The following is a 91,927-nucleotide window of genomic DNA, read 5'->3' on the forward strand; positions in this document are numbered from 1 at the left end:
ATTCTCGATCTCTCCCGCGGATTTCCCGCGTTGCTGCGGCCCGGCCACGTGACGCCGCACGACATCGCGCGCGTGCTGGGCGAGGCGCCGCGCTTGCCCGACGGCTCGGACGCCACGGCGCCGCGCGCCTCGGGTACGCTCAAGGCGCACTATGCGCCGCGCACGCCGCTCGCGCTGCTGCCGTTCGAGGCGCTGGAGCCGCTGCTGGCGGCAGCGCGCGATGCGGGCGAAACGGTGGCGCTCGTGGCGCGCGCCTCGCGCGCGGGCGATTGGGCGCAGGCCCAGGGCGTGCACTTCGTCGCCGCGCCGGAAGAGCCGCAGGAATATGCCCGCGAGCTGTATGGCTTGCTGCGCGCGCTCGATCGCGCGAATGTCTCGCGCATTCTCATCGAGAAGCTGCCGGAGACGATCGAGTGGATCGCGGTCAATGACCGGTTGGGGCGGGCGGCGGCGGCGTTCGAGGCGCAGCAGCAGGGCTGAGCACCTTCTTTCGCGTTCAATGAAAAACACCCCACGAGCCTGACGGTTCGTGGGGTGTTTTTTCTTGCACCGGGAGGCCCGGTGCAAGCGACGCTTATCAGGGCGCCTTGCCGATGCCCGCAGCAGCCAGCTGCTTTTCGACGTACGTCGCGAACTGCGAATGCAGCGCCGTGGTCGGGTGCACGAGATCCGCGAACATGTAGGTCGTGGGCGCGTTGGCCGTCGTCAGCGTTTGCGGCGAGCAGAACAGCGAGCTGCCGAAGTTCTGGCCGTAGGCCGCGGCGTACGCGTTGATGGTGGCTTGCGGCGTCGTGGCCGGGTCCAGCCCCAACGTAGCCTTCGGATTGGCGAGCGCGTAGTTGGTCGCGCTGTTCGTCATGGCCGTGAGGTTACAGGCCGTATCCGTGTTCGTCACGGTGAAGCCGAGGCTGGCCGCGTTCGCGATCGACTGATCGAGCCACGAGAACGTATCGACCAGCACGACCTTCTTCGCCTGCACGTCGGCTGCGGTCGCCTTGATCAGCGTCAGGTTGTACATCGCCGAAATGAGCGAGAGCGCCTGGTCGGCCGAGCTCGCGGAGCCGGGCGTTGCGCCGATGGCGGCATCAGCCTTCAGCGCCGCCGGCGTCTTGCCGATGTCGGGCACCGTGACGACCGCGATCTTCGGATTGCCGGGGACGATATCCGCATGGACGAGCGCGCCCAGCGTGCCCGCTGCTGTGAGGACCGGGGCGATCGAGGCGAAGCTGGAGGCGTAGTTCGGGTTCGTGACGATACCGAGCGCGATGGCGGCGGGCACCAAGGCTGTTGCCTGCGCTTGGGTGAAGCCCGACTGCATCAGGCTCGCAACCGTGCTCTGCTGCGTCGCGGGATCGTTGACGAGCGTCGAAAACGGAGTGGCCGCGAGCGCCGCGCCGAACAACGCCAGGCCCGTGGGGCTGCCGTTAGTGGGCACGTTCAGCAGATTCAGGATTTCATTCGCGCCGCCTTCCACGAGCACGAGCTGATTCGCATTGAAGCTGCCGTGCTGCGCCAGATACTGCTGGAGCTGCCACGTGACCGGCTGCTCGCTCGCCGCGGCGATCACGGCGCTGGTATTCGCCACGCCGCCGCCCGTCACGAGCGCGCCGCCTTGCGCGTAGTCGAGCCCGCCCGTGGCCGTGAGCGGCAGACCGAAGCCGCCTTCGAAGGCGGGCGATAGCGTGTTGCCGAAGTACTCGGACACATGCTGCGCCCAGACCTCGCCCGGGTTGGTCGTGAAGCGGCCGCCGCCGAAGCCCGGCAGAATCTGCTCCGAATACGTGCCCGCGTCGGTCAGGCTCGTGCCGAACGCCACCACCTGCATGTTGACGCCCGAGGGCGGCGGCGTGCTCGCGTTGTTGTTCCCACTGCTGCCACCACCGCAGGCGGCGAGCAGCGCAAAGGCGGCGCTCGCGGCAGCGATCTGGGTGGCGCGCAACAGCTTACGGTGTCTCGGTCCTTGATGCTTCATATTCACTTCATCTCCTCTGTGTGTGGCCTTTGATGCCATGCCTGCCTACTCATGCAACGGGTGCTCGTGGCACGAGCAGCTGCCCCGTTGTCGATGTTTTTCTCGATCGCCGGCCTTGCATGCACCCCCTGTGTGCTGCTGTCCCAGGGTCAGGGCCAAGGCCGACAGACTACGCAATCTCTCAGCTATTGCGCGACCCGAACTCACCCTCGGTGTTGTTTTCCGGCACGCCGTAGCGCGTTCCCACGGGTGTCGCCGGCGCCGTCACGGATGCGAGGCCGAGCGCGTCGTGGCGCTCGCACCAATCGGGCGGTGCGAAGAGCGCCGCGAGGCGCGAACGCCAGTCGGGCATGCGCGCGAAGTCCCGCGCCATCGCGAGCCATTCGTGAAACGTCGCCTTGAGCGGATTGCATGACGCAAGCGGCTTGACGATGCCGTAATCGGGCGCGTCGTGCGCGTCTTCCTCGACATAGCTGCCGAACAGGCGGTCCCAGATCGCGAGCACGCCGGCGTAATTGCGGTCGATATAGCGTGCGTTACGCGCGTGATGGACGCGATGCATCGACGGCGTGTTGAACACGTATTCGAGCCAGCCGAGTTTGCCTACGGCCTGGGTATGCACGAAGAACTGAAACGCGAGATTGACGAGCACGATCGCGACGATCTGCTCCGGCGTGAAGCCGAGCATGGCGAGCGGAACCCAGAACAGCCACATGCCCGCCACGGGGTACATGAGGCTCTGGCGAAACGCCGTGGAAAGGTTCAGGCGCACCGACGAATGGTGGACGACGTGCGCGGCCCAGAGCCAGCGCACGCGATGGCTCGCGCGGTGAAACACGTAGTAGAGCAGGTCCTGCGCGATAAAGAGTGCGAACCATGCGACGAGCCCCGGCTGCCACGAAACGAGCCGGAAGTGCCGGTAGACGTAGGCATAGACGGGCACCGCGACGAGCCACGCAAGTTTGTCGGCGCCCTGGTGCATGAGCGCGAGCGCGGCGTTGCACAGCGTATCGGGCCAGGCGTAGCGGGCGCTGTCGGGGGTGGCGTTCGATGCAGTGCGCGGCCGCGTGCGGGAGAGATGCCACGCTTCCCAGCCGATGCAGGCGAGAAATACGGGGGCGAGGGCGAGCAGCAGCCATTGCGCATCGAACTGCACGAACGTCGTCCTCCTTGTCCCGTGGGCGGCGCTGGTGGACAGCGCGGCGGTTGTAGTCTCATGTCTTGTCGGCCGCGTTAGTGCGCGTTCTTACGGGCGCGCGGCTCGATTGGCGGGCGCGTATGACAGATTTTTATGACGCGCCTTCGGCCTTTGCCCGTCAGGGTACACGCCTCGCGCCCAGGACGGGCGGCGCTTTGCTAGAGGAAAGATTCGAGCCCGGCGCGCGGCGGCGCGCTCGGGTGAGGCGCACGGGGACAGGTCCGCGGCGCCCGCCGGGCGTGCGCACAGCGTGCTCGCCGGGTGCAATCAGCGTGCTCCCGGCACGTGGTCAATGCGTGGTCAATGCGCGTGGTCAATGCGCGCCGCGTCGTCTGGCCGGAGCTTTGTGCGTGGCTTTCTCGGCCTTCGACGCTTTCGCCGCGCGCTTCGGATGCGGCTCGACATACACGGGTTTTTCTTCGGGCATGCCCTTGTAGACCCACTCGAGCAGCGCGTCGTGCGCGGCGCGTGCGGCCTCGGCGCGCGGATCGTTGATGAGGCTCACCACGATCCAGCTCTCGCCATTCTCGGCCGCCACGTAACCGGCGATCGCGCGCACGTCGCGCAGCGTGCCCGTCTTGATATGCGCGTTGCCTTCCACGCCTGCGTTGGTGAGGCGGTTGCGCATCGTGCCGTCCACGCCGACGATCGGCAGCGAGTCGATGAACACCTGCGCGACCGGGCTCGCGTTCGCGTTCTGCAGCAGGTTGGCGAGCGAGAGCGCGCTGACGTGCTCTTCGCGCGAGAGGCCGCAGCCGTTGTCGAGCACGAGTTCGGGCATGTTCAGGCCGCTGCGCCGCAGGTACGTATTGACGGCCGTGGCGGCCTTGGCCGTAGTCGCAGGCGCTTTGCCCTCGACGGCGCCGAGCGTGAGGAACAGGTTGCGCGCCATCACGTTGTTGCTGAACTTGTTGATGTCGTGCACGACGTCCGAGAGCGGCGGGCTCTGGTGCACGGCGAGCAGACGTGCGCGCGGCGGCACGACGCCTTCGCGCACCGCGCCAGGCGGCGTGGCGAAGAGGCTGCTGCCCGTTTGCTGCCAGAGGGCGAGCAAGCCGTCCGCGAAGAACGTGCTGTGGTCCACGGGCGCGGCCATGTTGAGCGTGCGCTCGCCGCAGCGCATGGCGTAGCTGCCCGCGAAGCTCGCGGTGACGACGCCGTTGCCGCCCGGCGAAACCTGCGGGCTCGGGAGCATGCCGCCGCAGGCGCCGGCGCGCTCGCGGATCTGGTTGTCGATCTGCCACTGCGCAACGGGCGGCACCACATCGATCGACACCCCCTCGCGGGAGGGCGAGAACGTGAACGAGACCGACTTGAACGCGTACATCAGCGGATCGGGGCCGACGTTGTAGGGCGCGCTGTCGTCGCCGTCGAACGAGGGCAGGTCGCGCGTGGACGGATCGAACTCGCTCTTGTCGAGCACGAGTGCGCCGTCGATGCGCGCGACGCCCGCGGCGCGAATCTTCTGCACGAGGTCGATCAGCTCTTCGGGCACGAGCTTCGGGTCGCCGGTGCCCTTGATATAGAGGTTCCCGTGCAGCGTGCCGCTCGCATCGACTTCGCCGTCGGTATAGGCGCTCGTTTTCCAGCGATAGTCGGGACCGAGCATCGCGAGGCCGCTCCACGTCGTGACGAGTTTCATCGTCGAGGCGGGCATCATCGGCTGGCCGGCATTCACGGCGACGCTCGGCTGGCGGTCGCCGACCTTTTCGATCACCACGCTGACCGACGAGAGCGGCACGTGTGCGCGTTCGAGGCCTGCCATCACGGTGGGCGGCAGCACCGTGGTCACGTTGACCGTGGGAATGCGCGCGCCTTCGGGCTGCGCGTACGCGGCCGGCGCGGCGGCGAAGCCCGCGGCGAGCGCGGCGCAGGCGAGCGTGAGGGCGAGCGGTCGAGGCAGGCGCGCAGTGGCGGCGGTGCGATGCGTGCGGTTGGAGCGCGAGGCAGGCAGTCTGAACAAAGAGCGTAGGCGGGACAGCGAAGCGGGCAGCATGAAAAGCGTTCGGGCGAGTGCAGGGGCGGTGCTTGGGCCGGGCGCGGCGCACGGAAAGAGGGGACTCACCGGTGCTGCGCGCGGGCGCGAAAATCAGGGCGGCGTGTGATTCTTGGTGCGCGCGCGATGCGCTCGCTTGAACGTACTGTACAAGCCTGCACGCGCGCATCGCGGCCGAATCACGAGTGGAGCGCCGCAAAAGCGCACATTGTAAAGACCTCGCGCCGCGTGCGCGCATTGCCGCAAGAAAACGTTGTACATTGCGTGGCGTGATTCAAACACTGCCCTTAATGTGCCCATGCCGCGCGCCATTGCCTCGCGACCGGTTGCGTGCCGCAGCGGCGCGGCGCCCTTGTTCAGGCGCTAGAATGCTCGCATCCTCATCCACTCACGCAGCGTGGCGCAGCAGCGCCGCCCGGCCAATATTACGATGCGCATACTGCTAGTCGAAGATGACCGCATGATCGCCGAAGGCGTGCGCAAGGCGCTGCGCGGCGAAGGCTTCGCGGTCGACTGGGTCGAAGACGGCGAAGCCGCCCTCTCGGCCGCGAGCGCGGATTCTTACGATCTCATGCTGCTCGACCTCGGATTGCCGCGGCGCGACGGGCTCGACGTGCTGCGCACGCTACGCGCGCGCGGCGCGGCACTGCCCGTGCTGATCCTCACGGCGCGCGACGCCGTGGCCGATCGCGTGAAGGGCCTCGACGCCGGTGCGGACGACTACCTCATCAAGCCCTTCGATCTCGATGAACTGGGCGCACGCATGCGGGCGCTGATCCGCCGCCAGGCGGGCCGCAGCGATTCGACCATCCGCCACGGCTCGATCACGCTCGATCCGGCTTCGCACCAGGTCACCCAGGACGGTTCGCCCGTCGCGCTCTCGGCGCGCGAATTCGCGCTGCTCGAAGCGCTGCTCGCGCGACCGGGCGCGGTGCTCTCGAAAACCCAGCTCGAAGAGAAGATGTACGGATGGGGCGAGGAGATCGGCAGCAATACCGTCGAGGTCTATATTCACGCGCTGCGCAAGAAGCTCGGGGCCGACCTGATCCGCAACGTGCGCGGCCTCGGCTACATGATCTCCAAAGACGCATGAAGCAGGTAATCAAGTGCGTAAGCGCCAAAGCGCTAGCTCCGGATCGACAGGGAGACCCCGTTAGCCGATGAGTTCCATCCGACGACAACTGCTGTTCTGGCTGCTCGCGATCGTCGTCGCGGGCGTTGGGCTCGCGGGCTGGCTGATCTATCGCCAGGCGCTCGCCGAAGCCAACGAGCTGTTCGACTACCAGCTGCAGGAAATCGCCGAGGCGCTGCCCTCCGAGCCATTCAACGAGATCCTCAGTTCGCGCGATACGGGCGACGAAGGCATCGTGCTGCAGATCTGGAATCGCAACGGCGTGCTCATGTACTACTCGCATCCGCGCGCGCCGCTCGCGCCGCGCGCGGAACTCGGCTTTTCGACGGAGCGCACCGACCGCGGCGACTGGCGCGTGTACGGCGCGATCGTCGGCGACAACGTCGTGCAGCTCGCGCAGCCCGTTTCGGTGCGCAACCGTCTCGCCGCGAACGTCGCGTTGCGCACGCTCTGGCCGCTCATCGTGGTGCTGCCGTTTCTCGGCATCGCGGTCTGGATCATGGTGGGGCGTGGGCTCAGGCCGCTCTCGCGCGTCGCGCGCGCGCTCGACACGCGTCATCCCGAAGCGCTCGATCCGCTGCCCGAAGAGCGTCTGCCGCGCGAAGTCACGCCGCTCGTGCATGCGTTGAACGCGCTGCTCGAACGCCTCGCGCAAGCCATCGACACGCAGAAGGCCTTCGTCGCCGACGCTGCACACGAGTTGCGCACGCCGCTGGCGGCCGTGCAGATCCAGGCGCAACTCGTTGCGCGCGCAAAGGATGACGAAACGCGTCGCGAAGCGCTCGTCGATCTGCAGGCGGGCGTGACGCGCGCCACGCGTCTTGCCGAGCAGCTGCTCGCCCTCGCTCGCTCCGAACCCGACGGTCACGCGCGCGCGCAGAACGTCGATCTGCATGCGCTGCTCGATGATTGCGTGCTCAACCATGCGCCGCTCGCGCAGCAGCGCGGCGTCGATCTCGGGATCGAGGAAAGCGCGGCGGCGAGCGTGCATGGCGACGCCGATGCATTGCGCGTGATGCTCAACAACCTGCTCGACAACGCGACCAAGTACACGCCCGCGGGCGGCCGCGTGGACGTGAGCCTCGCCGTCGTCGACGGGCGTGCGCACGTGCGCATCGCGGACAGCGGGCCGGGGATCCCGGAAGAGGAGCGCGCGCGCGTGTTCGATCGCTTTTATCGCGTGGGCGCAGGCGCGAATCGCGCGCGCACCGATATCGCCGGCACGGGACTCGGGCTCGCTATCGTGCGCCGAATCGCGGATCAGCACGACGCGACCATCACACTCGGCGATTCGCCCGCAGGCGGCCTGCTCGTGGACGTGCGGTTCTGACTCCGAATCGCCCGCAAATGCCCGCCGCGCGGGCGTTTGCGCGATTATTGCGATTTCCGCGTACTTAAGACTCCTTTAAGCGACACGGCTTACTCTTCGGTACGTCGTGATGAGTACCCCGCGCAAGGAGTCCGCAATGAATACAAAAGTGCTTTCCCGCAGTGCCGTGGCAGCCGCCGTGGTCGTCGCATTGTCGGCGGGCTATGTAGCAGGGCACCGTGATCTGCCTGCTCCGCAGGTCATTTCGCAGGCCCAGGCCGCGGCGATGATGCCCGCCGAAGCCGCAGCCAAGACTGGCATTCCCGACTTCTCGGGTCTCGTGGAAACCTACGGGCCCGCGGTGGTCAACATCAGCGCCAAGCACGTCGTGAAGCAGACGGCGCTGCGCAGCGGCGGCAGCGGCTCGCAGCAACTGCCGATCGATCCGAGCGATCCGTTCTACCAGTTCTTCAAGCACTTCTATGGCGGCGCGCCCGGCATGGGCGGCGGCGACAATGGTCCGCAGGCCGACCAGCCGAGCGCGAGCCTCGGCTCGGGCTTCATCGTCAGCCCGGACGGCTACATTCTCACGAACGCGCACGTCGTGGACGGCGCCAACGTCGTGACGGTGAAGCTCACCGACAAGCGCGAATACAAGGCGAAGGTCGTGGGCGCGGACAAGCAGTCGGACGTCGCTGTGCTCAAGATCGACGCGAAGGACCTGCCGACCGTGAAGATCGGCGACCCGCGTCAAAGCAAGGTCGGTCAGTGGGTGGTGGCGATCGGCTCGCCGTACGGTTTCGATAACACGGTGACCTCGGGCATCATCAGCGCGAAGTCGCGCTCGCTGCCGGACGAAAACTACACGCCGTTCATCCAGACCGACGTGCCGGTCAACCCCGGCAATTCGGGCGGCCCGCTGTTTAATCTGCAGGGCGAAGTCATCGGCATCAACTCGATGATCTATTCGCAGACGGGCGGCTTCCAGGGCCTTTCGTTCGCAATCCCGATCAATGAGGCGATCAAGGTCAAGGACGAACTCGTCAAGACCGGCCACGTGAGCCGCGGACGTCTCGGCGTCGCGGTGCAGTCGATGAACCAGACGCTCGCCAACTCGTTCGGCATGGACAAGCCGCGCGGCGCGCTGGTGAGCTCGGTGGACGCGAGCGGTCCGGCCGCGAAGGCGGGTTTGAAGCCCGGCGACGTGATCCTGTCCGTGAACGGCCAGGCCGTGGATGATTCGTCCGCTTTGCCGTCGCTCATCGCGGGCATGAAGCCGGGCACGAAGGCCGATGTTCAGGTGTGGCGTGACAAGAGCACGAAGGACCTCACCGCAACCATCGGCGCGCTGGGCGACGCCAAGGTGGCTTCGAACGACGCTCCGCAGGCGCAGATGCAGGGTCGCCTCGGCGTCGCGGTGCGCCCGCTCACGCCGCAAGAGAAGAACAACGGCTCGCTCGATCACGGTCTGCTCGTCGAGCAGTCGGGTGGCGCGGCCGAAAATGCGGGTGTCCAGCCCGGCGACGTGATTCTCGCCGTGAATGGCCGCCCGGTGACGAGCGCCGATCAGCTCAAGCAAATGGTTTCCAAGGCTGGCAACAGCATTGCGCTCCTGATCCAGCGAGACGACGCACAGATTTTCGTGCCCGTCGATCTCGGCTGATCCCTGCTGTCGCGAATCCGGCTCCGTGCGCCGGATTCGCGGCGAGAGCAGGTTTCATTACGTTGTACTTGCGCTGCCCCCGTTGGCCTTTGGCCTCGGCGGCGGCGATTTTTTTTGGGGCGCACAAAACCTTTTACGCGCGCTGCCCGGGCACGCGTCTTGCGCGAGCATTACATCGGACAAACTGAAAGGAGCGATCGATGAAGCGTTTCCGCAACTCGCGCCCCATCCATACGACCGCTTACGCGACGATTCTCGCGGCCACGCTTGCTCTCGGCTACGCGGGCGGCGCGGCGGCGCAGCAGGCCGATGCCTCGGGCACCGTCGGCGGCACGACCACCGACAATACGAGCGCCGGCAACACGAATGGCGGCGGCATGCCGCAAGTCCAGCAGCAGGGCGACGTGTCGTTCGTTTCTGGCGGCGTGGGTCTGGACGAATCCAGGGCGCTGCTCGGCGCGGAACACCAGTGGCCGCTTGCGTTGCGCTTTACCCAGCGCAGCGGTGAGTACGTCGCGGACGTGCACGTGCAGATCACCGACTCGCACGGCGCGAGCGTGCTCGATACCACTTCGCGCGGGCCCTATATGCTCGTGAGGGTGCGTCCTGGCCGCTACAGCGTGCATGTGAGCCATGCGGGCGTCGACAAGACGAGCGCCGTGACGGTGGGCTCGAACGGCAGCGCGCGGGCGGCGTTCATCTGGTAAGCCGCTTGGCCGGGCCGGCCGTGTTGGGGCGCTCCCGCACGCGTGCCGCGCATAAGATTCACGCAGCCAGGACGAGTTTGGCCGATAATGAAGCCGATGGGAGGCTGCGATCGCTCAGGCGTTTCGCGAGCGGGTTGGCGCGTTGCCGTCGGTCGCCGTCGATTGCGTGACCGGTACGGCGGCAGGCGACTGGCGAGCGGCCATCCCGTGGGATTGCACGGCACGCGCCTTCCTGGCGGCGTGCCACGCGAACCGGTGCGGCCTGCCGCCCGGTGAGCGCAGGGCGCCGCAGGCGCCGCCAACCAACAGGGGAACCGAACATGGCGGTCGAACCGGATGCGGACCATCGCATCGAACTCGTTGCGAACCGTCACCGCGTGCGCGTGATTCATGGCGGCATCACCATTGCCGATACGCTGCACGCCGTCACCCTTTGCGAAACCGGCTACCCCGACGTCTTCTACTTCCCGCGCGCAGACGTGAACATGGCACGACTCGAACGCTCCGGACAGACCTCGCATTGCCCGTTCAAGGGCGAGGCGACGTATTTCCATTTGCGTACCGAAGACGGGCGCGTCGACGACGCGGCCTGGAGCTACGAAGCGCCGCTCGATGAAGCAAGCGGCATCAAGGGGTATCTGGCTTTCTACGCGACTCGCGTGGACCGGATCGACCAGACCTCCTGAAATGGCCCGGTAGCTTGCATAGGGGGAGCCGCCATGGAACTGAACGACGCGTTGAGAATTCCGCTCGAACCGGCCGCCGTCTGGGCGGCGCTGCAGGACGTCGCGCTCGTGCGCGCGAGCATGGAGCATTGCGAGTCGTTCAGGCGGCTCGGCCCCGGCGAATACGCGATCACTCTCACGGTGCCGCTCGGGCCGCTGCGCGCACGCTATGAAGTGCGCGCCCACATTGCCAATGACACGGCGCAGGTGCCCCTCACGCCCCGGCGCGTGCTGAGCTTTCGCGCCCGCGCGGACGGCATCGGCTCGCTGCGCGGCCAGATCGACGTCGCGCTGCGCCCCGAAGAGCGCGCCACGGCGCGGGAGCCGGGTACGGGCAAGGATGTGAGCACGCGGATCGACTACTCGGTGTGGGCCACGCTCACGGGCCCGCTTTCCGAGCTGCCGCCGCGCCAGATCGAGAACGCGCTGCACGAACTGGCCGACGACTTCTTCACGGAGTTCTGCGCCGTGGTTGCGGTCAAGCACGGCCAGGCGCCGAACCGCGTGGCGGGCGAGCAGCCGCGCCGGCAGCATGTGTTCCTGCGGCCGATCAACCTCGCCGGTCTCGCCCGGCGTGCGCATATCCTGCCACAGCACCACGCGGGCGGAACGCTCTCGGGCCGCGCCGCAAGCACGCTGAATCACGAGCCGCCGCAGCACGCCATGCCCTATTGGGCGTGGGCTGCGATGATCTTTTTCGTGGCGTTGCTGCTTTATGCTGCGCGCTGGTTCACCGGGACCTGAATTCGGCGCTGGCCGGCGCGCGCAAGGTGCGCCGAGCGTCGCACCGCTCATCGAACCGCTCATCGAACCGCTTACACCCCCCGAAACTCCCGCCGCCACGCCGACGGCGAAATCCTGAACGCTTCCACGAAATGCTGACGCAGCGACGCGGCCGAGCCAAAGCCCGCGCGCTGGGCGATCGCGTCGATCGGCTGATCGGAGCTTTCGAGCAACTGCTGCGCGCGGGCGAGGCGCTCGCCGAGCAGCCACGCGCTCACCGTCGTTCCCGTCGTCGAACGAAACTGGCGCGTGAAGGTGCGCCGGCTCATCAGGGCGCGCTGCGCGAGCGAGTCGAGCGTGTGGGGCGCGTCGAGGTGGGCGCGAATCCAGTCGAGCAGACCCGGCAGCCGCTCGCCGCGCCCGGGCGCCGCAAGCGGCTGTTGTACGTACTGGGCCTGGTTGCCCTGGCGATGCGGCGGCACGACGAGCCGCCGCGCCACGTAGTTCGCGGCGCCCGAGCCGCACAGCCGCCGCATGAGATGCAGGCAGCAATCGAGTCCCGCCGCGGTGCCCGCCGAGGTCAGCAGGTCGCCGTCGTCGATGTAGAGCACGCCGGGATCGAAGCGTACGGCCGGAAAGCGCTGCGCGAAGTCGTCCGCCGCGGCCCAGTGCGTGGTGCCCGGGCGGCCGTCGAGCAGGCCCGCATGCGCGAGCACGTAGGCGCCGAGGCAGAGCCCGACGAGGATCGCGCCGCTCGCGTGCGCGTCACGCAGCGCGTCGCAAAGCGCGGCGGGTGGCGCCTCGTGGGTGTCGCGCCAGCTCGGCACGACGATCACGTCCGCGCCGCGCAGCCCCTCGAGGCCCTGCGGCGCGCCGATCGTGAAGCCTGCCGTGGTGGTGAGCGTGCCGGGCTCCGCCGCGCAGACTGCGAGTTCGAACGGCGGCACGCCGCCTTCGCTGCGGTCTTCGCCGAACACGACGCAAGGCACCGAGAGATGGAACGGACTGATGCGGTCGAAGGCGATCACGGCGACGCGCAAGGGGGCCGGTGACGGAGCCTGACGAATAGCGGTGGCCATGACGAGTCCCGAAGAGGAATGGCCCGATTCTAGCGAAAGTTGTCGTCCGGGCCACTGTCGCGTGGGCGCTCGCGGCGCCACAATCCCGCCATCGACTTCGCGTCTTCGGACCGGTCGGTTCCTTTCAACCCCTGGAGGCATGGCCATGTCCGCGAATCCGCGCCGGGCGCTCGTCGTCATCGACGTGCAGAACGAATATGTCAGCGGCGATCTGCCGATCGAATATCCCCCCATCGAGACGTCGCTTGCCAATATCGGCCGCGCGATCGACGCTGCGCGCGCGGCCGGCGTGCCGGTCGTGGTGGTGCAGAACTTCGCCCCGGCGGACTCGCCGCTGTTCGCGCGCGGCAGCGTGGGCGCCGAACTGCATCCGGTCGTGGCCTCGCGCGAGCGCGATCACTACGTCGAAAAAGCGCTGCCGAGCGCCTTCGCGGGCACCGATCTCAAGGCCTGGCTGACCGATCGCGGCATCGACACGCTCACGGTAGTGGGCTACATGACGCATAACTGCGACGCCTCGACGGTGTTCGAGGCGACCCACGCGGGTCTTGCCGTGGAGTTTCTCGCCGATGCGACCGGTTCGGTGCCGTATGCAAACGAGGCGGGAACGGCGAGCGCCGAGGAGATCCACCGCGTATTCAGCGCAGTGATGCACACGCGTTTCGCTGCGGTCGTGAACACGGATGCCTGGCTTGCCGCCGTCGAACAAGGCGTGCCGCTCGCGCGCGACAACATCTACGCGTCGAATCAACGGGCCCGGGCGACCCGCGTGCCGGCCTGAGCGCTCAAGAAAAAGGCGGCCCGTCGGTGGGCCGCCTGGTTCGATCCGGGAACTGCGCGCGTAGGCGTCAGGCTTGCGACGCGCTCGCGCCGATGCGCAGCGACGGGCTGAAGCGCAGCGCGTCGAGCATCGCGTCGACGTGCAGTTCGGCGTTGCTCGCCACGTCGAACGCGTCCGGCAGGATCGCCATATCGCGCAGCGCGCCGCCGATGAACGAATGGAGCACGCGCGAAGCGCGCTTGGCGTCGAGGTCGGCGGGCAGCTGGCCCTTCGACATCGCATTGCGCAAACCCTGTTCGATGCTCGCCAGGCCCTCGCGCATATCGGTCTGATGGCGCGCCATCACCGGGCCCATCTCCTCGACGAACTCACACTTCAGGAACAGGATCTCGAACACGCGGCGGCGGCGCACGTCGGTCGCCGTATTGCGCAGACACAGAATGCAGAGATCGCGCATGCGCCCGAGCGGGTCGGGCTCGCCGGGATCCGTCGATGCCACCTTCAGCTCGTCGAGCGGCAGCACCACGCGGTCGAACATGGCCGTGAACAGGTCGCCCTTGTTCTCGAAATGCCAGTAAATCGCGCCGCGCGTCACGCCCGCGGTCTGGGCGATGTCGGCCAGCGAAGTGCGCGACACGCCCTTCTCGTAAAAGACGTGTTCGGCGGCGTCGAGGATCCGGTTGCGCGTCTCCAGCGCTTCCTCTTTCGTGCGGCGGGCCATTTTGTAAAGTCGGTGCGTTGCAACAGGTTTGGGGTGAATGAACGTATTTGGGGTGCGTACCGTAATGTATTGATTTGTAATATGGAGGTGATGCGCGGATCGCTCCTGAAGCACCACTCAACGGTTAAGTAACGTCCTTTTACATTCGTTCGCGAATGTATCTATAATAGCACCCCACCACCTGGGTGCCTCAAATGGTGATGTCCGGTTAATATCCGTCCTTGGCCAAGTGGTCGTAGAAACCCCAATGCGCGACGCCTCTCGCGGCGGCGCGCGGCAGTATCGCCCGGACGGATGTGCAGACCGGAACGCGCCTTCTAGAAGAAGTACCGGGTTTATCCGTCAGGTATTTGCCAGATGCTGGCGTGCGTGGTCGTCCTCCTCGTTGCAGGACGCCGCACGCTTTTATTGTCAGTTATAGACAGAGGTCGCTCCATGCGCGTCGAACGGGTTCCATTCCGCCTAATCAGTGTCGCGACGGCTGCCATCGTGCTCGCAGCCTGCGGGCAAAAGCAGTCGGCGCCGCCGCCGCAAACCCCCGAAGTGGGTATCGTCACCGTCCAGCCGTCCGCCGTGCCGGTCGTCTCCGAGCTTCCCGGCCGCACCAGTGCCTATCTCGTCGCGCAAGTGCGCGCACGGGTGGACGGCATCGTGCTGCGCCGCGAATTCACCGAAGGCGCGCTCGTCAAGGCCGGTCAGCGGCTCTACAAGATCGATCCGGCGCCGTACATCGCTGCGCTGAACAATGCCAAGGCCACGCTCGCCAAGGCGCAGGCCAACCTCGTCACGCAGAACGCGCTGGTCGCGCGCTACAAGGTGCTGGTGCAGGCCAACGCGGTGAGCAAGCAGGACTACGACAACGCCATTTCCGCACAGGGCCAGGCTGCAGCCGACGTCGCCGCCGGCAAGGCCGCCGTCGACACGGCACAGATCAACCTCGGCTACACCGACGTCACTTCGCCGGTCTCGGGCCAGGTCGGCATCTCGCAGGTCACGCCGGGCGCCTACGTGCAGGCGAGCGCGGCCACGTTGATGTCGACGGTGCAGCAGCTCGATCCGATGTACGTGGACGTCACGCAGTCCAGCCTCGAAGGCCTGAAGCTGCGCCGCGAGATCCAGGAAGGACGCCTGAAGACCAACGGCCCGAACGCCGCCAAGGTCTCGCTCGTCCTCGAAGACGGCCGCACCTATTCGGAAAAGGGCAAGCTCCAGTTCTCCGACGTCACCGTCGACCAGACCACGGGCTCGGTCACGGTTCGCGCGATTTTCCCGAACGCCGACCGCGTGCTGCTGCCGGGCATGTTCGTGCGCGCGCGCATCGAAGAAGGCATCAACAACAACGCGTTCCTCGTGCCGCAGGTCGGCGTGCAGCATGACCAGAAGGGGCAGGCCTCGGTGTACGTCGTCAACCAGGACAACAAGGTCGTGCCGACGCCGATCACCACGGCGGGCACGCAGGGTCAGGACTGGGTCGTTCAGAGCGGTCTGAACGCCGGCGACCGCGTGATCGTTCAGGGCACCGACAAGGTCAAGCCGGGTGCGCAGGTCAAGCCGGTTCCCGCGCAGCTGCCGCCGCCGCCCCCGCAGGGCGCGCCTTCGGCTGACATGGCAACGGCTTCGGGCTACGCGAACGCCGCCAGCACCGCATCGGGGCCGAAGGCTGCCTCGGCTGCACCTGCCGCCTCCGCAGCGCAATAACGGGGAGCCTGCTTCATGGCAAAGTTCTTTATTGATCGCCCAATCTTTGCATGGGTGATCGCCATCATCCTGATGCTGGCGGGTGTGGCCTCGGTGTTCACGCTGCCGGTCGCGCAGTATCCGACCATCGCGCCGCCTTCCATCCAGATCAGCGCGAACTATCCGGGCGCATCGGCCAAGACGGTGGAAAACACGGTCACGCAGGTGATCGAGCAGCAGATGAGCGGTCTCGACCACCTGCTGTACATCTCGTCGACTTCCGATGACTCGGGCACGGCTACGATCACGCTGACTTTCGCGGCGGGCACCAACCCCGACATCGCGCAGGTGCAGGTGCAGAACAAGCTGCAGCTCGCCACGCCGATTCTGCCGCAGGTCGTGCAGCAGCTCGGCATCAGCGTCACGAAATCGAGCAGCAGCTTCCTGCTCGTGCTCGCGTTCGTGTCCGAAGACGGCAGCATGACCAAGTACGACCTCGCGAACTACGTGGCGTCGAACGTGAAAGACCCGATCAGCCGTATCGACGGCGTGGGTACGGTCACGCTGTTCGGCTCGCAGTACGCGATGCGTGTCTGGCTCGATCCAAACAAGCTTACGAACTTCCAGCTAACGCCAACCGACGTCACAGCGGCAATCACCGCGCAGAACGTGCAGATCGCGGGCGGTCAGCTGGGCGGCACGCCAGCAGTGGCGGGGCAGGCGTTCCAGGCGACCATCACCGAATCGACGCTGCTGCAGACGCCCGAGCAGTTCGGCAACATCCTGCTGAAGGTGAACCAGGACGGCTCGCAGGTGCGCTTGAAGGACGTGGCGCGTATTGGTCTGGGTGGCGAAAACTACAACTTCGACACGAAGTACAACGGTGCGCCGACGGCCGGTCTGGGCATTCAGCTCGCGACGGGCGCCAACGCGCTGCAGACCGCGAAGCTCGTGCGCCAGAAGATCGACGACCTCTCGAGGTACTTCCCGCACGGTCTCGTCGTGAAGTACCCGTATGACACGACGCCGTTCGTGCGCCTGTCGATCGAGGAAGTGATCAAGACGCTGCTGGAAGGCATCGTGCTGGTGTTCCTCGTGATGTACCTGTTCCTGCAGAATCTGCGCGCGACGTTGATTCCGACGATCGCGGTGCCGGTGGTGCTGCTGGGCACGTTCGCGATCATGGCGGCGGTGGGCTTCTCGATCAACACGCTGTCGATGTTCGGTCTCGTGCTCGCCATCGGCCTGCTGGTGGACGACGCGATCGTGGTCGTGGAGAACGTCGAGCGGGTGATGGTGGAAGAGGGGTTAGGGCCGAAGGAGGCCACCCGCAAGGCGATGGGCCAGATTACCGGCGCACTCGTTGGCGTGGCGCTCGTGCTTTCCGCGGTGTTCGTGCCGGTGGCGTTCTCGGGCGGCTCGGTCGGCGCCATCTACCGGCAGTTCTCGCTCACGATCGTGGCGGCGATGGTGCTGTCCGTGCTCGTCGCGCTGATTCTCACGCCGGCGTTGTGCGCGACCATCCTCAAGCCGATTCCGAAGGGTCATCACGAAGAGAAGAAGGGCTTCTTCGGCTGGTTCAACCGTACGTTCGAGACGAGCCGCGACAAGTATCACTCCGGCGTGCACCACGTGATCAAGCGCTCGGGCCGCTGGCTCATCATCTATCTCGCGGTGATCGTCGCGGTTGGCCTGCTGTTCGTGCGCCTGCCGAAGTCGTTCCTGCCCGATGAAGACCAGGGCACGATGTTCGTGATCGTGCAGACGCCCGTGGGCTCGACCCAGGAAACGACGGCACGCACGCTCGCCAACATCCAGAACTGGCTGCTCAAGGACGAAGGCAGCATCGTCGAGTCGGTGTTCACGGTGAACGGCTTCAGCTTCGCGGGCCGTGGCCAGAACTCGGGTCTCGTGTTCGTACGGATGAAGGACTACAAGCAGCGTCAGAACGCGGACCAGAAGGTCCAGGCGCTGGTGCGGCGTATGTTCATGCACTATGCGGGCTACAAGGACGCGATGGTGTTCCCGGTGAATCCGCCTTCGATTCCTGAACTCGGCACCGCGTCGGGCTTCGACTTCGAATTGCAGGACCGCGGAGGTCTCGGTCACGAGAAGCTGATGGAAGCGCGCAACATGCTGCTCGGCATGGCTGCGAAGGATCCGACGCTCGCACTCGTGCGCCCGAACGGCCTGAACGACACGCCGCAGTTCACCGTGGACATCGACCGCGAAAAGGCCGAGGCGCTCGGTGTGACGGCGGCCGCGGTCGACCAGACCTTCTCGATCGCGTGGGCGTCGGCGTACGTGAACAACTTCCTCGACACGGACGGCCGTATCAAGAAGGTGTACGTGATGGCCGATGCACCGTTCCGCATGACGCCCGAGGACATGAACCTCTGGTACGTGCGCAACAGCGCGGGCGGAATGGCGCCGTTCGGCTCGGTCGCGAAAGGCCGCTGGACCTTCGGTTCGCCGAAGCTCGAACGCTACAACGGCATTTCCGCTCTGGAAATCCAGGGTCAGGCGGGGCAGGGCAAGTCGACCGGCCAGGCCATGACGGCCATGGAGCAGATCGCGGCGAAGCTGCCCGCGGGTATCGGCTACGAATGGACGGGCCTGTCGTATCAGGAGCGCCAGTCGGGCTCGCAGGCGCCGATCCTGTACGGCATCTCGATCCTCGTCGTGTTCCTGTGTCTCGCGGCGCTGTATGAAAGCTGGTCGATTCCGTTCGCGGTCATCATGGTGGTGCCGCTCGGCGTGCTCGGTGCGCTGCTGGCGGTGACCTTGCGCGGCCTCGAGAACGACGTGTTCTTCCAGGTGGGCCTGCTAACCACTGTGGGTCTGTCGGCGAAGAACGCGATTCTGATCGTGGAGTTCGCGCGCGACCTGCAGGCCGAAGGGAAGATGGGACCGATCGAGGCGGCGCTCGAAGCTTCGCGACTGCGTCTGCGGCCGATTCTGATGACGTCGATGGCGTTCATTCTCGGCGTGCTGCCGCTCGCGATCAGTAACGGCGCGGGTTCGGCTTCGCAGCACGCGATCGGCACGGGCGTGATCGGCGGGATGATCACGGCCACGTTCCTCGCGATCTTCATGATCCCGATGTTCTTCGTGGTGATTCGCGCGAAGTTCGCCGGCGAGAAGGAAGACGCGGACGTCGCGCTCCAGCACTACGAAGAGCACCACGCGCACGACCACGACCAGGACAATGGCGCGAATGGTGGTGGCGCTCAGGGTGGCAACGACCGTGGTGGCGAAGGTGGCAACGGCGGCAGCAACGGCGACGGCCCGGGCAAGGAAGGACATTGAGATGCATAAACTATCCGTAATTGCAGCGGCCGCTGCGCTCCTCGCGGGTTGCACGATGGAGCCGTGGTACCACCGGCCTGAAGCGCCGGTGTCGCAGAGCTTCCCGCAAGGCGGCGTGTACGCGACGCAGCCGGTTGCCGGGGGCGCGAATGGCCAGAACGGCCAGGCCGCCCCGAGCGCCAATGGCGCCGCGGCTACCGACATCGGCTGGCGCGAGTTCTTCGTCGATCCGCGTCTGCAGCAACTCGTCGACATCGCGCTGAAGAACAACCGCGATCTGCGCGTGTCGGTGCTCAACGTCGAGGCGGCGCGCGCGCAGTATCAGATCACGCGCGCCGAGCTGTTCCCGGCGATCAACGGCGTGGCCACGGACACGCGCACGCGCACACCGAGGGATCTGCTGACCACACCGAACAGTCCGAACCCGTACAGCGTCTACAACGTGGGCGTGCAGGCGTCGTGGGAGCTGGACTTCTGGGGGCGCATCCGCAGCCTGAAGGACCAGGCGTTGGCGCAGTACCTCTCGACGGCGTATGCACGCAAGGCAGCGGAAATCACGCTGGTTTCGGAAGTCGCGGACCAGTACCTGACCATGCTCTCCGACGACGACCTGCTCAAGGTCACGCAGGAAACGCTCAAGACGGCGCAGGACTCGTACAACATCGCGAAGGCGCAGTTCGATACGGGCACCGGCACCGAGCTCGATTTGCGCCAGGCGCAAACGGTGGTCGAGAACGCGCAGGCCAACATGCAGGCGCAACTGCGGGCACGCGCGCAGGCCGAAAACGCGCTCGTGCTGCTGATCGGCGAGCCGCTGCCGGCGGATCTGCCGCAAGGCCTGCCGCTCGACGGCCAGCCGCTGGTCAACGACATTCCGGCAGGCCTGCCTTCGGATCTGCTCACGCGTCGTCCGGACATCATGCAGGCTGAGCAAACGCTGCTTGCGGCAAACGCCAATATCGGCGCGGCGCGTGCGGCGTTCTTCCCGAAGATCTCGCTCACGGCGGCGTTCGGCACCGAAAGCCTGTCGCTCGGCGGCCTCTTCAAGGCGGGCACGGCGGCATGGAGTTTCGTGCCGCAGATCACGCTGCCGATCTTCGAAGGCGGCTCGAACATCGCGAACCTGCAACTCGCGAATGTCGAGAAGCGCATCGAGATCGCCAACTACGAGAAGTCGATCCAGTCGGCGTTCCGCGAAGTGGCCGACGGCCTGGCTGCACGAGGCACCTACGACGAGCAGATCGCCGCGCTCGAGCGGAGCACCTTTGCGAACCAGCGCTCGCTCACGCTTTCGGAACTGCGCTACAAAAACGGCGTGGACAGCTATCTGCCGGTGCTGGCCGCGCAGACCAGCCTCTACACGGCGCAGCAGTCGCTCGTCACGGCGCGCCTTGCGCGCCTGACCAACCTCGTCGATCTGTATCGCGCGTTGGGCGGCGGCTGGATCGCGCATGCAGGCGAGACGCCGCGCGAGCCCGATGCGCCAGCCGATTACGGCGCGGCCAGCGCGCCGGCGGCGGCTTCGGCGGCTACGGCGACGGCGGGATAACGCTCTACGGTTTCGGAATCGGAAGCCAGAACGCCACGGGAGACCGTGGCGTTTTTTTTCGCGTGTGAGCGTGCGCAGCGCGGTTAAAAAAAGCGCCATGGTTTCCCATGGCGCCGAACCAGCAAAAGACCCCGCCCGCCTGTGTATGGATGGGCACCTGCGAGCGGGGCACCTCTCGCGTCAACTCAATACTTTCAAACCCGGTTCGATCAGTGCAGTGAGATCGACTCAGTGCGCGGCCGAGCGCGGCATTTCGTGGCCCGTATCCGGCGTCGGCGCGGCATCGGGGCGGCCTTCGAAATCGTGCCCGGCGCGGCGGATGGCGCGCTCGGCGGCTTTCTCGCTCTTCGCACCGTTGAAGATCAGGTTCAGCACCACCGCCGAAACCGAAGCGAGCAGGATGCCGCTATGGAGCAGCGGCGAAAGCGCGGGCGGCAGCTTGGCGAAGAAGTGCGGCGACACCACCGGCACGAGGCCGAAACCCACGCTCACGGCCACGATGAACAGGTTGTGCTGGTTCTTCACGAAGTCCACGCGAGAGAGCACCTTGATGCCGTTCGCCGCCACCATGCCGAACATCACGATGCCTGCGCCGCCCAGCACGAAGGCGGGCACGGAGGCGACCATCTGCGCCATCTTCGGAAAGAGGCCGAGCAGCACGAGAATCACGCCGCCCATCGCGCACACATAGCGGCTCTTCACGCCCGTCACGCCGATCAAGCCCACGTTCTGCGAGAACGATGTATGCGGGAACGAGTTGAAGATGCCGCCGATCATCGTGCCGAGACCGTCGACGCGCAGGCCGCGCACGAGCGTGGCCTGATCGACGGGGCGCTCGACCATGTCGCCTACCGCGAGGAACATGCCCGTCGATTCGATGAAGGTGACGAACATCACGATCACCATCGTCGCGATCGGCAGGATGTGGAACTTCGGCATGCCGAAGTGGAACGGCATGACGATGCCGACCCACGGCGCGCTGGCCATGCCTTCGAGGTTTACGCGACCGAGCGCAAGCGCGATGGCGAAGCCCGCGACGATGCCGAGCAGCACCGAGATATTCGCGATGAAGCCGCGCCCGAACTTGTTGATGAGCAGGATCAGCATCAGCACGAGCAGCGAGAGGCCGAGGTAGATCGGGTCGCCGTAGTCGGGGTTGCCCACGCCGCCCGCGGCCCAGTTGATGCCCACTTCCATGAGCGAGAGGCCGATCACTGCGATCACCGTGCCCACCACAACAGGCGGGAAGAAGCGCAGCAGCTTGCCGATCATCGGCGCGATCACGATGCCGATTGCGCCCGCCGCGATGGTCGAGCCGAAGATGTCGAGCAGGCCGAGCGACGGATTGGTGCCGATGGCGATCATCGGACCCACCGAGGCGAACGTGCAGCCCATGATCACGGGCAGGCGGATGCCGAAGATCCACAGGCCGAGCGTCTGGATCAGCGTGGCGATGCCGCAGGCGAACAGGTCGGCGCTGATGAGGAAGGCGACCTGGTCCTTCGGCAGCCCGATCGCGCCGCCGACGATGAGCGGCACGGCCACCGCGCCCGCGTACATCACGAGCACGTGCTGGATGCCGAGTGTCAGCAACTGGCTGAACGGCAGGCGCTCGTCGCAGGGGTGGACCTGCTTCTGGCCAGACCGCTGGGCGGCCTGGTCCTCAATGCCCTTGGCTTGCATGTCGTCTGTCTCCGTCTCTTGGTTTAAGGGTATGGCCTCCAAGGTATGCGGTAAGAAAATATGCAACAAGACCACTGGAGACTATTCCGTGCTTTCCGGCGACGATATGCGCCCGTCGGGATGGGCCGGCGACATAAGGGTGGGATCGGCGCGCGTGGCGGCATCATGGCGGCGTCGCGAGGCGCCGGTTCGGACCGCGCGTGCGGCGGCGCAAGGCGGGGAGCCCCCTGTTTGCGGCGATTGGGCGGCTTCGCGCTGTGGGTGCCGCGGCGCGGCGTGGCGGTACGGCGCCATGGCGGAGGGCGTGCAGGTGGCTCGAAGTGAGGCCGGCGATGCCCAGCGGGTCATGTCACCTATGGCAGCGTCGTTATGATCTCTATTTCGAATGCGCAATGTGAGCCATTTTGCATCCCGCGAACACCCACCGGGTTAACCCGCGAATGGGCATGATTCGCGTCGAAATCGGCTGCGTTGCACGCGGGTTCGCGGCAGGTTTGAATCCCCCGCTCAACGCACATTCGGCGGCGTGCTCGCCGGTATGATCGTTCTTCCCGTCCTCACCCACCTCGCACATCGTTCCCCATGAGCCCATCGCAGACGCGTTTTCTCGGTATCGACCTCGGCACCGGTTCACTTAAGCTCGGCATCATCGATGGCGATGGCGTCGAGCGTGCCGCCGCGAGCGTGGCCTATGCGCTCGAAACACCGCAGCCCGGCTGGGCCGAGATCGCCGTGGATCGGTGGTGGGACGCGCTCGTCGTGGCCTGCGCGCGATTGCCGGAGAGCGAGCGCGCCGCGGTGCGGGCAATCGGCTTTTCCGGACAGATGCACGGCGTCGTGCTCACCGACGAAGCGGGCCGCGCGTTGCGCCCCGCGATGCTCTGGCCCGACACGCGCGCGCATGCGCTGCTCGATGCCTGGCCCGACGACCCCGAACATCCGCAGTCCAACCCCGTGGCCCCTGGCATGGCGGGGCCGCTGCTGCGCTGGGTTCTGCAGCACGAGCCGCAAGTCGCACAAGCCGCGCGCTGGGCGCTGCAGCCGAAAGACTGGCTGCGCGTGGCGCTCGGTGGCGCAGTCAAAGCCGATCCGTCGGATGCGTGCGCGACGGCGCTCGCCGCACCCGACGGCACGTGGGACTTCGCGCTGATCGAGCGCCTCGGACTGCCGGCGCGGTGGTTTGCGCCGCTGGCCGCGTCGCATGAAGCGAGCGGCGCGCTGAGCGCGCAAGCCGCGCAGGCGCTCGGGCTGCCCGCCGGCATCGTGCTCGCGACGGGCGCGGGCGACACGCCTTGCGCCGCGTTCGGCACCGGCCTGGCCGACGAAGGCGACGCGCTCCTCACGACGGGCACAGGCGGCCAGATCGTCGTGACCGCGCGCAGCGAGCCGCCCGCACGGCGCGGGCTGCATCGCTACCGCTCGGCGACGGGCGGCTGGTACACCATGGCCGCCATGCAGAACGTGGGCGTGGCGCTGGAAGCGGCACGCGGCTGGCTGGCCTACGACTGGGCTTCGGCTTACGCGGATGCGTTCGCCGTGCCGCCGTCGGCGACGCTCGCGTTCCTGCCTTACCTGAGCGGCGAGCGCTCGCCGTGGCTCGACCCCGCGGCGCGCGGCGGCTGGCTGGGCGCTGCGCTCGGCGACTCGCGCGGCACGCTCATGCGCGCGGCGTTCGAGGGCGTCGCGTTTGCGTTGCGTGCAGGCCTCGATGCCGTGCGCAGCACCCGTGAAGCCGCCGATGGAGGCACGCGGGATGCGCGCAGTGTGCCGACGCTCAAGCTCGCGGGCGGCGGCTCGGTGGATGCGCGCTGGCGGCAGTTGCTCGCCGACACGCTCGACGCGGACCTCTACGCGATCGACTGCCCGAACGCAGCGGCGCGCGGCGCCGCGATGCTGGGCGGCCTCGCCTGTGGACACTGGCGCATGAGCGACCTCGCGGCGCTTGCGCCGGCCGCGACGCAAGTGGCGTCGCCGCGCGAAGACGCCACGCTCGCGCAGCGCTATGCGCGCTTCATCGATCTATACGGCCGCGTTCGAACCTGGTTCGCACCGGCATCGGTCCGCGCGCCGGCGAGGTGCTCATCGAGGTGAAGCCGTAGAAGCAAAAAAGGCGTTGCCACCGCGAGGGGCAACGCCTTTTTCCTGGCGCATCCAGCGTCCTAGCGACGCCCGATCAGACTCGCGCCGTAGACGAGCGCGGCGAGCGCGGTGATCCAGAAGCTGGTGGGCCAGTCGGTGTAGAACGCGAGCGTCACGCCGAGCCACGCCTGCACGAGCGCGAGCAGCGCGGCGAGCACGAGGCCGGTGGACAGACGCGTGGTGAGATTCTGCGCGGCGGCGGCCGGACCGACCATCAGCGTAAAGACGAGCAGCACGCCGACGATCTGCGTGCACGCCGCCACCGCGAGCGCGGCGATGGCGAGGAACAGCATCGAGACCGCGCGCAGCGACACGCCCTTCGCTTCGGCGAGTTCGGGCTGCAGCGAGGCGAACAGCAGCGGCCGCATGATGGCGCCCAGCGCCGCCAGGCTCGCCGCGGCGAGGGCGGCCAGCACGCCGAGCGTCTCGCGGTTCACGCCCAGCACGTTGCCGAACAGCAGCGCCGTGACCTGCGTGGCATACGACGTGAAGAAGTGCAGAAACAGCAGGCCGAAGCCGAGCGCGAGCGAAAGAATCACGCCGATCGCGACATCGCGACCCGCGAGCTTTTCGCCGAGCGCGCCCATCGAAACGCCGGCGGCGAGCGTGAAGCCCACCATGCCCCACAGCGGCGAAACGCCGAGCAGCACGGCGCCTGTCGCGCCCGTGAAACCGACGTGCGAGAGCGCGTGGCCCGCGAAGGTCTGACCGCGCATCACGAGGAAATAGCCCACCACGCCCGCGAGCACCGCGACGATGCCCGACGCCGCGAAGGCGTTCACCATGAAATCGTATTCAAGCATCGTGCGTGTGGCCGTGTGTGTTGTCGTTGTTGTCGCCGTGGGCATGTCCGTGCGCGTGGCCATGGCCGCCGTGGTCGTGGCCATGGTCGTGCTCATGCTCGTGGTCGTGCTTTTCGACTTCCACGTCGCCCGACATCACGAAGATGCGGCCCTTCATGCGCATCACTTCGATCGGCGAGCCGTAGAGGCGCGAGAGCACGGGCGCGGTGATGACTTCATCCACGCTGCCGAGCGCGGCCACGCCGTTGCCGAGATAGAGCACGCGATCGAGCGCGTTGAGGAGCGGGTTCAGCTCGTGCGCGGAGAACAGCACCGCGATGCCGAGCTCGCGCTGCACGCGGCGCACGAGTTCGACCACGCCGCGCTGGTGGTTGGGGTCGAGGCTGATGAGCGGCTCGTCGAGCAGCAGCAGCTTCGGGTCGCCGAGCAGGCATTGCGCGAGCAGCAGGCGCTGGCGTTCGCCGCCCGAAAGCTCCGAAAGCGGGCGGTCCGCCAGTGCTGTCGCCCCCACGAGATCGAGCACGCGCGCGACGTCGGCGCGCGTGGCGGCGTCGGCGCGCGGCAGGCCCCAGCGGTGGCCGTCGGCGGCCATCGCCACGAAGTCGCGGCCACGCACGCGGCGGCTCGCGAGCGCCGTGCGCGTTTGCGGCATGTAGCCGATTTTGGCGTTGCCGCGCGCGACCGGCTCGCCCAGCACGCGGATCGCGCCGTGCGAGGCCGGCACGAGGCCGAGAATCGCCCGCATGAGCGTGGTCTTGCCCGCGCCATTCGGGCCGAGCACGCCGATGAATTCGCCCTGGTTTACCGCGAAGTTCGCGTCGCGCAGGATCGTGCGCTCGCCGAGCGTCAGCGTCACGCCCGCTAGCGTGAGCACAGGCGTGGGCGCGCGGTGCGCGCCGTTATGCTGTGCGTTGCGCGATGAAGCGATATCGGTGGGCGAAGAGCCGGCCCCGGTCATGACATCTGTCCTTGCTGAATACGGTTAGTGTTGCCCTGCTGTTCCCGCTGCCAGCGCCTTGTCGAGCGCGTCGAGCTGCGCGAGCATCCATTGCTGGAAGGTCACGCCGGCCGGCTGCGTCTCGGTCACGCTCACGGACGGCACCTTCGACTGCTTCGCGAGCGCCAGCATGCGCCGCGTGAGCGCCTCGGTCGCCTGGCTGTTATAGATCAGCACGTGCACGCGGTGCTCGCGCAGGTCGCGCTCGAACGCGGCGATGTCCGAGGCGCTTGCCTCGGTGTCGTTCATCGCCGCGAGCTGGAAGCGCAGGTTGCGCATGTCGAGGCCGATCGCATCCGACATATAGCCGAACACCGGCTCCGTCGCCGTGACGGGCTGCCCCTGGTAGCGCGCGCGCAGCGCCGCGACCTTGGCGTCGACCGGCTGCAGCGAGGCGAGGAACGTTGCCAGGTTGGCATCGTACACGCTCTTGTGCGCGGGGTCCGCTGCGCCGAGCGCGGCGCTCACGGCGCGCGCCACGGCGGGCATCGTCTTCGGGTCGTACCAGAGGTGCGGATTGTCGCCCGCTTTCTTGCCGACGACGTCCGCCGCGACGATCGTCGTGCGGTTGGCGCCGTTCTTGCCGGCGCCGGTGGCGCCGAGCAGCTTGGTCATCCACGGGTCGTAATCGGCGCCGTTGTACACCACTACGCGCGCATTCTGAAGCGCGCGCGCGGTCTTCGGGCTGGCTTCGAAGAGGTGCGGGTCCTGGTCGGGGTTGCTCAGGATGCTCGTCACGTCCACGTAATTACCGCCGATCTGCTTGACGACATCGCCATAGAAGTTCTCCGCCGCGACAACCGGAATCGTGGCGCTGACAGCCTGCGCCGCCAGGGCGGCGCTCGCGCCGCCGAACGCGCCGACCAGCGCGAGCGCGAGCCCGCCCGCGAGGCGCGCGAGCGTGACGCGACGGCGCGCGTCTGTGGTGGCAGCCCGGGGCGTGCAGTTGGCGCGGCTGAACGTGATCATGGTTCTATCCTTGTCTATAGGGAGCCTGAAAGCGGACGCGGTCGCGTCGGCGTCGCGAAGGCGAGATGATATAACGTATCACTTCGATTGGCGAGTCAGCTCGTCATCCGGTCAGGGGGCCGGTTCTGCAGGCCGCAGCGAGTGGAGGCTTGCGCGTCGCACCATCGAAATCTCGGCCAATCGCGTTTGTTCGCCTTGACAGTCTCCGACTCGTATCCGATCATTCGATCAACGACAGAGCAAATGCCCACATGTCGGGCGATCGCTCAGCTGCTCCTCTGGAGCGTCTGTCGGGCGCGCCCCGCACGAACGAAATTGGAGACACCTGTGGCACACACCGCGACCCCGGCGGCCGGACGTTTGCAGGACAAGGTAGCCGTGCTGACTGGCGCGGCGAGCGGCATTGGCGAGGCGGTCGCGCAGCGTTATCTGGACGAAGGCGCGCGCTGCGTGCTAGTGGACGTGAAGCCCGCCGGGTCCGTCGCGCCAACGCTGGCCGCCGCGTACCCCGAGCGCGTGCTCGCGATCTCCGCCGACGTCACCCGCCGTGAGGACATCGATCGCATCGTGGAGGGCGCGCTCGAACGCTTCGGCCGCATCGACATCCTCTTCAACAACGCGGCGCTCTTCGACATGCGCCCGCTCCTCGACGAAGCCTGGGACGTGTACGACCGCCTCTTCGCGGTGAACGTGAAGGGCATGTTCTTCCTCATGCAGGCCGTGGCGCGCCGCATGGTCGAGCAGGGCCAGGGCGGCAAGATCATCAACATGTCGTCGCAGGCGGGCCGCCGCGGCGAAGCGCTCGTCTCCCACTACTGCGCAACCAAGGCCGCCGTGCTGAGCTACACGCAGTCGGCGGCGCTGGCGCTCGCGCCCCATCGCATCAACGTGAACGGCATCGCGCCGGGCGTGGTCGACACGCCCATGTGGGAGCAGGTCGACGCGCTCTTCGCACGCTACGAGCATCGTCCGCCCGGCGAGAAGAAGCGCCTCGTGGGCGAGGCCGTGCCGCTCGGGCGCATGGGCCTGCCCGAGGACCTCACGGGCGCCGCGCTCTTTCTCGCTTCCGCCGACGCCGATTACATCACCGCGCAGACCCTCAACGTCGACGGCGGAAACTGGATGAGCTGAATTTCCCGCAACCCTTGCCCAACGCATCACGACAGCAGCCCGGCTGCAGCAAGACATAACGCAACGAACAAGGAGACAACGTCATGAAGCCAGCAATGAAGACCGCCGCAAAGTGCATAAGTCGAGCGGCGAGCGTGGGTGCACTCGTCGCGGCGGCGAGCGCCGCGCACGCGCAGACCGTCACGATCGCGATGTTGAACAACCCGGACATGATCGAGCTGAAGAAGCTCTCGCCGGCTTTCGAAAAGGCCAATCCGGGCATCAAGCTGAACTGGGTGATTCTCGAAGAAAACGTGCTGCGCCAGCGTGCCACCACCGACATCACGACCAACAGCGGTCAGTTCGACGTGATGATGATCGGCACCTACGAGGCGCCGCAATGGGGCAAGCGCGGCTGGATCGTGCCGATGACGAACCTGCCCGCGAGCTACGACCTCGACGACGTGGTGAAGACCGCGCGCGATGGCCTCTCGTACAACGGCACGCTTTACGCGCTGCCGTTCTACGTCGAAAGCTCGATGACGTATTACCGCAAGGACCTGTTCGACAAGAAGGGCCTCAAGATGCCCGAGCAGCCGACCTATGACCAGATCAAGGACTTCGCCGACAAGCTCACCGACAAGTCCGCCGGCACCTACGGCATCTGCCTGCGCGGCAAGGCCGGCTGGGGCGAGAACATGGCGTATGTGACGACGGTCGCGAACACCTTCGGCGGCCGCTGGTTCGACGAAAAGTGGCAGGCGCAGCTCACTTCGCCAGAGTGGAAGAAGGCGGTGAACTTCTACGTCGACATGCTGAAGAAGGACGGCCCGCCGGGAGCCAGCTCGAACGGCTTCAACGAAAACCTCACGCTGATGTCGTCGGGCAAGTGCGCGATGTGGATCGACGCGACGGTGGCAGCCGGCATCCTCTACAACAAGCAGCAGTCGCAGGTGGCCGACAAGATCGGCTTCGCGGCCGCGCCGACCGAAGCCACGCCCAACGGCGCGCACTGGCTGTGGTCGTGGGCGCTCGCGGTGCCGAAGTCGTCGAAGTCGCAGGACGCGGCGAAGAAGTTCATCGAATGGGCCACCTCGAAAGAGTACGTCCAGATGGTCGCGCAGGACGAGGGCTGGGCTTCGGTGCCCTCGGGCACGCGCATTTCGACCTATCAGAATCCCGAGTACAAGAAGGCCGCGCCGTTCTCCGAGTTCGTGCTCAAGGCGATCCAGACCGCCGATCCGACGCATCCGACCGCGAAGCCGGTGCCGTACACGGGTATCCAGTTCGTCGGGATTCCTGAGTTCCAGTCGTTCGGTACGGTCGTGGGCCAGAGCATTGCGGGCGCCGTGGCAGGGCAGATGAGCGTCGATCAGGCGCTGACCGCCGGTAACGCCGCTGCCAACCGTGCCGTGGCGCAAGCCGGGTATCAGAAGTAACTGCGGGAAGTCGGGCTGCGCCGTTCAGGCAGCCAGCGTAGTAGCGCGAGTGCGCGCGCCGGGCGACCTGGCGCGGCGCGCGCACTCGCGACAGCCGATGCCGCGCCGTGTTCCATAGAGGCGCGCAACCGAGAAGGGTGGTCCTCATGCGTCATCTCCATCTCCCCATGCCTATATTCAATCGAGCGCGCACGCCACAGAAACCGCAGCAGGTCGAATCGCGCCGCTCGGCCTCACGCTGGCTCGTGACGCCGTCCGTGGCGGTGCTGCTGCTGTGGATGACGATCCCGCTCGCGATGACGATCTGGTATTCGTTCACGCGATACAACCTGCTGAACCCCGATCTCAAGGGATTCGCGGGCTTCGACAACTACAGGTTCCTCGCCACCGATCCCTCGTTCGTGCCGTCGATCGTGCACACCATCGAGCTGATCGTGGCGGTGCTCGTGATCACCGTGGTCGGCGGCGTGCTGATGGCGGTGCTGTTCGACCGCAAGTTCATCGGTCAGGGCGTGGCGCGCCTGTTCGCGATCGCGCCGTTCTTCGTGATGCCCACGGTGAGCGCGCTGATCTGGAAGAACATGATCCTGCATCCGGTGTACGGCCTCGTGGCCATCGCCATGCGCTCGATAGGCATGACGCCGATCGACTGGTTCGCCGTCTATCCGCTCACCGCGGTCATCATGATCGTGGCGTGGCAGTGGCTGCCGTTCGCGTTCCTCATTCTCTTCACGGCGATCCAGTCGCTCGACCAGGAGCAGAAGGAAGCCGCGAAGATCGACGGCGCGGGCCCGATCGCCTTGTTCTTCTACATCACGCTGCCGCACCTGCGGCGCGCGATTGCCGTTGTCGTGATGATGGAAACCATCTTCCTGCTGTCGATCTTCGCCGAGATCTACACGACCACGGGCGGCGGTCCCGGCAACGCGACCACCAACCTCACTTACCTGATCTACTCGATGGGCCTGCAGCAGTTCGACGTGGGCATCGCTTCGGCTGGCGGCATTCTCGCCGTCGTGCTGGCGAACATCGTGTCGTTCTTCCTCGTGCGCATGCTCGCGCGCAACCTCAAAGGGGAGTACGAAAAATGAGCCAGATTACCGCTACGCCCGCGCAATCGCCCGACGCGGTCAAGCATTCGTCGCCGATGCAGTTCATCGGGCGCGTGCTGCCGGGGCTGCTTGCCTGGCTGATCGCGATCGCGCTGTTCTTCCCGATCTTCTGGATGACGATCACGGCGTTCAAGACCGAGCAGCAGGCCTATATCCCGACGATCTTCTTCCTGCCCACGCTCGACAGCTTCAGAGAGGTGTTCGCGCGCAGCAACTACTTCGCGTTCGCGTGGAATTCGGTGATGATTTCGGCCGGCGTGACGATCGTCTGCCTGATTCTTGCCGTGCCCGCGGCCTACGCGATGGCGTTCTTCCCGAACAAGCGCACGCAGGGAATTCTGCTGTGGATGCTCTCCACCAAGATGATGCCTTCGGTGGGCGTGCTCGTGCCGATCTACCTGCTGTGGAAGAACTCGGGGCTCCTCGACACCGTGAGCGGGCTGGTGATCGTCTATACGCTCATCAATCTGCCGATCGCAGTGTGGATGGCGTACACGTACTTCAACGAGATTCCCAAAGACATTCTCGAAGCCGGACGCATGGACGGCGCGGCCACCTGGCAGGAAATCGTCTATCTGCTCATGCCGATGGCGGTGCCGGGGCTCGCATCTACCGCGCTGCTGTTGATCATTCTTTCGTGGAACGAAGCGTTCTGGAGCATCAACCTCTCGAGCTCGAACGCCGCGCCGCTGACGGTGTTCATCGCGTCGTACTCGAGCCCTGAGGGGCTGTTCTGGGCGAAGCTCTCCGCGGCGTCGCTGCTCGCGGTCGCGCCGGTGCTGATCGTCGGCTGGCTGTCGCAGAAGCAACTGGTGCGCGGCCTTACGTTCGGGGCGGTCAAGTAATGGCCAATGCGATGTCCAGTCAAGCCCTGATCTGCGATTGCGACGGCGTGCTGATCGACAGCGAAGCCGTAGCGGCCCGCGTGCTGGTGCGCGAACTCGAAGCGCGCTGGCCCGGCGTGGACGCGGCGCCCGTCGTCATGCCGCTGCTCGGCCAGCGCATCGAGCGCGTGCTGGGCGGCGCGGGTGAAGCGCTCGGGCGCAGCCTCACCGCCGCCGACGTCGATGCGATCCGCACCGTGGCCGAAGCCGAAGCGCGCGAAGCGCCGCTATTTCCGGGCGTCGTGGCGGCACTGGAAGCCGTGGCGCTCACCAAGGCCTGTGCGAGCAACAGCTACACGGCGGTGGTGCGCGAGGTGCTGGCGCGCAACGGGCTCGATCGCTTCTTTGGCGCGCGCGTGTACTGCGCCGATATCGTCGCCCGGCCGAAGCCCGCGCCCGACGTCTATCTCGCGGCGGCGCAGGGCATGGATGTCGCGCCCGCCGCGTGCCTCGTGGTCGAGGACAGCGTGACGGGCGTGAGCGCGGCGCGCGCGGCCGGCATGACGGTGCTCGGCTTCGTGGGCGGCACGCACGTGGGCGGCGACGCGCACGCGCACGAGTTGCGCGAAGCGGGTGCAAGCGAAATCTTCGACGACATGACGACGCTGCCCGCGCGGGTGGCGTACTGGATGAACCAGGCGCAAACGCGTTCGAACTGAACCGGCTTAGGCAGACTTAAGCAGACTCAAGCAGAAACGGAGACACATCATGGCAAGCGTGATCCTCAGAGACGTACTGAAGCGCTACGACGACAATGAAGTGCTGCGCGACGTGAACCTCGACATCGGCGACGGCGAGTTCGTCGTGTTCGTGGGCCCGAGCGGCTGCGGCAAGACCACGCTCATGCGCATGATCGCGGGGTTGGAGGACATCAGCGGCGGCGACCTGATGATCGACGGCACGCGCATGAACGACGTGCCGCCGGCCAAGCGCGGCATTGCGATGGTGTTCCAGTCGTACGCGCTGTATCCGCACATGACGCTGTACGACAACATGGCGTTCGGCCTGAAGCTCGCGGGCGCGAAGAAGCCCGAAATCGACGCGGCCGTGAAGAACGCCGCGAAGATCCTCCACATCGACCATCTGCTCGACCGCAAGCCCAAGCAGCTCTCGGGCGGCCAGCGCCAGCGCGTGGCGATCGGGCGCGCGATCACGCGCAAGCCGAAGGTGTTCCTGTTCGACGAACCGCTCTCGAATCTCGACGCCGCGCTGCGCGTGAAGATGCGCCTCGAATTCGCGCGCCTGCACGACGAACTCAAGACGACGATGATCTACGTGACGCACGATCAGGTCGAAGCGATGACGCTCGCCGACAAGATCGTCGTGCTCTCGGCAGGCAATGTCGAACAGGTCGGCAGTCCGAACCGTCTATATCACGCGCCGGCGAACCGCTTCGTGGCGGGCTTCATCGGCTCGCCGAAGATGAATTTCCTCGACGGCACGGTGCAGCAGATCGGCAGCGACGGCATCGTCGTGCGCTACGAAACGGGCGATACGCAGAAGGTGGGCGTCGAGCCGGGCAAGGCGCGCGAGGGCGACAAGGTGACGGTGGGCATCCGCCCCGAGCATCTGCACATCATGACGGGCGCGGAAGGCGTGAGCGCGAAGGCGATGACGGTGGAGTCGCTCGGTGACGCCGCCTATCTTTACGCCGAATGCCCGGTCGCGCCCGATGGCCTGATCGCGCGCATTCCGCCGCTGGAGCGTCACGATCGCGGCGAGGCGTTCAAGGTGGGCTCGACGCCCGACCATTGCCACCTCTTCGACGCGAACGGCCAGGCGTTCGAGCGTCGCTTCGCGCAGCAACTGGCTGCGTGAATTCACTGGCTTGCCGGACGCACCGCCTCGGAGGAGGGTGAGGCGGTGTCTTGTGTGGCGAGGTACCTGAGGTTGCCTTTGTTAGCCCGCTTCGTGCGGGCGCTTTTTTGGGGCTTAGCGTTCGATCGCGGCGCGCGCGCACAGCTCGTCGGTGACGAGCCCGGAGAGCCAGCCGCCGTTGAGCGCCGCGATCACCGCTTCGCGCTTGCGCGCGCCGCCGGCGAAGCCGATGGTCGGGCGGCGCGGCGGCGAATCGAGGTACACGCTCGTCACGCGGCGGCCCGTGGGCGAATCGACGCGCTTGCCGGCGGCGTCGATCGGCAGGCCGAGCATTTCGGCGATGGCGCCCTGGTCCATCAGTTCGCGCACTTCGTCGGAGGTGATGAAGCCGTCCTCATGCAGCGGGCAATGCTCGCCGATGTTGCCGATGCCGACGAACGCGACATCGGCCTCGCCCGACAACGACTCGACGATGCGATAGAGCCGGTGATTGCACCATTGCGCGCGCTCGGCCTCGCTATCCGCGATGAGCGGCGCGGGCAGCAGAAAGTGCTTGCCGCCCGTCTTCTCGGAGATATGCAGCGCGACGTCGTAGCGGTTCGACGAACCGTCCTGGGCGATCGCGCCCACCATCGAAACCAGCCGATGCTGCGGCCGCTCCAGCTGCGCGATCTGATCGACGGCGGCCTTGAGCGTTCGACCGCTGCTCACGGCCACCACCATCGGCCGCTCTTCGCCCAGATAGCGCTCCATCACCTGCGCCCCTGCCACGGCGAGCTTGCGGTCGATTTCCTCGGGCGTGTCATTGTCCACGGGCACCACTTCGCAAACCGAAAGGCCGTAGCGCTTCGAAAGCGCGTCGGCGAGCGCGAGGCAGTCGGCGAGACGATGATCGACGCGCACGCGAATGAGGTTCTTCTCGACCGCGAACGCGACGAGGCGCTGCGCGACCGGGCGCGACACCTGCAGCTTCTCGGCGATTTCGTTCTGGGTGTTGCCGGCCACGTAGTAGAGCCAGGCGGCGCGGGTCGCGAGATCGAGTTTTTCGGTGGACTTGGGCACGATGGGGGTCGGGGGGATGCGGGGCCGAAGTGTACTGCACGCGTTACGCGAGGCGTTCGCGCGAGGGCTCGAAGAGCGGGCGCACGTGGCGGTACAGCGCGCGGTAGGCAGTGAGCCGCTCGCGCAGCGCCGCGTGGCGCGCCGCATTCGGCGCGTACTCGGCCACCACGGGCGGCTTGGTCAGCACTTCACGCGCGTTGCCGCCTGCCGCGAGCCAGCCAAGGCGGGCCGCTCCGAGCGCCGCGCCCGTCTCGCCGCCGCCGTGCTGGCGCGTGGGCGTGTCGAATGCGTCTGCAACCAGTTGCGCCCAGTAGCCGCTGCGCGCGCCGCCGCCCAGCATCGACAGCGCGCCCACTTCGGTGCCCGCGGCCGCGAGCGCGTCGAGGCCGTCGGTGAGCGCGAGCGTCACGCCTTCGAGCACGGCGTAGCCGAGCAGTGCGCGGTCGGTCGCGTGCGTCATGCCGAAGAACACGCCCTGCGCATACGGGTCGTTGTGCGGCGTGCGCTCGCCCGAGAGATACGGCAGGAAGAGCGGGGCTTCGGCGAGGGTTGGCGCGTTGAGCTGCTCCACTTCGGCGAGCAGTGTGGGCTCGTTCGTGCCCGTGAGCTTGCAGACCCAGCGCAGGCAACTCGCCGCCGAAAGCACGACGCTCATCTGGTGCCAGCGGTCCGGAATCGCGTGGCAGAACGCGTGCACGGCAGAAGCGGGATTCGGCCGGAAACGGTCGCCCACCACGCAGAGCACGCCCGAGGTGCCGAGCGAGACGAAGCCGTCGCCGGGCTGCGTGGCGCCGATGCCGATGGCGCTCGTCGCGTTGTCGCCGCCGCCCGCTGCCACGACCACGTCCTCGCGCAGACCGAACTCGCGTGCGAGCGCAGGCAGCAGCGTGCCGGAGGGCGCGCTGCCTTCGGCGAGCGCGGGCATTTGCGCGCGTGTCATGTTGCAGGCGTCGAGCAGCGCATCGGACCAGTCGCGTTTGGCCACGTCGAGCCAGAGCGTGCCCGCGGCATCCGAAGGATCGGAGACCTTGCCGCCGGTGAGCTGCAGGCGCAGATAGTCCTTCGGCAGCAGCACACAGGCCGTCTCGCGAAAGATCTGCGGCTCGTGGCGCGCGACCCACAGCAGCTTGGGCGCGGTGAAGCCCGGCATGGCGAGATTGCCCGCTATGCGATGCAGCTGCGGCGCACGTGCGGTGAGTTCGGCGCATTCGTCCACCGCGCGCATATCGTTCCAGAGGATCGCGGGGCGCAAGACGTTGTCGTGCGCGTCGAGCAGCACCGCGCCGTGCATCTGGCCGGAGAGGCCAATGCCGCGCACCTGCGCGAATTCGTGAGGATGCGCCTCGCGCAGCGCGGCGAGCGCGCGGCGCGTGCCTTCCCACCAGTCGGCGGGATTCTGCTCGGACCAGCGCGGGTGAGGGCGCGAGACGACGAAGGGCGTGCCGGCAGTGCCGATCACGCGGCCGTCGGGCGCGAGCAGCAGGACTTTCACTTCGGAGGTGCCGAGGTCGATGCCGAGATACATAGGCGCGCTGAAGTCGTGAAGAGAGTTGCGCTACTTTAGCCGCGCGCCGGGCGCGACGCCATGCGCGCCGACCCGGAGGGCGCGCGTGGCGCAGGTGTTGCGGATTGCGCTGGGGTCTTTTTTCAAACGCTGCAGCCGCGAGAGGCGAGCCACTGGTCCACGCGCGTGAGCGCGCCGCGCACCGCGCCGCCCAGAGTCGGGTTGCCGGCGAGGCCGCCCCACAGCAGCTTGTCGCCGAGAAACGTCGAGACGGGGTCGCCAGTTTCGAACATGCGGTGGACGGCCGCTTCGTCCATCACGCCGTCCTGGTAGCGGTAGGGCAGCGTGCCCTTGTGCCAGCGTTCCAGAAAGCGCAGGAAGAGCGCAGGCAGCATGGCCGTGGCGGCGGGCGTCGCGCCCGCGGCGATGCGTTGCGCGAGCGTGGGCGCGATGAAGCCCGGGATCTTCGAGTAGCCGTCGGCGGCCACGCGCTGGTTCGTGTCCTGGATGTACGGATTGCTGAAGCGTTCGAGCACGACGTCGCGATACTTCGCGAGATCGAGCGGGCTGGGCGTGAGGCAGGGAATCACGTCTTCGCTCACGTACTCGCGCGCGAAGGTACGGATGTCGGCGTCGTGGGTGCCTTCGTGGATGAAGTCGAGCGCGATGAGCGTGCCCGCCCACGCAATGCAGCTGTGCGTGGCATTGAGGATGCGGATCTTCGCTTCCTCGTAGGGCATCACCGATTCGACCATCTCGGCGCCTGCGCGCTCCCACGCGGGCCGCCCCGCGCAGAAGTGATCCTCGATCACCCACTGGATGAACGCTTCGCCCATCACTGGACAGGCGTCGTCCACGCCGGTCGCCGCTTTCACGCGCTCGCGCACGTCGGGCGTGGGGCGCGGCGTGATGCGGTCGACCATGGAGTCGGGGCACGCCGTGTTGGCATCGAACCAGTCGCGCAGATCCGTTGCGCCGCGCAGCGCGAGGAATTCGCGCATGCCCGCGTGAAAGCGCTTGCCGTTGCTGCGCAGGTTGTCGCAGGTCTGCAGCGTGACGGGGCCGCCGTCACGTGCCATGCGCGCTTCGAGGATCGCGGCGAGCGCGCCGTAAATCGTCGTGCGGCCGCCCTTGAGGTCGGCGGCGAGGTCGGGGTTCGCGGTGTCGAGGCGGTCGTGCTCGTCGAGGTAATAGCCGCCTTCGGTCACCGTGAACGCGATGATCCTGCAGTTCGCGTCGGCGCCTGCATCGATCAGGCTCGCGAGATCGGCCGACCACGGCAGCACGCGCGTGATCGAGCGGATCGTCTCGTAGGCGCGCTCGCCCTGCGGCGTGACTGTTTCGAGCGTGTAGACGCCGTTTTGCGCGGCCAGCACGTCCATCACGGCGTTCATGTCGGAGCGGATGTTGCCGACGGTGAGCGACCATGCGGCCTCGTCGGGCTTGCGCGCGAGGTTCACGCGATGCAGGTACCACGCCTGATGCGCCCGGTGAAACGACCCGGCGCCGATGTGCAGGATCACGTTCGCATTGCTGCGTTCGGTGTTCATTCGGTGTCTCCTTACTCAAAGCGGCCGATCGGCTCAAGCCTGAGCAATTGCTCTAGTGATGAACGAATGATCGTATCCGGTCGGTCGAAAGTCAAGCGGGCGAGGGCGGTTTTCGGTGGCGCGCTGCGGCGGGCGATGGCGCGCGGGCAACGCACGCACGTGCGCCGCCTGCGGACGGAACGGGGATGTTGTGGCGCACAAAGCGCCCGGGAGCCGAAGCGGGGAAAGGGGGACGCGGCTTCAGCCGCCGATCTGCGCTACGGCCGCGACGGCCTGATCGGTCGCATCCTGCGCGCAGCAATCCACGACGATGCGCTCCGGCATGGCGCGCAGCCACGTGAGCTGACGCTTGCAGAGCTGGCGGGTGGCAAAGACGCCCTTGTCGCGCATGGTGTCATAGTCGACTTCGCCATCGAGGTATTCCCAAACCTGGCGATAACCCACGCAGCGCATGGATGGCAGGTTGGGGTTCAGGTCCCCGCGCGCACGCAGCGCCTTCACCTCGTCGATGAGACCGCCGGCGAGCATCGCATCGAAGCGCGCTTCGATACGCGCGTGCAGCACGCTGCGTTCGGACGGCTCGAGCGCGACGGGCACGAAGCGGTAGCGCGCGGCTTCATCTTCGCGCGTGGACGGCGTGGCGAGCAGCACCGACATCGGCTGCCCGCTCAGCATGAAGATTTCGAGCGCCCGCTGGATGCGCTGCGAGTCGTTCGGGGCGAGGCGTGCAGCCGTGGGCGGATCGACCTGCGCGAGGCGGGCATGCATGGCGGGCCAGCCGTCGCGCGCGGCTTCGGCGTCGAGTTGCGCGCGCACGGCCGGATCGGCCGAGGGCAGGTCGTTCAGGCCTTGGGTGAGCGCCTTGTAGTAGAGCATCGTCCCGCCCACGAGCAGCGGCACGTTCCCGCGCGCAACGATTTCGCCCGTCACGCGCAGCGCGTCGGCACGAAAGTCGGCGGCGGAATAGGCATTCAGCGGATCGACGATATCGATCAGATGATGCGCGGCGGCCGCACGCTCCGCGGCGTTCGGCTTCGCCGTGCCGATGTCCATCTCGCGGTACACGAGCGCCGAATCGACGCTCACGATTTCCACCGTGCGCCCGCGCGCCGCCGACTGCGCGGCATAGGCGAGCGCGGCCGCCGTCTTGCCCGAGGCCGTGGGGCCGAGCAGACACGCGACGGGCAGCGCTGCGCCTTCCTGTTTCGTGGACTGCGTCATTGACCGCGCATGAAGAGCCGATCGAGATCGGCGAGCGTGAGCTGATACCAGGTCGGCCGGCCGTGGTTGCACTGGTCGGCACGCTCGGTGGCTTCCATCTGGCGCAGGAGCGCGTTCATTTCGTCGAGCGTGAGACGCCGGTTCGCGCGCACCGCGTGATGGCAGGCGAGCGTGCCGAGCATCTCGTGCTGGCGCTCGGTGAGCACGCGCGAGCCGCCATACTCGTGCAGGTCGGCGAGCACGGCGCGCGCGAGCGCCTGGAGATCGGCGTCCTTGAGGAGCGCGGGCACCGCGCGGATCGCAATCGAGGTGGGCGAGAGGACGGCGAGATCGAAGCCCAGCGCTTCGAGCGTGGCCTTTTCTTCCTCGACGGTGCCGGTTTCGACGGGATCGGCCGTCATCGAGATCGGGATCAGCAAGGGCTGCACGGCGAGCGAGCGTTCGGCGAGGGCCTGCTTGAACTGCTCGTACAGGATGCGTTCGTGCGCGGCGTGCATGTCGACGATCACGAGGCCGCGCGCGTTCTGCGCGAGCACGTAGATGCCGTGAACCTGGCCGAGCGCGAAACCGAGCGGGTGGTCCTCGCCGGCTTCGAAGGCGGCGTGCGGCGCGCCGGTGGCGAATGCATCGGCTGCACCGGCTGCGCCGTCTTGCGCCTGCGGGACGCTCGAACCTTGCGCCGTGCCGGCGCCGACATCCTTGCGGCCGAACAACGCGTCATATAGCGCGAGCGGCTGCGCGACAGGCAGGCTGCCTTGCGTCATGCGCGACTGGCGCAGCCAGGTGTTGCCGCTGCTCGCGCCTGCACCGCCGCCGCCTGGCTGACCGAAGCCCGACGCGCGCGAAGGCAGGCCACCCGCGCCGCCGCCGAAGCTGCTTGCCACGCTCGCGGTGCCGAACCTGCCGTCCGCGCCGAAGCCGGGCGCTGCGCCTGCGCGCGCGGAGTCGGCCGCGCCCGAAGCCAGCCCGACCGAGGCGCCCAGCACCCCGGCGCCCGGCAACGCCCGCGGCTCGATGAGCGCCGCGGCATGGCCGCCCGAGGTCGTCTCGGGCGAGGCGCCCGCGTGGCGCGCTAGCGCGCGCTGCACGGCATGGAACACGAACTGGTGAATCGAGCGCGAATCGCGGAAACGCACTTCGATCTTCGAGGGATGCACGTTCACGTCGACGGCTTCGGGCGGCAGGTCGAGGAACAGCACGTACGACGGGTAGCGCTCGCCGTGCAGCACGTCCTCATACGCCGAGCGCACCGCGTGCGTGAGCAGCTTGTCGCGCACGAAGCGGCCGTTCACGAAGAAGTACTGCTGGTCGGCGCGGTTGCGGCTCGCCGTCGGCAGCCCTGCACAACCGTAGACGGCGAGCGGCCCGGCGCGCTCGTCGAGCGGCAGATGCGCCGTGGCGAACACTTCGCCGAGGATCTTCGAGACGCGCGTGGCCGGATCGCTCGCGTTCCAGTGCTCCACGGCGCGGCCGTTGTGCAGCACCGAGATCGCGACGTCCGGGCGTGCGAGCGCGCTGCGGCGGATCATCTCGAGGCAATGGCCCAGCTCGGTCTGCTCGCTCTTCAGGAACTTGCGGCGCGCGGGCGTGTTGAAGTACAGCTCGCGCACTTCGATGGTCGTTCCCTGGCCGCCCGCAGCCGGCGAGATCGCGCCGGTGTGCCCGTCGATCTTCACGGCGTGCTGCGCGTCGGCGCTGCGGCTCGTGATCGACATCTCGGCGACCGAGGCGATCGACGCCAACGCTTCGCCCCGGAACCCGAGCGTCGCGACGCTCTCCAGTTCGGCGAGCGAGCGGATCTTGCTCGTGGCGTGCCGCATGAGCGCGAGCGGGAGTTCGGCTTCGGGAATGCCGCAGCCGTCGTCGGCGATGGAGATGCGCTTGACGCCGCCCTCGTCGAGCAGGATGCGCAGCGTGCTCGCGCCCGCGTCGAGCGCGTTTTCGAGCAGTTCCTTGACGACGGAGGCAGGCCGCTCGACCACTTCACCCGCGGCGATCTGGCTGATGAGCTGGTCGGGCAACGCCTGGATCGCGCGCGCGGGCTGCGCGGCACGCGACGCGACTGCGGCGCCGGTCGTGGCGCCAGTGTCGGCGGCGCTGGCGGAATCCGGCACGGCGCCGGTGGGTTCGGAGTTCGAAGACATGCGCGCAATTATAGCGAGTCGGCGCTAGCCGACCCGACGCGCTTCAGCGCCCGCGAAACCCTCATGTAGCAGCGCTTTGTGCGCAAATTCACCGAAATTGGCGGGAAATTTTCGTGGCTCACGGGCACTTTCGGTATCATGGCGCGATCAATTTGGCTTCTCGCGCAACGCAGGGCGAATGCGCTTTTTCAGGCGCGCGGCCCACGATCAATAAGGGACACTTTTGGATACGCTTCTGCAGTTCGTCAATCTTGTCTTGCACATCGACAAGTTTCTCGGTGTCTTCATCCAGCAATACGGCGGCTGGGTCTACGCGGTGCTGTTCCTGATCGTGTTCTGCGAAACCGGCCTCGTGGTGCTGCCGTTCCTGCCCGGCGACTCGCTGCTCTTCATCGGCGGTGCGTTTGCCGCGACGCATGAGATGAATCTCGGCGTGCTGATCGTGCTGCTGCTCGTGGCTGCGGTCCTCGGCAATACGGTGAACTTTCTGATTGGGCGCGCCATCGGGCCGAAAGTGTTCAATACGCACATTCCTGTGCTCGAACGCTTCCTCGACCGCGCCGCGCTGCAGAAAACCCACGAATTCTACGAACGCCACGGCGGCAAGACCATCGTGCTCGCGCGCTTCATTCCTGTCGTGCGGACGTTCGCGCCGTTCGTGGCGGGCGTCTCGCAAATGCCTATGCGACGCTTTCAGTTTTTCACGGTCACGGGCGCGCTGTCCTGGGTGTTGCTGCTCGTACTGCTCGGCTACTTCTTCGGCAACATTCCGTTCATTCGCCAGTACCTCAACGTGATCGTGCTCGTCGGCATCGGCGCGGCGATCGTGCCGATCCTGATCGGCGGCGTGTGGAAGATGCTGCGCAAGGACTCGCGCGGCGGCGCGGTGCGCAAGCCCAACGGCGGTTGAGCGTCCGGCGCCTTCGGGCCGCAACGCAAGGAAAAACGGCATCGCCTGCGAAGGCGATGCCGTTTTGTTTTGGCGCTCGCGTCGAACGCGGCGCTAGGTGCCCACGCGGCGAATGATCGAGGGCGTTTCGGGCGTCGGGTAGCCCGCGTCCTTGAAGGTCTCGACAATCGTGCGGTTGGTGTCGAAATACACCTGCCAGTAGGAGTCGTTGCTGGTGTAGGGACGTACAGCCAGCAGCGGGCCTTCGGGCGTGAACGAGAGAATCTCGACGTTGGGCGGCGGCTCCTGCGAAACGTTCGGAATTTTGGCGATGGCCGTGCGCAGACGGCTGGCGGCATCGACGGGATCGACGCCGTTGGCGATCTTCGCGGTCAGCTCTACGCGGCGCACGGGCGTCGCGCTGTAGTTCGAGATGGTGTCCGAGAAGATCTTGTTGTTGCCGACGATGTTGACCACGTTGTCCGGCGAGATGATGGTCGTGCCGAAGATGCCGAGTTCCTTCACGGTGCCCGTCACGCCCCCGGCCGTCACGAAGTCGCCCACCTTGAACGGGCGCAGCACCTGCATGAACACGCCTGCCGCGAAATGCGCGAGCAGCCCGCCCCACGCCGTACCGATGGCGAGGCCGAGACCGGCGAGGAGCGCCGCGAACGAGGTGGTCTGCACGCCGAACACCTGCAGGATCGCGAGGACCAGCAGCAGGTTCAACACGGCGGCGAGGATCGAACTGAGGTAATGCGCGAGCGTGGGATCGACGCGCTCGTTGCGCGCGAGCACCTTGCGCAGCACACCGGCGACGAGGTTGATGGCCCAGCGTCCGATGATCCACAGGACGATCGCCGCCACGACCTTGGTCCCGAAGTCGATGCCCCGGGTCATGATGAATACGCGGATGGTTTCGAGATCCAAAATGCCCTCGCTTGTGTCGTTGGTTGAGCCTGGAAGACGTGCAACTGACAGCGGCGGGAGCATGACGGGCGTGGTGGTGCGCGCCGTCTGTCCCTTGGCGCATTTATAGGCGAAGCGGCGAAAGCGTGCATCCAGCGTGCCCGCCCGTCTCAGGGTTGACCCTGCGCACGGGGCGCGCGGCGCTCGTTCGATTGAACCGGCGTGCATGGCCGTTCGGCTGTATCGTTGCGCGATCGACCCCGACATGAACCGACACTAAAACAGGAGGCCCGCCATGAACCTGCCGAACACCGATCTCCATCTCATCACCGTGAAGCTCGACGAGTTGCGTCCCACGCAGATCACAGTGGGCTTTCGGGAGGTGAACGCCAAGCGCGCGCACTGGCAGACGCTCGACAAGAAGGGGCGCGCGGCGGCCATCGACTCGCACTGGTTTCCCGCCGTGCTGGGGCCGAAGTCGCGCTACTACGTGGTCGATCATCACCACCTTGGCCGCGCGTGGCTCGAAGAGTCGGTGCAGAGCGTGCGGGTGACGGTGCTCAAGGATCTCTCATGGCTCGAGCCCACCATTTTCTGGCGCATGATGGAGCACGACCAGTGGGTGCATCCGTTCGATGCCGCGGGCGAGCGCTGCGAATTCGACCAGTTGCCGAAGCAGCTTCTCGGCCTTGCCGACGATCCGTATCGCAGCCTCGCGGGCGAGTTGCGCACGGCGGGCGGCTACGCGAAGGACACGACGCCGTTCAGCGAATTCCTGTGGGCCGACTATCTGCGCCGTAAGGTATCCGAAACGCGCCTGCGCAAGGACTTCGACGCTGCGCTCGCCGAGGCGCTATCGCACGCGCACGATGCCGACGCGCGTTATTTGCCGGGCTGGTCGGGCGTGGTGCCACCCGCGGCGGCGGCAGCGCCAGCGGCTGCGCCGGCCAAGGCGGCCAAGGCGGCCAAGGCGGCCAAGGTCAAGAAGGGCTGAAGCGGGCGGCGCACCCTACATCGCCAGGGGCAGACTCAGGCGTGCGCGGGCTTGCGTTCGTACAACCCGCACGCGCTTCGCTCCCGCGCCAGTTCAGCGTTCAGCGCGCGTCGGGCAACGGCGCCTGCGGCGGCGTACCTTGCGTGAGGTAGTGGCAGAGCCACTCGCTGGCGGGGCCGCGCGCCGCGTCGGTGCGATGGATCAGCGAGATGTTGTAGTTCACCGAGCGCCGGTCCGCGAGCGCGACGCGCACGAGCCGACCGGCTTCGAGATCGGCTTCCACGAGGTGCTTCGGCATCGACCCCCAGCCGAGGCCCGCGAGCAGCAGCCGGTGCTTGGCGCCCAAGTCGCCGAGTTTCCACGCGCGATTGCTGTACACGCCGAAATTCTGGCCCTCGGTAAGGCGGCTGCGGTCGGTGAGCACCAGCTGCGTGTGCTCGCGCGCATCCGAAATGCGCACGGGTTGCTCCGCCTTGGCGAGCGGATGGCAGGGGGCGGCCACGAGCACGAGTTCCACGGTGCCGATGGACTGGGCTTCGATCACGTGCGGCCAGTTGTGGTTCGGCCCGCTGATCCCCACCGCGCAGTCGCCGTCGAGCACGAGCTTGAGCACGCCGCCAAGCGCTTCCATGGTGAGATTCAGCGCGACGGTGGGAAACGTGAACGCGAACGCCTGCAGGGCCTCGATGAGCCGCTGCGACGGAAACATCACGTCCACGGCCAGCGAAACCTCGCCCTCGAGCCCCCTCTGCAGGCCGGCCGCCTTGGCGTTAAGCTGACCCATGAGCAGATCGAGGCGGCGCGCGTCGGCGAGGATCGCGCGGCCCGCGGCCGTGAGTTCCGGCTTGCGCTTGCCGCGCTCGAACAGCGCGACGCCCAGCAGCGCCTCGAGATTGGCGATCGTATAGCTGACCACCGACTGCGCGCGGTCGAGCTGGCGCGCCGCCGCCGAGAAGCTGCCGGTTTCGGCGACGGCGATCAGCGCGCGCAGCTGCTCGAGGCTAGGGGAGCGGTCCGAGGTGCGGTCCACGAGGTACGGTCCTTTTCGATCTATCGAAAAAATGGATGATAACCATCCATTTTAGACGATTGTTTGAATAGGTTTGGCCGGGTAAAGTGCACACCTCGAATAATGGAGTCGTATGCCGATGAACCCCACCGTCAAGCCCGCCGGCCGCTATAACGGCGTTGCCATGCTGCTGCACTGGCTGATCGCCGCGCTGATCGTCTGGGGCTTTGCGCTCGGCTGGGTCATGACCGACATTCCGGGCATCACGCCCACGAAGCTGCGCTACTTCTCGTGGCACAAGTGGATTGGCGTGACCGTGCTCGCGCTCGTGCTCGTGCGCATTCTCTGGCGCGTGACGCACACCGCGCCCGCGCTGCCCGGATCCATGCATGGCTGGGAACGGCTCGCCGCGCACCTGGGCCATACCGCGCTTTACGTGCTGATGGTCGCGATTCCGGTCACGGGATATCTCTACAGTTCGGCGGCCGGCATTCAGGTCGTGTACCTCGGCATCTGGCCGATGCCCGTGCTGATCGGCCCCGACACCGCGCTCAAGGGCGTGCTGCGCGTCGTGCATATCTCGCTGAACTACACCCTGCTCACCGTGGTCGTGCTGCACGTGCTCGCCGTCATCAAGCACCAGTTGATCGACCGCCAGAACATCCTCTCTCGCATGCTGCCGTTCGGCACGCCGCGCGAATGACTTCGCGGCGCGCATGCGCCATCTCCATTTCCCGATACCTTCCACCTTGGACCGACTGCCCATGATCCAGCGTCTTGCCCATACTGCTTCCGTCGTCGCGCTCGGCGCGGCGCTCGCCGCCGGCGCGGCACTTGTCACGACCTTCGCCACGAACGCCAACGCCGCGGCCGAAGCCGCGAAGAACTCCGTGAGCGCCGTGTTCAAGCAAATGAATGTGCCGGTCGAAGGGCGCTTCAACCACTTCACCGCCGACGTGCGCTTCGATCCGGCGAACGTCGCGGCATCGAGCGCGAAGCTCGACGTCGAGGTGGCGAGCTTCGACCTCGGCGCGCCGGAATACAACACGGAAGTCGCCGGCGACGAATGGTTCGACGCTTCGCATTTCCCGCACGCGACCTTCGTCTCCACGCAGATCAAGCCCGCCGCGAACGGCGCGTTCACGGTGACCGGCAAGCTGACCATCAAGGGCAAGACGACCGACGTCGTCGTGCCGGTGCAGTACCGCAAGGACGGCGCCACCCAGGTGTTCGACGGCACACTGCCGATCAAGCGTCTCGCTTACGGCATCGGCTCGGGCGAGTGGAAGGACACCTCGATCGTCGCCGACGACGTGCAGATCAAGTTTCACATCGTGTCCGCCGCGCACTGACGCGCGTACGGCACCGCTTTTTCATCCCGTTTCTCCCGCACCAGGAATCGATTCATGAAGACCACGATTTTCGCCGCGGCCGTTGCCGCCTCGCTCGCAGCCTTCGTCGCCACGCCGGCGCTCGCAGCCGCCACGACCTATAACCTCGACCCGATGCACACCTATCCGAGCTTCGAAGCCGATCACTTCGGCGGCGTCTCGGTGTGGCGCGGCAAGTTCACGAAGAGCTCGGGCACGGTCACGCTCGATCGCGAGGCGAAGACGGGCACGGTGGACGTGACGATCGACGCATCGTCGATCGATACCGGCAACGCGAAGCTCGACAAGCACGTGAGCTCGGCCGAATTCCTCGACACCGCGAAGTTCCCGACGGCCACCTACAAGGGCACGTCGATCCGCTTCGAAGGCGACAAGCCCGTGGAAGTGATCGGCACGTTCACGCTGCATGGCGTGACCAAGCCGCTGAACCTGAAGATCGACTCGTTCAAGTGCTTCCAGAACCCGATGCTCAAGCGTGAAGTGTGCGGCGCGGACGCATCGGCGCAATTCGACCGCGCGGACTACGGCGTGAACTGGGGCCAGTCGTATGGCTTCAAGACGGCGACGACGCTGCAGATCCAGGTCGAAGGCGTCAAGGCGGACTGAGTTTGCGCGCGGCATGGGCCGCGCGTCGCTCGATGCGAAAAAGCCCGTGCGCTGTCAGGCGCGCGGGCTTTTTTGTTGCGGGAAGCGATAAGGATGACGAAGTGTCGTCAGTGGATCGGCGACGTTGCGTGCGTGCCGCGCGGCGACAGCGCGACGTCGACGACGTGCGAATGCCAGATCCCGCAGGTGGCCTTCACGGGCACCCAGGCGTACTTGCCGCGGACCTTGGCGAAGGCGCGCAGATGGACCAGTGTGTCGATGGACGGGGCAGGCGTAAGTGCGTCGCTCGCGACGGGCGTGGGCGTGGCATTCGCGGGCGCGGGCTGCTCGATTTTCGCCGAGAGCGCGCGCCGATCGGGCACGAGCAGCGAATCGTAACGCTGCGCCTTATGCACCCACTGGTCGAGCGCGGCAACGCAATTGACGACGGCGTCCGGCACGCGTATGCGGCGCAGGTATGCGTAGTCTTCGGGTTGCGGTTGAATTTGCGCCTGAACGCGCAGACTGAGCCAGAAAAGCGCGAGCAGGGCGCAGGCAAGGGTCGTGAACTTCATGATGACGTGGCCTGTGCAGCGGGGATGGGACGGCGGGGGAGGGAGTATACATGCTGGACGCATGCTCGCGCGCCGAGTCACTCAAGACGCTTGAGCCTGCGCCGTACGCTGCAAAGCAAAAAGCCCAGTCCGGAGACTGGGCTTTTTGCTTGATGCTTTGGTAGGCCGTACGGGATTCGAACCTGTGACCAACGGATTAAAAGTCCGCTGCTCTACCAGCTGAGCTAACGACCCAAAAGAGAAGCGGGATTATAGCGGCGTCTGGTCAACGCGTCAACTTTTGCCGTCATAAAACCGATGGAAGCGCCCGGAGCACGCCGTGCCCCGGGCCTTCCCTGTATGCGAGAGGCGCATTTCGCGGCATTGGCATTAGCCAGCGCCACGTCACGCCAAAACCATTCAGCAGCGCTTATTTGAGCTGTGAAAGCTTGCTCTGCGCCGTCTGGGCGACATCCGAGTTGCCGTATTGCGAAACGACCTGCTCGAGCGTGCGTTTGGCCGCAGCCTTTTGCCCCTGCTCGATCTGATTGTTTGCAATGGCCAGCAGTGCCTCGGGGGCACGCGGGTGTTGCGGGTATTTGTTGACGACGTTCTGCCACGTCGCGGTCGACCCCTTGTAGTCCTTCAGCGCATAGAGCGCGTTGCCGAGCCAGTACTGCGCGGTCGGCTGGTAAGGACTCTGCGGGAACTTCGCGATGAAGCTACGGAACGATGCCGCCGCGTTCTTGAAGTCGCCGTTGCGGAACTGCTGCGAAGCGGCGTTGAACGCGTCCATCTCACCCGGCTGAACCGTGCCTTGCATGCCGTCCACGGTCTCCTGCTGCGGCTCGAACTTCTTGAGTCGCGTGTCGAGATCCGTGTAGTAGTCCTTCTGTTGCTTCTGCAGGGTCGCCAACTGGTTCGCCATATCCTCGTTCTGTCCGCGCAACGTCGCGACCTGCTGGTTGAGCTGGTCGAGGTGGTTGGACTGGTCGAGGATCGTGCGTTGAGCGGCGGACAGCTGGCTGGACAGGCTGTCCGTTTTCGCGCGCAGGTCGAGAATCGCCTGGCGCGCCTGATCGTCATCGAAGATACCCGCGTGGGCCGGCAGCGCCGCAAAGGCGACGCCAGCCACGCAAGCGGCTGCGGCTACGCGCAGCGGGGAGAAACGGTGCGACATACGCCCCTTCATCCAATGCTCAATTACTGTTGATACACGAGGTCAGCACGGCGGTTCTGCGCCCACGATGCTTCGTCGTGGCCCGTTGCGACCGGCTTTTCCTTACCGAGGCTGACGGCTTCCATTTGCGAATCGGGCACGCCCATCAGCGAGAGGGCGCGACGGACCGCTTCAGCACGCTTTTGACCCAGCGCCAGGTTGTATTCGCTCGTGCCGCGCTCGTCGGTGTTGCCCTGGATCAGGACGTGACGTTCCGGGTGCGTCTTGAGGTACTGTGCGTGAGCTTGCAGCAGCGACTGGTAGTCGTCCTTGACGGCGTAGCTGTCGAAATCGAAGTACACGCTGCGCTTGGCGAGCGGGCTGTTCGGATTGTTCAGCTCATCGACGTTCACCTGGGCGACCGCGTTCGGGTTCGGCTGGGTGTTCATCGCACCGGCGTTCGGGTTCGTTTCCTTGACACCCGACTTACACGCTGCCAGTGCACCGATCATCAAGACGGCCAAGGCCAGGCGTACTTTCTTCGACATCATTATTTCTCTCCTGAAGTGTTATTGCATAAAAGGACCCCAGGACGGCTCGCGTACGCTGCCGCCCTGAACGGACAGGATTTGCCGCGTACGACCGTCGGTCGATACAGCAGCCAGCACGCCACGGCCGTTCACCTGTGTGGCGTAAAGAATGTACTGACCGTTCGCCGCGAAGCTGGGCGACTCGTCATGTGTCGTGTCAGTGAGCGCCGTGGCGACACCGGACTGCAGATCTTGAATGTACAGCTTAAATCCGCCGCCCGTGCGTGAGATGTACGCCAGTTGCTTGCCGTCCGGGCTGGCCTTCGGGCTCGTATTGTAGTTGCCGGTAAACGTCACACGCTGTGCCGCTGCGGCGCTTTCGCCCTGGGCCGGCATCTTGTAAATCTGAGGCTGGCCGCCGCGGTCGCTCGTGAAATAAATCCAGCGTCCGTCAGGAGAGTAGTTGGGTTCGGTGTCGATCGTCGTGCCTTGCGTGAGGCGGTGCAGGCCGGAGCCGTCGGCATTGACGGCGAAGATCTGCGTGTTGCCCGTGCGCGACAATGCTACTGCGAGCGTGCGGCCGTCGGGAGACCAGGCCGGCGCCGAATTGTTGCCCTTCTGGTCCGAAATGATCACGCGGCGACCCGTCGGCAGGTCGTGCACGTAGACGATCGGCTTCTTCTTTTCGAAAGATACGTAAGCGACCTTGGTGCCGTCGGGCGACCAGGCCGGCGAGATGATCGGCTCGGGGCTCGACAGCGCGATATGCGCGTCTTGTCCATCGGAGTCCGAAACCTGCAGCTGGAAGCGGCCGCCCGTCTTGATCACGTATGAAAGACGCGTGGCGAACACGCCGCGATCGCCGAGCAGCTTCTGATAGATGTAGTCCGCAACCTTGTGCGCGCTCATGCGCAGGCCGCTTGCCGGGCTCGTGAGCACGAGGCCGCCGAGGCTTTCGCCCTTCACGGTGTCGTAGAGCTTGAAGCGCACTTCGTACTGGCCGTTGGCGAGCTTGTTCACGCTGCCCGCAACGAACGCGTTGGCGCCCTTGGCCTTCCAGCTGCCGAGGTCGACGGAGTCGTTTTCCGAGATCGGTGCGCTGCCGGCATCGATATTCGTAAATTTCCCGCTGCGTTGCAGGTCGGCGCGCACGATGGCCGCGACCTGCTCGGGCGAATTCGCTTCACCGGCAAAGTTAGCCGTGGCGATGGGGAACTGGGTGGAGCCCACGCCGGTGACGAGGACGTTGAGTTGTGCGTTCGCCGCGCCGCCCGCCGTGATCAGGCAGGACGCGACGAGGGTTCGCAGGCCAAGCTTCGTCATCAATGTCATGCTGTGATATTTCCTGAAAAAAGCAATTTTGTCATAACACGCAACAGCAGACTGACCCGAAAACGTTCGAATCGTTCCTTATTAGCCACTGTTGCGCGGCGGCTTTCCTCAACCTTTCTGCGCCTTGCGCTCGCCATCAACCAGCCGGGCGCAAGGTGATCTTGAAGCTCGAAGGCGCCTTGCCGTCGGTATCGACCGGCATCGGATCCGAGCGCTGAACTGCCCGCAACGCGGCGTCGTCCCACGACGCGTTGCCGCTGCTGCGCGAGATCGTCGCCGAAAGCAGCGTGCCGGTCGGCGAGCAACGCACCGCGATCTCTGTTTCGAGACCCGACGTTTCGCCCGCCCACACGATGTTCGGACGCACGCGGCGGCGCACCTTGTCGGCGTAGCCCGGCGACGTCGCGTTGCCGCCCGAGCCGCTGCCCGTGCCGCTCTTCGCGAGACCGTTGCCGCTCGTACCTTCGCCGCCGCCCATCGAGCCTTGCATCTGCGCGATGCGAGCGCGGCGTTCCGCGTCGAGCTTCTTCGCCTGGGCGTCGGCTTGCGCCTTCGCCTTGGCCGCCTTCTCGGCGTCGGCCTTCTTCTGCGCGTCGAGCTTCGCCTGCTTCTGCTGCTCTTCTTCCTGCTGCTGCTTCTTGAGCGCGTCCTGCTGCTGCAGCTGCTTTTGCTTCTCCGCCGCGGCTTGCTGCTGTTCCTGCTGCTGCTTGAGCTTTTCGGCCTTCTGCTGCGCGGCCTGCTGGACCGCGAGCTGCTGACGCTTCGCTTCGGCTTCCTGCTGGGCTTTCAGACGCTGCTGCTGCTCGGCCAGTTGCGCCTCGCGCTGCGCTTCCTGCTGCTTACGCTTTTGCTGTTGCAGCGCAATGTCGGCTTCCTCGGTTTGAGGCGGCGGCGGGGCAGGGGCGACCGGCGCGGGCGGCGGCAGCGGCTTCGGTGTCGACAGGTCCGGCACCTCGGTCCACAGTTCCGCCTCTTCACCCGCCGGCGTGCTGTTCTGCCAGCGGATGCCGTGATAGAGGAACAGACCGAGCAGCACGTGCATGAGCACCGCGAGGGCGATAGCACGTCCCGTGCCACGCTCTCGCGGAGGCTGCAGCGGATACGAATCGTTCTTGCGGATCATTGCGATTTGACGAGCAGTCCGACACGTTTGACGCCATGCGACTTCAGGTCGGACATCACGTTCATCACCGTCTCGTATTTGACGGACTTGTCGGCGGCGATCACGACGGGCTGGTCGGGATGGCTCTGCTCGCGATCGGCGACGAAGCCGTTGAGATCGGCGCGCGTCATGGTCTGTTGCTGCGTGGCGCCGGAGTCATCCTTGTAGCGTACGCTCAGATTGCCGTCGGGGCGAATATTGACCACGACGGGCGGCACCTGCTGCTGCTGCGACGCGCCGCCGACGGTCGGCAGGTTGACAATGGACGGCGCCACGAGCGGCGCGGTCACCATGAAGATCACGAGCAACACCAGCATCACGTCGATGTACGGCACGACGTTGATGTCGGCCATCGCACGGCGCGAGCGGCTGCCTCGCATGCTCGAACGGACTGAGCCTCCCATCTTCGACTCCTTGCTTCGTGAAGATTAGTGGGCCTGACGCTGCAGGATGTTCGAAAACTCTTCGATGAAGGTTTCGAAGCGGATCGCCAGACGGTCGATGTCGTGTGCGTAGCTGTTATACGCGACCACCGCCGGAATGGCGGCGAACAGACCGATCGCGGTCGCCGTCAGCGCTTCGGCGATGCCGGGCGCGACGTTCGCGAGCGTTGCCTGCTGCACGTTCGCGAGACCGCGGAACGCGTTCATGATCCCCCAGACCGTGCCGAAAAGACCGATGTACGGACTCACCGAGCCGACCGAAGCGAGGAACGAGAGGTTCGCCTCGAGCGCATCCATTTCGCGCTGGAAGGCGGCGCGCATCGCGCGGCGGGCGCCGTCGAGCACGAGGCTCGGATCGTTCAGGCGCTTCTCTTTCGCCTTCAGGAATTCGCGCATGCCCGACTCGAAGATACGCTCGAGCGCGCCGATCGTGTGACGGTTGTTGGCTGCGCTCTGGTAGAGCGCCTGCAGGTCGCCGCCTGACCAGAAGTCGCGCTCGAAGCGCTCTGTCTGGGACCGCGCCCGGCGGATCGCAAACCACTTGCGGAAGATGAAAGTCCAGGAAATCAGCGACATGAGCAGAAGAAGCCCCATCACCGCCTGTGCCAGTATGCTCGCATTAAGAACGAGAGAAATGATCGACAGATCTTGTGTAGTGTTCATATAGGTTCGTTGTGACGTCCCGAAAGGGCCGAGCGGCTGCAAGACAACGCAAGGCTTCCCGTAGGCGGTTGGGAAGTTCTCGTGCCGTCGCGGCCGAACCCTGCTTGGTCCTGCATTGACCGGCGCGAGTTCACTGGCGTCGTATCAACGGTAATTACTGCACTGCCGTTGACACGGCGTACAGGTCTTTCTGGGGTCCACGTTGCAAGGCTTCATGAACGGGGGCCGGAATGGGTGCGGGCCGCATGGCCGTGCTGTCGACGCAGGCAACGCGAATGGTGCCCGTGGCGAGCAGCGTGTTTTCGCGCCACGCTTCCTGCATGAAGTCGACCGAGGCGCGGCCCAGCTTCTCGACGCGGCTGACGGTGGTGACGACGTCGTCGAGGCGCGCGGGCGAACGGTAGTCGAGCGCGGTGCTGCGTACGACGAAGAGCACGCCCGTTTCCTCGGCGAGCCGACGCTGATCGACGCCGCACGCGCGCAGCCATTCGGTGCGCGCGCGTTCGAAGAACTTCAGGTAATTCGCGTAAAACACGATGCCACCGGCGTCGGTGTCCTCGTAGTAGACGCGCACCGGCCACGTAAAGCCGCGCCCGGCCGGTGACGACGCCGCGTCCGGCTTGCTGGTGGAATTTTCCATGCCGCGCATTCTACCGGAACGCGAGGCCCCTACGTCTTTCGTACGACTGACGTAAGTATTAAATTTGTAAGGTATTTTTAGCCGCGGTGGATACTGGTACCGGCGAATGTCTGGGCAACGGGCATCAGTTCGATCGTGTTGATGTTGACGTGCGCGGGGCGCGTGGCGATCCAGTAGATCGAATCGGCGATGTCCTCGGCCGTGAGCGGCTGCACGTCCTTGTAGACGCTGGCTGCCCGGGTGTCGTCGCCGCGAAAGCGCACGTTCGAGAACTCGGTGCCGCCGCACAGGCCCGGCTCGATGTCGGTCACGCGCAGTGCCGTGCCCGCGAGGTCAGCGCGCAGGTTCAGGCTGAACTGACGCACGAACGCCTTGGTCGCGCCATAGACGTTGCCCCCCGCATACGGCCAGCGGCCCGCCACCGAACCGATATTGAAAATGTGGCCGCGGTTGCGCTCGACCATGCCGGGCAAGAACGCGTGAGTGACCTGCACGAGACCGGTGCAGTTGGTGTCGATCATGGTTTCCCACTCGTCGAGGTCGGCCTTCTGTGCCGGCTCCACGCCGAGCGCGAGGCCGGCGTTGTTGACCAGCACGTCGATGCCGGCGAACCCGGGCGGCAGCGCGCCGGGCGCGGCTTCGACCGCCGCGCGGTCGCGCACGTCGAGCTCGATGGGCAGGAGTGCGTCGCCGAGTTCGGCGGCGAGGGCGTCGAGGCGGTCCTTGCGGCGAGCCGTGGCGACGACGCGATGTCCGCCCTTCACGAAGGCGCGAGCGATGGCGGCGCCGAATCCTGCGGACGCGCCGGTGACGAAAACGATCATGGTGGCTCTCTGGTCGGTAGAAGGCGGGAAAAGGGGAGAGCCTACTTGCAATGCCGCATGGCGGCAAGAAAGGGACAGTACGCGCGCGGATCGCATGGCCGGCGCCGCCGCACGGCGCGTCGCAGCCCGCGGGACGCCCGAGCGCACCGGGGGCGGGCGGTTGCCTATTCCCTGCCGTTCCAATAAACTAACGCGCTCAATCCCTGCGTGACTGGCGATAGGGTTCCGAAATGGCGGCATTGGCGGTAGCCATGCGCTCGTTATTGGGGACTCAAGGTGGAACGACCCACCGTGAAGCGCAGGGTGCCGTTTTGCCGTTCGCCTGGGCAGCCTGATTTCGCGCGCTTTCGTTTGCGCTGCGGGGGCTGTCCTGCCTCGCGTGTGCGGCACCTCGTTCCGCCACGTCAAGGCTGGCCTCTTCGCCAGCAGCGCCGCGTACCCGCTACGCGTTCCGCGCGAGACCCGGTCAACCTGAACACACTTAACGGAATCCGTATGTTTGACAGAGCCGAAAGCACCATCGCCAACGTCGATCCCGAACTCTTCAAGGCGATCGAACTCGAGAACCGCCGCCAGGAAGAGCACATCGAGCTCATCGCGTCGGAAAACTACACCTCGCCCGCGGTCATGGCCGCGCAGGGTTCGCAGCTCACCAACAAGTACGCCGAAGGCTACCCCGGTAAGCGCTATTACGGCGGCTGCGAAAACGTGGATATCGTCGAGCAGCTCGCGATCGACCGCGTGAAGCAGCTGTTCGGCGCCGAAGCCGCGAACGTTCAGCCGAACTCGGGCTCGCAGGCCAACCAGGGCGTGTTCTTCGCCGTGCTCAAGCCGGGCGACACCATCATGGGCATGAGCCTCGCCGAAGGTGGTCACCTCACGCACGGCATGGCGCTGAACATGAGCGGCAAGTGGTTCAACGTCGTGAGCTACGGCCTCGACGCCAAGGAAGACATCGACTACGACGCGCTCGAAAAGCGCGCGCACGAAACCAGGCCGAAGCTGATCATCGCCGGTGCGTCGGCTTTCGCACTGCGTATCGACTTCGAGCGCATCGCCAAGGTTGCCAAGGCGGTTGGCGCGTACTTCATGGTCGACATGGCGCACTACGCCGGTCTGATCGCCGCGGGCGTCTACCCGAACCCGGTGCCGCACGCCGACTTCGTCACCACGACCACGCACAAGAGCCTGCGCGGACCGCGCGGCGGTGTGATCCTGATGAAGGCGGAGTTCGAGAAGCAGATCAACTCGGCCATCTTCCCGGGCATTCAGGGCGGTCCGCTCATGCACGTCATTGCCGGCAAGGCCGTGGCGTTCAAGGAAGCGCTCTCGCCGGAATTCAAGACCTACCAGCAGCAAGTGGTCGACAACGCCCGCGTGTTGGCGGAGACGCTGGTCAAGCGCGGTCTGCGCATCGTTTCCGGCCGCACGGAAAGCCACGTGATGCTGGTGGACCTGCGCGCGAAGAACATCACCGGCAAGGCGGCGGAAGCCGTGCTGGGCACCGCGCACATCACGGTCAACAAGAACGCGATCCCGAACGACCCGGAAAAGCCGTTCGTGACGAGCGGTATCCGTCTCGGTTCGCCGGCCATGACGACGCGCGGCTTTGGCGTGAAGGAAGCCGAGCAGGTCGGCAACCTGATCGCCGACGTGCTCGACAATCCGGAAGACGCCGCCACGATCGAGCGCGTGAAGGCGCAGGTCGCCGAGCTGACGAAGCGTTTCCCGGTTTACCGCTAAGCCGCGCGATAACCCATGCGCTGCCCCTTCTGCCGGCACGAAGACACGCAGGTCGTCGACTCGCGCGTGTCCGAAGACGGCGCCGCGATCCGGCGCCGCCGCCGCTGCCCGGCCTGCGACAAGCGTTTCACGACGTACGAGCGGGTCGAGCTGGCGATGCCTTCGATCGTCAAGAAGGATGGCAGCCGCACGGAATTCGACCGCCGCAAGATCATGGCGAGCATGCAACTGGCGCTGCGCAAGCGCCCGGTTGCGGCCGATGCGATCGACGCGGCGGTTGCCCGTATCGAGGACCAACTGCTCGGCAGCGGCGAGCGCGAAGTGCGCAGCGAGCGCCTTGGCGAGCTCGTCATGGGCGAATTGCGCGAACTCGACAAGGTGGCGTTCGTACGGTTTGCTTCGGTGTACCGACGCTTCGAGGACGTCTCCGAATTCGAAGACGTGATCGAGGAATTCCGCCGCGCGGGCGCCAACAACCCCGCGAAAAAGCGCTGAGCGCATTCCCATTTTTCTTCCCTCCTGCCAGGCCGCTGTCGTAACGCTTGCATTCTCGCGAGCCGACGTTGCGCGCACCAGCTAGCCGTTCGGCTAATTGTTTCGTTTCGTTTTCGTCCGTAGATTGATGGCAATCCGCTCGAACTAAGGATTGCTCATGAAGTCCGGAGGATTCACGCTCATTGAGACGATGGTCGTCATCGTCCTGCTAGCGATCTGCGCAACGGTTTCCACGCCTGTTTTCACCGCGTGGCGCGTGCGCGATCAGGTCGACGCGCGCGCCAACGCCATGCTCGGCACGCTCGCCTATGCACGCAACGAGGCCATACGGCGCAAGGCGCGCGTCACCGTTTGCCGCGTCGACGCCGCGCGCCATTGCCTCGAGGCGGCCAAAGCGTGTCCGTCCGGAATTGCCGACTGGTCCTGTGGCTGGGCCGTCATGATCGAGCGCGCCGGAGCGTCTATCCCGTTGCGCATCCAGCCGGCGCTCGATGCGATCTCCGTGGCGTCGGGCCTCACCGCCATCACGTTTTCGCCGCCGGCGGGGCAGACCATCGGCAGCTTGCGCAACTTCGAGATTGCCCCGCGGGTCCCGTCGGCGGCACAACGCGGTGCGGGCTGGCGTCGCTGCATACGCATCGCACAGGGGGGCCGGGCACGCATCAGCGACGGCGCATGCACGGGGGCGTCATGAGCCGGGTGAGCGAGCGCGGCGAGCGCGGGTCGACGCTGCTGGAGGTCGCCATTGCGCTCGGCATCATGGCGATGTGCGGGCTCGGCCTGATGAGCACCCAGCTCGGGCTGGCCCGGCACGCGCAACTGGCAGCGGCGCGCGAGCGTGCGGCCTTTGCCGCTGACGCCGTGGCCGAAGCGGCGCGCGTGGCGCGGGCAACGCCCGCCACGACCGATCGATGGCAGGCGCTGGCGGCGAGCGTCGTGCCCGAAGGGCGGCTGACCATGTCGAGCGCGGGCGGCGACGCATCGATCGCGTCCGTGAGTTGGGCGGCGACACCGCTCGGCGCAGCCTCGGGATCGACGCCGGTTTCGCGGGTTGCGCGGTGTCTCGATGCCACGGCTTCCGCCGGGCGCGCCTGCGTCGCCCTGGCGTTTCTGCGATGAACATGCGCTGCGCCCACGGGGTCCAGCAGGCGGGCCACACGCTGCTCGAACTGACGATCGCCGTGGCGCTGGGGCTCGTGGTGACGCTTGGCGCGCTCTCGGCTTATCGCACGCAGCGCCTGGCATACGCGCAGGCGAGCGACGCTGCGCGCATCCACGAGGCCGGCATGAATGCGTTGATGCTGATCGGCGAGCAGATTCAGATGGCCGGTTTTGTTTCGGCGGACGCACGCTCGCCGCTTGCCGGCGCCGCGATCTTCGGCTGCTCGGCGGGGAGCCCGAGCGGTACCGATGCGGCGCTTGCCTGCGCGCTGCTGCCGAGCCGCTCCGACGGGTTGGCCGTGCGCTATCAAGGCGACAGTGTATCGACGTGGCCCGCCGCAAACGGCCAGGTTACCGACTGCCTCGGGCAGGGGGTTGGTATGGGGAGCGTGGAAATCGTGAACCGGTATTATGCCGCGGCGGCGAGCCACACGACTCGCGAAAGCGAGCTTTACTGCGCGGGCTCCGGCAAGGTCGGCAAGCCACAGCCGCTCGTCGAGGGCGTCGAGCGTTTGCGCCTGCGCTACTGGACGGCGGGCGCGGCGCAGGCGGTCGACGCTTCGGCGCTCGCTCGCGATCAGTGGGCGTCAGTCGTCGCGGTCGATCTGTGCGTGCTGGTGCGCGGAGCGGCCTTTGCGCGGCGCACGCGCTACGTCGATTGCGATGGCGTGCAGGCGCTCGGCGCGGATGGGCGAGCGCGGCAAGCGTTCTGGCGGCACATCGTGCTGCGTAACGTTTTGCCGGCAGCGTCATGAAAATGAGCCTGCGCGGGAAGCGTCGCACACTGGCCACGGCTCGCGGCATGGCGCTCCCAGTCGTGCTGCTTGTCGTCGCGATGATGCTCGCGACCTCGGCGGCGTGGTTCGAGGCCGCGCTGCTGGCGCGGCGCAACGCGGATGCCGTCGCCGATCATCTGCAGGCCTTCCATGCCGCCGACGCCGCGCTCGTGTTGTGCTCGCGTGCGCTGACGAATGGCTCGCTGGCCCCACCAGCGGCGGCCACGCAGTCAGGCGAGCCGCAAGCCTGGCGGCGGCAGGACAGCTTCGAGCGGCAGACAGTTGCGCCCCTTGCTGCGTGGCCGGGGTCTGTGCGCACGCCGCAATGCCTCGTCGAGGCCTGGCGCATCGATAGCCGTCCGCTGGCTCGCGCGTATCTCGTCACGGCGCGAGGGTTCGGCGCATCGGAAGACACGCAAAGCTGGCTGCAGGACCAGTTGGTCATCGAAGCCGAGGGCGACGCGACACGCGTCGAGCATCACTGGCGCAACGTCGTCGCGAGGCCCTTTTGACGAGGCAAACGGGAGGTAAGGTGAAGAGCAACCGGTACAACGCGTTCACACTGCTCGAACTGGTCATCGCGCTGGCGGTGGCCGCCATCGTCGCCGCCTTCGCGATGCCGGGGTGGAGCGCGCAGATCGCGCGGGGACATCGCATCGACGCCGTGGCCGCGCTCTATCGCGCAGCGCAACTCGTCGATACGCAGAGCGCGTCGATGGCACTTTTGCCCACTGGGTTCGACCAGGCTCCGCCGACGGGAACGCCCGTCTACCGCCTGCGTCTCATGCCCGCCGACGATTCCAGCGGCGGCTACGCCCTCGTAGCCGATCCGGTGGAAGCCGGGCCGATGCGTGGCGATGCGTGCGGCGCCTTCGTACTCGACGCAACCGGCGCGCGCAGCAATCGTGCTGCAGGCAGCGGCGTTGTCCCGGCGGCTACGCAGATGTGCTGGAGGGACCGGTGAACGGCCTGGAGGGCTGCCGCGGGCGGCGGTGATCAGCCGGTGAGGTCGTCTTCGTCGGACTTGTCGCGGGCAGGCCGGTTCGCAGAGGTGCCGCGCTGGCGCCGCACCTGCTGCCAAACGCGATACGCTTCCCACGCCGTAAAAGCGAGGCCGCCCCACTTGATGACGGGGCGCGCAGCCGAGACGATGCTCGTACGCAGCGGCTTTGCCACGATGAGCGAGATGAGCGAACTGACCAGCGGATATTCCTTGAGCAGGCTGCCGAGGCCGGAAGCCACGCCGCCGCCTGAGCGACTGAATCCGGGCACGACGAACCGCAGCCAGCTGAAGTTCGTAACCGTCGCGCGGATGTCGACGAGCGCTTCGGCCATTTCGGCACGCTCGACGCTCGCTCGCACGAGCAGCAATTCCTTGCGCAGGGCGCGCAGCTGCGGCGTCGAGAGATCGTGCGCGCGGCCGCGGCGGGGGCGAAAAGCAGTGTCCGGTCGAGGTTGATTCATGGCGTCGGCTCGCGGCTAGGGGTTGCGCAGGGCGTCTCGGTCTTTCTCGAATTCCTCGAGCGTCGCCTGGAAGACGAGTGGCGCGGTGTGCAGCCCGCGGCGCGCCTTCAGGCCGCAGAAAATGGCCGCGATCGCGTAGACGACCGTGAGACCGGCGAGCGCCTCCCAGCGGTACGTGTCCCAGAAGGCGATGGCCACGAGCGCCGTGAGCGCGATCAGGGCAAGCATCGCGAACATCATCCCCGCGAGGCCAAGAAAGAGCACGCCGATGAGGCGGTCCTTCTCCTCGGCGAGTTCGATGCCGATCAGTTCTAGCCGCGTCTGTAGCATCGCGGACGCGGAGCCGAGCAGTCGGCGCAACGGCCCGTGTTCGTGTCGCTGCGAGTGGGTGTCTGTCGTCATGGCGATGGCAGGTGGCGCAGGCGGATGCCCGAGCAATGCGCAAGAAAAAACGCAACAAAAGACAGCGGGCTGAATTGCCCGGCGAGACCAAGCGGTGCGGTGGGCCGCGCCAACGAAAAGCCGTCAGGCAAGCGCTGCCAGCGCCTGGTCGAGCGCGCCGCGCGAGGGGCCCGGAGCCCACTCGCGTAGCGCGGCGAGCGCTGCTTTATTTGCGGTTGATCAGCAATCCGACCAGCACGCCCACGCCGGCGGCGATCCCGATCGACGCCCACGGATGCTCGTGGACATAGTCGTCGGTGGCGCGGGCCGCTTTCTTGCCTTTCTCGACCACGACCACCTGGACGTCGGCGGCCTTCTCTTTTGCCTGCTTCAGACGCGAGAGTGCCGTTTCGCGCAATTCCGAAGCGCGCTCACCCGTAGCGCTCGCAGCCTGCTTGAGCAGGTCCTCTGCGTCCGCGAGGACGGTTTTGATATCGGACATCAGCCTCTCCTTGTTGACTTCTGACATTGACTGGCTCCCATCGTGTCACATCACGCGTGAATCGTAACAAAGATACGGGCGCTGGCAAGCATGACGCGCCGCCACGACCTGCGAGTTCGCACGATCCGTTCCCGCGAGCGTGTATGGACGGGGCTCTGGATCCCGCTCACAAATAATCGCGAGGTGAGTCATTGATTTGATCCGGCACCTAAAGTTTCCTCCAATCGGCTCAAAATTACAAAAACTCATACCGGTGTGAGCCGATGTTCGTTCGCGGGGCGCAACCTGGGCCTGTATGCTTGAGTGTTGTAAACGTCTACTGGATCAACGGGCAGCGCGCGCCGGTTCGATCAAACCCGTTCACTTCGTTCAGAGGAACCGCACCATGAGTCTACGTCTTGGCGATATCGCACCCGACTTCGAGCAGGATTCGAGCATTGGCCGCATCAAGTTTCACGAGTGGCTCGGCAATAGCTGGGGCGTGCTGTTTTCACACCCGGCCGACTTCACGCCGGTCTGCACGACCGAGCTTGGCCTGACCGCCAGGCTCAAGGACGAATTCGAGAAGCGCAACGTGAAGACGATTGCGCTTTCGGTGGATAGCGCCCAGTCGCACAACGAGTGGATCAAGGACATCAACGAGACGCAAGCCGCTAACGTCGGCTTCCCGATTCTCGCGGACGGCGACCGCAAGGTGTCCACGCTGTACGACATGATCCATCCGAACGCGAATGAGACGCTCACTGTGCGCTCGCTCTTCGTGATCGACCCGAACAAGAAGGTGCGCCTCATCATCACCTATCCGGCGAGCACGGGCCGCAACTTCGACGAGGTGCTGCGCGTGATCGACTCGCTGCAGCTCACCGACAACTATCAGGTCGCGACGCCCGGCAACTGGAAGCAGGGCGACGACGTCGTGATCGTGCCGTCGCTGAAGGACGAGGAAGTCCTCAAGCAGAAGTTCCCGAAGGGCTACAAGGCCCTGCGTCCGTATCTGCGCATGACACCGCAGCCCAACAAGTAAGCCGTTCGGCCAGCGTCCGCGTCACGGGCGCCGAAACAGAAACGCCGCACGAAACGAATCGTGCGGCGTTTTTTCATGCGCCGGCGAAGCCGGGCAGGGCGGCGATCAGAAGAACGCCTGAATGCCCGTTTGTGCGCGGCCGAGGATCAGCGCGTGGATGTCGTGCGTGCCTTCGTACGTGTTCACCACTTCGAGATTCACGAGGTGGCGCGCCACGCCGAACTCGTCGGAAATGCCGTTGCCGCCCAGCATGTCGCGGGCGAGACGCGCGATGTCGAGCGACTTGCCGCACGAGTTGCGCTTCATGATCGACGTGATCTCGACGGCCGCCGTGCCTTCGTCCTTCATGCGGCCAAGACGCAGGCAGCCCTGCAGCCCGAGCGTGATTTCCGTTTGCATGTCGGCGAGCTTCTTCTGGATCAGCTGGTTCGCGGCAAGCGGGCGGCCGAACTGCTTGCGGTCGAGCACGTACTGGCGCGCGGTGTGCCAGCACGATTCCGCGGCGCCGAGCGCGCCCCAGGCAATGCCGTAGCGCGCCGAGTTCAGGCAGGTGAACGGACCGCGCAGGCCCTTCACGCCCGGCATGAGGTTTTCTTCCGGCACGAACACTTCGTCGAGCACGATTTCGCCGGTGATCGAAGCGCGCAGACCCACCTTGCCATGGATAGCCGGCGCCGACAGACCCTTCCAGCCCTTCTCCAGAATGAAGCCGCGGATGTCGTCCTTGCCGTCTTCTTCGAGCTTCGCCCAGACGACGAAAACATCGGCAATCGGCGAGTTCGTGATCCACATCTTCGCGCCCGAGAGCGCGTAGCCGCCGTTCACCTTCTTCGCACGCGTGACCATGCTGCCCGGGTCCGAGCCGTGGTTCGGCTCCGTGAGGCCGAAGCAGCCGATCCATTCGCCGCTCGCGAGCTTGGGCAGGTACTTCTGCTTTTGCGCTTGCGAGCCGAATTCGAAGATCGGCACCATCACGAGCGACGACTGCACCGACATCATCGAGCGATAACCGGAGTCGACGCGCTCCACTTCGCGCGCGATCAGGCCGTACGCCACGTAATTGAGGCCGGGGCCGCCGTATTGCTCGGGAATCGTCGGGCCGAGCAGGCCGACTTCGCCCATCTCGCGGAAGATCGAGGCGTCCGTCTTCTCGTGGCGGAACGCTTCCAGCACGCGCGGCGCGAGCTTGTCCTGGGCATACGCGGCGGCGGCGTCGCGCACCATGCGCTCCTCTTCGGTGAGCTGCTGGTCGAGCAGAAGCGGGTCTTCCCAATGGAACTGGGCGTGTGCGGCCATGGTGTCTCTCCTTTCCTCAAATCCTTGAAATGGGCAAATTTGCGCTTGACGCGAGTTCCGCTATGCGGAACAATGTTTTGCAAATTGACTTTAGTGTAGCACCAGGGCATCCATGTCTGCATCCGGAATGACTACGACTTCCTCTTTTTCTGCTTCGCTGGCCGAGGGGCCGATCGACGAGCGCAAGTTCGTCGTAGCGCTCGCCCGCGGGCTCGACCTGCTGCGCGCATTCCGTCCCGGCGAGACGCTGCTCGGCAACCGCGATTTCGTGGAGCGCACGGGCCTGCCCAAGGCGACCGTGAACCGGCTCGCATACACGCTCACCGTGCTCGGTTATCTGCGCTTTGACGAATCGCTAGGCAAATATGCGCTCGACGCCGGGGTGCTGTCGCTCGGCTTTGCGCTGCTTTCCGGCACGGACACGCTCGAACTCGCCCGCCCGCATATGCGCGCATTCGCGCGCGAGGTGGGCGCCGCGGTGTCGCTGGGGTGCCGTGACGGCCTGGACGTGATCTATCTGGAGACGATCCGCAGCGAGACGGCGCTCACGCTCGGCCTCGCGTCGGGCTCGCGGCTCTCGATGCTGACGAGTTCGATGGGCCGCGCGTATCTGGCCGTGCAGCCCATCGATGTGCGGATGGCGTTGTTCGCGGAACTGGAGAAGGCAGCGGGCGCCGAAGGGCCGGCGTTGGTTGCGGCCGCGAAACACGAGATCGAGGTGTTCGGCAAGGAGGGGTGCTGCTATTCGTTTCGCGACTGGCACGAAGACGTCAACGCGGTGGCGGTGCCGTTTCGCGAGCCGCGTGAGCGTCGCTGGCTCGTGCTCAGCTGCAGCGGGCCGGCTTCGTCGATGGGCCCCGAGGTGTTTCGCGAGCGCGTGGCGCCGCTTCTGAAGTCGCTGGCGCGCCGTCTTGGTGAAACGGTCTGATGAACGAGGCGCGCGCCGCAGCGCGCACAAAAAAGCCGACTTTCAGGTCGGCTTTCTTCTTGGTGATGTGCGCGAGGCTCAGTGGTTCAGGCGGCCGAGCAGCAGGAACTCCATGAGCGCCTTCTGCACGTGCAGGCGGTTTTCCGCCTCGTCCCAAACCACGCTCTGCGGGCCGTCGATCACCTCGGCGCTCACTTCCTCGCCGCGGTGCGCGGGCAGGCAGTGCATAAAAAGCGCATCGGCGTTGGCGCGGGCCATCATCGGCGCGTCCACGCACCAGTCGGCGAAGGCCTGCGTGCGCGCTTCGTTTTCGGCCTCGAAGCCCATGCTGGTCCAGACGTCGGTCGTGACGAGGTCGGCGCCGTCGCAGGCGTCGTGCGGGTCGTCGAACACTTCGTAGAACGGTTTGCTTTCCGGCGCGACCAGCGCCGGATCGAGCGGATAACCCGGCGGCGTGGAGATGCGCAGCTTGAAGCCGAGGATCTGCGCAGCTTCGATCCACGTGTAGAGCATGTTGTTGGCGTCGCCGACCCACGCCACGGTCTTGCCGCGGATCGGACCGCGGTGCTCGTAGTACGTGAAGATGTCGGCCAGCACCTGGCAGGGGTGGTACTCGTTCGTGAGACCGTTGATGACCGGCACGCGCGAGCTTTCGGCGAAGCGCTGCAGGATGTCCTGGCCGAATGTGCGGATCATGATGATGTCGACCATGCGCGAGATGACCTGCGCCGAATCTTCGATCGGCTCGCCGCGGCCGAGCTGCGTGTCGCGCGTGTTCATGAACACCGCGTGGCCGCCCAGCTGGAAGATACCCGCTTCGAACGAGAGGCGCGTGCGCGTGGAACTTTTCTCGAAGATCATCGCCAGCGTGCGGTCGTGCAGCGGGTGATAGGTCTCGTAGTTCTTGAACTTGCGCTTCAGGATGCGCGCACGCTCCAGCACATATTCATATTCGTCAAGGGAGAAATCCTTGAACTGCAGGTAATGGCGTATGGTCCGGGAGGTCATGAAACAAAAACGGCGCCCGATCCGGCCTCGAACTACAGGATTGGGCCGGCGACGCCGCTGCGGTTGGTGGTAAGTCAAAGCAGCATAAAGGATTTTGCGCATTTTGACGAGCTGCCCAAAATATAGGCAGGGCGCCCCGGCGTACGGTGGGTGGCACTTTTGCGACGGCTTTCGTGCCTGTTTTGCGGGCAGCGCGAGAGCCCGGATCCAGCCTTTCAAGTGCCTTGTGTGCACTGCGTCAAAACGGTCAGTGCGCTATAATCCCAGAGATTTCTTAGGCACGACAAACGGGCCCTGAACGTGTGTGACGGCAAGGTGGCAACACCTCGCGGCCGCGCCAGGCAAGCCCGCTGGAGCGGCCTGTGCGCCGACTGGCAGTGCGCCGCGAAATCGTCCTGTCGATCCCGTTGCGAGACCTGCTTGCGACACGCGTCGGCGGCGATGATCGAGACTTTACGCCAGGCGGGATGCGCGGCAGCCGTTTCCTATCCATCGGACTGTCCATGCGTGTGGCGGCGGGCGACCCCCGCGGCCGGCGTTCCGCGGTACCCGCGCGGGCGCAGCGCTCGTGCCGCCGTTACACGCTGCAAACGCACCCAGCAGCTACACACACAGGTACTCCTGCATGGCCGACGAAGCTCCAACCGAATACTTCATTCAAGGCATCACCAGCGCGGGGAAGAAGTTTCGTCCGAGTGACTGGTCGGAGCGCCTCGCCGGGGTGATGTCGAGCTTTGGTCCGAAAGCGTCGGCCAATGCTCGCGGCCCGAATGCGTATCTGCGCTACTCGCTCTATGTGCGCCCGACGATGATCGGCGACCTCAAGGTCGTCGTGCTGGACTCGCGCCTGAAGGACATCGAGCCCATGGCCTTCAATTTCGTGATGAACTTCGCGAAGGACAACGACCTCGTCGTGACCGAGGCGTGCGAACTGCCTCACGACCACGCCACGCAGCAAGCCAACGTGCGCTGACGGCGCGGCGCAGGCAACGGACGGACCCGCCTCGGCGGGTTTTTTTGCGCCCGACAGAAACAAAAAACCCGCCGAGGCGGGTTTTTTGTGGTGCAGCTCAAAGAGGGGATGCCAGCCGTGGCCGGCAATCCGGATCTCTTTACTGCGCGGCTTGCATTGCCTTGACGGCAGCAGCCAGGCGGCTCTTATGGCGAGCGGCCTTGTTCTTGTGAACGATCTTCTTGTCGGCGATGATGTCGAGCGTCTTGCCCGAGGCCTTCAGAACTTCAGCAGCCTTAGCCTGGTCGCCGGCGTCGATTGCCTTGCGAACAGCCTTGATGGCGGTGCGGAACTTCGAGCGCAGTGCCGAGTTGTGCGAGTTTGCTTTCGCGGCCTGACGGGCGCGCTTGCGTGCTTGTGCGGAGTTTGCCATTGCGATTCCTTGTGATTGCGGAGCGTGGTGCGACCGACGCTCTTTGCCTGGATTTGAACGACCGGCAGCGATGCCTGAAACGTTCAAAACGGTATTTGCCAGCTGAGTTTCGCTCAACCAGCCGCGCCTTTTGTGCCAGAGCGGGTTGCTGACGCTTTCCTGCTCTCTTTCCAAGACGCGTTTCGAGCCCTCTGGGAGAACTCGAATCGATGATTATAGCAACAGAATTATGATGGTGGCAATCACAGTGCGATAGCGAAGACAAGCGCCGCCGGACGTGAACGCCTTTCACGCGACACGGTCACAATCAGCGCGCCTGGTCTTTGCCTCCCGCTCGCCTGCGGCGTCGTGCGGGGATTTGCGCCGACCTTTGCGCTGCGCATCCGCGATGGAGCGGACGACGCCCGTATAATGACCGCCCCATGAATCTATTCCGAGCCCTGCTGACAGTCAGCGGCTTCACGCTGCTGTCGCGCGTGACCGGTCTGGCCCGAGAAACGCTGATTGCGCGCGCCTTCGGTGCGAGCCAGTACACCGACGCTTTCTACGTCGCGTTTCGTATTCCCAACCTGCTGCGCCGCATCTCGGCGGAGGGCGCCTTTTCGCAGGCGTTCGTGCCGATTCTCGCGGAGTTCAAGAACCAGAAGGGCCACGACGCCACACGCGCGCTCGTCGACGCCACCTCGACCGTGCTTGCCTGGGTGCTCGCCGTCCTCTCGTTGCTCGGCATTTTCGGCGCATCGTTCGTCGTGATCGTGGTCGCGTCGGGCTTGAAGAGCGACGGGCAAGCGTTCCCGCTTGCCGTCACGATGACGCGCATCATGTTCCCCTATATCGTGTTCATCTCGCTGACGTCGCTCGCGTCGGGCGTGCTCAACACGTACAAGCAGTTCTCGCTGCCCGCGTTCGCGCCGGTGCTGCTCAATGTCTCGTTCATCACGGCGGCAGTGGCCTTCGCGCCGCACATGAAGCAGCCCGTCTACGCGCTCGCGTGGGCCGTGATCGTCGGCGGCGTGCTGCAGTTCATCGTGCAGTTGCCGGGCTTGAAGCGCATCGACATGATGCCGCGCATCGGCCTGAACCCGCTCAAGGCGCTCGCGCACAAAGGCGTGAAGCGGGTGCTCGCGAAGATGGTGCCCGCCATGTTCGCCGTCTCGGTCGCGCAGATCAGCCTCATCATCAATACCAATATCGCCTCGCGTCTGGGGCCCGGCGCGGTGTCGTGGATCAACTACGCCGACCGCCTGATGGAGTTCCCGACCGCGCTGCTCGGCGTGGCGCTCGGCACGATCCTGCTGCCGAGCCTCTCGAAAGCGCACGTCGATGCCGATCCGCACGAGTACTCGGCGTTGCTCGACTGGGGCCTGCGCGTGACGTTCCTGCTTGCCGCGCCTTCGGCCGTTGCGCTCTTTTTCTTCGCCGAGCCGCTCACGGCCACGCTGTTTCACTACGGCAAGTTCGACGCCACGTCCGTCATCATGACGGGCCGCGCGCTGGCGGCCTACGGCGTGGGTCTCGTCGGCCTCATCCTCATCAAGATCCTCGCGCCCGGCTTCTACGCGCGTCAGGACATCAAGACGCCGGTCAAGATCGGCGTGGGCGTGCTCATCGCCACGCAGATCAGCAACTACCTCTTCGTGCCGATCTTCTCGCACGCGGGCTTGACGCTCTCGGTCGGCCTCGGCGCCTGCATGAACGCGCTGCTGCTGTTCATCGGGCTGCGCCGCCGCGGCATCTATATGCCGTCCTCCGGCTGGGCGACGTTCTTCGTGCAGTTGCTCGGGGCATGTCTCGTGCTGGCCGGGGCGATGCACTGGTGCGCCATCAGCTACGACTGGATCGCACTGCGTCATGCGCCGCTCGAACGCATCGCGTTGCTCGGTGCGTGCCTCGTCCTGTTCGCGGCGCTATATTTCGGTATGCTTTGGCTGATGGGCTTCAAATACGCGTACTTCAAGAGGCGGGCGAAGTGACGACGATGACTACGCGGGTTCTGGATTATTTCAGCGCGCTCGTTGCCGACGACGAGAGCCTGCCGCTCACCGAGGCGGCACTCGCGATCGCGCAGGACGCTTATCCCGATCTCGATCTGCAAGGCACGCTTGCCGAGATCGACGAACTCGCGCTGCGTGTGCGCCGCCGCATGCCCGAAGGGGCGGACGTGCGCCAGCAGGTTGCCGTGCTCAACCGCTGCTTCTTTCGCGAGATGGGTTTCGCGGCCAACCTCAACGACTTTCTCGACCCTGAAAACAGCCATCTGAACGCCGTGCTCAAACGCCGGCGCGGCATCCCCATTTCGCTCGCGGTGCTGTATCTGGAAATGGCGACCCAGCTCGGCCTGCCGGTGAAGGGCGTGTCGTTTCCGGGACATTTTCTGCTGCGCGTGGCGTTGCCCGAAGGCGACGAGATGCTCGATCCCACCACGGGCCGCACGCTCACCGAATCCGACATGGTGGAGATGCTCGAGCCGTTCGTGGCCAACGCCGGCGATTCCGTGGCGCGCGCGCTGCGCATGCTGCTCGAGCCGGCCACCCGCCGCGAGATCGTCGCGCGCATGCTGCGCAACCTGAAGTCGGTCTATCTGCAGACCGAGCGCTGGCAGCGACTGCTGGCCATCCAGCAGCGGCTCGTCATCCTGCTGCCGGAGAACATCGAGGAAGTGCGCGACCGCGGCTTCGCTTATGCTCGGCTCGACTATCTGCGCCCGGCGCTCGAAGACCTCGAACACTATCTCGACGAGCGCCCCGACGCGGAAGACGCGACCGTCGTCGAGTCGCAGTTGCACGAGTTGCGCCAGCGCACGCTCGATAACGACTGAAACCCGCGGCCTGGCCGCAGAAAAAAGCCCGCGACAAAAATCGCGGGCTTTTTTTCGCGCGGGGAGAGCGCGCGCCGTTACTTCGGCTGCATGCGGATCGCGCCGTCCAGACGGATCACCTCGCCGTTGAGCATCGGATTCTCGACGATCTGCTTGACGAGCAGCGCGTACTCATCCGGCTTGCCGAGGCGCGGCGGGAACGGGACCATCGCGCCGAGCGCATCCTGCACCTCCTTGGGCATCCCGAGCAGCATCGGCGTTTCGAAGATGCCGGGCGCGATCGTCATCACGCGGATGCCGCTGCGCGAAAGGTCGCGCGCGATCGGCAGCGTCATTGCGACGACGCCGCCCTTCGACGCGGCGTAGGCCGCCTGGCCGATCTGGCCGTCGTAAGCGGCCACTGAAGCCGTGTTGACGATCACGCCGCGCTCGCCGCCCTCGCTGGGTGCGGTCTGGGCGATGGCGGCCGCACCGAGGCGGATCATGTTGAAGGTGCCGATCAGATTGACCGAAATGGTCTTCGAGAACGTGTCGAGCGGATGCGGGCCGTCCTTGCCCACGGTCTTCACGGCGGGCGCGATGCCCGCGCAGTTCACGAGGCCGCGCAGCGTGCCGCGCGCAGTTGCAGCGGCCACGGCGCGCGCGCCGTCGTCCTCGCTCGCGACGTTGCACTTCACGAACGTGCCGTCCAGTTCCTTCGCGAGCGCGTTGCCGGCGTCCTCATTGAGGTCGGCGATGACGACCTTGCCGCCTTCGGCCGCGATCAGACGCGCGCTGGCCGCGCCGAGCCCCGACGCGCCGCCGGTGATGAGAAATACGTTGCCGCGGATTTGCATCTTTCGTCTCCTGTCGTTATGGCCGTGCTGTCCCACGCAGAGAGGCAATGCGCGCGAGACTCACCAAAAACAAAACGGGCCGGCTGGCGTCGCGTCCCGAATCACCTCGGGAGTGCGGCGCCAGCCGGCCCGCAGGCAAACCAGCAAGTATGCCGAAACCGGCTCCGGGGCGGACTTTGACCCGGCGGACTTTGACCCGCGGACTTCGGCCCGCTTACTTGAGCGCTTCGAACGCGCGCTCGCGAATTTCGTCGACGCTGCCGAGGCCCGAGATGGCGCGATACTGCGGCGCCTGCAGGCCGTTTTCCTCACCGCGCTTCGCCCAGTCGCTGTAGTAGGCGATGAGCGGCTTGGTCTGGGCGACGTACACGTCAAGACGCTTGCGCACCGTTTCTTCCTTGTCGTCGTCGCGCTGGACGAGCGGTTCGCCCGTCACGTCGTCCGTCATGTCCACTTTCGGCGGATTGAACTTGACGTGATACGTGCGGCCCGAAGCCGGGTGCATGCGGCGGCCGCTCATGCGCGTGATGATCTCGTCGAACGGCACGTCGATCTCGAGCACGTAGTCGATCGCGACGCCCGCCTGCTTCATCGCTTCGGCTTGCGGCAGCGTGCGCGGGAAGCCGTCGAACAGGTAGCCGTTCTGGCAGTCGGGCTCCTGAAGGCGCTCCTTCACGAGATTGATGATGAGCTCGTCGGTCACGAGTTCGCCGGCGTCCATGAATCGCTTCGCTTCGAGGCCAAGCGGCGTACCGGCCTTGACGGCCGCGCGCAGCATGTCGCCCGTCGAGATTTGCGGAATGCCGAACTTTTCCTTGATGAAGGTTGCCTGGGTTCCCTTGCCCGCGCCCGGGGCGCCCAACAGGATCAAACGCATGTGAACAATCTCCGATCTGTGTGAATTCTTGCGGCGCGGCGGCAGCCCCGCACGCGCGGTGGGGCGGCATCGTCAGCGTCGTGCGTCTCCTCGCCCGTTCGCTCACGGCCGTCGAGGCAGTGCTGGCGGGGGCGACGGCATGTCCCGCGCGGCTTTCGCCCGGTGTTCATGAGTGGCACTGAACACGGGGCGGCGCTGCAAGACGGTGCCGAAAAGCGGGGAAACCCCGACGCACAAAGGCTTTAGACGGCTCGCGCAAACAATTGATTATGCCATGGGATTTTTGCCCCACGGACGGAATTAAGGCCGGTATAACGCCTGCACACGGGCGAGGTCGGCGGGGGTGTCGACGCCCGGCGCGGGTGCCTCGGTCGTCACGAGCACCGCGATGCGCTCGCCGTGCCACATCGCGCGAAGCTGCTCCAGCGCCTCGACCTGCTCGATCGGCGAATGCGCGAGCAAGGGGTAGCTGCGCAGGAATTTCGCGCGGTACGCGTACAGGCCGATATGGCGATAAACGGTCGCGGGAGCCGGCGGGGCGGGCATTGCGCCGAGATCGAGGCGCGCCGGCGACCAGTGGGGCTGCCAGGCGTCGCGGGCCCAGGGAATGGGCGCGCGCGAGAAGTAGAGTGCAACGCCGCGTGCGTCCAGCACGACCTTCACGACGTTCGGGCTGAAGATTTCGTCGGGCGCCGTGATGGGATGCGCGGCAGTGGCGATCGCGCATTCGGGGTGCGCGGCGAGGTGCGACGCAACGTCGCACACGAGCGCGGGGTCGATCAGCGGCTCGTCGCCCTGCACGTTGACGACGATCGTTTCGTCGCTCCAGCCGTAGTGCTCGGCGACCTCGGCTAAGCGGTCGGTGCCTGACGGGTGGTCGGCGCGCGTGAGCACGGCCTCGAAACCGTGGGCGCGGGCGGCGTCGAGCACGCTCTGGGCGTCCGAGGCGATCAGCACCTGCTGCGCGCCCGAAGCGCGCGCGCGCTCGGCCACGCGCACCACCATGGGCTTGCCGCCGATGTCGGCGAGCGGTTTGTTCGGCAGCCGCGTGGACGCGAGACGCGCCGGGACGACGGCGATGAAGGGTTGCACGGGTGCGGTCATGGCCAGTTCGAGCTAGGACAGGAAAGGGGGATTGGGGAAACCGGTTCGGGAAACCGCCTTGGGAGACGACAGCGCGCCGGGCGGCGGCGCGCGTGACCCGGTTTCGAGCCAGTAAGACGAGATGAGCGGAGTGAGCGGCGCGGGTGGCGCCGCCCGCGCGCCTTACGCGGCGCTCGGCCCGTGCGGATCGACCGGCGTGCCTTCCACGGTTTGACGCGCTTCGTCGACGAGCATGACCGGAATGCCGTCCCGGATCGGGTAGGCGAGCTTGTCGGCGTTGCAGATCAGCTCCTGCGCGGCGCGGTCATAGCTGAGCGGGCCCTTGCAGATCGGGCAGACCAGGATTTCAAGCAGACGAGCGTCCACGAAGTTTCTCCACAACCAGGGTAATGAGGCGATGATCGAGCGCGGCTTCAACGGGGACGACCCAGATGCGCGCGTCGTTCCAAGCCCCCAATTTTACTGCATCCTTTTCAGTGACCAGGATCGCGTCGGCGGTGACGTCGGCGAACGGGTTGGTTGCGTAGGCGTAGTGGTCGGGCAGCGGCAGCGTTTGCGGCGCGAGGCCGGCCGCGCGCAGCGTCGCGAAAAAGCGCTCCGGCGAACCGATGCCGGCCGCCGCCACGAGGCGCAGCGCGCCCGGCGATCCCTGTGTGCCTGCGTCTTGCCCCACTGCGGCCGCGCCGGCGGCAAACTGCGCGAGCGGACGCCGCAGCGCCGGATTGGCGAGATGCCAGGCGTCGGCGGGTTCGAGCTTGAGCGCGAACGTATTGGGCCAGGCCGGCAGCGTGCGCTCGAACGGGTTGTTCACCAGCGTGGCGTCGCGCCGGCGCGAGAGCGGCTCACGCAGCGGGCCCGCCGGCAGCAGAAAGCCATTGCCGCCCAGGCGATGGTCGAACACCACGATCTCGACGTCGCGCACCAGGCGGTAGTGCTGCAGGCCGTCGTCGCTCACGATCACGTCGACATCGCCGTGAGCGCCGCACAGCGCCGTGGCCGCGGCCACGCGGTCGGGCGAGACCCAGACGGGCACGCCCGTGCGGCGGGCGATCAACAGGGGTTCGTCGCCGCAAAGGCGCGCGGGCGTATCGGCCGTGACGGGCGTGGGGCGGGCGATTTTCGCGCCATACCCGCGCGAGACCACGCCCGGCGAGAAGCCCGCGGCGCGCAGCGCCTCGACGAGCGCGATCACCGTGGGCGTCTTGCCCGTGCCACCCACGGTCACGTTGCCGACCACCACCACGGGCACGCCCACACGAACGCTCTTGAGCCAGCCCGCCGCGAAGGCGGCGCGGCGCGCACCGCTCACGGCGGCGAACGCGGCGGCGAGCGGCGTGAGCCCCCAGGCGAGTGCGCCGCGGCGTTGCCAGGCGTGCGCAAACTGCGCTTCGAGGCGTTCCTTGAGACTGGAGACGGGGCCGCTCATCGGCAATATGCGCGGTAATTTGCGCGCGAAGCGCCGCACGCGGTATGCGGGAAGCAGACAGGCAGGGCGGGCATCGGGTCGGTTCTCCGGTTCCAGGTGAGCTGAGTGACAAACAGGACGGCAGACGAATGACCTGCGTATGCGAGTGATGCGGCACAGGCGTTCGTGAACCCGGCACTCTAGCGCGGGTAGGCGTTACGCGGCAAGTTGCCGGGCCGCACGCAACTGTCGGTTGCCTGCAAGCCGCGCGAAACGCCCGAAAAATCGACGCCTGTGGATAACTTTGTGGAGAAGTACATCCCGGGAAGGCGCAAAAGCCCATTCCTCGGCCTCTCCATCGGCCTGTAAGGATGTGATATCGATAAAAAACGTATAGAAATCAATGGCGTGAGCGATTTTTTCAGCGTTTGCGGGCCGGCTGCGGTCAGCATGCCGCATGACAGCGCCGATGTGGACACTTCGCGCGGCTTGCGGGCCGGGTCTCATTCGTGCTGGACTATCGCCCCCCGAACGGTCTATCGTCTGTCCGGCCAAGGTTTCTCCACACCCTTACGCATGCTATCCGACCGCTTCTCCGCTTCCTCCGCGCCTTCGGGCGACGTCGTCGTGCCGGTCTCGGCGCTCAACCGGGCGATCGCCTCGATGCTCGAGCGCACGTTCCCGCTTGCATGGATTTCCGGCGAAGTTTCCAACTTTACGCGCGCCGCGAGCGGCCACTGGTACTTCTCGATCAAGGACGCCCAGGCGCAGATTCGCTGCGTGATGTTCCGTGGCCGTGCGCAGTACGCCGAATTCACGCCGCGCGAAGGCGACCGTATCGAAGTGCGCGCGCTCGTCACGATGTACGAGCCGCGCGGCGAACTCCAGCTGAATGTCGAGGCCGTGCGGCGTACCGGCCAGGGCCGCCTTTATGAAGCCTTCCTGCGGCTGAAGGCGCAACTCGAAGCCGAAGGGCTCTTCGACCCTGAGCGCAAACGCGCGCTGCCCTCGCATCCGCGCGCCATCGGCGTGATTACGTCGATGCAGGCCGCCGCGCTGCGCGACGTGCTGACCACGCTGTGCCGCCGCGCGCCGCACGTGCCGGTGATCGTCTACCCCGCGCCGGTGCAGGGCGCGGGCTCGGCGGAAAAACTCACGGCGATGCTGGAGACAGCGAACGCGCGCAACGAGGTGGACGTGCTCGTGCTGTGCCGCGGCGGCGGCTCGATCGAGGACCTGTGGTCGTTCAACGACGAGGCGCTTGCCCGCGCGATCGCGGCCAGCGCCATTCCCGTGGTGAGCGGCGTGGGGCACGAAACCGATTTCACGATCGCCGATTTTGCCGCCGACGTGCGCGCGCCGACGCCCACTGGCGCGGCGGAACTCGTTAGTCCGCAGCGCACGCTGCTGCTGCGCGACCTCGACCAGCGCCATGCCACGCTCGCACGCGATTTCGGCCGTCTGCTCGAGCGGTGCGCGCAGCAGCTCGACTGGCTGGCGCGCCGGCTCGTTTCGCCCGTCGAGCGGCTCGCGCAGCAGCGCACGCACCTGCGCCAGCTGACGATACGGCTCGCTTCGGCCGGCTCGCGTGCCAGCGCCGAGGCGCGTGCGCGCCTGAACGTCATGCAGATGCGCTGGCAGCGCGCGCGGCCCGACGCCGCCGCGCAGCGCGCCCAGCTGGAGTCGCTCGGCCGGCGTCTGGACGGCGCCTTCGCGCGCCAGCGCGAGCGCGAAGCGGCGCGCGTTTCGGAGCTCACGGCCCGCCTCGAAGTGCTGAGCCCGCAACGCACGTTCGAGCGCGGCTACGCGGCGCTGCTCGATGCGCAAACCGGTGCAGCGGTGCGCTCGCCCGCCACGCTCAAGCCCGGCAAGCGGCTCACCGTGCATCTCGCGCAGGGCAGCGCCGACGTCGCGCTCGCCGATGTCCAGCCGCGCCTCGCCGACGGTTTCTGATCTGGGCTCGCAGCCGGCCTGCCGGGCCCGTTGCTTGCTGCTCAGCGAGGATCGCTTCGCCTCGACGAAATATCGTCGCGGCAAGCGATTGTTGCAGTCTCGTTGCAGGAAGTTTGCACACCGGTTGCGCGAAGATTGCAACGCGATTGCAGCCGTCTCGCCTGCGCGCCAAGCAGGCATGGAAAGCGTTGTTCGAGCGTCGTTGCATCGGCGCAAAACGCATCGCGGTTCATTCGGAAAAGCCCTGCGCAAACGATATCCGGCATAAAGGCCGCTCGTTTGCGGGGTTATTCCAACTCGCCTACAATCGAGTGCTCCATGCCGGTTATCACGCAGAACTCCCCATAACACGACGAAGGAACCGCATCATGTCATTTACGCTCCCGCCGCTGCCGTTCGCGAAGAACGCCCTCGCTCCGCACATGTCGGAAGAGACGCTCGAGTTCCACTACGGCAAGCACCACCAGGCTTACGTCACGAATCTGAACAACCTGATTCCGGGCACCGAGTTCGAAAAGCTCTCGCTCGAAGAGATCGTCAAGAAGTCGTCGGGTGGCGTGTTCAACAACTCGGCGCAGATCTGGAATCACACGTTCTTCTGGAACAGCCTCTCGCCGCAAGGCGGCGGCGCACCGTCGGGCGCGCTCGGCGACGCGATCAACGCCAAGTGGGGCTCTTACGACGCGTTCAAGGAGGCCTTCACGAAGGCTGCCGTGGGCAACTTCGGTTCGGGCTGGACGTGGCTCGTGAAGAAGGCTGACGGCTCGCTCGACATCGTGTCGACCAGCAACGCCGCCACCCCGCTCACGACCGACGCCAAGGCGCTCCTCACGATCGACGTGTGGGAACACGCTTACTACATCGACTACCGCAACGCGCGTCCGAAGTTCGTCGAAGCGTTCTGGAACATCGTGAACTGGAACTTCGCAGCACAGAACTTCGCGTAATACGAAGCCCTGCTGAATGCGCCGCACTGGCTGCGGCACATGCAAAAGCCCTCGATGCGAGTCGAGGGCTTTTTTGTTTTGTGCGAAGCGTTTTATACAAACGAATTTACGCAAACGCGGCGATGGTTTCCTGCGTCGAGCGCACGTGGCCCATGTGGCGAAACAGTTTCTCGAACGAGAACTGATGCATCTCTTCGTTCAGACCCGAGGTGGCATCTTCGACGAACACGAGCTTGAAGCCGAGATCGAACGCCGCGCGCGCGGTGGATTCGACGCCGAAGTTCGTGGCGATGCCGCCGATGACGATGGTGTCGATGCCGCGGCGGCGCAGTTGCTGCTCGAGGTTCGTGCCGTAGAACGCGCCCCACTGGCGCTTGGCGACGATCACGTCCTCGGGTTGCGCGCCGATCTCGGGCACGAGTTCCGAGGCTTCGGCCGGTGCGGGCGGCGTGTCGGGCGTGCGGCCGGGCGCGTCGGCGGGCAACGCGAGCAGTTCGTTCAGGAGCACGTGCACCCAGACGACGGTGCCGCCCTTGGCGCGCAGTGCGTCGGCGAGCGGTTTGGCGTTGGCGACGACCTGCGCGCCGCTATAGGGCGCGATCTGGCGGCCTACGATGCCGTGCTGAAGGTCGATCATCACGAGCGCCGTGGTGCGCGCATTCAGTGAAAGTGCTTGCGTCATGGTTCACCTATATGTGAGGATGGCTTCACATAATCATACACGAATGTGAAGGAGGCTTCAGATATGGCGGCAGACCCGCTTGCGCGCAAAGAGGCGCAAAAGGAAGAGGCACGCGCCAACGCCCGGCGCGTGCCGCGTCAGGAACGCGCGGCGCGCACGGTCGACGCGCTGCTCGAAGCCGCAGGCGAAGCCTTCGCCGAGCGCGGCTTCGAAGCGGCGACGATGACGCAGATCGCGCAGCAGGCGGGCGTTTCGGTGGGCGCGGCGTATCAGTACTTTCCGAACAAGGAGGCACTGGCCCTCGCGCTGCGCAAGCGCTATGGCGACGAAATGGACGCGCGCTGGAGCGCGCTCATCGCCGCGCACGACGATGCAGGCAAGCTGCCGCTCGCGCAACTCGTCGAGCGGCTGTTCGACTTGATGGTCGATCTGATGCACGACTATCCCGCGTATTTGCCGCTGCTATCCGTGCCGCTCGGCTTCAAGCGCGATGCGGCCGTGCGCAATCTGCTGCGCCAGCGTTTCACGGCGCTCTTCCTGCGTTATCAGCCGGCGCTTGCGTCGGACGAGGCCTATCGCGTGGCCGAAGTCATGCTGCAGGTCATCAAGAGCCTCAACCCACTATACGCCGCGGCGAAGCCGAAGGAGCGCAAGCTGCTGGTCGCCGAGTACAAGGGCGTGCTGGCGGCGTGGCTCGCCGTGCGGCTCGCGTGAGCCCGCGAGCCGCGGACACAGCGCTTTAGCGCAGCAACGGGTCGTCGCGCGACTCGAGCACGCGGTCGATCAGGCCGTACTCGGCGGCCGCGTGGGCCGACATGAAGTTGTCGCGGTCGCTGTCGTGCGCGATCTGCTCGATGCCGCGTCCGGTACGCGCGGCGAGTATCGCGTTCAGGCGCTCGCGCAGGTACAGGATCTCGCGCGCCTGCAGCTCGACATCGGCGGCGGTGCCCTGGCCGCCTCCCGAAGGTTGATGGATCATGATGCGTGCGTTCGGTAGTGCGAAGCGTTTTCCCTTTGCACCCGCGGCGAGCAAAAACGACCCCATGCTGGCGGCGAAACCCGTGCACAGCGTCGAGACATCGGGCTTGATGAAATGCATCGTGTCGTAAATGGCGAGTCCGTCGTAGACCGAACCGCCCGGCGAGTTGATATAGAAGCTGATGTCCTTGTCCGCGTTTTCCGCTTCGAGAAAGAGCAGTTGCGCGACCACGAGGCTCGCGCTTTGTTCGGTCACCGGCCCGACGAGGAACACGATGCGCTCGCGCAGGAGGCGTGAGTAGATGTCGTAGGCGCGCTCGCCGCGCCCCGAGGTTTCGATTACGGTCGGGACGAGATTGAGCGCGCTCGGCGGCAATGCTGCATGATTCAGTGCAAAGGATGGCATGACGGGCCTCGTGTTTTTTCCGTAGGCGGCGCGATTGCGCCACTGCTGCCATGACGCCCGCCGCGGGTCGCCCGTGACGAAAATATTTTTGCGTGAGGCTGTCACGCCGGCCGCGTGCCGGACGTCATGAGGGAAAGGGCGGCAGCGAGCACGCATGGCGAAGGAGCGAAGCGAATGACGCAGGCGATCGACACAATCGAAGGAACGAGTCCGGAAGGCACCGGGTGTAATGAGGCAGCGACCCCAGTGAGCGACGAAGCCGATCCGGCACCGGCAGCGTGGACCGACGCGCGCCGCGCCGCCGCCTTCGGCGAGGCGCGCGCTCGGCTCATTGCGCTGGCCGCACGCGTGCTGGGCAGCCGTGCGGAGGCCGAGGACGTCGTGCAGGACGCGTGGTTCCGCTGGCGCGACGCGGACGCACAAGCCCTGCGCGTCCCGCAGGCGTGGCTCGCCACGGTCACCGTGCGCCTTGCGATCGACCGGCTGCGGCGTTTGCGTCGCGAGCAAGCGGGCGAGCACGAGGCCGCGTGGCTCGACGACGCGGCGCCTTCTGCGGAAGAGGCGGGCTTGCGCGCGCGGCGCTTCTCGGACGCGCTGCTGCTGCTGCTCGAAAGGCTGGGACCGCTCGAGCAGGCGGTGTTCGTGCTGCGCGAGGCCTTCGACTGCGACTATGCGCAGATCGGCGCGCTCACCGGCTGCACGAACGAGCATTGCCGGCAGATCGTGCGGCGTGCCCGTGTTCGGCTCGCTCGCGAGGCCGTGCCGCAAGCGGCGCCAGCAGACAAAGTGCGGCACGCGCGCACGGTCGAGCGCTTGCGTGACGTACTGCAAGCACAGGATCGCGTGGGATTGATGGATTTGCTGGGGGTGACGGCAAACGCGCTGGTCGTGGCGAGCGCGGCCGAAGAGTCTCGCAGCGAGGTCCCGCAAGAAGCGCCCGTTGCGCGCGTTCTGCGCGCCGAAGCGCTTGCGCTGGACGGCGAGCCGGGCGTGGCGCTCGTCGCGCAGGACGGCGCGCTCGCCGCCTGGCTGCATGTGCGCGACGACCGCGACGGGCTGCCCGAGCCGGTGGTTTGTGTCGCGGCGATGGAAGAAGGGAGCGCGGAGCCGGCCAACAGGCTCCAGGCGGCCAACCGGGCTTTCGGCGGCGAGGCGGTGCGCAAGATGCTGGCCCGGCTCGCTTCGAGCGACGGCGCGGTGTGCGTGTCCACGCTTACCGTCACCGCTCGCGCGTGCGCCACACACGGTTGCGCGACCCAGCTCACGCAGCCCGTCGTCTTCGCGTGAGCGTGAGCCTCAGCCTGAACGCAGGCTAGCCGCGCAACGCGGCGTCCCAGTTGATATCGACGCACAGTACCTGCACGCCGTGCTCCGTTTGCAAGGCGACCGAGGCCGTGACGCACAGGTGCGCCTCGTTGATCGACAGATAGGGCGGCGTGAACTGCACGCGGCCTGGCGCCTTCCTTGCGCCGATGAAGTAAGGCCGCCGTTCCCAGCTTGCGCCTTCAGAATGCAGCAGCGGCCGGAAGCGCTTGGCGCGCTGCGACGTGCGGCCGTCGGGCAGCACGTTGTCGCCGATCTGGCGGCCCGACGCGTCGAGCAGGAAGCAGCGCGCCGTGTCGTCGAGGCCGAGCAGCGGCAGCGTGGCGTCGCTCATGGTCGCGCCCTCGGCAAGCTGCTTCGCGGCCGCTTCGATGGCGCTCACGTACGGCGCGAGGCGCGCCGACTGCGAACGCTCGCGCGCGGCCACGCGCTCGCGCAGGCGCGCCGAAAGATCGTCCATGAGCTGCGCGGCCTTGGCCGGCGGCACGGGCTCGACGTCGGGCCGCGCGAAATACGCGCCCTGCACGAAGTCGGCGTTGCTTTCCAGCGCGATCAGCGCGTCGCGCTCGGTCGAAAGGCCGCCTACGAGCACGAGCTGACCCGACTCGTGCAGCATCGAGACGAGCCCCGGCAGCACGCGCTCGATATGCGCGTGGCGGCTCGCCTGGGCGAGCAGGCTGCGGTCGAGCGTGACGATGTCGGGCCGCACCTGCCACACGCGGTCGATGTTCGAATGCTTCGCGCCGAAGCCATCCAGCGCGATCACGAAGCCCGCCTTGCGCAATCCGTCGATGATCTCCGCGAAGCGCGAATTCTCGCCGCCCGCCTGTTCCGACACTTCCAGCACCACGCGCTGCGGCTGCAGGCCGAGCGCCTTGAGGCCGGCGAGCAGGGCGTCGCCGTAGCTCGTGTCCATGAGCGCGGCCGGGTGCAGGCTCAGAAAGAGCCATTCGTCATGCGAATCGAACGCGTTGAAGTTGCCCAGATGCAGCGATTCCGCGAGACGCCCCAGTTCGAGCAGGTCGCCGCGGCGCGCCGCCTGCGTGAACACCTCCTGCGAGGGCACGTGCTGGCCTTGCTCGTCGTGCGCGCGCAGCGACGCGTGATAGCCGATCGCGCGCCGGTGCGCGACCGAAAACACGGGCTGGAACACGCTGAAGACGGTGTAGCCGCCGTATAGCACGGTGCGGCGGGCGCCTTCTTCGCCGGCGATGGGGCGAGACTGGAAACCGGGGGGATCGATGTCGATCATGCTGGTCATTTCGTTTCGATGGCGCTCGGGACGGACGTGACGGGCGGGACGCGTGAGCGTCCAGTTTACAGGATAGAACAGCAAAAAGTATGCGAGTCCCAAGTCCCGTGCCCGTTGGCCCGTGCGGTGGCGCACGCGCTATTTCGGGATAGCGTGCGGGATGGTGCGTGAATTCGGCGCGAAACCAGGCGACGCACAGCCACGAGGCGCGCCGCACCTTTGCGGTGCGCGCGCCGGCGGTGAGGATGCGACCGCAACGACCCCGGGCCCGGCTTGTCAGGCGCGCTGTCAGGTCCGCTCGGACGGATCGGTCTTCTTCGCGGTGCGGCGCAGGTCCGACGAGAGCTGCGCGAAGATCCACGACGAGCCCGCCGTGATGATGCCCACGCAAATGAAGGTCGCGTGGAACGCCGGAATCACGTTCTCGCCCGTCTTGTGGCCCATGATGCCCGTGAAGGTGGTGAGCAGCGCGCCCGCGACGGTCACGCCGAGGCTCATCGAGAGCATTTGCACGAGCGAGAAAAGGCTGTTGCCGCTGCTCGCGCCGCCCGTGCCGAGGTCCTTGAGCGTGAGCGTGTTCATCGCCGTGAACTGCATCGAGTTCACGGCGCCGAAGATCGCCAGTTGCGCGATGCGCATCCACAGCGGCTCGTGGGGCGTGGAAAGCGCGAAGCTCGCCATCATGAGGCCCACGAGCACCGTGTTCGAGACCAGCACGCTGCGGTAGCCGTAGCGCATGATGAGATACGTCACGAGGCGCTTGGAGAACATGCCCGCGGCGGCCGTGGGCAGCATCATGAGGCCGGCCTCGAACGCCGTGTAGCCGAGCGCCACCTGAAGCAGCAGCGGAATCAGATACGGCATCGCGCCGCTGCCGATGCGCGCGAACAGGTTGCCGAGCAGCCCCACGCTGAAGGTGTGGATCTTGAAAAGGTCGAGCGAAAAGATCGGCTGTGGCGTGCGCACCGCGTGCAGCCCGTAGGCCACGAACGCGGCGAGCGAAAGGATGAAGAGCACGAGCACCGTGGCGTGCTGGATGCCGAATTCGCTGCGCCCGTCGAGCGCGAACGAAATCGCGAGCATACCGATCACGAGCAGCAGGTAGCCCGGCAGGTCGAAGCGCGGCGTGTCGGGGTTGCGGCTGTCGGGCATGAAGATGAAGGTGGCGATGCAGCCCACCACGCCCACCGGCACGTTGATGAGAAAGATCCAGTGCCACGAGGCGATCTGCACGAGCCAGCCGCCGAGCGTCGGGCCGATGAGCGGGCCGATCAGCCCCGGAATCGCCACGAACGAGAGCGCGGGCAGATAGCGTTCCGCGGGAAACGTGCGCAGCACGGCAAGACGGCCGACCGGCAGCAGCATGGCGCCGCCCACACCTTGCGCGACGCGCGAGGCCACGAGCTGGTTCAGTGTATGGGCGCTCGCGCACAGGAGCGAGCCGACCGTGAACACGAAGATCGCGCCGAGGAACACGCGCCGCGTGCCGAGCTTGTCCGCGAGCCAGCCCGATACGGGAATCATCACCGCCATCGTGAGCGAATACGCGATCACCACTGATTGCATGCGCAACGGTAGTTCGCCGAGGCTCCTCGCCATCGCCGGCAACGCCGTGTTGACGATGGTCGAATCGAGGGTCTGCATGAAGAAGCCGGTGGCGACGAGCCACAGCATCACGGACAGCGAGCGGGGCGACGCAGTGGTGCTGGACGCAGCGGTGGATTCGGACATGGGCGAGGAGAGGGGCGCGCAGGCAAGCGCCATTGTAGGGAAAACGGCGCGCGCACGCAGACGGCCGGGCCGGCTGCCGCAAATGTGGCGTAAGCGGCCGAGGCGCCGGGGCGTGCGGCGCCTCGCGCGTTTATCCGTCGAGGCGCGCCGCCGCCGCGAAGAAAGCCTGGGCGCGCGGGTCGAGCGTGAGCGCCACGTTGATGCGAATCCACGGGCTCGCCTCGCCTTGCGGGCGGAAGTGGCTGCCCGGCGAGACCGCCACGCCGAGCGGCTCGCCGCAGGCGGCGAGGCGGGTGGAATCCTCCACGTGCGGCACGCGCGCCCAGACGAACTTGCCGCCCGTTTGCGCATAGCCGCGCGCCGCGCTCGCCGCGGCGGTCGACGCCGCCGCGCTGCCGAACAGCTCCCACCCATGCGCTTCGAGCGTGCGCGTGGCCGATCCTTGCGCCTCGGCGATGCGCCGGCGCAGTCGTTCGAGGTATTTGCGATACGCGCCGCGCTCGAGCAGCGTGGCGGCCACGGCCTGCGAGAAGCGCGAGCCGCTGATGCTGGTGAGCGCCTTGATGGCCGCGAGATCGCGCACGATCGCCGGGTTGGCGACCACATAGCCCACGCGCAGCGCCGAGGAGAGCGTCTTCGAAAGTCCGCCCACGTACACGACGTGCTCGAACTGGTCCAGCGCCGCGAGCCGGTCGGTGGGATCGGCCTGAAAGTCGGCGTAGATGTCGTCCTCGACGATCGTGAAGCGGTGCTCGCGCGCAAGCTGCAGCAGGCGGAACGCGACAGGCGGCGAGATCGTCGAGCCGGTCGGGTTGTGGAACACCGTGTTGACGAAGAACGCGCGCGGATGGTGCTCGGCGAGCATCGCGTGCAAATGGTCGAGGTCGGGTCCGCTCGCCGTGCGGCGGATGCCCACGAGGCGCACCCCGTGCAGTTTCAGCAGACCGTACAGGTTGTAGTAGCCTGGGTCCTCGACAAATACCGTGTCGCCGGGCTTGAGCATGTAGCGCATGAGCAGGTCGAGGCCTTCGCTCGCGCCTTCGGTAATGAGGATCTGCTGCGTCTCGGCGACGATGCCAAGCGGCGCGAGCCGGTTGCGCAGATGCTCGCGCAGCGTGGCGTCGCCCGTTGGCGTGCCGTAGTCGACGAGGCTAGCGGGGTCGCTGCGCGACACATGGCGGATCGCCTGGCCGAGCGCGTCGATGTCGCGCCACGCCTGCGGGATCGAGCCGCTGTCGAGCTGCAGCAGTTCGCCCTCGCGTTCGAGCTGGCTGAGCAGGTGACCCGATTCGTCGGCGGCGTTCGAGAGGTCGCAGGTGCCCATGCCGGAGAGTCCCGAGCGCGCGTGCTCGCTCACGTAAAAACCCGAGCCGTGGCGCGAGTCCAGATAGCCGAGCGAGACGAGCCGGTCATAGGCCTCGATCACGGGAAAGCGGCTGATGGCGTAATCGGCGGCGAACTGGCGGATCGACGGCAGGCGCGAGCCCGGGTGCGCCGCGCGCGAGCGGATCCACGTCTGCACGCCGGTGACGATCTGGTCGGTGAGCGGCACATCGCTCGCGCGGTCGAGTTCGAGTTTCATCTGGGTCTCGCTGGGTAGGCCGCTTGAGGCTGCGGTTTGAAACGGCAGTGACTGTTCGGTTTTTTGGCTGCACAGTTCCAGATGAACTGTTCGGAACTGTACATGGGATCGTGCGTCACTGATCGCAATAATGCTCCTACCGGGAAGGCGCTTCAAGTCCTTGTCAGCCAGCCTTCCCACGGCCATCCGAGGGTGACTCGGCGGCCAGTCTGCAAGGAGCACGGCAATGCGCGAAATCCGAATCTTCGAACTGGAACATGGCGAGCCCGTCGAAACCTGGCGGCTCGGCGAGGCAATTCAATTGCATGTGAGCGAGGGCGAACTGTGGCTCACGATCGCGGGCGACGCCGGCGACTACTGGCTGCGCGCCGGCGAGTCGATCGGACTGGCCGCGGGCGTGCGCGTGCACGTGAGCGCGGGCCGCGAAGGGGCGCGTTTCGTGCTGGCGCTGGGCGGCGCAAGCGCCGCTGCGCCGGCGTGGACGGTGGCGCCGGTCGACATGGAACGCGTGCGCGCGGCGGGTGCGAGCGGTGTCGCGGCGCGCATCGGCGAGGCGTTGCGCGGCTGGGTGCAGCGCGGGCAGTGGGGCGTCCGGGCGGCGGGTTGAGCCGGGTTGGCGTCGTTGCTCGTGCTACGCGATGTGCCGGGCGGCAGGCGTCGTCCCGCCTGCCATTTCCCCCACGTAGCGCGCGCGCGGACGGATCAGCCTGCCGTCGGCGGTCTGTTCGAGCGCATGCGCGATCCAGCCCGTCACGCGGCCCGCGGCGAACAGCGTGAACGCCGCGCCGCGCGGCAGCCCCAGCACGCGCTCGATGGCGGCGAGCGCGTAGTCGAGCGTCGGCCGCGCGCCGCTCGTCTCGGCCACGGCCTGGGCGAGCGCGTCGACTTCGTCCATCGGCGAGCGCGCCGGCGCGCGGTGGGCGAGCAGGTCCAGCAAGAGGCGCGCGCGCGGGTCGCCAGCGGGATAGAGCGGATGGCCGAAGCCGGACAGCGGCACGGCTGCGCCGAGTTCGTCGGGCGCGAGACGGTCGGCAAGATAGCGATGCAGGTCGTCGGCGCGCGCGGCTTCGTCGAACAGCGCGGCCACGCGCGTGGTTTCGCCGCCGTGGCGCGGCCCGGCCAGCGCGGCCAGGCCGCCCGTTGCCGCGCCGAACAGATGCGTGCCGGTGGAGGTGATGCAGCGCACCGTGAACGTCGAGGCGTTCAGTTCGTGGTCCGCGCACAGCACGAGCGCGGCGCGCAGCAAGTCGGTTTGCGCACGCGAGCGCACGCCCCACGCCTCGCCTAGCTGGCGGTGCAGCGGCTCGTTCGACGGCGCGGTGGAAACGAGCGCCGCCGCGAGCAGGCGCATGAGCATCGCAGCGGTGTCGATTTGCGCGTCGCGGCCTTGCGCCCAGATGCGCGGCATCTGCGCGGCGGCGGCGGGCAACAGCACGAGCGCGCGTTCGAGCGGTGTGTGCCCGCTCCAGATCTTCAGCCATGCGGACCATTGCGCGGCCGCGATGGGCGCCTCGGGCGCCTGCAGCACGCGGCGCGGCGCGCATTGCCACAGCAGCGCCGCGACCTCTTCGAGCGAGGCCTGACGCGCGAGCGCGATGGCGTCCTCGCCGCGATAAAAGAGCTTGCCGTCGGCGATCAACGTGATCGACGATTCGAGCACGGGCACGCCCCAGTCGAGCACCTTCTGCGCGACCTTGCCCGCGCGCTTGCCATCGGCCTTGCGGCGCGCGAGGCGGCGCACCTCGGCGGCGTCGTAGCGGTTGTGGCGGCCATGGGGCGAGGGCGCCGAGGCGATGAGTCCGCGGCTCACATAGGCGTAGAGCGTGGCCCGGCTGATGCCGAGTTCGATAGCGGCTTGTTCCGCGGTCATATAGCTGGACATGGTGGCTCGCCTCCTGGAACCGGAGAAATCAATCTATGTTGATCATCATAATCAAGATTGATCCGGGATTCGAGCGGCGCGACGATGCGTGACATCACTTTGGCTCATTTTCTCCTCGCTTCCCTCGCAAAAGGACTGCACGCCATGACGCCACGCGACGCGCTCGAACACCTCTGGATGCTGGCAGCCTGCGACCCGTCCGCGCTCGACTGGCTCGACATGGAAGGCGTCGATCCCGGCTTGCCGTCGATTTTTCGCGTGGGCACGCTCGCGGCGGCGAGCATCGGCGCGGCGGGGCTCGCGGCCGCGCAACTGCACGCGCTGCGCACGGGCCGGATGCAGCGCGTCGCGATCGACGTGCGCCGCGCGCTCGCCGCGTTTCGCAGCGAGCGCTATTTGAGTGTGGACGGCAAGCCGCCCACGGAGCTGCGTCATCCGGTGACGGGCCATTTCCCGACCGGCGACGGCCGCTGGATCCAGCTGCACGCGAACTTCCCGCATCACCTCGCGGGCATCCTGCGCGTGCTCCAATGCGCGGACGACCGCGACGCCGTCGCGCGCGCGATTCTTGGCTGGGAAGGCGCGGCGCTCGACGAAGCGCTCGCGCAAGCGGGCCTGTGCGCCGCGCTCGTGCGCGCACCGCGCGAATGGGCCGCGCACGAGCAGGCGAAGGCGGTGGCGAGCCTGCCGCTGTTCGAGATCGAGCGCATCGGCGACGCGCCCGCCGAGGCGCCGCGAGCGGGTGGCGGCGCGCGTCCGCTGGAAGGCGTACGCGTGCTCGACCTCACGCGCATCATCGCGGGGCCGGTGGCGGGGCGCACGCTCGGTCAACACGGCGCGGACGTGCTGCTCATCAACGGCCCGCATCTGCCGAACATCGCGCCGCTCGTAATCGACAACGGCCGCAGCAAGCGCTCGGCCACGCTCGACCTGCGTGACGCAGCCGCGTGCGAGCAGTTACGCGCACTCGCGCGCGACGCCGATGTGTTCGTGCAAGGGTACCGGCCGGGCGCGCTCGCCGCGCGCGGCTTCGCGCCCGAAGCGCTCGCGCAGGTGCGGCCCGGCATCGTGTGCGTGTCGATCGGCGCGTATGGGCATCGCGGGCCGTGGCGCGAGCGGCGCGGCTTTGACAGCCTCGTGCAGTCGGCGAGCGGCATCGTGTGGGCCGAGAGCGTCGCCGCGGCAAAACACGGCAACGGCGCAGCCGGCGCGCAGCCATTCACCACGGCCCGCCCGCTGCCCTGCCAGGCGCTCGATCACGCCACGGGCTATCTCGCCGCGTTCGGCGCGATGGTCGCGCTCGCCCGGCGCGTGCGCGAAGGCGGCAGCTGGCACGTGCGCCTTTCCCTCGCGCAAACGGGCCGCTGGCTGCAGACGATGGGCACGCTCGAAGACGGCCAGCAGGCACCCGAGGTGGGCGCGGCCGATCTCACCGATTGCCTGGAGGAAATGGACTCGCCGTTCGGGCGCGTGCGCGCGGTGGCGCCCGCCGAGCAGCTCGAACTCACGCCGGCGTTTCATGCGCGGCCGCCGGTGCCGATCGGCAGCGATGCGCCGGCATGGAACGACTAGACGCTGTCGCGTTTTCGCGCGCTACTTGCGCAATTCCGCGACGAAATCGTAATAATCGTTGCGGCAGTAGGTATCGGTGAGTTCGATGGCGCGCTGATCGGACGTATAGCCCACGCGCGTGATGAGCAGCAGCGCCTCGTTGGGCGCGATGCTCATCTGCCGCGCGATTTCGTCGCTCGCGTTCACGGCGCGAAAGTGTTGCAGCGCGCGCACGATCGAAAGCCCGCGCTGTTCGAGAAAGCTATAGAGCGAATCGCCGATCGCGTTCGGGTCGGGAATCAGCGCGGCGGGAAAGGTCGAGTTTTCGACGGCCATGACGATGCCGTCGGCCAGACGCAGGCGCTTCAGGCGCGTGACGGCCGCCGCCGGCGAGAGCCCGAGTTGGATCACTTCATCGCGGCTTGCGGGCTGGATTTCGCGCGAGAGCCAGCGCGAACTCGGCGTGAAGCCGCGCTGGCGCAGCATCTCGCTGAAGCTCGTGAGGCGCGAGAGCGGGTCTTCGATGCGCGGCGTGATGAAGCTGCCCGCGCCTTGCGTGCGGCGAATCAGGCCCTGCTCGACGAGCAGCGCGATCGCCTTGCGCGCCGTGATGCGCGAAACGCCGAGCGACTCCGCGAGTACGCGCTCCGAAGGCAGGGCTTCGCCCGCGTTCCAGCGATTGTCGTGGATCGCGAGGCTCAGCTTGCGCGCGAGCTGCAGATAGAGCGGCGTGTCGTTGTCCGGGTCCGGGCGCAGGTCGCGCCAGCGGTCTTCCGTGGGTGCGTTCATGGGAGGCAGGCATGAAAGGCGAAGGGCAATTTTATGTCATCGATGCGCAATCGCGGAAATGAACGGCTTGCGAGAGTGCGTATGACCGCATTGCGCGCGAGGCGATACACTGGCCGTTCTTTGCCAGTGGGCGCCGTTGCGGCGCGCAAAGGGAGATCATGACGACCGATATTGCAAGCGTCGCATTGCCGGACGGCGAACGCATTCCGAAGCTGGGGCAGGGCACGTGGGAAATGGGCGAGCGCAGCGCGCATCGCGCGGCGGAAATCGCCGCGCTGCGCGAAGGCGTGGCGCTCGGCATGACGCTCATCGACACCGCCGAGATGTACGGCGACGGCGCGACCGAGCGCCTCGTCGGAGAGGCTTTGCAGGGCCTGCGCGACGAGGTGTTTCTGGTGAGCAAGGCGTATCCGCACAACGCGAGCCGCAGCGGCGTCGCGCGCGCGTGCGAGGCGAGCCTGAAACGTCTCGGCACCGACCGGCTCGATCTCTATCTGCTGCACTGGCGCGGCGGGGTGCCGCTCGAAGAGACGGTCGAAGGGTTCGAAGCGCTCGTGCGCGCGGGCAAGATCCGTCACTGGGGCGTGAGCAACTTCGACACCGACGACATGGAGGAGCTGTTCGCTACGCCCGGCGGCGACGCGTGCGCGACCAACCAGATTCTCTACAACATCGCAAGGCGCGGCGCGGAATTCGACCTGCTGCCGTGGAGCGCCGCGCATCGCATGCCGGTGATGGCGTATAGCCCCGTCGATCACGCGCGCTTGCCGAGGCGCTCGCCGCTCGACGATATCGCTCACGCACACGGGGTGTCGGTCTATCGCGTGGCGATGGCGTGGGTGCTGGGTCAAAGCGGGGTCTGTGCGATTCCGAAGGCGGGGCGCGTCGAGCACGTGCGCGACAACCGCGCGGCGCTCGATCTCGCACTCGGCGAGCAAGAGCACGCGGCGCTCGACGCGTATTTCAAGCCGCCGCGCAGCAAGCGTCCGCTCGAGATGCTGTAGGGCGCGAATGGGGTAGGCGTTTGCATGCGCGGTCATACCAGGCATCGGCGTATGGCGAGCAGACAGCCGCTGTGGCCGCCCGGGAACGCCACGCGCATCGCGCATCCGGCTACCGGCCCACGGCGGCGGTGCCCGGCCGGGGGACCGGGACGCCGCCGCCGACGCCAGGACTGGCGCGCCTGGCCGTCGCGCCAGATCGGAGTGGCTGCGGCGGTCTGCCTGCACCGCCGTACAGGTTCAATGACCGCTGCCATGGCCGCCACCGTGTCCGCCGCCGTACCCGCCGCCCGGGCCGCCCGACGGTCCACCTTTGCCGAATCCACCTCCGAAGCCACCGCCGAATCCGCCGAAACCCCCGCCAAAGCCGCCGCCGAATCCGCCTGCTGGGCCGCCCGAAGGGCCGCTAGCCGATCCGCCGTGGCTGCCGCAGCCACAGCCGCCTGAACTGCCGCCGCTGTTGCTACCGCCGCTGCTTCCGCCACCGTCGTTGCCACCGCTGTTACTGCCACCGCTGTTGCTACCGCCGTTGCTTCCACCGCCGCCTTTCCCACTGCCGCCTTTTCCGCCGCCGGAGTTGCTGGAACCGCCTCCCGAACCGCTCGGTCCCGTCCCTCCGACGCTAGAGCTGCCGCTGCGGCCAAGCCCTCCCGTGCTGGCCGTCGCGGCGCCCGCACCGCCGCCGCTGCCGCCGCTGCTGCCGCTCGATGAACCCGGGCCGCCACGGCCGCCGCTGCTGCCGCTCGATGAACCCGGGCCGCCACGGCCGCCGCCGTTGCCCCGGAAACATGCGCTGCCCGTCCGGCTAATGCAATCGTTCGGCGCAAATACCGTGGAGACGTCGCTCGCCAGCGCAGCCGAATCGGACTCCGAATCAGTTTTCGACGAGATGCTGGCAGCAGGCGAATCGGCAGCAACCGGTGCGCCGAAAGCCCCGAAGCCCTCGACCCCGCTCGCCGGCAAAGGTGCGTCGGCGAGCAGGATCACCGGAGTGATGGCATCCCCTGCAGCGTGCGCAGAGATCACGGCAAGTAAAACCCCCGCGCCCACCGCGCACATGCCAGCTCCCCGGCTTATCCAATCGCAGTACTGATGAATGTTGATCTTTTTCATCTTGTTCTCCCCGCAAGGCGGCAGCGTGATGCGCTGTCGTCTCCCATGCCCCCCGTGCAGGCCGCACGCCTCGTGCGCGTGCGCCGACTCCGTCAGGCTCGCAACCCGCTTCGCGCCGGCGTATTGGGTTCGATCCGGCCGGAGCGGTACTCGCCAAACAAAAGGCACCCGGTCAGGCCGTGCGCAGGATGACCGGTTTGCGCAGGACTGCTTGTGGATTGTCGGAGCCCGTGGTGTGGGATGGCAGATCACAAGCGCGTCGAGCGACCGGTCATTCGTCCGCCCGGTGCGACGCCCCGCGCCTGTCGGGGCGGATTGCACTGGATTGCAGCGGCCGGATGCCTGGTGGCGATATAGCCAGTTTTGTGCCATCGGCCGGGGAGAGGCGTGTGGGGTGGACTTGACAATTGATGTGTCGCCCGCGTGGCGGAAAAAACGCGGAAAACGTTACGGCGATGAAACGCGCGCGCTGAATGGCGCGAATCGCGTTGCGAAAGCGGACAGCGCAACGAAGCCGGATGCGATAGCGAGCTATCGCACCGTCAGGTCGCCGCTTGTGTGGCCGCGGTGGCGCTCTGTTGCGCGCGCAATTCGTCTACGGGAATGTGGCAGAGAATGCGATGGCCGCCGCCCGCGTCGGCGAGCGGTGGAGGCGCTTCGTCGCAAATGGCGCCGAGCTTGCGCGGGCAGTGCGCGCTGAAAATGCAGCCGCGCCCCGCGGCGTTCGCGCCGTTGGCCGTTGCTGCACCGAGCGCACGCGCGGCCAGCAGCGTTTCTGTATACGGATGCCACGGGCCGTCGAACACCGCGCCGGCCGGACCGCTTTCCACGACGCGGCCCGCATAGAGCACGACGATGCGATCGGCGAGATAGCGCACGACATCCAGGTCGTGCGAAATGAACAGGTAGCTCACGCCGCGTTCGCGCTGCAGGCGTGCGAGCAGGTTGAGAATCGCGGCCTGCACGGAGACGTCGAGCGCCGAGGTGGGCTCGTCGCAGATCACGATGCGCGGCTCGCCCGCGAACGCCTGGGCAATCGCCACACGCTGCTTGAGCCCGCCCGAGAGTTGCCGCGCGCGTGCCACGAGATAGCGTGCCGGTACGCGTACGGCCTCGAGCAGTCCCGCGATGCGCGATTCGTCTGAGGCCTGGTGAACTGCCGGCGTGTCGTCGCGCGGCCGGGACAGCGCGCGCTCGATCAGCCGTTTCACGGGCAGCGCGCGATTGAGCGAGGCGTCCGGATGCTGGAACACGACGCGCAGCGCCGCGCGCTCGTCGGCGCGACGCCGCGCGACGTGGGCGTGCAGGCGCTTGCCGTCGAGTTCGACGGCGCCGCCCGCTTCGGGCGCATGCAGGCCGAGCAGCTTGCGCGAGAGCGTCGTCTTGCCGCTGCCCGATTCGCCCACGACGCCGAGCGTCTCGCCCGCATGCAGCTCGATCGATACGCCGTCGAGTGCGCGCACGGCTTGCGCGC

The 91,927-nt window shown here is 66.6% G+C and carries 86 protein-coding genes, 1 tRNA gene, 2 pseudogenes and 1 riboswitch; of the genes and pseudogenes, 42 read left to right on the plus strand and 47 right to left on the minus strand.

The window, feature by feature from the left end; translation table 11 throughout:
• The coding region (locus AB4Y43_RS26220; protein WP_368729117.1) for a Sua5 family C-terminal domain-containing protein at nt 1-480 on the plus strand (480 nt) is incomplete at its 5' end.
• A 97-nt stretch (nt 481-577) separates the two neighbouring features.
• Here the strand turns inward: AB4Y43_RS26220 and AB4Y43_RS26225 are convergent.
• From AB4Y43_RS26225 to dacB, 3 genes are all read right to left on the minus strand, one after another.
• Nucleotides 578-1,972, minus strand: a complete 1,395-nt coding sequence (locus AB4Y43_RS26225) for an acylhydrolase (RefSeq protein WP_368729118.1) — start codon at nt 1,970-1,972, stop codon at nt 578-580.
• Between the two features lie 181 nt (nt 1,973-2,153).
• Entirely contained in the window at nt 2,154-3,128 is a 975-nt protein-coding gene (locus AB4Y43_RS26230) for a sterol desaturase family protein (protein WP_342948452.1), read from the minus strand.
• 355 nt (nt 3,129-3,483) lie between these two features.
• Nucleotides 3,484-5,166, minus strand: a complete 1,683-nt coding sequence (gene dacB / locus AB4Y43_RS26235) for a D-alanyl-D-alanine carboxypeptidase/D-alanyl-D-alanine-endopeptidase (RefSeq protein WP_368729119.1) — start codon at nt 5,164-5,166, stop codon at nt 3,484-3,486.
• A 430-nt stretch (nt 5,167-5,596) separates the two neighbouring features.
• On the opposite strand from dacB, the gene AB4Y43_RS26240 reads away from it, so the two are divergent.
• The 6 genes from AB4Y43_RS26240 (at nt 5,597) to AB4Y43_RS26265 (ending at nt 11,446) form a co-directional block, all read left to right on the plus strand.
• Nucleotides 5,597-6,259: a response regulator gene (locus AB4Y43_RS26240; protein ID WP_368605581.1), complete on the plus strand. Its 663-nt coding sequence runs from the start codon at nt 5,597-5,599 to the stop codon at nt 6,257-6,259.
• Between the two features lie 67 nt (nt 6,260-6,326).
• A complete protein-coding gene (locus AB4Y43_RS26245; protein WP_069262843.1) occupies nt 6,327-7,628 on the plus strand; it encodes an ATP-binding protein in 1,302 nt (433 codons plus the stop codon).
• A gap of 136 nt (nt 7,629-7,764) precedes the next feature.
• A complete protein-coding gene (locus AB4Y43_RS26250; RefSeq protein WP_342948454.1) occupies nt 7,765-9,270 on the plus strand; it encodes a DegQ family serine endoprotease in 1,506 nt (501 codons plus the stop codon).
• Between the two features lie 200 nt (nt 9,271-9,470).
• Nucleotides 9,471-9,977: a carboxypeptidase-like regulatory domain-containing protein gene (locus tag AB4Y43_RS26255; protein WP_256094552.1), complete on the plus strand. Its 507-nt coding sequence runs from the start codon at nt 9,471-9,473 to the stop codon at nt 9,975-9,977.
• Between the two features lie 320 nt (nt 9,978-10,297).
• Nucleotides 10,298-10,663 carry a DUF427 domain-containing protein gene (locus AB4Y43_RS26260; RefSeq protein WP_368729120.1) on the plus strand — a complete coding sequence of 122 codons (366 nt, stop codon included), beginning with the start codon at nt 10,298-10,300 and terminating at the stop codon, nt 10,661-10,663.
• A gap of 33 nt (nt 10,664-10,696) precedes the next feature.
• On the plus strand, nt 10,697-11,446 hold the full coding sequence (locus AB4Y43_RS26265; protein WP_069262840.1) for a CoxG family protein: 750 nt from the start codon (nt 10,697-10,699) through the stop codon (nt 11,444-11,446).
• A 71-nt stretch (nt 11,447-11,517) separates the two neighbouring features.
• Here the strand turns inward: AB4Y43_RS26265 and AB4Y43_RS26270 are convergent, their stop codons facing one another.
• Entirely contained in the window at nt 11,518-12,504 is a 987-nt protein-coding gene (locus AB4Y43_RS26270) for a helix-turn-helix domain-containing protein (protein WP_368729121.1), read from the minus strand.
• Nucleotides 12,505-12,649: 145 nt separating this feature from the next.
• Here AB4Y43_RS26270 and AB4Y43_RS26275 point away from each other — a divergent pair, with 145 nt between their 5' ends.
• On the plus strand, nt 12,650-13,285 hold the full coding sequence (locus AB4Y43_RS26275) for a cysteine hydrolase family protein (protein WP_069262838.1): 636 nt from the start codon (nt 12,650-12,652) through the stop codon (nt 13,283-13,285).
• 67 nt (nt 13,286-13,352) lie between these two features.
• Here the strand turns inward: AB4Y43_RS26275 and AB4Y43_RS26280 are convergent, their stop codons facing one another.
• The gene (locus AB4Y43_RS26280; protein WP_069262837.1) at nt 13,353-14,006 is read right to left on the minus strand and encodes a TetR family transcriptional regulator; all 654 of its coding nucleotides are present in this window, start codon (nt 14,004-14,006) and stop codon (nt 13,353-13,355) included.
• A gap of 435 nt (nt 14,007-14,441) precedes the next feature.
• Between AB4Y43_RS26280 and AB4Y43_RS26285 the strand changes: the two genes are divergently transcribed.
• From AB4Y43_RS26285 to AB4Y43_RS26295, 3 genes are read left to right on the plus strand one after another with little or no spacing between them, the layout of a single operon-like run.
• Nucleotides 14,442-15,704, plus strand: coding sequence for an efflux RND transporter periplasmic adaptor subunit (locus AB4Y43_RS26285; protein WP_368729122.1), 1,263 nt, complete (start codon nt 14,442-14,444; stop codon nt 15,702-15,704).
• A gap of 15 nt (nt 15,705-15,719) precedes the next feature.
• Nucleotides 15,720-18,992 carry an efflux RND transporter permease subunit gene (locus AB4Y43_RS26290; RefSeq protein WP_069262835.1) on the plus strand — a complete coding sequence of 1,091 codons (3,273 nt, stop codon included), beginning with the start codon at nt 15,720-15,722 and terminating at the stop codon, nt 18,990-18,992.
• A gap of 1 nt (nt 18,993) precedes the next feature.
• Nucleotides 18,994-20,541, plus strand: coding sequence for an efflux transporter outer membrane subunit (locus AB4Y43_RS26295; protein WP_069262834.1), 1,548 nt, complete (start codon nt 18,994-18,996; stop codon nt 20,539-20,541).
• 228 nt (nt 20,542-20,769) lie between these two features.
• Here AB4Y43_RS26295 and AB4Y43_RS26300 read toward each other — a convergent pair whose 3' ends face one another.
• Nucleotides 20,770-22,224 (minus strand): nucleobase:cation symporter-2 family protein, encoded by a 1,455-nt coding sequence (locus AB4Y43_RS26300; RefSeq protein WP_342948456.1) that lies wholly within the window; start codon nt 22,222-22,224, stop codon nt 20,770-20,772.
• Nucleotides 22,225-22,806: 582 nt separating this feature from the next.
• Between AB4Y43_RS26300 and AB4Y43_RS26305 the strand changes: the two genes are divergently transcribed.
• Entirely contained in the window at nt 22,807-24,315 is a 1,509-nt protein-coding gene (locus AB4Y43_RS26305) for a xylulokinase (protein ID WP_368729123.1), read from the plus strand.
• Nucleotides 24,316-24,383: 68 nt separating this feature from the next.
• On the opposite strand, the gene AB4Y43_RS26310 is transcribed toward AB4Y43_RS26305, so the two are convergent.
• The 3 genes from AB4Y43_RS26310 to AB4Y43_RS26320 are packed head-to-tail and all read right to left on the minus strand — an operon-like array spanning nt 24,384 to nt 27,132.
• Nucleotides 24,384-25,166: a metal ABC transporter permease gene (locus tag AB4Y43_RS26310; protein WP_368615923.1), complete on the minus strand. Its 783-nt coding sequence runs from the start codon at nt 25,164-25,166 to the stop codon at nt 24,384-24,386.
• Nucleotides 25,159-26,124, minus strand: coding sequence for an ABC transporter ATP-binding protein (locus AB4Y43_RS26315; RefSeq protein ID WP_342948459.1), 966 nt, complete (start codon nt 26,122-26,124; stop codon nt 25,159-25,161). Before AB4Y43_RS26315 ends, AB4Y43_RS26310 begins: the two co-directional genes overlap by 8 nt.
• 24 nt (nt 26,125-26,148) lie before the next feature.
• Nucleotides 26,149-27,132 (minus strand): metal ABC transporter solute-binding protein, encoded by a 984-nt coding sequence (locus tag AB4Y43_RS26320; RefSeq protein ID WP_368729124.1) that lies wholly within the window; start codon nt 27,130-27,132, stop codon nt 26,149-26,151.
• A gap of 327 nt (nt 27,133-27,459) precedes the next feature.
• Between AB4Y43_RS26320 and AB4Y43_RS26325 the strand changes: the two genes are divergently transcribed.
• From AB4Y43_RS26325 to AB4Y43_RS26350, 6 genes and pseudogenes are all read left to right on the plus strand, one after another.
• Nucleotides 27,460-28,263: an L-iditol 2-dehydrogenase gene (locus AB4Y43_RS26325; RefSeq protein ID WP_368729125.1), complete on the plus strand. Its 804-nt coding sequence runs from the start codon at nt 27,460-27,462 to the stop codon at nt 28,261-28,263.
• A gap of 83 nt (nt 28,264-28,346) precedes the next feature.
• A complete protein-coding gene (locus AB4Y43_RS26330; RefSeq protein WP_342948460.1) occupies nt 28,347-29,681 on the plus strand; it encodes a sugar ABC transporter substrate-binding protein in 1,335 nt (444 codons plus the stop codon).
• Nucleotides 29,682-29,914: 233 nt separating this feature from the next.
• Nucleotides 29,915-30,772: pseudogene (locus AB4Y43_RS26335) on the plus strand (carbohydrate ABC transporter permease); the annotation flags it as partial.
• On the plus strand, nt 30,769-31,638 hold the full coding sequence (locus AB4Y43_RS26340; RefSeq protein WP_069262826.1) for a carbohydrate ABC transporter permease: 870 nt from the start codon (nt 30,769-30,771) through the stop codon (nt 31,636-31,638). The pseudogene AB4Y43_RS26335 and the gene AB4Y43_RS26340, both read left to right, overlap by 4 nt.
• Before the next feature lie 11 nt (nt 31,639-31,649).
• A complete protein-coding gene (locus AB4Y43_RS26345) occupies nt 31,650-32,336 on the plus strand; it encodes an HAD family hydrolase (protein ID WP_368604078.1) in 687 nt (228 codons plus the stop codon).
• 49 nt (nt 32,337-32,385) lie between these two features.
• Nucleotides 32,386-33,495 carry a sn-glycerol-3-phosphate ABC transporter ATP-binding protein UgpC gene (locus tag AB4Y43_RS26350; protein ID WP_342948463.1) on the plus strand — a complete coding sequence of 370 codons (1,110 nt, stop codon included), beginning with the start codon at nt 32,386-32,388 and terminating at the stop codon, nt 33,493-33,495.
• Between the two features lie 114 nt (nt 33,496-33,609).
• Here AB4Y43_RS26350 and AB4Y43_RS26355 read toward each other — a convergent pair whose 3' ends face one another.
• The 5 genes from AB4Y43_RS26355 to mutL form a co-directional block, all read right to left on the minus strand.
• Complete coding sequence (locus AB4Y43_RS26355; protein ID WP_342948464.1) at nt 33,610-34,557, minus strand: sugar-binding transcriptional regulator; 948 nt, start codon at nt 34,555-34,557, stop codon at nt 33,610-33,612.
• Nucleotides 34,558-34,600: 43 nt separating this feature from the next.
• Entirely contained in the window at nt 34,601-36,082 is a 1,482-nt protein-coding gene (gene xylB, locus AB4Y43_RS26360; protein ID WP_368729126.1) for a xylulokinase, read from the minus strand.
• A 122-nt stretch (nt 36,083-36,204) separates the two neighbouring features.
• Nucleotides 36,205-37,611, minus strand: a complete 1,407-nt coding sequence (gene dalD, locus AB4Y43_RS26365; RefSeq protein WP_368729127.1) for a D-arabinitol 4-dehydrogenase — start codon at nt 37,609-37,611, stop codon at nt 36,205-36,207.
• A 240-nt stretch (nt 37,612-37,851) separates the two neighbouring features.
• Entirely contained in the window at nt 37,852-38,832 is a 981-nt protein-coding gene (gene miaA / locus AB4Y43_RS26370; protein WP_368729128.1) for a tRNA (adenosine(37)-N6)-dimethylallyltransferase MiaA, read from the minus strand.
• Nucleotides 38,829-40,976: a DNA mismatch repair endonuclease MutL gene (gene mutL / locus AB4Y43_RS26375; RefSeq protein WP_368729129.1), complete on the minus strand. Its 2,148-nt coding sequence runs from the start codon at nt 40,974-40,976 to the stop codon at nt 38,829-38,831. Before mutL ends, miaA begins: the two co-directional genes overlap by 4 nt.
• Nucleotides 40,977-41,199: 223 nt before the next feature.
• Here mutL and AB4Y43_RS26380 point away from each other — a divergent pair, with 223 nt between their 5' ends.
• Nucleotides 41,200-41,886 (plus strand): DedA family protein, encoded by a 687-nt coding sequence (locus tag AB4Y43_RS26380; protein WP_069262819.1) that lies wholly within the window; start codon nt 41,200-41,202, stop codon nt 41,884-41,886.
• A 93-nt stretch (nt 41,887-41,979) separates the two neighbouring features.
• Here AB4Y43_RS26380 and AB4Y43_RS26385 read toward each other — a convergent pair whose 3' ends face one another.
• Nucleotides 41,980-42,795 (minus strand): mechanosensitive ion channel family protein, encoded by an 816-nt coding sequence (locus AB4Y43_RS26385; RefSeq protein WP_069262818.1) that lies wholly within the window; start codon nt 42,793-42,795, stop codon nt 41,980-41,982.
• 274 nt (nt 42,796-43,069) lie between these two features.
• Here AB4Y43_RS26385 and AB4Y43_RS26390 point away from each other — a divergent pair.
• A pseudogene (locus AB4Y43_RS26390) lies at nt 43,070-43,684 on the plus strand (ParB-like protein); the annotation flags it as partial.
• Nucleotides 43,685-43,868: 184 nt separating this feature from the next.
• Here AB4Y43_RS26390 and AB4Y43_RS26395 read toward each other — a convergent pair.
• Nucleotides 43,869-44,798 carry a LysR family transcriptional regulator gene (locus AB4Y43_RS26395; RefSeq protein WP_368729130.1) on the minus strand — a complete coding sequence of 310 codons (930 nt, stop codon included), beginning with the start codon at nt 44,796-44,798 and terminating at the stop codon, nt 43,869-43,871.
• A 118-nt stretch (nt 44,799-44,916) separates the two neighbouring features.
• Between AB4Y43_RS26395 and AB4Y43_RS26400 the strand changes: the two genes are divergently transcribed.
• The 3 genes from AB4Y43_RS26400 (at nt 44,917) to AB4Y43_RS26410 (ending at nt 46,774) form a co-directional block, all read left to right on the plus strand.
• A complete protein-coding gene (locus tag AB4Y43_RS26400; protein ID WP_342948468.1) occupies nt 44,917-45,480 on the plus strand; it encodes a cytochrome b in 564 nt (187 codons plus the stop codon).
• A 61-nt stretch (nt 45,481-45,541) separates the two neighbouring features.
• On the plus strand, nt 45,542-46,129 hold the full coding sequence (locus tag AB4Y43_RS26405) for a YceI family protein (RefSeq protein ID WP_368729147.1): 588 nt from the start codon (nt 45,542-45,544) through the stop codon (nt 46,127-46,129).
• Nucleotides 46,130-46,183: 54 nt separating this feature from the next.
• Complete coding sequence (locus AB4Y43_RS26410; RefSeq protein WP_069262814.1) at nt 46,184-46,774, plus strand: YceI family protein; 591 nt, start codon at nt 46,184-46,186, stop codon at nt 46,772-46,774.
• Between the two features lie 107 nt (nt 46,775-46,881).
• Here the strand turns inward: AB4Y43_RS26410 and AB4Y43_RS26415 are convergent, their stop codons facing one another.
• The 10 genes from AB4Y43_RS26415 to ydfG all read right to left on the minus strand — a co-directional run bounded on the left by AB4Y43_RS26415 (nt 46,882) and on the right by ydfG (nt 54,060).
• Nucleotides 46,882-47,328 (minus strand): hypothetical protein, encoded by a 447-nt coding sequence (locus tag AB4Y43_RS26415; protein WP_368729131.1) that lies wholly within the window; start codon nt 47,326-47,328, stop codon nt 46,882-46,884.
• Between the two features lie 158 nt (nt 47,329-47,486).
• A tRNA-Lys gene (locus tag AB4Y43_RS26420) sits at nt 47,487-47,562 on the minus strand.
• Nucleotides 47,563-47,737: 175 nt separating this feature from the next.
• On the minus strand, nt 47,738-48,487 hold the full coding sequence (ybgF, locus tag AB4Y43_RS26425; protein WP_069262812.1) for a tol-pal system protein YbgF: 750 nt from the start codon (nt 48,485-48,487) through the stop codon (nt 47,738-47,740).
• A 23-nt stretch (nt 48,488-48,510) separates the two neighbouring features.
• Nucleotides 48,511-49,017 carry a peptidoglycan-associated lipoprotein Pal gene (pal, locus tag AB4Y43_RS26430; protein ID WP_042266217.1) on the minus strand — a complete coding sequence of 169 codons (507 nt, stop codon included), beginning with the start codon at nt 49,015-49,017 and terminating at the stop codon, nt 48,511-48,513.
• 18 nt (nt 49,018-49,035) lie between these two features.
• Nucleotides 49,036-50,328 carry a Tol-Pal system beta propeller repeat protein TolB gene (gene tolB / locus AB4Y43_RS26435; protein WP_069262811.1) on the minus strand — a complete coding sequence of 431 codons (1,293 nt, stop codon included), beginning with the start codon at nt 50,326-50,328 and terminating at the stop codon, nt 49,036-49,038.
• A gap of 136 nt (nt 50,329-50,464) precedes the next feature.
• A complete protein-coding gene (tolA, locus tag AB4Y43_RS26440; RefSeq protein WP_368729132.1) occupies nt 50,465-51,451 on the minus strand; it encodes a cell envelope integrity protein TolA in 987 nt (328 codons plus the stop codon).
• Nucleotides 51,448-51,894, minus strand: a complete 447-nt coding sequence (tolR, locus tag AB4Y43_RS26445; RefSeq protein ID WP_035513412.1) for a protein TolR — start codon at nt 51,892-51,894, stop codon at nt 51,448-51,450. Before tolR ends, tolA begins: the two co-directional genes overlap by 4 nt.
• A 24-nt stretch (nt 51,895-51,918) precedes the next feature.
• The gene (gene tolQ, locus AB4Y43_RS26450) at nt 51,919-52,596 is read right to left on the minus strand and encodes a protein TolQ (RefSeq protein WP_028205324.1); all 678 of its coding nucleotides are present in this window, start codon (nt 52,594-52,596) and stop codon (nt 51,919-51,921) included.
• Between the two features lie 154 nt (nt 52,597-52,750).
• The gene (gene ybgC / locus AB4Y43_RS26455) at nt 52,751-53,245 is read right to left on the minus strand and encodes a tol-pal system-associated acyl-CoA thioesterase (protein ID WP_069262809.1); all 495 of its coding nucleotides are present in this window, start codon (nt 53,243-53,245) and stop codon (nt 52,751-52,753) included.
• A gap of 68 nt (nt 53,246-53,313) precedes the next feature.
• A complete protein-coding gene (gene ydfG, locus AB4Y43_RS26460; protein ID WP_342948472.1) occupies nt 53,314-54,060 on the minus strand; it encodes a bifunctional NADP-dependent 3-hydroxy acid dehydrogenase/3-hydroxypropionate dehydrogenase YdfG in 747 nt (248 codons plus the stop codon).
• A gap of 197 nt (nt 54,061-54,257) precedes the next feature.
• Nucleotides 54,258-54,395, plus strand: a riboswitch (ZMP/ZTP riboswitch).
• A 160-nt stretch (nt 54,396-54,555) separates the two neighbouring features.
• On the opposite strand from ydfG, the gene glyA reads away from it, so the two are divergent.
• From glyA to AB4Y43_RS26495, 7 genes are all read left to right on the plus strand, one after another.
• Nucleotides 54,556-55,803, plus strand: coding sequence for a serine hydroxymethyltransferase (glyA, locus tag AB4Y43_RS26465; RefSeq protein WP_069262807.1), 1,248 nt, complete (start codon nt 54,556-54,558; stop codon nt 55,801-55,803).
• Nucleotides 55,804-55,818: 15 nt separating this feature from the next.
• Complete coding sequence (gene nrdR, locus AB4Y43_RS26470; protein ID WP_342948473.1) at nt 55,819-56,298, plus strand: transcriptional regulator NrdR; 480 nt, start codon at nt 55,819-55,821, stop codon at nt 56,296-56,298.
• Between the two features lie 157 nt (nt 56,299-56,455).
• Nucleotides 56,456-56,992 (plus strand): GspH/FimT family pseudopilin, encoded by a 537-nt coding sequence (locus AB4Y43_RS26475; protein WP_069262805.1) that lies wholly within the window; start codon nt 56,456-56,458, stop codon nt 56,990-56,992.
• The gene (locus AB4Y43_RS26480) at nt 56,989-57,417 is read left to right on the plus strand and encodes a hypothetical protein (RefSeq protein WP_368729133.1); all 429 of its coding nucleotides are present in this window, start codon (nt 56,989-56,991) and stop codon (nt 57,415-57,417) included. The genes AB4Y43_RS26475 and AB4Y43_RS26480 overlap by 4 nt, the downstream gene beginning before the upstream one ends.
• 2 nt (nt 57,418-57,419) lie before the next feature.
• A complete protein-coding gene (locus tag AB4Y43_RS26485; protein WP_368729148.1) occupies nt 57,420-58,214 on the plus strand; it encodes a PilW family protein in 795 nt (264 codons plus the stop codon).
• A 47-nt stretch (nt 58,215-58,261) separates the two neighbouring features.
• Nucleotides 58,262-58,747: a hypothetical protein gene (locus AB4Y43_RS26490; protein WP_368729134.1), complete on the plus strand. Its 486-nt coding sequence runs from the start codon at nt 58,262-58,264 to the stop codon at nt 58,745-58,747.
• Nucleotides 58,748-58,767: 20 nt separating this feature from the next.
• Nucleotides 58,768-59,199 (plus strand): type IV pilin protein, encoded by a 432-nt coding sequence (locus tag AB4Y43_RS26495; RefSeq protein WP_368729135.1) that lies wholly within the window; start codon nt 58,768-58,770, stop codon nt 59,197-59,199.
• A 32-nt stretch (nt 59,200-59,231) separates the two neighbouring features.
• Here AB4Y43_RS26495 and AB4Y43_RS26500 read toward each other — a convergent pair whose 3' ends face one another.
• The 3 genes from AB4Y43_RS26500 to AB4Y43_RS26510 all read right to left on the minus strand — a co-directional run bounded on the left by AB4Y43_RS26500 (nt 59,232) and on the right by AB4Y43_RS26510 (nt 60,609).
• Nucleotides 59,232-59,699 (minus strand): DUF3318 domain-containing protein, encoded by a 468-nt coding sequence (locus AB4Y43_RS26500; RefSeq protein ID WP_069262801.1) that lies wholly within the window; start codon nt 59,697-59,699, stop codon nt 59,232-59,234.
• A 15-nt stretch (nt 59,700-59,714) separates the two neighbouring features.
• Nucleotides 59,715-60,101 carry a phage holin family protein gene (locus tag AB4Y43_RS26505; protein WP_069262800.1) on the minus strand — a complete coding sequence of 129 codons (387 nt, stop codon included), beginning with the start codon at nt 60,099-60,101 and terminating at the stop codon, nt 59,715-59,717.
• 205 nt (nt 60,102-60,306) lie between these two features.
• Nucleotides 60,307-60,609, minus strand: a complete 303-nt coding sequence (locus tag AB4Y43_RS26510) for a YqjD family protein (protein ID WP_007584918.1) — start codon at nt 60,607-60,609, stop codon at nt 60,307-60,309.
• A 358-nt stretch (nt 60,610-60,967) separates the two neighbouring features.
• Here AB4Y43_RS26510 and AB4Y43_RS26515 point away from each other — a divergent pair, with 358 nt between their 5' ends.
• A complete protein-coding gene (locus tag AB4Y43_RS26515; protein ID WP_069262799.1) occupies nt 60,968-61,606 on the plus strand; it encodes a peroxiredoxin in 639 nt (212 codons plus the stop codon).
• Nucleotides 61,607-61,711: 105 nt separating this feature from the next.
• Here AB4Y43_RS26515 and AB4Y43_RS26520 read toward each other — a convergent pair whose 3' ends face one another.
• Complete coding sequence (locus AB4Y43_RS26520) at nt 61,712-62,902, minus strand: acyl-CoA dehydrogenase (protein ID WP_368729136.1); 1,191 nt, start codon at nt 62,900-62,902, stop codon at nt 61,712-61,714.
• A 127-nt stretch (nt 62,903-63,029) separates the two neighbouring features.
• Between AB4Y43_RS26520 and AB4Y43_RS26525 the strand changes: the two genes are divergently transcribed.
• Complete coding sequence (locus tag AB4Y43_RS26525; protein ID WP_368682207.1) at nt 63,030-63,830, plus strand: IclR family transcriptional regulator; 801 nt, start codon at nt 63,030-63,032, stop codon at nt 63,828-63,830.
• Between the two features lie 78 nt (nt 63,831-63,908).
• Here the strand turns inward: AB4Y43_RS26525 and argF are convergent, their stop codons facing one another.
• Complete coding sequence (gene argF, locus AB4Y43_RS26530; RefSeq protein ID WP_368729137.1) at nt 63,909-64,838, minus strand: ornithine carbamoyltransferase; 930 nt, start codon at nt 64,836-64,838, stop codon at nt 63,909-63,911.
• 625 nt (nt 64,839-65,463) lie between these two features.
• Here argF and AB4Y43_RS26535 point away from each other — a divergent pair.
• Nucleotides 65,464-65,811: a DUF3579 domain-containing protein gene (locus AB4Y43_RS26535; protein WP_069262795.1), complete on the plus strand. Its 348-nt coding sequence runs from the start codon at nt 65,464-65,466 to the stop codon at nt 65,809-65,811.
• A 139-nt stretch (nt 65,812-65,950) separates the two neighbouring features.
• Here the strand turns inward: AB4Y43_RS26535 and rpsT are convergent, their stop codons facing one another.
• Entirely contained in the window at nt 65,951-66,223 is a 273-nt protein-coding gene (gene rpsT / locus AB4Y43_RS26540; RefSeq protein WP_069262794.1) for a 30S ribosomal protein S20, read from the minus strand.
• A gap of 422 nt (nt 66,224-66,645) precedes the next feature.
• On the opposite strand from rpsT, the gene murJ reads away from it, so the two are divergent.
• Both murJ and AB4Y43_RS26550 read left to right on the plus strand, forming a co-directional pair.
• On the plus strand, nt 66,646-68,196 hold the full coding sequence (gene murJ, locus AB4Y43_RS26545) for a murein biosynthesis integral membrane protein MurJ (protein WP_069262793.1): 1,551 nt from the start codon (nt 66,646-66,648) through the stop codon (nt 68,194-68,196).
• Nucleotides 68,197-68,201: 5 nt separating this feature from the next.
• The gene (locus tag AB4Y43_RS26550; RefSeq protein WP_035513442.1) at nt 68,202-69,041 is read left to right on the plus strand and encodes a SirB1 family protein; all 840 of its coding nucleotides are present in this window, start codon (nt 68,202-68,204) and stop codon (nt 69,039-69,041) included.
• A 77-nt stretch (nt 69,042-69,118) separates the two neighbouring features.
• Here the strand turns inward: AB4Y43_RS26550 and AB4Y43_RS26555 are convergent, their stop codons facing one another.
• From AB4Y43_RS26555 to AB4Y43_RS26580, 6 genes are all read right to left on the minus strand, one after another.
• Complete coding sequence (locus tag AB4Y43_RS26555) at nt 69,119-69,877, minus strand: 3-hydroxyacyl-CoA dehydrogenase (RefSeq protein WP_368729138.1); 759 nt, start codon at nt 69,875-69,877, stop codon at nt 69,119-69,121.
• Nucleotides 69,878-70,091: 214 nt separating this feature from the next.
• Nucleotides 70,092-70,754 (minus strand): adenylate kinase, encoded by a 663-nt coding sequence (gene adk / locus AB4Y43_RS26560; protein ID WP_069262791.1) that lies wholly within the window; start codon nt 70,752-70,754, stop codon nt 70,092-70,094.
• A gap of 300 nt (nt 70,755-71,054) precedes the next feature.
• Entirely contained in the window at nt 71,055-71,858 is an 804-nt protein-coding gene (gene kdsB / locus AB4Y43_RS26565; protein ID WP_368604061.1) for a 3-deoxy-manno-octulosonate cytidylyltransferase, read from the minus strand.
• Nucleotides 71,859-72,020: 162 nt separating this feature from the next.
• Nucleotides 72,021-72,224 (minus strand): Trm112 family protein, encoded by a 204-nt coding sequence (locus tag AB4Y43_RS26570; protein WP_042266182.1) that lies wholly within the window; start codon nt 72,222-72,224, stop codon nt 72,021-72,023.
• A complete protein-coding gene (gene lpxK / locus AB4Y43_RS26575) occupies nt 72,205-73,284 on the minus strand; it encodes a tetraacyldisaccharide 4'-kinase (RefSeq protein ID WP_069262789.1) in 1,080 nt (359 codons plus the stop codon). The genes AB4Y43_RS26570 and lpxK overlap by 20 nt, the downstream gene beginning before the upstream one ends.
• A gap of 195 nt (nt 73,285-73,479) precedes the next feature.
• Complete coding sequence (locus AB4Y43_RS26580; protein ID WP_368604060.1) at nt 73,480-73,722, minus strand: hypothetical protein; 243 nt, start codon at nt 73,720-73,722, stop codon at nt 73,480-73,482.
• A gap of 117 nt (nt 73,723-73,839) precedes the next feature.
• Between AB4Y43_RS26580 and xseA the strand changes: the two genes are divergently transcribed.
• Together xseA and sodB are read left to right on the plus strand one after the other, a co-directional pair.
• Entirely contained in the window at nt 73,840-75,216 is a 1,377-nt protein-coding gene (gene xseA, locus AB4Y43_RS26585; protein WP_342948481.1) for an exodeoxyribonuclease VII large subunit, read from the plus strand.
• A gap of 368 nt (nt 75,217-75,584) precedes the next feature.
• Nucleotides 75,585-76,163: a superoxide dismutase [Fe] gene (gene sodB / locus AB4Y43_RS26590; RefSeq protein WP_042266176.1), complete on the plus strand. Its 579-nt coding sequence runs from the start codon at nt 75,585-75,587 to the stop codon at nt 76,161-76,163.
• Nucleotides 76,164-76,269: 106 nt separating this feature from the next.
• On the opposite strand, the gene AB4Y43_RS26595 is transcribed toward sodB, so the two are convergent.
• The gene (locus AB4Y43_RS26595) at nt 76,270-76,845 is read right to left on the minus strand and encodes an isochorismatase family protein (RefSeq protein WP_342948483.1); all 576 of its coding nucleotides are present in this window, start codon (nt 76,843-76,845) and stop codon (nt 76,270-76,272) included.
• Nucleotides 76,846-76,908: 63 nt separating this feature from the next.
• Between AB4Y43_RS26595 and AB4Y43_RS26600 the strand changes: the two genes are divergently transcribed.
• The gene (locus AB4Y43_RS26600) at nt 76,909-77,559 is read left to right on the plus strand and encodes a TetR/AcrR family transcriptional regulator (protein ID WP_069262786.1); all 651 of its coding nucleotides are present in this window, start codon (nt 76,909-76,911) and stop codon (nt 77,557-77,559) included.
• Between the two features lie 25 nt (nt 77,560-77,584).
• On the opposite strand, the gene clpP is transcribed toward AB4Y43_RS26600, so the two are convergent.
• Entirely contained in the window at nt 77,585-78,229 is a 645-nt protein-coding gene (gene clpP, locus AB4Y43_RS26605; protein WP_368729139.1) for an ATP-dependent Clp endopeptidase proteolytic subunit ClpP, read from the minus strand.
• 174 nt (nt 78,230-78,403) lie between these two features.
• Between clpP and AB4Y43_RS26610 the strand changes: the two genes are divergently transcribed.
• Nucleotides 78,404-79,516 (plus strand): sigma-70 family RNA polymerase sigma factor, encoded by a 1,113-nt coding sequence (locus AB4Y43_RS26610; protein WP_368729140.1) that lies wholly within the window; start codon nt 78,404-78,406, stop codon nt 79,514-79,516.
• A 25-nt stretch (nt 79,517-79,541) separates the two neighbouring features.
• On the opposite strand, the gene AB4Y43_RS26615 is transcribed toward AB4Y43_RS26610, so the two are convergent.
• From AB4Y43_RS26615 to AB4Y43_RS26625, 3 genes are all read right to left on the minus strand, one after another.
• On the minus strand, nt 79,542-80,813 hold the full coding sequence (locus AB4Y43_RS26615; protein ID WP_368729141.1) for an EAL domain-containing protein: 1,272 nt from the start codon (nt 80,811-80,813) through the stop codon (nt 79,542-79,544).
• A 279-nt stretch (nt 80,814-81,092) separates the two neighbouring features.
• Entirely contained in the window at nt 81,093-82,535 is a 1,443-nt protein-coding gene (gene mdtD, locus AB4Y43_RS26620; protein WP_069262782.1) for a multidrug transporter subunit MdtD, read from the minus strand.
• Between the two features lie 130 nt (nt 82,536-82,665).
• Nucleotides 82,666-84,117: a PLP-dependent aminotransferase family protein gene (locus AB4Y43_RS26625; RefSeq protein WP_069262781.1), complete on the minus strand. Its 1,452-nt coding sequence runs from the start codon at nt 84,115-84,117 to the stop codon at nt 82,666-82,668.
• Between the two features lie 226 nt (nt 84,118-84,343).
• Here AB4Y43_RS26625 and AB4Y43_RS26630 point away from each other — a divergent pair, with 226 nt between their 5' ends.
• Nucleotides 84,344-84,724 carry a DUF2917 domain-containing protein gene (locus AB4Y43_RS26630; protein WP_342948487.1) on the plus strand — a complete coding sequence of 127 codons (381 nt, stop codon included), beginning with the start codon at nt 84,344-84,346 and terminating at the stop codon, nt 84,722-84,724.
• Nucleotides 84,725-84,748: 24 nt separating this feature from the next.
• Here the strand turns inward: AB4Y43_RS26630 and AB4Y43_RS26635 are convergent, their stop codons facing one another.
• Complete coding sequence (locus AB4Y43_RS26635; protein ID WP_368729142.1) at nt 84,749-85,999, minus strand: citrate synthase family protein; 1,251 nt, start codon at nt 85,997-85,999, stop codon at nt 84,749-84,751.
• A 144-nt stretch (nt 86,000-86,143) separates the two neighbouring features.
• Here AB4Y43_RS26635 and AB4Y43_RS26640 point away from each other — a divergent pair, with 144 nt between their 5' ends.
• Nucleotides 86,144-87,571, plus strand: a complete 1,428-nt coding sequence (locus AB4Y43_RS26640; protein WP_368729143.1) for a CoA transferase — start codon at nt 86,144-86,146, stop codon at nt 87,569-87,571.
• Between the two features lie 21 nt (nt 87,572-87,592).
• Here AB4Y43_RS26640 and AB4Y43_RS26645 read toward each other — a convergent pair whose 3' ends face one another.
• Nucleotides 87,593-88,339, minus strand: a complete 747-nt coding sequence (locus tag AB4Y43_RS26645; RefSeq protein ID WP_342948490.1) for a GntR family transcriptional regulator — start codon at nt 88,337-88,339, stop codon at nt 87,593-87,595.
• 158 nt (nt 88,340-88,497) lie between these two features.
• Here AB4Y43_RS26645 and AB4Y43_RS26650 point away from each other — a divergent pair, with 158 nt between their 5' ends.
• On the plus strand, nt 88,498-89,343 hold the full coding sequence (locus AB4Y43_RS26650) for an aldo/keto reductase (RefSeq protein ID WP_368729144.1): 846 nt from the start codon (nt 88,498-88,500) through the stop codon (nt 89,341-89,343).
• Nucleotides 89,344-89,580: 237 nt separating this feature from the next.
• On the opposite strand, the gene AB4Y43_RS26655 is transcribed toward AB4Y43_RS26650, so the two are convergent.
• On the minus strand, nt 89,581-90,453 hold the full coding sequence (locus AB4Y43_RS26655) for a hypothetical protein (protein ID WP_368729145.1): 873 nt from the start codon (nt 90,451-90,453) through the stop codon (nt 89,581-89,583).
• A gap of 542 nt (nt 90,454-90,995) precedes the next feature.
• On the minus strand, nt 90,996-91,927 hold a 932-nt coding region (locus tag AB4Y43_RS26660), incomplete at its 5' end, for an ABC transporter ATP-binding protein (RefSeq protein ID WP_368729146.1).

The sequence above is a fragment of the Paraburkholderia sp. BR10872 genome (assembly GCF_040965835.1).
Lineage (GTDB): Bacteria > Pseudomonadota > Gammaproteobacteria > Burkholderiales > Burkholderiaceae > Paraburkholderia > Paraburkholderia nodosa_A.

Excerpts from the sequence above, each read along its gene's own strand:
- AB4Y43_RS26515 (WP_069262799.1), top strand. The coding sequence starts at position 60,968 with ATGAGTCTACGTCTTGGCGATATCGCACCCGACTTCGAGCAGGATTCG.
- tolQ (WP_028205324.1), bottom strand. The coding sequence starts at position 52,596 with ATGAACACTACACAAGATCTGTCGATCATTTCTCTCGTTCTTAATGCG.
- AB4Y43_RS26250 (WP_342948454.1), top strand. The coding sequence starts at position 7,765 with ATGAATACAAAAGTGCTTTCCCGCAGTGCCGTGGCAGCCGCCGTGGTC.
- AB4Y43_RS26240 (WP_368605581.1), top strand. The coding sequence starts at position 5,597 with ATGCGCATACTGCTAGTCGAAGATGACCGCATGATCGCCGAAGGCGTG.
- AB4Y43_RS26265 (WP_069262840.1), top strand. The coding sequence starts at position 10,697 with ATGGAACTGAACGACGCGTTGAGAATTCCGCTCGAACCGGCCGCCGTC.
- AB4Y43_RS26405 (WP_368729147.1), top strand. The coding sequence starts at position 45,542 with ATGATCCAGCGTCTTGCCCATACTGCTTCCGTCGTCGCGCTCGGCGCG.
- AB4Y43_RS26305 (WP_368729123.1), top strand. The coding sequence starts at position 22,807 with ATGAGCCCATCGCAGACGCGTTTTCTCGGTATCGACCTCGGCACCGGT.
- AB4Y43_RS26525 (WP_368682207.1), top strand. The coding sequence starts at position 63,030 with ATGACTACGACTTCCTCTTTTTCTGCTTCGCTGGCCGAGGGGCCGATC.
- AB4Y43_RS26275 (WP_069262838.1), top strand. The coding sequence starts at position 12,650 with ATGTCCGCGAATCCGCGCCGGGCGCTCGTCGTCATCGACGTGCAGAAC.
- AB4Y43_RS26595 (WP_342948483.1), bottom strand. The coding sequence starts at position 76,845 with ATGACGCAAGCACTTTCACTGAATGCGCGCACCACGGCGCTCGTGATG.
- tolR (WP_035513412.1), bottom strand. The coding sequence starts at position 51,894 with ATGGGAGGCTCAGTCCGTTCGAGCATGCGAGGCAGCCGCTCGCGCCGT.
- AB4Y43_RS26285 (WP_368729122.1), top strand. The coding sequence starts at position 14,442 with ATGCGCGTCGAACGGGTTCCATTCCGCCTAATCAGTGTCGCGACGGCT.
- AB4Y43_RS26535 (WP_069262795.1), top strand. The coding sequence starts at position 65,464 with ATGGCCGACGAAGCTCCAACCGAATACTTCATTCAAGGCATCACCAGC.
- murJ (WP_069262793.1), top strand. The coding sequence starts at position 66,646 with ATGAATCTATTCCGAGCCCTGCTGACAGTCAGCGGCTTCACGCTGCTG.
- AB4Y43_RS26295 (WP_069262834.1), top strand. The coding sequence starts at position 18,994 with ATGCATAAACTATCCGTAATTGCAGCGGCCGCTGCGCTCCTCGCGGGT.
- xseA (WP_342948481.1), top strand. The coding sequence starts at position 73,840 with ATGCTATCCGACCGCTTCTCCGCTTCCTCCGCGCCTTCGGGCGACGTC.
- AB4Y43_RS26655 (WP_368729145.1), bottom strand. The coding sequence starts at position 90,453 with ATGAAAAAGATCAACATTCATCAGTACTGCGATTGGATAAGCCGGGGA.
- AB4Y43_RS26510 (WP_007584918.1), bottom strand. The coding sequence starts at position 60,609 with ATGTCAGAAGTCAACAAGGAGAGGCTGATGTCCGATATCAAAACCGTC.
- AB4Y43_RS26260 (WP_368729120.1), top strand. The coding sequence starts at position 10,298 with ATGGCGGTCGAACCGGATGCGGACCATCGCATCGAACTCGTTGCGAAC.
- AB4Y43_RS26580 (WP_368604060.1), bottom strand. The coding sequence starts at position 73,722 with ATGCGGCATGCTGACCGCAGCCGGCCCGCAAACGCTGAAAAAATCGCT.
- AB4Y43_RS26555 (WP_368729138.1), bottom strand. The coding sequence starts at position 69,877 with ATGCAAATCCGCGGCAACGTATTTCTCATCACCGGCGGCGCGTCGGGG.
- clpP (WP_368729139.1), bottom strand. The coding sequence starts at position 78,229 with ATGCCATCCTTTGCACTGAATCATGCAGCATTGCCGCCGAGCGCGCTC.
- AB4Y43_RS26600 (WP_069262786.1), top strand. The coding sequence starts at position 76,909 with ATGGCGGCAGACCCGCTTGCGCGCAAAGAGGCGCAAAAGGAAGAGGCA.
- AB4Y43_RS26475 (WP_069262805.1), top strand. The coding sequence starts at position 56,456 with ATGAAGTCCGGAGGATTCACGCTCATTGAGACGATGGTCGTCATCGTC.
- AB4Y43_RS26635 (WP_368729142.1), bottom strand. The coding sequence starts at position 85,999 with ATGTCCAGCTATATGACCGCGGAACAAGCCGCTATCGAACTCGGCATC.
- ybgF (WP_069262812.1), bottom strand. The coding sequence starts at position 48,487 with ATGTCGCACCGTTTCTCCCCGCTGCGCGTAGCCGCAGCCGCTTGCGTG.
- AB4Y43_RS26290 (WP_069262835.1), top strand. The coding sequence starts at position 15,720 with ATGGCAAAGTTCTTTATTGATCGCCCAATCTTTGCATGGGTGATCGCC.
- AB4Y43_RS26480 (WP_368729133.1), top strand. The coding sequence starts at position 56,989 with ATGAGCCGGGTGAGCGAGCGCGGCGAGCGCGGGTCGACGCTGCTGGAG.
- AB4Y43_RS26650 (WP_368729144.1), top strand. The coding sequence starts at position 88,498 with ATGACGACCGATATTGCAAGCGTCGCATTGCCGGACGGCGAACGCATT.
- AB4Y43_RS26320 (WP_368729124.1), bottom strand. The coding sequence starts at position 27,132 with ATGATCACGTTCAGCCGCGCCAACTGCACGCCCCGGGCTGCCACCACA.
- kdsB (WP_368604061.1), bottom strand. The coding sequence starts at position 71,858 with ATGACCGCACCCGTGCAACCCTTCATCGCCGTCGTCCCGGCGCGTCTC.
- AB4Y43_RS26330 (WP_342948460.1), top strand. The coding sequence starts at position 28,347 with ATGAAGCCAGCAATGAAGACCGCCGCAAAGTGCATAAGTCGAGCGGCG.
- AB4Y43_RS26400 (WP_342948468.1), top strand. The coding sequence starts at position 44,917 with ATGAACCCCACCGTCAAGCCCGCCGGCCGCTATAACGGCGTTGCCATG.
- AB4Y43_RS26255 (WP_256094552.1), top strand. The coding sequence starts at position 9,471 with ATGAAGCGTTTCCGCAACTCGCGCCCCATCCATACGACCGCTTACGCG.
- AB4Y43_RS26520 (WP_368729136.1), bottom strand. The coding sequence starts at position 62,902 with ATGGCCGCACACGCCCAGTTCCATTGGGAAGACCCGCTTCTGCTCGAC.
- AB4Y43_RS26630 (WP_342948487.1), top strand. The coding sequence starts at position 84,344 with ATGCGCGAAATCCGAATCTTCGAACTGGAACATGGCGAGCCCGTCGAA.
- AB4Y43_RS26270 (WP_368729121.1), bottom strand. The coding sequence starts at position 12,504 with ATGGCCACCGCTATTCGTCAGGCTCCGTCACCGGCCCCCTTGCGCGTC.
- AB4Y43_RS26500 (WP_069262801.1), bottom strand. The coding sequence starts at position 59,699 with ATGAATCAACCTCGACCGGACACTGCTTTTCGCCCCCGCCGCGGCCGC.
- nrdR (WP_342948473.1), top strand. The coding sequence starts at position 55,819 with ATGCGCTGCCCCTTCTGCCGGCACGAAGACACGCAGGTCGTCGACTCG.
- miaA (WP_368729128.1), bottom strand. The coding sequence starts at position 38,832 with ATGACGCAGTCCACGAAACAGGAAGGCGCAGCGCTGCCCGTCGCGTGT.
- glyA (WP_069262807.1), top strand. The coding sequence starts at position 54,556 with ATGTTTGACAGAGCCGAAAGCACCATCGCCAACGTCGATCCCGAACTC.
- AB4Y43_RS26485 (WP_368729148.1), top strand. The coding sequence starts at position 57,420 with ATGCGCTGCGCCCACGGGGTCCAGCAGGCGGGCCACACGCTGCTCGAA.
- AB4Y43_RS26280 (WP_069262837.1), bottom strand. The coding sequence starts at position 14,006 with ATGGCCCGCCGCACGAAAGAGGAAGCGCTGGAGACGCGCAACCGGATC.
- AB4Y43_RS26310 (WP_368615923.1), bottom strand. The coding sequence starts at position 25,166 with ATGCTTGAATACGATTTCATGGTGAACGCCTTCGCGGCGTCGGGCATC.
- tolB (WP_069262811.1), bottom strand. The coding sequence starts at position 50,328 with ATGACATTGATGACGAAGCTTGGCCTGCGAACCCTCGTCGCGTCCTGC.
- AB4Y43_RS26415 (WP_368729131.1), bottom strand. The coding sequence starts at position 47,328 with ATGAAGTTCACGACCCTTGCCTGCGCCCTGCTCGCGCTTTTCTGGCTC.
- rpsT (WP_069262794.1), bottom strand. The coding sequence starts at position 66,223 with ATGGCAAACTCCGCACAAGCACGCAAGCGCGCCCGTCAGGCCGCGAAA.
- pal (WP_042266217.1), bottom strand. The coding sequence starts at position 49,017 with ATGATGTCGAAGAAAGTACGCCTGGCCTTGGCCGTCTTGATGATCGGT.
- argF (WP_368729137.1), bottom strand. The coding sequence starts at position 64,838 with ATGACCTCCCGGACCATACGCCATTACCTGCAGTTCAAGGATTTCTCC.
- AB4Y43_RS26410 (WP_069262814.1), top strand. The coding sequence starts at position 46,184 with ATGAAGACCACGATTTTCGCCGCGGCCGTTGCCGCCTCGCTCGCAGCC.
- AB4Y43_RS26490 (WP_368729134.1), top strand. The coding sequence starts at position 58,262 with ATGGCGCTCCCAGTCGTGCTGCTTGTCGTCGCGATGATGCTCGCGACC.
- AB4Y43_RS26350 (WP_342948463.1), top strand. The coding sequence starts at position 32,386 with ATGGCAAGCGTGATCCTCAGAGACGTACTGAAGCGCTACGACGACAAT.
- AB4Y43_RS26550 (WP_035513442.1), top strand. The coding sequence starts at position 68,202 with ATGACTACGCGGGTTCTGGATTATTTCAGCGCGCTCGTTGCCGACGAC.
- tolA (WP_368729132.1), bottom strand. The coding sequence starts at position 51,451 with ATGATCCGCAAGAACGATTCGTATCCGCTGCAGCCTCCGCGAGAGCGT.
- AB4Y43_RS26610 (WP_368729140.1), top strand. The coding sequence starts at position 78,404 with ATGACGCAGGCGATCGACACAATCGAAGGAACGAGTCCGGAAGGCACC.
- AB4Y43_RS26340 (WP_069262826.1), top strand. The coding sequence starts at position 30,769 with ATGAGCCAGATTACCGCTACGCCCGCGCAATCGCCCGACGCGGTCAAG.
- ydfG (WP_342948472.1), bottom strand. The coding sequence starts at position 54,060 with ATGATCGTTTTCGTCACCGGCGCGTCCGCAGGATTCGGCGCCGCCATC.
- mutL (WP_368729129.1), bottom strand. The coding sequence starts at position 40,976 with ATGTCTTCGAACTCCGAACCCACCGGCGCCGTGCCGGATTCCGCCAGC.
- sodB (WP_042266176.1), top strand. The coding sequence starts at position 75,585 with ATGTCATTTACGCTCCCGCCGCTGCCGTTCGCGAAGAACGCCCTCGCT.
- AB4Y43_RS26245 (WP_069262843.1), top strand. The coding sequence starts at position 6,327 with ATGAGTTCCATCCGACGACAACTGCTGTTCTGGCTGCTCGCGATCGTC.
- dalD (WP_368729127.1), bottom strand. The coding sequence starts at position 37,611 with ATGAACACCGAACGCAGCAATGCGAACGTGATCCTGCACATCGGCGCC.
- adk (WP_069262791.1), bottom strand. The coding sequence starts at position 70,754 with ATGCGTTTGATCCTGTTGGGCGCCCCGGGCGCGGGCAAGGGAACCCAG.
- AB4Y43_RS26345 (WP_368604078.1), top strand. The coding sequence starts at position 31,650 with ATGTCCAGTCAAGCCCTGATCTGCGATTGCGACGGCGTGCTGATCGAC.
- dacB (WP_368729119.1), bottom strand. The coding sequence starts at position 5,166 with ATGCTGCCCGCTTCGCTGTCCCGCCTACGCTCTTTGTTCAGACTGCCT.
- AB4Y43_RS26615 (WP_368729141.1), bottom strand. The coding sequence starts at position 80,813 with ATGACCAGCATGATCGACATCGATCCCCCCGGTTTCCAGTCTCGCCCC.
- AB4Y43_RS26645 (WP_342948490.1), bottom strand. The coding sequence starts at position 88,339 with ATGAACGCACCCACGGAAGACCGCTGGCGCGACCTGCGCCCGGACCCG.
- AB4Y43_RS26300 (WP_342948456.1), bottom strand. The coding sequence starts at position 22,224 with ATGCAAGCCAAGGGCATTGAGGACCAGGCCGCCCAGCGGTCTGGCCAG.
- AB4Y43_RS26640 (WP_368729143.1), top strand. The coding sequence starts at position 86,144 with ATGACGCCACGCGACGCGCTCGAACACCTCTGGATGCTGGCAGCCTGC.
- xylB (WP_368729126.1), bottom strand. The coding sequence starts at position 36,082 with ATGTATCTCGGCATCGACCTCGGCACCTCCGAAGTGAAAGTCCTGCTG.
- AB4Y43_RS26625 (WP_069262781.1), bottom strand. The coding sequence starts at position 84,117 with ATGAAACTCGAACTCGACCGCGCGAGCGATGTGCCGCTCACCGACCAG.
- ybgC (WP_069262809.1), bottom strand. The coding sequence starts at position 53,245 with ATGCGCGGCATGGAAAATTCCACCAGCAAGCCGGACGCGGCGTCGTCA.
- mdtD (WP_069262782.1), bottom strand. The coding sequence starts at position 82,535 with ATGTCCGAATCCACCGCTGCGTCCAGCACCACTGCGTCGCCCCGCTCG.
- AB4Y43_RS26225 (WP_368729118.1), bottom strand. The coding sequence starts at position 1,972 with ATGAAGCATCAAGGACCGAGACACCGTAAGCTGTTGCGCGCCACCCAG.
- lpxK (WP_069262789.1), bottom strand. The coding sequence starts at position 73,284 with ATGAGCGGCCCCGTCTCCAGTCTCAAGGAACGCCTCGAAGCGCAGTTT.
- AB4Y43_RS26315 (WP_342948459.1), bottom strand. The coding sequence starts at position 26,124 with ATGACCGGGGCCGGCTCTTCGCCCACCGATATCGCTTCATCGCGCAAC.
- AB4Y43_RS26505 (WP_069262800.1), bottom strand. The coding sequence starts at position 60,101 with ATGACGACAGACACCCACTCGCAGCGACACGAACACGGGCCGTTGCGC.